Genomic DNA, 81948 nt, shown 5'->3' with positions numbered 1-81948 from the left:
CCATCACACGTGTTTTGCCCGACTTGAAATTGCCCAAAGCCAACTGCCGCGCTGCCTGACTTTTATTTCCATGAATCGCCTGGCTACCAATTCCCGCCTTGCCCAGTATCTTTACGATCTTATCAGCATTATGCTTCGTACGTGAAAATACCAACACCGACTGATCTTCTGATTTTTGCAAAATCGAAACCAGTAAAAGACTCTTTTCCTTTTTCTCTACGAAATAAACCATCTGTTCAATAGCATCCACAGTCGATGATTTCGGAGTTATGCTGATTCGTACAGGATTCTTCAACAAAGAATTCGTTAAAGAAATAATTGTATCAGGCATTGTAGCGGAGAAGAATAAAGTCTGTTTTTCTTTCGGAAGTTTTGGTAATATCCGCTTGATATCATGAATAAATCCCATATCAAGCATACGGTCTGCTTCATCAAGTACAAAATATTGTATCTTATCCAGATGGATATGTCCCTGATTCATCAAGTCAAGCAAACGTCCCGGTGTAGCAACCAGGATATCAATTCCTTTGTGTAACATGTCAACTTGAGGACGTTGATTTACTCCGCCAAAAATAACCCCATGCCGCACTTGGGTATATTTGGCATAATCATTAATGCATTCACTTATTTGCAAGGCAAGTTCACGGGTGGGCGTCAAAATCAACGCTTTAATCCCCCGGCACTTGGCTGCCTCTTTATTCATTTGCAAATGTTGTATAATGGGAATAGCAAACGAAGCAGTTTTACCTGTTCCCGTTTGCGCACAGCCTAATATATCTCTTTTTGCTAATGCAGCCGGAATTGCCTCTCCCTGAATGGGAGTGGGCACTGCATATCCTTTTTCTTCAATAGCTTTTAAAATCGGTTCGGTTATATTTAATTCTTTAAATGTCATAATTGTTGTTTTTGCTGTATCAAAACAGCTATTAATTTATATTGTAAAGGGACTGACAAACTCCATCATGGGAATGAAAATCCCGTAGGTTAAGCCAGTTTATGGGTTGCCAAGAAAAACTCGCGCTCCAGTGTACTCATTACTTCTTTTACACTACTGATTTTTTCAGCGAGAAAAGCATTGCTACCGGCAAAAGCATAGCCTTTTTTCATATTTCCTTTGGCTGCATTATATAAAGCCTTAATAATGCAATAAGGGCTTTTTGTATAATCACATGTTTTGATACAATGGAATGAGCAACTCTTAGGCCTCTCCAGTCCACTATTCACATTGTGAATAAATTCCCCGTCAATAGCTCGTCCTGGCATTCCCACAGGACTTTCAATAATAAGAACATCTTCGGACTTGGAGTGAATATGTACTTCCTTGAACGTCTCGGACGCGTCACATTCCTGGGTGGTAACAAATATACTTCCCATTTGTACCCCTGCAGCTCCCAGTCCCATAAAATGTGCAATATCTTCACCCGTCGAAATGCCGCCGGCGGCAATCACCGGAATCTGTTTCTGTTCTTTATAGCTGGATGCAATCATTACCACTTCCGGAATCAAAGTTTCCAAAGCATAATGCTGATCCTGTAATTGTTCTTTTTTGAATCCTAAATGTCCACCGGCTTTAGGCCCCTCCACCACGATTGCATCGGGCAGATAATTATAGTTCTTCTGCCATTTATCGCAGATGATTTTGGCTGCTCGTGAAGAAGATACAATAGGCACTAGCTTGGTTGTACTCTCCGGAGTCAGATATGAAGGCAGGTCGAGTGGAAGCCCGGCACCGGAAAATACCACATCAATCTTTTCCTCGATTGCGGTGCGCACCATATCCGCATAATTCGATAAAGCAACCATGACGTTTACGCCAATAATACCTTTTGTTTTCGCACGTGCTTTCCGGATTTCCTCTTTCAGCCCGTTAATACATTTTTCAGGATAAGTACCTTTCCCTTTGGGGTATAACAAACCTAAACCTGCGCATGATATAACGCCTACTCCTCCTTCGTTTGCTACTGCCGAAGCCAAACCCGAGAGCGAGATACCTACTCCCATTCCACCTTGTATTACAGGTGTTTTTATCTCAATATTTCCTATAAAGAATGATTTCATATGTTTTATTTTGCTTTAGAGCAATTGAACAAGATAAACAGTGTGAGCACACTTTATTCAAGCGCTCAAGATTGGCCCTGTCATTGACTATTTGCCTTGTTGGGTGTAATTTATTAAACCTTTACTCCTGACTTCTTCAAGAGTATTGTGTATTACAAAAAAGTCTAATAAATCTATTTTCAGAATGGAAAGTGCAGGAGTAGATATTCCTGATATTGCACAGAAAAAGAGCCAGAATTAGCAGAACTTAAATGTAATATGATTTTTTGTCTTCCCCTGTGTCAATCAGAAGATTCCTCCGTTGAATCATGAAACGGAAATAACTTATTAAATGAAAGCAGAAGACAGAATCTTCTGCTTTTATTCGGATATTAATATCTTCTAGAGTTATTATAACCACCACGACCACCACCGTTAGACGGTCTTTCAGTACGAGGACGTGCCACGCTTACTGAAATAACTTTCTGGTCGTATTCAACTCCATTCAGTTCGTCAATTGCTTTTTGTCCTTCTGTATCATTCGGCATTTCTACGAAAGCAAATCCTCTGGATCTACCAGTTTCTCTGTCAAAAATTACTTTAGCTGAAGAAACTTCTCCAAACTCTGCAAATAAATTTGTTAAGTCAGCATCATTAGTGCCATAGCTTAAACCTGAAATGTAAATGTTCATTTAAAATTTTATTAAAATAAATACTAATTTGGAGTGAGGAGGATAATTAAAGACAAGGACTGCTTGCTAATAAAATATTATAAAGAAGAACTATACGATAATGATTCGTAACTCAAACTCTTGGTACAAAGGTAACACAATAAATCAGAATAATACATTTATACCCGTTCTTTTTCGGAAGAAAGACGATAATTATCATTTATTAGCACACAATTCATCCTAAATCGGCGAGATACACAATTTTGCCTATCATTCTTGATATTCTCTTGTAATATATCTACTTTTGCCATTACATAAATTATCAAGTCCCACTTTATGGATGTCAGAATAGAACCAAGTTGGAAACAACAATTACAAGAAGAATTTGACAAACCATACTTCGAAAAGTTGGTTACATTCGTCAAAGATGAATACAAACGGGCACACGTCCTCCCTCTCGGACATCAGATTTTTCATATATTCAATTCCTGTCCCTTCGAAAAGGTAAAAGTAGTTATCCTTGGACAAGACCCCTATCCCAATCCCGGACAATATTATGGAGTCTGTTTTTCTGTGCCTGATGGAGTAGCTATCCCAGGTTCACTAAGCAACATCTTCAAAGAAATACACCAAGATTTGGGAAAGCCAATTCCAACTTCTGGTAATTTGGATCGTTGGGTAGCTCAAGGTGTATTCCCGCTAAACTCTGTTCTTACTGTACGTGCGCACGAAACCGGTTCTCATCGAAATATGGGTTGGGAAATCTTCACAGACGCAGTTATCAGGAAACTAAGTGAAAAACGGGAGAATTTGATATTTATGCTTTGGGGAAGTTATGCGAAAGAGAAACGATCTTTGATAGATACCAACAAACATCTGGTACTAACCACTGTTCATCCCTCTCCCCGCTCTGCCGAATATGGTTTCTTCGGTTGTAAACACTTCAGTAAAGCCAATGCTTTCTTGCATAGTAAGGGAATAGAAGAAATTGATTGGTAAATAAACGATTTCTCAAAACAGATTATCAGTACCCAAAAACATTCGCTATGAATAAATCAAACAATATTACTCGGGAAGAAATGTGGGCAAAGCAATGCTTGTCCTCCACTGATATTGATTACGCTGTGTGGGAACGGGATAAATCCATACTTCACCAACTTTCAAAAATCTGTCACAACTGCACATTTGTTGTCGATGTCTACAAATGCAATTACACGTATGCATCCTCGAATTTCGTTGATTTACTGGGGTATGACAGTCACAAGATAGAAACTTTGGAAAAGCAGGGAGATTATTTAGAATCACGTATTCATCCGGACGACCGTGCGCAACTGGCAGCATTACAAGTCACGTTAAGCCAGTTCATTTACAGTCTGCCCCTCGAACAGCGAAACGACTATTCCAACATTTACAGTTTCCGTATACTCAATGCCAAGCAACAATATATACGTGTCACTAGCCGACATCAAGTTTTGGAACAAGACCGTAACGGCAAAGCATGGCTCGTAATAGGCAATATGGATATTTCACCCGACCAAAAACATTCCGAAACAGTAGACTGCACTGTCCTAAATCTAAAGAACTGGGAATTCTTCTCTCCTTCCTCTTTACTTATGCCTTCTTCGCTCAACCTCACTAATCGGGAAATAGAGATATTACGGCTTATTCAAAAAGGGTTGTTAAGTAAAGAGATTGCAGACAAACTATGTATCAGTATTCACACTGTCAATATTCACCGGCAGAACCTGTTACGCAAATTAGGTGTGCAAAATTCTATCGAAGCCATTCGCTTGGGACAGGAAACCGGACTACTAAGTTAATTAACCCATACGCCTTTTCCTGAAGCTACCAGTCTGTCTAAGGCATCCATTCCACCACACCCACCACCGGGTGCAATCTTCTCCATTCCTCAAATTCCGGATAACTACATACACCATCCTGAATCACAGCTTGATAATACTCCACTCCCATAATCTTTTCCGTATCAGGCGTTTCGTATTTCAAATTCAAGATAGCCAGTCTCATTTCATCTGTCAATACCGCAGAAATGCGTTCGGCCACCCTTTCAAAGTAGCCATCATAACGAGAGCCTTCTTGGATATGAATCATATCCATTTGCCAAAGTTCTCCCTCCATATCCTGATACCATGCATGCCACTCTATACACGCTTCTTCCGTATGTAATAAATTCGTATATTCAATCTTCTTTACGGACGTATTTTCCGCCAATTCAGCCATCGCCCGAAAGCTGGCAGACAAATCCAAAGGAGAAGTATAAATATGAAAATCAATATCCCGATGTTTCATCAATAATCCTGTACGCAACGAACCTACCAGATTCACTTTGGCACCCATCCCCTCCCATATCCGAACAATACGGGTATCCTCTATAATCTCCCAAGCTTTCTGCTGGTTACGTTTTGCCAATTCAAGAATATTCATCTTTTTCCTTATTAAGTAAGTATGCAAAAATAGGAAAAAGGATACATATATAGCTATAAATAACTATTTAATCCCTTAATGGGTTGAGCTAACTTTGTCCGCAAATTCAATTCTTCACCATACAACTAAAAAGAGATTATGATATTCAATCAAACAGAGAAACAGGAAAAAGAGTATTTACAGCAAGTCATAACCACTATCCATGATACGATTAACACTACCAGTACTTCCGTCAAAGAGCATATAGACACCCTGCAGGAGTACAAGGATTATCTATGGTCGAACAAGGATATCGATCCGCACGAAATCCGTTCCATGCGCGAAAGCATATTAAATCACTTTGCATTAGGTGAAAATGTAATTGACAAACGCAGGCGACTAAGCAAAATACTGGATACCCCCTATTTCGGACGAATCGACTTTCAGGAAAAGAAAGACAAAAGCCAAGTTAGTCCGATCTATATAGGAATACATACTTTCTATGACCTCAATCAAAAAAAGAATCTGATTTACGATTGGCGAGCTCCTATTTCAAGCATGTTCTACGATCATGAATTAGGCGAGGCGTTCTACTCTTCCCCCGCAGGCAAAATTAACGGAGCGATCTCACTCAAACGCCAATATCGTATTCGCAAAGGAAAAATGGAGTACATGATTGAAAGTTCCATAACTGTTCATGACGATATTCTGCAAAAAGAACTATGTTCCAATGCCGACAATAAAATGAAAAATATCGTCACGACAATTCAGAGGGAACAGAATCAGATCATCCGTAATGAAAACGCTTCTGTACTTATTATACAAGGTGTTGCCGGTTCAGGAAAAACCTCTATCGCCCTCCATCGTATTGCCTACCTGCTTTATACACAGAAAGGACAGATTTCTTCCAAAGACATATTAATCATCTCCCCCAATAAAGTATTTGCCGATTACATTTCTAATGTACTTCCGGAACTTGGCGAAGAGACCGTTCCCGAAACCAGCATGGAGCAAATTCTGTCGGATGTAATTGACAACAAATATAAACACCAGAATTTCTTCGAACAAGTGACGGAACTATTAGAAAACCCGACACCCGACTTTATCGAACGGATTCAATACAAAGCCTCCTTCGAGTTTATATCACTACTTGACAAATTCATCCTTTACATGGAAAACAACTATTTCAAAGCAACAGACGTAAAACTCACCAAATACATCACCATTCCTGCTGAATTTATTAACGAACAGTTCAAACGATTCCACCGCTATCCCATACGTCAACGATTTGAGACTATGACAGATTACATTCTGGAAATGATGCAACTACAATATAATCTCACAGTTAGCACTCCGGAGAAAAACCAACTAAAGAAAGAGATAAAAAAGATGTTCGCGGGCAATAACGATCTCCAAATCTATAAAGACTTTTTTGAGTGGATCGGAAAACCGGAGATGTTCAAGACACGCAAAAACCGCATACTGGAATATGCGGATTTAGCCCCTTTGGCTTATCTGCATATCGCATTAAATGGGAACAACGCCCAATCTTACGTCAAACACCTTCTGATAGACGAAATGCAAGACTATTCTCCCATACAATACAAAGTGATTCAAAAACTTTATCCGTGTCGAAAAACAATTCTTGGAGACACTTCCCAATCCGTCAATCCTTATGGTTCTTCCACTGCCGATATGATTCAGAAAGCATTTGCAACAGGAGAAATAATGAAACTTTGCAAAAGCTATCGTTCTACTTTTGAGATCACCAGTTTTGCACAAAAAATTCAACCGAACAATGAATTAGAACCGATTATGAGACATGGGGAACACCCCAAGATTCTTCCATTCAAAAATACAGAAGAAGAGATCCAAGGTATTGCGGATTTAGTAAACTCCTTCAGGAACTCCCATTATACCTCATTAGGGATTATCTGCAAAACAGAATCCCAAGCAAAAGAACTTGTTCAAAAGCTCCAGATATATGCAAACGACATCTCACTTTTGTCCAATCAAAGTTCTGCTTATGTAAAAGGGATTATCATCACTTCCGCCCATATGGCGAAAGGACTGGAATTTGACGAAGTAATCATTCCGCAAACAGATGATAAGAACTATCATTCCAATATTGATAAAAGTATGCTTTATGTGGCAGCCACAAGGGCTATGCACAAGCTAACTTTGACTTATTCTGTTTCTTCACCCAGTTGTCGATTCCTGTAATAGAATATAACATCGAAAATTAAAAGAACTACCCGCAAAACAAGAGCCGCTTGAACAATCTCAAACGGCTCCGTAACTCCTTTAACAACATGGTTATCGAGCTAATACAACCACCGGTCTATATTCCTTTTTTCTGCACTGAACTCCACTCCAACTTTAACCAACTCACGCCCGTCTACCTGATAAGGTATCAGATAGCCTTTTTCATCAATCTGCTGCAAAGCCTGTTCGGCAGTACCATTCAGTTTAAATTCAAATACATAAATATACTTCGGAGTTTTCACCACTGCATCCGCCCGTCCGCGGGCACTACGAACCTCTGCTCCGGTAAATTGTCCCATCAATTTGAATACTAAGTAAAATACAACTTGATAATGTCGTTCGGTCTTTTCATTCAGTTCATAAGGGAAATCTGCGAAGAAAGCTTGTAAGCGGGTAAGAAAAGCGTCAACATCACCACTCTCCAATTCACGTACAAATTTACCTAGATAAAAGCCCCGTTCATCATCTACCACTGATGTGTAATAAGGAACCAAAAAATCCATAAATCCATATCGTACTTCATCATTGGGAAATTTCAGCAGGTAGTTTCCAAAACGCTTGTCATACCCCTTTATAGTCAAATAGCCACTCTGATAAATCAACGGAATCGGATTATTAGCATCTACCCTATATTCCATAAACGAAGAAGCATTGGCTTCTACCCCATCAATCAACGTACGCAAATCATACTCACTCTTTTTAAGCAGTTCGACTAAAAAAGTAGGAGTACCGGTTTGGAACCAATAATTACTAAACTTATACCCGTCAAAAACGTTAAGCACACTGAATGGATTGAATACTCCTTCCGCAAACTCACAAAAATGATAACCGTCATATAAAGCCGTCATCTTATTTAATGTTTCTTCATAAGTCAGTTCATTTGTTTCTGCCAATCGATTCAGTTCAGGAATAAAAGTATCCTCCAATTCTTGTCGTGTAATACCACAAATCGTGGCATACTGCGGCTTCATACTGATATCATTCAGTTGATTCAAATCACTGAACACACTGACTTGCGCAAACTTAGTCACACCGGTAAGGAAAACAAAACGAAGATAACGGTCAGAACTTTTCAGTACACCATAGAAGGCCTTCAATGTCTTACGATAGTCATCAAGCAAAGCGTCATCACCCAATGCCTGCAACAAAGGTTTATCATATTCATCCACCAAGACTACGACTCCACGACCAGACTGTTCACAGGCTCGGCGAATTACACCCGCAAAACGTCCGGAGAGAGTTTCCTCATCCTCCCCTTTGCCATATTTCAGTTCCCATTGCGTCAACTGCCTGCTAAGAATTTCGACTAAAGCCTGGGGAGAATCATATTTTTCCGCGTTTAAATCCAAATGAAATACCGGATATGTCTTCCATTCCTTTTCCATATCAGCTATGGCCAACCCTTCAAATAATTCTTTCTTACCTTCGAAATAAGCTTCAAAAGTAGAAAGAAGAAGACTCTTGCCGAAACGGCGAGGGCGGCTCAAGAAATAAGGTTTACCTGTGTTAGCTATTCGCCACACAAAAACAGTCTTATCTACATAGAGATAATTTTCTTCACGAATCTCTGCAAAAGTCTGTATTCCAATAGGAAGTTTACGTAATATCCCGTCCATGATTTTTTCTCTATTTTGATTATTCAAAGATACGCATTTCCATGGGAATACACATACAAACTCCACAAAAAAGTACACAGTTTCACAGACAGCACTACCATGACTCCATTTTTCATCAAAACTAACTTTGTACCAGACAAACAACATCTCACTTCCTCTTCACTTTGCAAATCCAACACACAAGAACCAGAACCAGCAAAATAATTCCGTACCAATACCCACTTCCGGTTGTCCTATTAGTAGTTTTCTCAACTCCCGTTTTATGAATCTCTGTCTTAGCGCTCATATCCGATAAGCTCACAGACTGTGAATTCACTTCTTGAAGAAGTTGTTTCTCATTAACGTTTTTCCTATCCACCACAGTCTTCACCACCATCCCAGCCTTCAATCCAAGCGTATCCACAGGAAATACAAACAACACCTGGTCAATATGCTCCTCCACCACCTCCGAATCCTTTTCTAAAGCAACCTTATTTTTAACTAGACTTTTCCCGGAGCTACTATTTAAACTTGAATCAACCCTAACTTCACTCTCCCTGTTTATCACCTCTTTCTTACTCCTACATCCCGACAGCAATACAGGCACAACCAAAGCCACCAACAACACAAACAGTAACTCCCTCCCACTCCTCAAAAACTCCTTCACATCAAAACAGGGACAAGCCTTCACATATTCATAAGGTTCAATCACTCCGTCACCATTCAAATCCGGTGAAGTATCCCGATGTCCCAACACTTGGAGAATATTATATTCCCGCTGCAAATCCATAATAATCTGATAAAGCACCCGTTTTTGAGCATTCGTCCGGGTATCTGCCGGACGCCCGTTCCCATCCAATCCACCGATATAACATATCGCGATACTCTGCTCATTCCAACCTTTACAATGAGCACCGGGCAAAGCCACATCCCGCCCCTTTTCCAATTTCCCATCCAAACGGATCACATAGTGATACCCGATACCGTTGAACCCACGTTCCCGGTGCCAACGGTCAATATCTGTGGCAGTAAAATCCTGCCCGGCTTTCGTAGCCGAACAATGTACTATGATAGAATCTATATTTCTCATGATAATTCATTATTAGTTCAAACGCACCAGTTAATAATCCGAAGGTGGCATACGCTTCACACACCCTCTAATCTCACACTTCTTCACTTCCGACTCCTTCTGTATCAACTCCACTTCATGACATTTATGTATCCAGTCAATCTTCTCTTCCTGCTCCTTGCGAAGTTCAATATAAAGCCCGTCTATCTTCTCGTCACGTTGAGTCAGCCGTTCTTCCAGCCAGTCCACCTTTTTACGGCGATTTTCTTCTTCCATACTGTTCACGGACGCTTCCTCTTTCCGTGCATCCGTCTTACGACAAGTGAGATACCTCACTAACCATTTCACTGCTTCCAAACCACCCATAGCAGTAATAAAAGCAAGGATTGTAGTTATTTGCATATTTATATTTTTACGTAGTTATAAAGAAAGAATGAGGCCGAAGCCCCATTCCATACAAACCAGACAGTTCTCAACGGCTCATGAATCAAGCAGCCGGATCCGGTGCTTCACCATTACCACCCGAACCACCATCCGGATCCGGAGTTTCACCCCCATCATCCGAACCGTCACCAACACTACCCAAATCATTAATATGATCCAAATCCTTGAACTTCAATCCATCCGAACGGGTAGTCGTCCCGGTAAACAGACGAATGTCCGAGTTAGCACGAAAACAGATACGAAGCCCTGAAATATTAGCGATCGTAAAATCTTCCGCCTTCTCCGTCCCTTTGCTTTGGGCAGAAAGGTAAAAATATCCCAGACCGGCGATATTCACCGAACGGCCACCCAGCAATGTCTTTCTCAATAACGTACGGAAATCTTTCAATACACTAATCGTTTCACCCTCGCTGACACCGGAAGCAGACGCAATCTCCTTTGCAAACTCATCCAACGTTGCACTCGTATCATACTGATAAGAAATCACCGGATACACTTTCTTTCCTGCTTCTTTATTTGTAGGGTCACACAGGCGAGACACCCTTCTAAATCTAATAGCCATACTACTTTCTTTTTTTAATAAATACTGTTTTAATTATCACTTCGCTAACGTTAACGATGCAAAGATGCAGCATCTTCCACGGAGATGAAACGACACCAAATAGCCTCATCAGAAAAGTACCAAAAAGCATTTCAGACATATACAACCGACATAGAGGAACCAAATAAACGACAAGATAACGACAAAAAGCAAGGAAAAAGCGACAAAACCGATAGCCTGGGGAGAATAATAAACAAACAAATATATTCAAACTAATAAATACCATACTAAAAAGCATGGAAAGTTTTAGGCGCTCAAGGCTGTCAATAGCCAGATACCGCATATTGAAAGAGAGCAAACTGCAATTATGCCAGTATATCGAAAGCAATGAAAACCAAGAATTACTGAAATTGTTGCGAGATGATTCGGGCAAGATTGTCTGATATATGTTAATATTTCATGGCAAATAAGCATTTCCCAGTACAAACGCACTACAATCACAAATAAATGTAGTAGATTTGTCCTAAAATAAAGAGTACAGGCATGAAAAGCAAGAGATATAATAACAGTTTTACCTCCTCTAGTATGGTAAAGGAAGAAGGTCGGACAGCCTATTACAAGCTGCTGGACAGTGTGCGTGACGGAGACGCGGTACGCATCAAACGGGGCGTATATGCCACAGCCGAGCAGTTGGCGGACACGATGATAGATGTGGAAGCCATCGTTCCAGGCGGAGTGCTATGCCTTTTCTCCGCATGGAATGTGCATGGGCTCACCACCTCATTGCCTCAGGCATACCATGTGGCGGTAAAAAGAGGTCGCAAAATCACGCTTCCAACATTTCCCAAGATAGAGCTCCATCATATCACAGACACGATGTTTGACATAGGTGTCGAGGAACTGGTTGTAAGCGGTTACCACATACATATATATAATAAAGAGCGATGCGTGTGCGATGCGGTGAAGTACCGCAACAAGATAGGCATGGATGTTTGTTCCGAAGTGGTGAATAACTACATTTCCCAGCCAGACAGAAATCTATCCCTGCTGATGGATTATGCCGACAAACTAAGAGTAAGACGAATCCTTGAACAGTATATTGCAATAAAACTATGAGTGAAATCAAAAATCCTGGAAAGTCCATCCGGGCAAAGCTGCTCAATGTAGCCAAGCAGAAGGATGTGTTCTACCAGACCATTCTGACCAGATATTTTCAGGAACGCCTATTGTACCGTATCTCACAGACTCATTACCGTGAGAACTTCTACCTGAAAGGTGGAGCACTGATGTATGCATACGAACGCTTTGCTGCACGTCCGACATTGGATATTGATTTTCTTGGCACGCATATCAGCAATGATGGCGAACGCATCGCCGAGGCGTTCCGTGAAATATGCGCTGTAGAGTGTGAGGAAGACGGAGTAAGGTTTGCTGCCGACAAGCTTGCAGCACAGAACATCACCGAGTTCAAAGACTACCACGGTATCCGTCTAAGTATTCCGGCGACAATGGACACCATTGCCCAAGTGCTGACAATGGACATTGGTTTTGGAGATGTGGTAACACCACATCCTGTATCATTAGATTACCCATTGTTATTGGAAGAACTGCCAGAAGCAAACATTCTTGCCTATTCCACTGAAACCGTAATTGCGGAGAAGATGCACGCCATCATAGACTTAGCTGACCAAAGCAGCCGGATGAAAGACTATTATGACATCTACCACCTGCTCACATCATTCAAATATGACAATACCATATTACAGGATGCTATCAACCGCACTTTCGAGAATCGTCATACTCTTTATAATGCAGATACGATGTTCTTCAGGAAAGACTTTCCCAACCATACGCAGATGCAGTTACGATGGTCAACATTTCTAAAAAAGGCAACTATCAAAAATAGCCTTTCATTCTCCGAGGTGGCACATTGGCTGCAAGAGGCTTTAATGCCATATTGGGAAGCCTATGGACGTATGTAATACTTCCGACCATTAATACATTATACAAAAAGAGTGCACCTTCTTCCCCACCGGGAAAAAGATGCACCACACAAACAAAACAAACAATAGAGCGACCTTCACAGGCAGCGTAGAACCCATGATTCCATTTTTCCTATGCTACTATTATAAAAAGAAAAATGGCAGGGGCACGGATTCCCTTGGGGAAATGAGGCGCTTCACAGCGACATAAAGGATATAGGCCATTAAACTCATTTATTATACTATATGGGGAAAACCTACATCTTTTTCTATTCTCACAAAAACATGAAATGAAACAATTAATTTCCTTTTATTGTTTTCCAGACTGGCACTGCTACCACCGCACCGACAATCGGAGCCACAATAAACAACCAAAGCTGGCTGATAGCCTCCACTCCGGCAAACAATGCCGGACCAATGCTACGGGCAGGATTAACCGATGTCCCCGTAACGGGAATACATACAATATGCACCAGTACCAGAGTCAATCCGATAGCCAACCCGGCAAAATGAGGACTACTATTATCCCGGTCGGTAGTGCCCAATACAGTCAGCACGAAGATGAACGTAAACACCGCCTCGGCCACAAATGCAGCCAGCAGATACGGTTCTTCAAAACCGTTGGCTCCCGTACCTTCTATCCCCATTGTGCCGGTAATCAACCACAGCAATGCAGAGCCAAGTATTCCGCCCGTCACTTGCGCTACGATATACACACCGGCTTCCATTACCGACAGTCCGCCATTCAGCCAAACGCCGATGGTGATGGCCGGATTGATATGACAGCCCGAAACAGGACCGATTGTGTACGCCATTGCCACCACCGACAAACCGAACGCGAAAGCAATCGTCAACACCGCGGCTACCGATGTCGCGCCGCCATTCAATACAGCAGCGCCGCATCCCATTAAGACAAGCACCATAGTGCCCACCATTTCAGCTATAAATTTCGTTTTCATAATCTACTTTTTCTACTCGTATAAGATATACTATTCTCTCTAATCATCCTCCCATTCCGAAGGCGGCAACGACTTCTTCCCATACCATTTCATCCAAGCACGAGATTTCCGCTTTCTCAAATAAAGCGCATCGCTACAATGCTCCAACGCTTCCCAGTCAAATGAAGAATGGTGTCCGAACCACCTCTCCAGCCAGTAAAGCAGATGATAACTCATGAACGCAAGCAACATCCACCACCACGAAAGCCAGACGGATAGCACCAATGCAGGCAATAATGCCAAGAAGAAACATTCCGTATACTGCCGCGCATGAATCTGAAGTTCCATCTCCTCCCACCCTTCCAAATATTTGAACCGGGTGAAACAACAACCGAAAATCATAAAATAATGCCTTTTCTTCCTGTTCAGAAAAGTTTTCGCCAACAGACTATTATATATTATCATATCCTCCTCTTCATTCAAAAAAGCAACATTGCAAAAGACCATCCAACTACCGGCCAACAAGCCCACCTTGTAACGACAAAGCGCTTTCAGTCCCGACATAGAAGAAAACGAGACAGCCCCGCAATGTTGCCTGAAATACCTTGAAATGAAATAAAACTATTATTCGACGATTACGACGCGGTTCAATTCAGGTTCACTAAAACGGTTGTTCGTATCGCCCTCCGCTTTCTTCACGAGACGTTCAGGGGAAATTTTATACTTTTCGACTAATAAATTGTACACATACTCCATACGTTGTTCACTCAAACGTTGGTTCAGTTCCTTGCTGCCCGTAGCGCTGTCCGCCGAACCAATCAGCGTGAAAGTCTTGTTCTTATCCGCCTTGATAGCGTTGTTCACATAAAACTCAAGATTGGCAAGTTCCTTCTTATCCAAAGTAGCCTTGCCGATAGGGAAGAACAGGGCTACCGGCGAAGCAGTCACTTTCGATTCATTCACCACTTCCGGTTTCCGATTTCTGGCAGCTTCCAGTTCGGCGGCAAGACGCTGTGCTTCGGTGCTCAAATCATGATTTTTGGCACGAAGCGCGTTGATACGTTCATTATAAGATGAATAATCTGCCGGAGCCACTTTCTCGACACGATTGAAACGGGTCTTGCCCAACTTCACGCTTAGCCCCAGTGTCACAGAACTCATTCCTTCACCTTTGCTGCCACTTACAGTTCCGTCAAAAGACTCTTTCACAAGCATCTGTCGTCCTTCCAGAGTCAGGTCCAGACGCTTGCCCAGGCGGAACGTATTCAAAATACCAATGTTGGCGGCAATTTCATTATCATGCGTACTGTTTCCCCACGAACGTGCCCAGCCGAAACCGACAAACGGAATCACATTCCACACACGTTTCTCATTGAATCCGAGGAAACCGTTCGACCAGTTCCACATAAAGTCCGCATGGAGATTGGAAACATTAAACTCTTCCTTATAATAACCGCGATGCGCCCCTTTGGCATACATCCCGCTTGCATCCGTCAGCCCCTTGGCTTTCAGACCCGAATATTGTAGGCGGACTCCGTAAGAAGGAGTAATCCACTTGCCCAACGACACATCCAGTGCAGGAGCAATACGGTTGCCCACCGATGTCTTGTTATCAAGTTCACCTTCATAGATATTGATTCCACCGCCTACACCGATATACCAGTTACTCCAGAAACTATTCGTTTCATACGGGTCACGGAGAATATTTCCGTCCGTATCACGATTTTCCTTTTGCTGTGCCATGGCACAGACTGATGATAATACCAATGCAACTGTAATAATTTTCTTTTTCATGTTTCAATTTTTATGTTCAACATTTAGTTTAACCTGTTTCTTTACTCTAATTTCATTTTACTTCCGGGACGGAATTTCACTTGTCGTTTGGCTGGAATCAGCATTGAGCCGCCTGTGGCAGGATTATGCCCGTTGCGCGCTTTCCGTTCTTGAATGACAAAACTGCCGAAGCCGACCAAGGTGACACTCTCTCCTTTATGCATTGTTTCCGCAATGGTTTCCATGATTGCATCTACAGCATTCGTAGCTTCGTTAAAGCTCAACTGACCTTTAAGGGCTACTTCTTTGATTAGTTCTGATTTGTTCATAGGTTTGTATTTAAAAATGAATTATATATGTTTATTCGTCACGGATACAGCGGACAGGTGCTGCCGTAGAACGATCTAACCAGTAATTATTACCCCCACCGAAGCCACAGCCAACATCACCATTTTTTAAATCAAATCCAAATGACATTATTACATTCATACCACTGCCATCATTATATCTCATTGTCCCACAAAGATGAGCACTATAAAAAGGGCCATTTACTACCCCTTTATCATAAGTTCTTCCATGGCGAAGCGAAGTAGAAATAAAATAGACTTTCCGTGTACTATTTTCACTACCACAATAGAAATATACCCCATACTTAGTAAATAAAGGAGTATAAAAATCTCCCTTCTCCATATGTCCCAAAAATTCGGTTCCGCTTTTGCCAATAGGGGAATCTATTATTGGATATTTTAAAAATGCACCATATACATCCGGCGGAGATACTTTGTAACCAACAGGACATGGATCATAAAGGGTCTTCATTGTCTCTACATTAACCATTTTATATTGCGAATAAGGGTTATTTCCCCATAAATATTGATTTCCAGTCAAATCATTATTACCGGATTCAGAAGTATAATACAACCAATCATGAACACTATAGGCATCATCACTTATGATAAATACGGCAGGATGATTTATCGCATACTCAATTGTTCCTATACTTTCATTTTTTTCCTCCTCTTTGTGCTTTAGTTTACTTCCACGTACATTATGCATAAAATCGTCCGTACTTTCAAAGGAAGCTGAAATACAAAAAGGATCTTTACGCCCCCATTGGTAACCCAAACCACGTGTTGTTAACTCATCAGGAGTATTAGTTGTTGCTCCTAAATCTCGATCCATTATTCTATAATTCTTCCCACTATAAGTTTCTCCATTGGTTGGTAGGCCTAATTCTATTATAGTGGGGTGCTCTGTACACCAAACATGCCAACTCCATAGTACTGTAGCATCCTCCGCATTTGGATCTTGTTTATCATAAACTGCAATAACCCCATTTCCCGTACCACTACTCAAGAATTCAACTCGATTAGTAGTAGAATTAAATGCAACTTGTGATATAAGATTTTGCTTGTCCTGCCAAATTAGTTTTGCAGAATAAGGAACTATCTCAACATTTTTAGAAACTGATATATCTTCACCTGAAGCATTTTTAAAATGATATTGTTCTATATCTTCACCTAATTCTTCCCGCCATGCAGCTCTGCCTCTCGTTTCCGCCACTATACCATCAACCCCGTTTCCTATCACCGTAGCGTCAAACGAATAAACACCATAAGTCACCGGAGTAATAAAGCAGTTTGCCGGACCGTCTTCATCCACAGCAATCGCTTCTGTGTGAGATATGATACTGAAAGGGATATACTTCACTATGTTACCTACGGATATTTCCAAAAATCCTTCCTTTAGTGAAGAGTTTTCGGGTACAGTGCAATAAATCCAATACACATCGCTATCTTGCGGAAGGTTCACTTCATTCACCGAAAGTCCTCCTGTTCCCTTCACCTGTACCAAATTATTATTATCTATGCTATAAAACAGGCATAAGTCAGATGAGGGTACCAAAGTTTTCTTATCCGAATTTAAAACGCGAACATTACGAGTGGTAACACCACTAAAATCGACATTACCCGTATCATCAGCCTGCAATTCAAATTTTACCATTGTTACCGGATCTGTGATGCCATTCTCTATCAACTTAAGGTCTTCCCTATCCGTTTTTACCAAGTACTGGCCGTTAGAAGCATATCCCCGCGACCAATTATCCGAAACCGTCACCGTATACTCGATATTACTTCCCGGATTTTGAATGGCTTCCAGTTCCGTATCATATCCCTTATTCTTTAGCTCGGCAATAGTAAAGCGATAAGAATGATTACGTATTATATCCAGATACTGCCCGGTTTCCTTATCCAGGAAATCCAAACGATAATACTCTTTATTCGAACCGTCCGGATTCCGGACTACAAGAAGCAACATTGCACGATCTTTGGAGAATGTTTTCTTATCAACCTTATTTCCTAAAGCGTAAATGGAGTGTTCATATTCCAAAGGATAGTAACTTGTCACCAGTCCTTTCGTTACATCCAAAGGAACTGTAGCGGAAAGTAAATCATGTTTTTCCGAAACGCCGCTTTCGTTAATACTGCCCTGATAGATTTCCCCCTTATACTCGCTATCTAATGTAAAATCCGAATAATTAAGATTTCTCCATTCCCAATAGACTTGTTTACCGGAAAACAAATCCGCCTTTGCATCAACCGTAACTTTTGCCAAACAACGGGTCAACAGACAAATGTTAGAGGTAGCGTTCTCATTCCATTCCATCCAACCGTACATCGGAATAGTCCGCCCTTCACTTTGCAGAGCGGAAAAGCCCTTCATCATTCCTTGACTAGTATAATTCCTCAACTGCTCTTCACTAGCCATTTTATTTATAAGAAAATCACCTGCTCCTGATGCAGAAGAACGATTAGTCAGGTTACAAACTACATAAATTCGTTCTTTGTCAGCGGGAATGTATTCTTTCAATGTCACAGTCGGCGATGCAGTGTCATTACCGAACAAAAAAGACAAATCAGCTTTACCCTCCTGATAATATACAGGGGATGAGGCGTGAGAATCATTATATACAAACACCTGTATGCCACTAATCTTACATTCCGATTCATTCGCCACGCTACGTACCTGTACCAATTCCGCATCCGGGATAGACAAGCTGATGACATTTTTTTGAGAGGAATCAATCATTTCCATTTCAGTGTCATCGTTACAACCACCTAACAACAACATATTAAAAGCGAAGAAAACCAACAGACATATCCCGAACAAGTATTGTTGTATTGTTATTTTCATTTCATTCATACTTTTTAGATTTCTAATGAATTATTCCTTTACACAGCGTATCGAAGCAGGCACTGAAGTAACCACCGGATTATATATATTATATTCAAAGTCCATAGCAGTATATGGATGAAAGTTAAACATGAGCCCACTATGTTCTTTGTCAGCAGGATGAGGTGAAGAACACCAGTAAACTCCCCATTTTCCTAACTTTATACCATCACCATTAGGTCTATAAGTCTCCGGCAAATAAATTAGCTTCGTTTCATCAATCCCTGCATTATCATAATAAAAGGTTGATCCATTCGCAAAATAACTTTTTATGAAATACATATCCCCAAGTGACGCTCCGGCTGGGGGGAATATGGCGATCTCACCTTTACTCAAGATTTTAAAAACGTCATGCGGCGCAACTTTATAACCATATGGACAAGGGTCATACAACGATTTTAATGTTTCTTTAGGGAAAGCATCCTGTTCCCCGTCCGGATTTCCCCACAGATATTTCAGTTCTGTTGTTTTCGTACACCAAGATTCACCCCCCAATCCTCTCCTTGGACTATACAAGGAACTCGGAGTACTTATAGCTTGACCGGCAGTCACTCGTTCATCGGAATATTTATATACGCCCTGACCACTTCTTACGTCATATAAAATGGTACGTATGCCATCATAAGTCAATGAACCCGAAAACGGGTCTTTACGTCCCCATTGATAATGCAGCCCTTGAACAGTGCCTAAATACGCTTTAGTAGCAGTAGCACCAAGATTACGGTCCATCACTTTATAGTTATTGCCCGTGTATATCGAAGTGACGAATTCCAGTATCTTTGGGGTAGCCGTACACCAAAGGTGCCAACTCCACAACACTTTCGCATCCTCCGCATTAGGATTAGTCTTATCATAAACAGCTATCACTGCATTTCCCCGGCTTCGTCCCATTTTCACCTGAACCCTGCCATTGACTAAAGCAACTTGTTCCACCAGTTCATCCGTGTCCTGCCAAAGCAATTTGGCCGATAAAGGATGAATATTGGCACCACCGGCTTTTGTCAAGATATTGCCACTTGCGTCTTCAAACTTCCCTTCGTCAATAATACCGTCCACTCCGTTTCCCATTATGGTAGCAGTGAAAGAATAAGAACCTGCACCTCTATCTGCTATATAACTATTGGCAGTCCCTTCCGTGTCTAACGGAGTAAAAGTATCCAATGAACTGACAGGAATATATTCCACATGCACATTGTCGGAAGAAATTTCTATAAAACCACCTTCATAATTGGCGGGAACACTACCGGTGGTACAATAGAAATTCATTACTTGTGCGGCAGTGAGGTCATAAATGCCACTGTTATCCGCCAGTTTATCCGTTTCCGTTATTCCATTGCAATATAACTGTAAATCTGTTGTTGATATTAAATCTGTCTTATTAGGCTTCAAAGCTCTGATTTGTAAGCGTCCCGGAGCATGACAGTCCACTTTCAGCAGTTTCACCGGGTCGACAATATCTTTAATCAAAGTTATTTTTGTCCTGTCTATATCAAAGTCAACGCCTCCTACAATATCACCCGTAACCCCTACATCTTCCCAATCAAGCATATCTGTGAATACTTTCACTTCATCAAGACTTAGCACTTGTACGTCCACCGAATAAATATGGTTACGTTTCATCCGATAAGAATCTTCCGCTTTTACAGGTATCGTACGTTCTATCACCCGACTAGCTATTCCGTCCGTCACAGGAATAGTCAGTTTCAATGATGTCACGTTAATAGCCGGGTCATACTCCTCTTCCTGTTCCAGATAATTTTCATAAACAAATAATGGATAAAAAGTAATAGCTTCACCGTTAATCTCCACTTGTTCATGAGCAAGTATATCATATAAGCTCACTTCCGGATAATCCGGATAATTTAATGAAGATGCCGGCAGATTTTCAACAACAGCCTCATTGGCATGAGAAGAGAACGGAGCATACTTACGAATCCTATCTGCAGCATGAATCACCTGTATTTTTACATCTCCTATCATCAATTCCTGCGGAACAGTAAATGAGGTTGTCCGAACAGTAGTCCGTAGTTTGGCGACTCCCCGTAACAAATGCACGGAAGCTTTGAAATTTCTATTTATGCCGTCCTCAATCACTCCCGTACCTGACATGTAGAAAGGGGAAACCGGCTGTCCGGAGATTATTGCGGGAGTGTCTTCATTGGCACGTACCCGCAAGGTGTAACCCGCCTCCAATGTCCCTATATCAAACAGTGTAGAAACCGCATAGACACTATCAACATCCGTAGGGGTCAATGTCAATGCTCCGTCTGCTGTGGAACGGGATGCTATCACAGTCCCGCTATTCATAACATCCATGAAAAGCCGCTCAACCTTGTTCTCACCGGCCATCCCATTCTCTATGCTTCGGACAACCGGTTGTTTTCCCCCGGGTATTACCAAACGGAGTTCCATCCGTTCCTTGCCGTCGGGTATCATGTTGTCCACATTGCCAATATCACAATTTCTAATATCTTCCACACATGAAGATAATAAAAGCAGTATAAAAGCAAACTTATATCCTATTACCATTTTATTCGTCATAGATGTAACCTCCATTTTACTCTTTCACACAACGTACAGCACCCGCAGTCGCTTCATCCCAAATAACACTTTCACCCTTACCGTGAATACGCTCTGTCCAATACAGACACATGTTCCGACACTTCATATCTCGACCAAGGTTTCCTGCACGAAGCATAACAACCTGCCCCAAGGATCCTGACAGCTCCCCAGTCCCCCCGTGTCTATATCCTGCTGCAGGATAATAAATATCACTCCTACCAGCAAATCCGCCGCCATATCTTTCTTCATAGAAAACCTGCTCCAGACCAGAATCTTCCCATGGAGTAGATATGCCATCTTTGCCGGCAGGAACTCTCCAACCATCCGGACAAGGGTCAAAAATCGTTTTCTTTCCAGATTTCGTATTCCACAAATAAGGATACTTGGTAGAGTACGAAAACCAGAGGAGTTGTGAGGGTGCTGTATAATATGCCATCGGATTATTCACTGAACCCGGTATATTATTAATATCCGACGTAGATACACTAATTTTAGTAATAGGCTTAATTTCGCCAGTGACGCTATACAATTCTTCTTCAGGCTCCGTATAAAGCCAACCCTTAGCTGGTGGAAACGGATCTTTCCGCCCCCATTGATATAGAAATCCCTTAGACTCAATTCCTCCCTGCTTCTCATCATAGTTATTATATGTTGCCCCCAAATTACGATCCATCCAAGTATAACCATTAAACTCTTGTTGTCCCTCTTCTAAATTCGGATCATAGTCTGTGCACCAGATATGCCAGCTCCAGTAAATCTTTCCATTCACTTTCATCGCTATCACTGCATTGCCAGACTGATTTTCCGTTTCCACACTGATATAAGCTTTATCACGTTTTTCCGCATTCATAACCTTCACTCCGGAAGCCGGCACTACCCCTATTCTATCTACCCAAAGTACTTCGGCCGTAACCTCACCATCGGGAATAGGTGTACGTTCAAATTCATCCATTTGTGCCCATGCCTTGTACACCCCGTCAGTGGGAATGTGCACCCTTCCGCCGGGCGATACCACATAACAGTTTGTTATACGTATATCGTTCACTTCTTCTACTTGGGGTTCTAACGCTATCCACGGACACACTGTCAAGTTTATATCCAAATAGACTGTTTTTTGCATGAACCGGCACAGTAATTGATAAACATGATTACGCTCCAGTTTTTCCAAAGGCGCTTTGCCGGAATTATCCGAATCCACACCCAACTCTATCATATCGTAATCATCAAAACCGATATTCAATTTATTGTTTTTACACTCCATTTCCGGAATATAAAACGAGTAAGCCAGCACGCCCTTGTCTTCAGGAGAAGTTTCTTCAGGGATCTCACTGACTTTCTTTCTCGATAACAGATTGAGAACGGAAGACGCATAACTTCCTGTTCTTTTTGGGGATACGAATCCTGTCTTGGAAACTCCAGTCACAACCAATGTGGTAGGCATCAAGACCTCCTCCCAGTTCTTTGCCTCCTTCCGCATATAAACATCCACACGCGCCACAGCACGGTCTACACGCATGTTGACTGTCTGCGTCGTTCCCTCCGCCGCATCCACTCCTGCCAGTTCTCCATACATGGGAAGACAGTAGTCTTTAGTGTATTCCACCACATTGGTTCTTGTGGATAAGTAGTCCGCCATTTGATACTGTACGTCCACCAAGTCATTGGGATGATCCACAGACTCCAATATAGCGCGGGTATCAAAGTCAACAGGTTCGTTTACAATGGCATACAATGTTTTCCCGGTGGCGGCTTTCACCGTAAAAACCGGAGTAGTATAAGTCCCGTCGATAGCGGAAAGCCCTTGCCAGTAATACATCTTATCCAGTGACGTGCCGTCAAAAACATAGATGCGTAGCCGGCTGATGCGGGTTTCATTCGCGTTCAACACTACCGGGTCACTCGTGACACGTGTGCTGATATTCATGCTCATCCGTACTTCTCCGGGATTTAGCGGATCGACTGTCTGTCCACTTTCCGTACAGGAAAACAAGAACAACAGCAACCACGCCCACCATATACAGCCTTTATATCTCATATTCATCAATCTTTGTTTATTTATCAGAGATCTTCGCCTTTCAGCCAGATAGTCCAGCCGTTAATCATAATCTTAGTAGAAAGGAAATTCAATAATTCCGGGTTATAGAAAAAGACAATCGCATACTCACTCTGACGGTCGAGGTATTCCTGTGCCGGGATATTGTGCCCTTCCATTTTAGTAAGCAGCAGGTAAGGTATCAGGTCAACCTTCATCAGTTCCTTACTATCCGACTTGCGTGTAAGCGTCAGGTATACCTTTTTATGTTCGAGCAGGCGCATGGTATTCATTTCTGCCACAATGCCCACATCTTCCACTTTTTCCAGATGATACGGCTGGTAACTAATCATGTCGTCATCCAGCAAGTCATTATTCCAGTCGTAATATCCGTTGTCCGCCCGGATTTCGAACAGGCAATCATTCATATCCAGTTCTTCTCCCGGACCAGACTTTTGCAGAATAAAGCGGAATTTATTGGTATTCTTTATCAGGCGGACCGTTTCCGTCTGTTCCTGTTTGCCGGTAAAGTTTACGGTCTGTATCCCGCCATACCAGAGAGGCTCCAAAACTTTATTATGTATCAAGGATTCTTCCCGTTTCATTTTTACCGTCAAATCTTTCAGTGTCGATTTTCCGGCAACCAGTTCCGGCATTTCAAAGGCATCGCTCATTCCCGCCCACGTAGCTATCCGGTATTCCCCAATTGGCAGTTGTAACTGCATACGGTAGCTGCCACTGCCCAGAGTTTTCCCTTGTTCACTCTTCTTCATGATAAACGTGCCATCCTTGTCGAATACAAACACATCGACACGATTCACTTGAGCCGCAAAAGCATCGGTGAACTCCATGTTATAGTCATACCGGAAACTAACATATAACTGACATTCCGGTAGTGTCTCATCTATGGATGTGCAAGAAAAGAGTACAAGCAGTAATAACAGGCAACTTCCATAACTTATCTGCCGGACGGCACCTTTTGTATTCATTATCTTTCTCATAATCATCTATGGTTCTATTATTTTTCTAATTTCATATATGGTGTGGAAAAGCGCCTTTGTGCTTTTCTCGGAATAATCTGTTTTAGTGGACAAGTCTTAAAACTTGTCTGTATGGCAAGACCTGTTTTTATCAAGTTTTTCATATCAAGGTCTTGATTCACGGAAATAAGCCTCCGCCGGCTGAATAAAAAATGAAAAGAAAGAAAAAAGAAGGCGTCACAAGACAAACTGCGCCGTATCATAACGCCTTCTTATAATTTTAATTGTTATTTTAGCCCGATATATCAGTCATTACAAATCCACTCCCTGACTCCAAGTAGTCCATGGGTTAACTGTAATATTTACAGAGAGATATGCTTCTTGGTCATCATCGTCTTCACCCGGATTTGTAGGTTTAGTAGGATCTGTCTTGTCAGGAATCCAGGGAGTACCCGGTTGCTTCACGCTGTTGATAGTCAATGTGTACCAGTTGTTGCGCACGACACCGTATTTACCATGTGCCATCCATGCAGTGATTTCGTCATCATGACGAATCAGGATGTTATAGTAGCATACGCCTTTCTGGAAGTATTCCACACCTACTGTTTCGCCGGCTGTTGCATCAGGTTTGGAGTATTCGCCACCACTCTTAAGGCCGTCCAGTTCAGCAATAGTAATAGAGGCAAAATCAGCACCGACAGTCTTTTCTTGTGCAGTGGCGGCTTTGGCAATACGTGCATAGAACTGGTCACAAAGATCGATTATCTGTTGTTGTGCCGCATCCGGTGTACCAGCAGCCGCAGCATTATATACTGCCTGCAAATCAGCCAATGTCTTGTAAGTGACACCCAAAAGGCGGAACCAGCTTTCGCCCACAGTAAATGAATTAGGAGTGTAAACCGCACTTGCTACGGCAGCCGTAGTCTGCGCCTGGGTTTGCGCGTCATGTTCCATTGTGTTCTCAAGACAGTATTTGCTGTCTGTCATGGGAGAGAAGTCAGCAGGCAAAACACCTTTATCAGATACTTTCAGGTAGTTGAACTGCGACACATTGAATCCTGCCTTTTCATAGTTCGGGTCAATTCTATAATCTGCATCAGCAGAACCTCCGGCAGGCATTACTATTTCAGAATATGGGAACATGCTCTTGTTGGTTACATTCAATGCCCAGTTACCGAATGTACAGGTCACTCCGGCAGGAACTATGACGCCGGCCGGATTTGTTCCTAAAGAAACTTTAGCAACTATACGGTCTACAAAAATCTTTGAACGGTCAGTTTCGGCTGCGGCTATCGCGTCAGCAACGTCAGAAATACCCGCGTCGCCAACCTTTTTTACTTTAGCTTCCGCCAATGCTCCGTTAGTAGGGTTTGTATTGTCGCCGGCATTAATCATCATAAAGTTGTCCTTTGACGCTCCAATCACTTCATCAAGTGTCTGCTCCACAGCACCATTGATGACAGACCAGGGAGCGGAAGCTACACAGGCAGCCTTGAACTTGCCGCTCGGATTGACCACTGCCAGTACTTTGGCGGTAGCGGAAGGTACTTTGAATGCCTTTCCGGCATATCCTGACTTATCAGCACCACCTACATTCAAGATATAGTCGGTTGTACCCAATGTCTTTGTTTCCAAGCAAACATTCGACGCATCAAACAATGCGAGAAGCACTTCGTTTACTTTCTGTTCTTCCGCACTGCCATGGTCTTTTCCCGGAGCACGTGTTCCCGTACTTTTAGGCATTGTCACAGATACGGACATATAAGCCTCCCTGCCGTCTACCGGCAACTGGTCTTGTCCGCCGGTTGCCATCTCTTCATCATTACTACATGCTGCCATCGCCAGTCCGACAAACAGCGTTAAAAAAGATTTGTCCAATTTCATTGTTTTAAAATTTAATGAATACTAAAATGTTAATTACTAAGTATAAGTTTCAGATTATATTATTCAGTTTTTATACCTTCCAAACGTTTCAGGTACATCCGCATCGCATCATAATCTCCCATTTCCCATGCTACGATAGCGGCGTTGTTGTTAGCCATCCTGTCACTCGGAAAGCGGTCGGCAATCATCCGGATAATCCTGTTGTATTCGTCCGAACCTTTGCCGTAGCTGACTGCGACCTGATACATTTCGTTATGGTTCATTTTGTCGGGGCGCGTCTTGATTATTTCCCGCCCTTGCTCCACGGAGAACGGAACCACCGTATAGCTGACTGTATATTCCACCAGGCGCAGCTTCGGATATACCTCTTGCAGTAAGGCATTATAGATTTTTCCGCCGTCGATAGCTTTTATCTTCGCGTCGCGTGCATCCGGTTCGGGAGTCTGCCCGATAATATCAAGCACTTTCTGCATATAGGAAGGACAGTATTCGCGCAACCATGCAGCTAGTCCCTCCCAATTCTCCGGCACCGAACGGCATTCTATCATACTGTCGTCCAGCTTATAGGCATGTTTCAGGTTTTGTACCAACGCTTTCGCACGTTGTTCGGAAAGGCGGGCATTGGCGTCATAATTGCCTTCCGGCGATGAGTAGCCCACTATCTTAATCCGGGCAATACGATAGTTATCATCTTCACGGATAGAATCAATGGACGAATGGATTTTAGCCAGTTCGGTAGGATTATTCATATAATCGGCAAGCAATGCCGACTGGTTCACTTTAAAATTAAGATATGCGCTGCGGGTGAAAGAACGACGTTTCTCCTCTGCCTGTGCCACCATTATTTCCAGATTCGGGCGTTCCACTACCTCTTTGAATAAAGGAAGTTCCGCAACGGGGGCATTACCCAGTGCTTCTCCGCAACCTGCGCATCCCTGTAATTCACGGAATATCTCGACACGTGCTCCGGACATCCACTCCTGTGCCGGAACTGTTTCGTTATATTCTAACAACATATCCCGTTTCCTGTTAAAACGAATCATTTCCTGTCCCTCTCCCGCAGCCGGTTCTTTGCCATACAGACTTTCTTTCCGCTTGTTCATGCGATAACGGTTTCTGCCTGCAATGCAGACTGAAGGCAGGGCGAGCGTATCGTTTTCCGACCGGCTGATTATCAAGGGAGTGATTATCATTTGTCGGCGTGAAGGAAGCCGCAGTATGCTGCAATCCATATTAAATGAGACTTCCACTTTGTCATCGCTTATTTTCCGGGCAACGGCTTGTCCGATATTTATCTCCTGGGCATGGGCGGAAACTGCGCCTAGCAGTCCCAAGGTCACGTATATACAGATTCTTTTCATCATTAACCTATTTTATAATGTATATGATACTCACTGCAGCTTTTGTCGGGCCGAAGTAGTTTTTCTTCTCATTTTTCTGAATGGTTCCACATGTGGCACAAGGATATTTGGAGTGATCCAACCGGGCATATCCGACTCCAAGTACAGCCTCCATGCTCCAGCGGTTACCGAGCAGCCACTGATAACCGTAGGATATTCCGCCGCCCCACAAATGCCCCTGATAGCGGTGACGTTCCATATTATCACTTAGAAATGACATTCCGCCCACATTGTATTTGGCGTAGTGTCCGTGCAGACCCAGAAAATGACCGTTGAATTTCTCACAAAGCCAGTAGCGAAGTTCCGGCTGTACGCCCCAGTGGCGCAGGCGCGTTTCATCATCAAACTTCCAGGGATTATAATTTCCGGATAAATCGAGAGACCATTTCTTGCCCAAACCTATTTCCAGCCCCAAGTTCATTGTAGTAGTAGCGTCATAAAGCAAATTAGTCTTTACTGCAACCTTTTGGGCGTAAGAGTTGCCCGTATTACAAAGTAGTATTCCCAAGACTCCGATTAAACATAGATATTTCTTCATGTCGTCTTATTATTTATTATTGCTTTTGTTTCATCTCTATTCCGTAATAGAGATGAAACAAAAGAATACAAACAATAAAAACCTAATTACCAATGATTTATATCACATAAAGCACCCATATAACGTTTCAGTATCATGATAAAATGAATCATAGCAAACAAAACAGAAAATAATATTCTGATATATAATTCATTAAAAATACAGATACTGAAACAATTGTGAAACAAACAGATAGGTAACAGACCAAACAATCAAAACAGTTATTGCCATGGAAACAAAACTTATGAAAAGCGAATTGCTGTACATCGAAGAACACCTGTCATGCCAAAACTACATGACAACGATTGAAACCGGATTCAAGTATCTTGAGTTCAATAAGAACACAGAATTTGAGGAAGACACTACAAGTAAGAATTATCTTCTATTCTTCCTGAAAGGTGATTTCACCATAACTTGCAACCAGTTCCACAACAGACTGTTTCATGCCGGAGAGATGATACTCATCCCACGTTCTTCCCGGCTGAAGGGAATTGGAGAAAACGGTTCAAGCCTGCTCTCCATGTTTTTCGATATGCCCGAAGGAAACTGTGACAAGCTCATATTGCAATCTTTATCAGACCTTTGCGACAACATTGAATATGACTTCTCACCGATTAGAATACACTACCCGCTGACACCATTCCTCGAAGTGCTGACCCACTGTATCAAGAACGGAATGAATTGCGCTCACCTGCACACCCTGATGCAACGGGAATTTTTCTTTCTCCTGCGCGGATTTTATGAAAAGCAGGAGATTGCAGTATTATTTCATCCTATCATCGGAAAAGAAATGAACTTCAAGGATTTTGTCATGCGCAACCATACCAAAGTGGATAATATAGAACAGCTCATCTCACTATCGAACCTGGGAAGAAGCCGCTTCTTTTCCAAATTCAACGAGGTGTTCGGAATGACTGCCAAACAATGGATGCTGAAACAAAAGAACCAAAGGATACTCGAAAAAATGACCGAACCGGGAGTATGTATAAAAGACGCCGTTGAAGAATTGGGATTTGATTCGCAGAGTAACTTCAACCGTCACTGCAAACTATATTTCGGATGTACCGCCAAACAGTTAATGGAACGCTGCCAGACCGAAAACAACCCTATTTATGAGGATAACCACGCAACATGTACAAAATGAATAAAAAAATGTACTTTATGACAATTCATATTATAAAAAAATAAGCTTACTTTGCAGCGTGAAAATAGTTCAAAACAACAAAGAGATTTTAATATAATCTCTATTACGGAATAGATTACAATACTGCAAAGATAAATAAAAATATTATATCTTCTAATTTTCAACAGATTAAATTACAAATTTTCATTTCACTTGGATAAATTTGTAACTATGCTGTTCACCTGATTGAGCATGGACACATCGAAATCTTTCAAATAGACACGTGTCATTTCTTCCGAAGTGTGCCCTAGTCCGGCACTAATCACAGAAATTGGTGCTCCATAGTCACGGGCAAGGGTAGCCCAGGTATGGCGGGCGGTGTACGTCGTCAACGCAACTTTTATATCAGCTGCAACAGCGATTTTCTTCAAATGGCGGTTGATACGCCCTAACGCCAGGCGGTATTGTTTGTATCCCGAAGCATATTCACCGCTGATGATCGGAAAGAGATACTCATTCTCCGTCTTATATTTATCGATCAAGCCCTGCATCTGGGGAGTCACCGCTATGCGAATCAACTGTTTCGACTTATGACGGGAATAAGTCAGCACACCATTGCAAATATCGCTCTTCCTCAAAAGGACAATATCAACAAAAGCCATTCCCTGCGCATAAAAGCTGAACAGATACAAATCGCGGGCAAACTCCAGTTCAGGTTCATTCTCCAAATTCAAGTCCGCCAGATTCTGCATATCCGTCCGTGACAAAGCACGTTTCATCGTTTTCGCCGGGCGGGTCTGTGCCTTCGCAAACGGATATTCGCCACGAGGATGATAACCGTCCGTTACCGCCTGGTTATACAAAGAGCGCAAATTGCGCAGATAATAGCTTACCGTATTTCCAGAAGAGCCGTTACTATACAGGAAATCCTCGTATCTCCTAACGAACGCCAAATCAACCTCTGACATCCGCACATCAGGGCGACCTATAAATTTTGCCAACGACGAACGGGTGCTCTTGTAGGCCGCAGCCATCCCCACTTTCTTCAGTTCCTGCTTACGCTCAATCTGCGCATTGATATATCGCAATAAATAAAACTGTGGTTTTCCTGTACCAAAAGCATTTTGAGCCAGAATATCCTCCACTGTAAATTCTTCCCTTGTCCGCTCAAGCTGCCTGATCCGTGTATCAATCCGATTCCGCATCTTCCGTAGCTCGCGGTTCATTTTCACGACCTCTGTAGCCGTAAAAGTAGAACTTACGCCATTCATAATCTTCCCTTCCAGCTCGTCAAACACTTCCTCTTTCACCCGGTAGCCTGTATACAGTAACTTTTTTCTCCGATTGTGGATCACCTGAAATACTAAAGGATAACTGCCATTATTCAATATCCTGCTCTTATTCAGCATAAGTTTCACTGATGTTATCATATCTTGCTTTTTTTGTTTGAGACGTAAAAGTACGAAGTTCACCTTACTTATCAGAACTATTTTTCCGCCTGTTACGCAAGAAACAAGAAATGGAATAAAAAGTTTTTCCACTTTAAGAATAGTTATCTGATAAATATAGTTAAAATACACGTTCTAGCAATTAGTATATTTTTATTACATATTTCCAATATACATACGCATAAATTAGATATGTATACCATTTATGATATTTCATTACATAATATAAAGATTACCGCTATTCTTCCTTTTGAAAAATTAGAATATTAGGCATAGCTTTGCACTATGGATTTTAGGGAGCCGTCCGTTCCTTTAAAAGGAAGAGGTCATTCCTCGGTGTGCAACGGGTCGTTCCTTTTAAAGGAACGGTCCGTTGGTTTTAAAGGAAAAACCGGCATTTGTAACCATTTGAATTTCAACTTCTTACTGAATTAGAATTCCGTCCCCGTAACCCATGGGATTTTTTCCAACAAACACGACGGAATCTGCCGCACGAAGCGGCAATCAGTATACAACAAATTTCAACAATTCAAAATTCAAATCCCATGGTTACAGTCACGTTTGCCATCAAGCCATATCTGGCGAGGTATATGTATGTCCGGTACGGACAAAGTTTAGAACTTCTATCGCATAACAATCCACCGTCAAGGCTCCCCATTCCAATCCACCTCTCCCACCTCACTCCCATTTATCACTTCCTGCATCAATTATCCGTTCCTCATCCGCAAGGCGTCTCTTGGAAAGAGACAGGAAATATCACTTTTGTTCTTCCTAGCCCAAGGCAGGGCAAGAACCCGGAAATCTACAATTATTTCAGTCAGGACAGTATCTTTATTATTGAAAAGGAAATTGAGGTGGAAATGAAAGCAGAGCTTTATTCATTCCTGTTGGAGAATAAGTTCAAAAATGGGGTGATGTATATAAAGTCGATGCATGAGTTTGTGGTAAAGTATGATATGGCGGAGTCGGTGGAAGAGGAAAGTTTGATGAGAGGGTTTCAGAGGTGGAGAAAGAAAATGAAAAAATGACGCTACGAAGAAATCATACCTTATTTAATAGCGATATCATTTAACAACGACAGGTTATACAACGTTAAAAAAAAAAATATCAGAAACAACCGGCTCTTATTATCTAAGAATTTACTACTTTTATACCTGCATAAGAACAATGGTAGTATTATGGAAAAAGAACGATATTTCATTCATTTTAAAGGTGGACTATATAAAATGCTGGGTATTGCCCAGCATAGTGAGACACTTGAGGAGATGGTTGTTTATCAGGCATTATATGGTAAGCATGAAATATGGGTCCGTCCTAAAACTATGTTTTTTGATAAGATAGTACGAAATGGTATTAAAATAGATCGTTTTAAAGAAATAACAGAAAAAGAAATATATGCCTATTACCCAGAAAGAAAAGAAATATCTGAAGAATAAACACAAAGGTGGGAAAAATAATAGCAAAGGAGCTATCTATGAAAGCTACTACGCAACTTACCAAATTGTTTCATTTATGAATCAATATATTACCCAATTAAGTAACGTCCACCTAACGACACAACTACATGACGCCTTTGTTGATGATCTTTTTATTGAAGAACCTAATGCTCATAAAACCTATCATCAACTAAAAGATGTGAAAGATTTAACATGGGAAACTAGTAAGTTAAAATATGATTTTAAAAGACAAACAGAGATTTCGTCAGAAAGAAACGAGAAGTTCAAACTGAAACTAATTTATTCAAATCCTAATAGTTCAGTATCTACTGTTCCTTCTGAAATTAGTTCGTATACAACATCAGAATATTTTCCTTCTTGTTCTAGTATCAACCAATTAATTCTATCACATCCTATATTTAAGGAAGCAATCCAGCAAATAACAGTATCACAACAAGCAGAAAATGATGAATTATTTGGAATTGCAGCTGCTATTTTAGGAGCATGGAATTCTGTTGAACAAGAAAGTGTATCTCTACAACAGATTTTGGATATTGTACATTCAATAGGTAAAGGGTATGTGAACATAAAAACATATCCAAACGTTGAAATATCAGAAGAATGCAAGATTCTCCTAAATCAGTTTGGAATCAGTTTTCTTGAAAAAGGGACTACTGTATACTGGAACTATCACAACATGAATGGAGAGGTTGTCTGGACAAGCGAAATTGAACAAAAGTTACAGAAAGCCAATCCTGCAAATATTTGGGATTTAATGGAATTATTAAGTTGAAATAGAATGAATATGAGAACTTATACCAATATAACATACGAAAAGAACAGAGATATTATTCAATTGATGCATATCTTATCCAATCCCAATACCTCAATTGAAATTTATCGTAATACCTTCTACAAACTAGGCAAAGCACTAGGAGCTTTGCTGGATGAAAAGAAACATAGCAGGTATGGAAATACCATGCTGGCATGTGCATCAGAAGATGCTGACTGGTTGGCACAAGGTGTTTTAAGCTCTATTTCACAGAAAAATGTTGCATTAGCCGTTTTTTGGAATCAGAGAATCACTTTGGATGAAACAACAAAATTGGAATATAGTCCGATTGTAAAATCTTATATAGAGCCGATTGAAGAGTGTCAAACTCTAATTGTTGTAAAATCAATTATAAGCAGTTCCTGTGTGGTAAAAACACAACTAACCAGATTGGTGGAAAAAATGAACCCGCTTAATATTTATATATTATCTCCAGTAATGTATAAGGATGCTCAAAAGAACTTGCAAAAAGAGTTTCCTGAATCTATAAGCAATAAATTCGAATTTCTGACATTTGCTATCGATACATCCAAAGATGCGCAAGGAAGTGTATTACCCGGAGTTGGTGGAATGATATACCCCAAACTCGGATTAGGTGATATATATGAAAAAAATAGATATATACCCAATCTTGTCAAGGAACGAATGGCGCTATAACAGAACAGGAGCTACTTATAAGAATTATTTGCGTAGATCAGATGACAGCCAGACTACATATCATCGTAAGCCCACCTTATCATGAATGACTTCATATAGTGAATTCATGCTTCTATACTCGAAACCTATCATCAACTCTATAATAAAAAAACACTCTCATTAAGGTAAACAATTCATCTATGCATTTTAGACAAATTTATTCGCATGTTTGAAGATTATCTTATAACTTTGCAATATTAAATGACTAATGCTATAGAATCGCATCATCAACCTTATATATCACTACAAATATAATATGATACAGAAGGTAATATAAATGCATATAGAATATTATACTTAGAAAAAACAGATATGGCATATACTTTTAATTTTATAGATTTGTTTGCTGGCGCAGGTGGCTTGTCTGAAGGATTTATCCGGGCCGGGTTTACTCCTATTGCCCATATCGAAATGAATAAATATGCTTGTGATACTCTACGTTCAAGAATGGCTTACCATTACCTAAAACAGCATAACAGACTTGAAGAATATATTAAGTATCTAAAAGAAAAACAAGAAGGAGAAAGCGGACAAAAGCTCTGGGAAAAAGTTCCCGACGAGGTTATCGACTCGGTTATCAATGAAGAAATATCGGACGAAACATTAGCCGACATTTTCATAAAGGTTGATAAATTAAAAGGTAATAAGCAAGTAGATTTTATCATTGGTGGGCCTCCTTGTCAAGCCTATTCAATTGTTGGACGCGCCCGTGATCCTAAAAACATGAAAAAAGATCCACGAAACTTCTTATATAAATACTATTTACAATTTCTAAAACGATATGAACCTAAAATGTTTGTATTCGAAAATGTTCCAGGCATTTTATCTGCACAAAATGGAATTCATTTAGAAAACATCTTGAAAGGTATAGACAAAGCAGGATATAAAATAGAACTGAAAAAATTGAAGGCATCCGATTACGGAGTTCTCCAGAATCGTGAAAGAGTTATTATTGTAGGATGGAGAAAAGAATTAAATTTAAAATATCCAGAATTAGAAAAAGAAGAAAATCCATATAAGATTTTACCCGATTTATTTTCTGATTTACCCGAAAGACAGCAAGGAGAAGGTAGTTTAACAGATATCGTTCAATATGTAGCTCCGGCTACAGGATATTTACAACAATCTAAAGTCCGTAATAGCTTAGATTTCACTACGCAGCATATTGCCAGGCCCCATAATCTTATTGATCTGGAAATTTACAAACGAGCAATAAAATTATGGTTAGAAAAAAAAGCACGACTTAATTATGCTGATTTACCTCCTGAATTACAAAAGCATAATAATAAACAAGCCTTTCTTAATCGCTTTCAAGTAGTTAACCATGAGGGGTGTTGTCATACCGTTGTTGCACATATTGCAATGGACGGACATTATTACATTTATCCGTCACTAAAACAAATACGTTCAATTACTGTTCGGGAAGCTGCACGAATACAATCGTTTCCTGATGATTATTATTTTGAGGGGAGTAGAACAGCTGCTTTCAAACAAATAGGCAATGCAGTCCCAGTAATTTTAGCAGAAAAAATTGCTAATAAAATTAAAGAGCAATTTACTTATGAACTATAATATTACAGATACTACAGTAGCAGAGCCATGTGCCTCCTCAATGATACTTACCTTTCGGGCAATCGGCTACAATTTGGAAGCAGCAGTTGCTGATATTATAGACAATTCCATTTCAGCAAATGCCCAAAACATATGGTTTAATTCCGAATGGCAAGGTGGTAATTCTTTCATTACAATATTAGATGATGGTTGTGGAATGAATCATGAAGAACTTGTACAAGCAATGAAGCCTGGTGCAAAAAATCCAATGGATGAACGATCAGAAAAAGACTTAGGACGTTTCGGTCTGGGATTGAAAACAGCTTCATTTTCACAATGCCAAAAATTAATTGTTCTTAGCAAAAAAGCAGGTTTTGCTCCTATTTATTGGATTTGGGATTTGAATTATGTAAATCAAACGAATAAATGGGAACTTATTCGCTATCCAATTCCAGACATATTTTTACACGCACTTGATGAATTAAAATCCGGCACCCTTGTCATATGGACAGATTTAGACCGTATCATTCCTACAAACACATTAAATTCTAATGAAATTGCAAAAGGCAAGTTTTTAGAGCAAATGGAAAAAGTCAGACAGCACTTGTCTATGACTTTTCATAGATTCATAGAAGAAAAGAATATAAAACTCTTTTGTTGGGGGCATGAGATTAAGCCATGGAATCCTTTTCTATTAACAGAAAAAGCTACGCAAGCATTTCCTGAAGAGCATTTCAATGAAGCCAAAATGAAAGGATATGTTCTACCACATAAATGTCACCTTACAGAAGAAATATACAAAACAGCCGAAGGTATAAACGGATGGACTAACCAACAAGGATTTTATGTATATCGTGGCAAGCGACTCATATTAGCAGGGGATTGGTTAGGACTTTTCCGTAAAGAAGAACATTACAAATTAGTACGTATTCAAATTGACCTGCCCAACAAATTAGACACAGATTGGCAAATTGACATAAAAAAATCGACAGCGCGTCCACCATTTACATGCCGAGAACAAATAAAAAAATACGCTCTTGAAGTCCGTAATCGTGGTGTAGAAGTTTTTCGGCATAGAGGTAAAATTCTTACAATAAGGAAACAGCAAGAATTTCAACCACTTTGGCTCGAAAAAAAGCAAGGAAAGAAATACTCATTCATTATCAATCGAGATCATCTAATGATTGCCGAATTCAAACGATTAGCAAAAATAGAACCAGATAAAGCTATAGAATATCTTTTACGTTTTGTGGAAGAAACCATACCGACCAAATCTGTCTTCATTCGTGAATCGGAACAAGGCGTAAATACAGAGCCATTTGAGGAAACAAATTTAGAAGTCGTAAAACTCATGATTAAACAAATTTATAAAACTCAAATAGCCACAGGCAAGAATGTTGAGCAAGTTAAACTTATACTTGCCAGCATGGAACCATTTAATAATTTTCCTGAACTCATAGAAATTGTAGACTCATATGAATGAAAGTGCAAAAAAATATTGTGAGAATTGTTTAAGCAAACAGATTATTATCCATGCAGAAACAATAAACAAAATTATCGAACAGTGCTTAATTGAATTCCCTTCAACAAATACACAACAATTAAAAGAGTATTTGTATCAATATTGCCAAGAAAAAGCATTTAAAAACTCCCGTGCTAACATTGGCGAAAAGTCAAGTGCAACTGATGAAGAAATTAACATTGCCATAGAAAGAAGTGCTATGTGTTATCCGACAATAGATAAAAAGCAACTGCATATTGAATTATTGAAGTTGTATAATGTCAGACAAGAAGAATACAAAATGCTTTTTGACAATGAACGAAATACCCCATGGCTACTAGATTTTAAAGCAAATCATCAAAATAGTGATTGGAAATTTTGGAACAGATATATTACCTATCTACAAAATAGTAAAAATTTTGCTCCTAAAGTTATTAATGAAATAGATCGTCTTACCGATGACATTTTGGACAAGCTTTACGATCCAACGATTCATAATGTAAAAGGTATAGACAAAAAAGGACTTGTAGTCGGACAAGTACAATCTGGCAAAACTGCTAATTACACAGGACTGATATGCAAAGCAGCTGATGCAGGTTTTAATCTTATCATCGTTTTAGCAGGTATGCACAACAATCTACGCAGCCAAACACAACACCGATTAGATGAAGACTTTTTAGGATTTGATACAGCACACGAAAGAGCATGGCAAACAAACGGTACAAACAGAATTGGTGTTGGTGTATTAGACAATAATAATACAGCCATTTCCATAACCACAATAAAATCTGATTTTAAAAAGTCATTGGCTGACAGTTTGGGAATTAGTTTTGATATTCAAACTCCATTGTTACTTGTTGTAAAGAAAAATACAACTGTACTAAAACGTCTTAATACTTGGTTGCTTTCACAAACGCAAGAAATTAACGGTGAAAAAAGAATCACAAATAAATCTTTACTTATAATCGATGACGAGGCCGATAACGCCTCAATCAACACCAAAAAAGCAGATGAAGCACCAACAGCAATCAATGGATGGATACGAAAAATCGCCGGACATTTCTATCGCTTTGGATATGTTGGCTACACAGCCACCCCATTTGCCAACATCTTTATTCCACTTGACAAAGATGACCTATTCCCGCGGGATTTTATTATAAATCTACCTGCACCAAGTAATTATATAGGCGCTGAAAAGATTTTTGGAACCTCATTAGAAGTAAATGATACAAACGACGATTTATTACCTATTGTTCGTAAAATAAATGATTATCAAAGCTTTTTTCCCGATAGTCATAAGAAAGATGATGAACCACCAACATCACTACCTATATCATTACAAACAGCTATAAAGTGTTTTATTGTAACTTGCGCCATTCGCATTGCACGAGGACAAGCAGACAAACACAATTCAATGCTCATTCATGTTTCCCGTTATTTAAATTGGCAAAATTCACTTAAAGAAATTATTAATAATTTATTTCTATACTACAAACGAGGTATTGAACAAGAGGACAAAGGCGTCCTAAAACAATTTCGAGATATTTTTGAAGTTGATACGGAAAACTATATTTCATATTGTACTACAACACAGAATATACTAAACTCTTCGTTTAAAGACATTGACAGCAAAATAAAAATACATAGTTGGGAAGATATAAAACCTAACTTGTATAAAGCTGTACAGAAAATCAAAATAATGTCAATCAACGGTCAATCTGCTGACACCTTGGAGTATTACGAAAATGAAAAAACAGGAATTTCAGTAATAGCCATTGGTGGTGACAAACTTTCTCGAGGATTAACTTTGGAAGGACTATCAGTAAGCTACTTTTTACGCGCCTCAAAAATGTACGACACTCTCATGCAAATGGGACGTTGGTTTGGCTATCGTCCCGGATATGTTGATTTATGCCGTTTATTCACAAGCAGTGAGCTCAACGAATGGTTCAGACACATTACAATGGCAAGTGAAGATTTACGAGAGGAATTTGACGCAATGTGGAATGCAAAAGCTACACCAGAAAAATATGCTTTGAAAGTACGTACTCATCCAGGCCAATTACAAATTACAGCAATCACAAAAATGCGCAATGTAGATAGAATACAAGTATCATGGTCTGGCCGTTTAGTTGAAACTTATCAACTTCCAACCGACAAAGGGGTAATCCACAAGAACCTAGTCGCAACACAAGATTTCCTTTCAAAGTTGGGAATTCCTCTTATAAAAGGCAGCAATGACTATCTCTGGTTAAAAGTCTCTCCCATAGATGTTCTAAAATTCTTTTCAGAGTTTACAGTCCCCCCACAACTTACTAAAGTAGATTTAACATTAATCAGCAATTTTATTCGCAAACTCAATCAAGCTGGGGAACTCGGAGCATGGAGTGTTGCTTTAATGAACAAGGCCAACGCATCAAAACATTTTACAGTATCAAATAAAGTCAGTGCAGGTTGTTTTATTCGAAACACAGCAGGAGACACCGAGACTTATATAATTAAGAAGAATCATATTATCGGAAAGCAAACAGATGAATTCATTGATTTGGATAATGCCGATTTATCTGATGCCTGGCTCGCATCAAAACAAGACAAAGACTGGAAAAAGAACTATCCAAAACCTAAACTTGTTCGAGAATTATCCCGTGATGTAAATAATCCATTATTGATTATCTATCCGCTTGATCCTTTAGGTGCAAATCCAAAAGATGAAAATAGTATAACTATTTTTCAGGAAAACGATGATGTAATAATTGGTTTTGCTATTGTTTTTCCCAAAAGTAATACACAGCATACTGTAGAATTTGCGATAAATACCTCTTTAGCAAATGAATATTATCAATCTGAAATTGATTTTGATGATAACAATGATAACTTAGAAGACAATGAATAATATATTGGAAATATGGGAGAATATTGAACAATCCAACGAAATCGGATTGTTAAAGCGATTATATACAAATGATTCTGAATTATTTATTTATGCTATTTTTCAAAATCCAGAAAGACATTGTGGAATTGCTTTATCATTCAATGAACATACACATATTGATATTTCCTCTTTCTCTAATTTGCGTGATCTACAAATTGTCTTAATGCATGATAAATCATTCCCATGCAACAAGCTACTTATCATAAAGTTATTACATTACCAAAGCCGCGATATTTTCGCAGTCATGTGTGAAAATATGATACAATCAGTTTTATCATTACATTCTGAAAAACAAATCGCAAAAACGATCATTAATCAATTAGAAAAATGGCAAGCACTTTTCGAAAAGTTGAAAGGTGAAGGTTTAACATCATCAGAGCAACAAGGGCTTTATGGTGAATTACATTTTTTACAAAAGATTATCATCAGGCAAAACGCTATTGCAGCTCTCAACGCTTGGGTAGGAACAGATAAGGAAATACGCGACTTTCAGTACAATGACTGGGCGATTGAAGTAAAAACCACATCTGGCAACAATCATCAGAAAGTTAATATTAGCAATGAAAGACAATTAGACGAGACATTATTAAGAAATTTATTTCTATTTCACTTATCAGTTGAAGTAGCCAAAAAGAACGGTGAAAGTCTAAATAGTAAAATCGATACTATTAGAAAGGTGTTGCAAGACAATATTTCTGCCCAAAACTTATTTAACAATAAACTTCTAGAAGCAGGATACTTTGATAGACATAAGTACCTATATGAAGAAAAATGTTATCAAATTCGCAATGAAAACTACTACAAAATAGACGGAGATTTTCCACGTATCAAAGAACAAGAGATCCGTAATGGCATAGGTGATATCAAGTATTCAATTATACTTTCACAATGCATGGATTATTTAATTTCTGAAAATACTGTATTTGACAAAATAAGTATCTTATGAGCGAAATAAATAAATACTACTTATCCTTATTACAAGAGATTCGAACAATGCAAGACACTGCTGAAAATGGAGCAAGCCAAGAGCAGCTATTTACACAGATTGCATTAGAAATGCTTGCAGAAGCTGGTGAAACCGAAAATGCCACATTTGCATATGATGAGAAAGAACTAGGAACTAAAGGGCAACACAAAATTAATGGTTATGCAATGTCTGACAATTATGAAACGATAGATTTATTTATTTCTATTTTTCAGAATACAGAAGTACCACAAAAAATTACAAAAGAAGAAATAGATAGAGCGGCCAAACGCATTACAAACTTTTTCCGAAAAGCATTTTACAATGAATATGCTAAAGATATTGATGAATCATCACCTATTTTTCAATTTGCATATGATTTAGCTAAACTTCCAGAAATAAGAGAAACACTTGTACGGGTCAATGCAATAATTCTCACCAACGGTACCTACAACGGCGATATCCCTAAACAAGAAAAGGTTGCCGGACAAGACATTTATTACAATATCTTTGATATTAACCGCTTATACGCGATATCTGAAAAATCTCATATATCTATTGAACTGGATTTTGATGAACAGCAAATCAAAATTCCTTGTTTGAAAGCTCCTATTGATAATAGTGATTATGAATCATACATTGCTATAATGCCAGGACAAGGATTAGCAATGCTATACAAACAATTTGGTGCTCGATTATTAGAACAAAATGTACGTTCCTTTCTACAATTCACTGGAAAAATAAACAGAGGAATACGAAAAACCATTAACGAAGAATCACATATGTTCTTAGCTTATAATAATGGAATCTCTGCAACAGCTGACAACATAGAACTTGACGAGACTGGGCATTATGTAAAAAGAATCAGCAACTTACAAATTGTAAATGGTGGGCAAACAACCGCCTCCATTTATCATACTTGGGATAAAGACAAAGCTGACATTTCAAATATTTTCGTACAAATGAAAATATCTGTCATCAAAAAAGCTGATTCTTACAGTGAGATTGTATCGCGTATTTCCCAATATGCCAATACTCAAAACAAAGTTAATAATGCAGATTTTTCGGCCAATAATCCAATACTTATTGAATTGGAAAAAATATCACGCCGTTCATTCTCGCCCATTACTCCACAACGTAATATTCCAACAATCTGGTTTTTTGAACGAGCTAATGGACAATATAAAAACATGCGCTTACGTGATGGATTTACCCCTTCCCGAGCTAAACAATTTGATTTAAAATATCCCAAGAAGCAGATGTTCAAAAAGACAGATTTAGCAAAATTCGTCAATTCTTATGGGGAAATTCAAGAAGGCAAAAAACTAACTATCGGTCCACATATTGTTGTTCGCGGAAATGAAAAGAATTATGCCCAATTCATAAACTACAACTTGCCTAAAAAAGTTACAGGAATATATTTTGAAGATGTCATTGCCAAATTTATATTATTTCGGGAAGCAGAGAAACTGTATGGCATCAAACCCAATAACATTGGTGAAATGCGTAATGCAGTTGTACCATATGCTATTTCACTGTTTGGTTACCTCACTGATTATAAGCTTAATTTAGAAAAAATATGGAAAAATCAAAAGATCTCTGATGAGTTGTCAGCAGCACTCTATTCATTAATGAAACAACTTAATGAATTCATTTTGCATAACTCACCAAGTTCCCATTATATTGAATGGGCAAAAAAAGAAGATTGTTGGGAAACTATAAAACAACAACAATGGAATATTGATATTAATAGTATTAAGGCTGATTTTGCAACAGATGAACAACTAAAAAAACGTAAGTCAGCCGCTGACAATTTAGATATTGATTCAATTCAAAAAGAATATGAAACTGCATTATTGCGTTCAATTCCATACGCTCTCTGGAAAAAAATTGAAGAATGGGGAAAAGATACAGGCTATCTAACCACGAGTCAACAATCTTTCGCGGGTTTTGATATGGCAAATACTATAAAATTCAATAGAAAAATTACAGATAATAATCGTAAGAAAGCTATGACTATTTACGAAATTGTTTGTACGAATAATATTGAGCTGCTTGCAGAAGCTGATGAACTCACAGAGGAGCAAAAAACAGACCTGTCAACAACTGTAAAAGACAGTACAAGTGCAGACCACGGAATAACCATTGAGTTAATACAAAAAATGGTTGCTTGGGATAAACATCGCCGTATTCTTAAAGATTGGCAATGGAATGTTATGAATGAAATTATTTCAGGAAAAAAAACTTTAAATGATCGTCTAGCATGGGGATGTAAACAAAATCTCAAAACATTAAAACAACACGGTTTCACAGAAGAATAATTTTTCAGACACTGTCCACAATCTTGTGTAAATAGAAAACTATGAGAAGAATTTGCAATGAAGAGTTTATATTCGCGCAGAGCATTTACTCTTCACTATATCCTTTTTCTTCCCCTAATAGTCATTCAAAGAAAAGTTTCTAGACAAGTATAATTTGCATTATAGTTTTCTAATACTATCTTATTCAAAGTATATACTAACCCTTTCAAATTTTGTTCCCGGACTTTACTTTTCAATTGACATTCCCATAACAAGATAACATGCCATCCCATATTTCGGAGTTGCATTCGTTCTTTCAAATCTCGTTCTTTATTCCTTTCTATTTTTTCTTTCCAGAATTCTGTATTGGTCTTCGGCAAAACATAATATTTACACCCTTCATGTCCATGCCAGAAACAGCCATTTACAAAGATCACTGTTCTATACTTTCTTAACACAATATCAGGAGTTCCTGGCAACTTTTTCACATTAACACGAAAACGAATACCTTGGAAAAATAGATATTTCCGCACAAGAATCTCCGGCTTCGTATTTTTACTACGAATATTCGACATACACTTCCGCCGTTGCTCTTTTGTTAAAACATCTACCATACCTCAATAAAATTTAAATGCAAAAGATAAATGATTCCTAATGCAAAGATAAAAATTATCATCCATGAATTATAATATTAAACACAAAGAATGCACTCATTATCTCTTCAATCCCCATACTCTCAAAACAAGCACCGAAATATTTATGGACGCCTTTAACTAAATTCGCGATATTTTCACTACATTCACAGCATGAAATGCAGAATTATACTCAAACTATTAGCAATTCTCTTTTTTACAGGATGTTATAACAGAGAACAGATTTCCCGGCTTGATGAGGCGGAAGCACTGTTACAAAATAAGCCGGATAGTGCCTTAACAATATTACAACAACTCAAATCGGAAGGCGGCCAGGCTGAACAAGCCAGGTATGCGTTGCTTTATTCAGAGGCTTTAGACAAAAATCACATCAAAGTAACCAATGATTCGCTCATTCGCCAGGCTTGGAGCCATTATAAACATCATCCCAAAGATTTACGCCGCCAATGCAAAACTCTCTATTATTGGGGACGGGTTAAACTGCGCGCAGGAGACAAACCGGGAGCGTTACGTCTTTTCCTAGAAATTGAAGAGAAACTGAAAGATACCAATGAGCCTTATTATGCAGGACTTTTATACAGTCAAATCGGTGAAGTGTATTATGACCAAATGAACTATAGCCGGGCTTATCATTATTTTCGTGAAGCTCGCAATAACTTCCGGCAGACTGATAACACTCGTGAAGAAACAGAGGCAACTCTCGATATGGCAGCCGCAACTTTCAATTCAAAAGATATGGAGAAAGCCATGCGACTCTATTCTGCCGCACTCGATTTGGCTGATGAGCACAAGTACAATAAGTTAGCCAAAGCCAGTCTCACCAATCTTACTTCTCTCTATGTGGTGTCAGGCAAGAAACAAATTCCTCATGACCTACTGCAACGCATCGAACTCTCTGCCCGGCAAGATACGTTATACGGATACCATACATTAGTAGATGTGAATCTACTAAAAAACCGTATAGACAGCGCACGCTACTATCTGGCACTTGCAGAAACACATTCCACCGATATACGTGACATGGCAGACCTGCAATACACCGCTTATCGGATTGAAGCGCAGGCCAGAAACTTCGAGAAAGCGACAGAGAAGATACACCATTATATCTATCTGACTGACTCGCTGACACGTTCAAATATGCAATTCTCCGCCGGTATGGTGGAACGTGACTATTTCAAGGAACGCTCCAAATTTGCCGAATACCGGATGAAGAACCGTACTACCTGGGAGATTACCATAGCAAGCGTAATTTTTCTAATAATAGGGGTAGCATACTACATCATCCGTCAACGTCTGCGCCTGCAACGCGAACGTACCGACCGCTACCTGCTATTGGCGGAAGAAGCCAACGCCCAATACAAAACTCTGACAGAACATATGGAAGGACAGCGCAATGCAGAAAGCCATTTAAAAGGTTTGATAGCTTCACGATTCGACATCATTGACAAACTGGGAAAGACTTACTATGAACGTGAGAATACCGCATCGCAACAAGCAGCCATGTTCCACGAAGTGAAACAGATTATCACCGATTTTGCAGAGAACAATGCAATGTTGCAAGAACTGGAACTTATCGTAAATACCTGCCATGATAATGCAATGGAGAAGTTGCGGAATGAATTTTCGTCAATGAAAGAAGCTGACATACGACTGCTTTGTTATATTTTTGTAGGTTTCTCTCCACAAGTAATCAGTTTGTTTATGAAAGATACGGTAGCTAATGTATATGCTCGCAAGTCACGGCTCAAATCACGTATCAAATCGGCAGAAACGGCCAATAAAGAGTTGTTTTTAGCACTTTTCGGATAGGTGTTAGACCTGTGTTAGAAATCTTAGAATACATCTTTCATAATCCATTGAATATCAATATACTTTAAATCAAAGTGTTAGATTTGCGAGATTGCATCACAACCCGAATTTGATGCAATCTTATTACTTTTGCATTCGAAAAATTAGAAAAAAGAAAAGATTATGAAGAAGATTGTTATTCTATTAAGCGCCATGCTTTTCATGGTAGCATGCGAAAAAGGAAACGAAGAAATGAAAGAAGCAAAAGTAGTGGTATCCGTTTATGATGAGAATGGAAAAATTGCAACGGGCGTTCCCGTAAAAATGTATAATGAAAAGGATTATAAGGTTTTTGAAAAAGATAATTTAACTTTGCCAACTGCAATCATACAGACAAATGAAAGTGGTATGGCCACCTTTGTACTGCCACGAGAGGAATGGTTTGCAACGCAGTCGCAACGGTTCCTGACATTCGTGGTACAAGAAGGGGGCGGCCCTAACAACTATCAGATATGGTCTTCCGGCAAAACCGTAGAAGCCGGAAAAGCCGTAAAAGTAGAAATACGTTTAACCCAATTCCCTAACTAAGCCTTTATCACATGAAGCAAACTAGACTTTATATAATTACAGCACTTTGCCTGCAAATGTTTTTGGGAACAATATTACTAAGTTGCAGCACCGAAAATGACGAATACAGGAAAGATTCACCTTCGGCAGCAAATCCTGTTGAACCCATAGGGGCTTCACTTGAAGATTTCTCCATAGAACAATTGCCCGCAAAAACAATTTATGCATTAGGAGAGAATATAGACTTAACCGGCCTTAACGTGACAGGCAAGTATGATGACGGGAAACAACGCCCCGTAAAGGTTACCCCGGAACAGATCAGCGGTTTCTCTTCATCCACGCCTGTCGAAAAACAAGAAGTAACCATCACACTGGAAGGAAAACAGAAAAGCTTTTCTGTTCAGGTTTCACCCGTCCGTATAGAAAACGGAGTATTGACGGAAATATTGAAAGGATACAATGAAATCATACTTCCCAATAGCGTGAGATCAATCCCGAAAGCTGCCTTCAGCAACAGCCAAACAGCAAAGGTAGTACTCAATGAAGGACTAAAATCGATTGGAGATATGGCTTTCTTCAATTCGGCCATTCAGGAAATAGTATTTCCATCAAGCCTGGAACAGATGGAGGAAAACATTTTCTACTATTGCCGGAATTTGAAAAAAGCAGATTTAAGCCAAACGAAACTCACCAAACTTCCCGCCAGCACTTTTGTATATGCGGGCGTTGAAGAAGTGCTGCTGCCTGCGACACTGAAAGAAATCGGAGCACAGGCATTCCTTAAGACATCTCAACTGAAAACGATTGAGATTCCGGAAAATGTAAAAACAATCGGATTGGAAGCATTCCGGGAAAGTAGCGTTACAACCGTGAAGTTACCGAACGGCGTTACAACCATGGCGCAAAGAGCCTTTTATTACTGCCCGGAATTGGCGGAAGTGACCACCTACGGGAGTACTTTCAATGATGACCCCGAAGCTATGATCCACCCCTATTGTCTTGAAGGATGTCCGAAATTGGCTCGCTTCGAAATACCTGAAAGTATTCGGATATTGGGACAGGGATTACTGGGTGGTAATAGGAAAGTGACCCAATTAACCATTCCGGCAAACGTCACACAGATTAATTTTTCGGCTTTCAATAATACAGGTATTAAAGAAGTAAAGGTAGAAGGGACAACACCTCCGCAGGTATTTGAAAAAGTATGGTACGGATTTCCGGATGATATTACCGTCATTCGTGTTCCTGCCGAATCTGTGGAAAAATATAAGAACGCAAATGGTTGGAGGGATTTCACAAACAAGATAACAACGTTCTAACAGTTCTCCAGTTTTTCGATTATAATCGAATAAAGTTGGTTTAATATCGACTTTTCCGGTTATAATCGAAATAACTTAAGAAAACACTATATTTTCGATAATAGCCGGAAAAATCAGTACTATTAGTTTATCTATTTAAATCTCCCCATTCACCCCCAAGCCGAACAGAGCAAAATCGCCCAGACAAGGATCATCCGGAAAGACTGTAGCCAATGCTGCCGTTATCTGACGGGCATTTTTCAAAGAAAAAGTTTCCGTATCCGTCAACTTGAAATAATGTGCTACCCGGCATACATGTGTATCTAAAGGAACAATCAAATCTCTGCGATCAAAACTTTCCCAAATCCCCAAATCGACCTCCGAATCCCGACGAATCATCCAACGCAAAAACATATTCAGTTTCTTTTGAGGACTTTTGGCAGAAACTTCAAGAAATGCACATAACTTTTCCATTGGTATTCCGGGATATAACATCAAAGCTTCCTCCAGACTTTCAAACTGTGTATAAGCTATATATAATCGCCGAAAGTATCCATAAAAATCAGCATACGACAACATCCGATAAAAGCTATTGGTTGCTCCTGAAGGAAAATCCTTCTCCCACTGGCAGGACAATACATACTGATAAGGCGAATCTCCCATTAGCCCGTGCAATTCGTCCGCTTTCTTCAAGATCTGTTTGCGATTGCCAAAACTCATAATCGCCGTCAGCAAACCGCTGACTTCGATATCCTGTTTCAGCGTATAACGATGGGGAAACTGCACCGGATCGCTTTGTATAAAGTCTGCGCGATGATACATCTCCGCACACATTAAAAGTTTATTCTTTATATCTTCAGTCATTTCGAGAAAGTATCAAGTATTGAAAGTACAAAAATACATATTCTAGTTGGATTTCCTCTTTAAGTAAATGATAGATTGTATCCCTAATAAAATAACAAACAAATATTCTGCCGTCATATACACAGTCAGAGAAGCATGAAAACATTCACTTAACAGATACAGATAAATCAAATATACAAGAATGGTGATTAACTGGAAGATAAAGGCGAGCTTCGTCTTTCCTGTACCGGTAACAGCATTGATATAAACATATCCGGGCAGTGCAAAAGCATAATTCAACAGCATAACTATAAAAGGATAGAAAGCTAGTCTCACCAGATTATCGTTATTCGTATAAAATCCGATAACCCATTGGTTACCCCAAAGAGCCATAACTATCAATGGCCCCCCCACGGCATAACCCAACCTAAGAACTTTATGGCAAACGGGAAAAAGTTCCTTCCCCTGCCCCGCCCCAATTAGATTGCTGACTAATGAACCAGTAGTGGATGCAAAAGAGTTGACAATCACAAAAAAGACGGTAGAAACACTACGAGTAATATTGGAAATAGCAAGCTCTGTCCTTCCCAGATGCTCAATAGCAACGAAGAACAGAAACCAGGGAGCAACGCTGACAAAAGAGTGAAGCATACTCCATACAGATATCCTCAACAACTTTATTAACACTTTCCCATCATAAACGACCTTCAGCCCATATTTCACTTTATCTACCCTCACCCACATATATAATAGGAGTACGATAAAAGCTCCGAACTCTGCCAAAGAAGAAGCCATCGCCGCCCCGGATATACCCAGATTCAGTTTGAATATCAGCAGATAGTTAAAAGGAATATTGATACAGATAGCCATGATAGCTGCCACGGACAATGCTTTGGTCGTTGTTATCCCTACCAGAAAAGACCGGAAAGCTAAAAAAGGAAATGAGAATAACAAACCGAAGCTACGCCAATCCAGATAATGAATCACTGCCTGATAAATTTCATCCGAAGTTATCAACCGGCACAGGATCAAGGGAGAAGCCAAATGGAGCAATAGGCAAAGAATGACTGCCATCCCCGACAGGAAATATACTCCCTGAAAAAATGTACGTCCCGTCTCTTTATAATGTTGTTCCCCATTTCTCCGGGCAATCATCACCTGCAGCCCGATGCTAAATCCGAAGCCCAGCATATAAACAGCTAAATAATAGATTCCGGCAAGCGCAGAAGCTCCCAGTTCGACTTCTCCCACATGCCCCAGGAAAATAGCGTCGGTAATATTGATTAATTGTTCCATCAGAATGCTCATCATCACAGGAAAGTTGATGAGCCATATTTGCTTATATGTATAATTCATTGCTCAACTTAAAAATAACACGATACGGTATACCACATCATAGCAGCACACAGTTCCGTAAATTTATAAAAATGGATATAAAACTCTTTGGCAGGCGAGTAGTTGCCTGTCGGATAGCTGAATAGCCCTGTTAGAAATGATGCTATTCGTTGAGCGTAGCTATATGCAGAGTTTCATAAATGGATGAATATTGCTGGTTTATCAATCAATTACGCAACAAAGATAAGAAATCTTATTTTCATATCCCAATGTGGTATGGTATTAGCAGATTACTTATAGTAAAGAAATGTATTAAAAACATTGATTGCAACATTAACAGATTGATTTATACAGATATACCATATTCTAAAGCTAAGGAATGATTCTTAAATATCTTTCTCTTTTGAAAAAAGGCATATCATTTTGAAAAGAGTAGTAACCAATAAATAACCAGATAACAATGAAAGTTTGTAAATTCGAGAAAATTAAAGATGAGGATGAAATGAAGCAAGTAATCAATTGTATTCAGAAAGAACATCCTTATGTAGCTGTAGTCCCTATATTGGCACAATTACAGGAGTGGCTACAGGCTATTTCCATCAGTTGGTTTCACGAAGAAGATGAAGCTTCTCATGCCACAGTCAATGCCATCGAAGCATATTGCTATACCCTTGCCAATCATCTCGTTACAGATTCGCACTTAAATCAGGAAATTAAAAACCGGATTCTGGAGTGTATAAAGAAAATACATATACTTGTAGAAGACAAAGCAGATTTACTGATTGATAAAATGATAAAAGCGGAAGTATACGGATTATCCAGTGATTTATTCACTTATTGCTTACGTCAACAGGGTCTTCGTGCCCAAACATTAGATACCGGCAAACTTATACAGATCAACCTGGAAAGAAAGCCGGATATCCCATATATTCAGGAATCTATCCAACAATACATTGACGAGAACCGGAATGTGGATATTTTTATCGCCCCACTTTCCATTTGCAGGAATGTGTATGGTGAAATAGACTTTATGAGCGAACAACGCAATGATTACTATGCAACAGTGCTTGCCACCCTATTCAAAGCGGACGAAATACTGTTATCCACCCCTATCAACCATATCTACGCAAACCGGAATTGCCTGCGAGAACAACATTCACTAACTTACATAGAAGCCGAACAACTGATTAACAGCGGAGTACACCTGCTCTACGCAGATTGTATCACCCTTGCGGCACGCTCCAATATAGTTATCCGCCTAACCGATATACACGATCTGTCAACAGAACGACTCTATATATCTTCCCATGACACAGGCAACAGTGTCAAGGCCATCCTCTCACAGGATTCGGCTACCTTTGTACGTTTTACCTCATTAAATGTATTGCCCGGATATTTGTTTATGGGTAAGATATTGGAAGTTATCAACAAATATCAAATCAATGTCATCTCAATGGCCTCATCCAATGTATCCATCTCGATGATGCTGACAGCCAGCCGGGACACCCTGCGAATCATTCAAAGGGAACTACATAAATATGCCGAAATGGTTATGGACGAAAATATGTCTGTAATACATATCATCGGCTCCCTTCATTGGGAACGCACACAAGTAGAAAGTCATATTATGGATACTATCAAAGATATCCCCGTATCTCTCATTTCTTATGGAGGAAGCGATCATTGTTTCACACTATCTGTACATACCACAGATAAAAACAGACTGATTAGTTCGCTATCCAGACAATTTTTCGAGAGTCAGTGCGCAGCCTGATTCAAAGCCGGATAAAAAGAGACATCTGAAAGCCAAATAAAAAAATAAAGAGATGAAAATAGCTATTATAGGAGCCGGACACATAGGGAGTGCAATCGTCACTTGTCTGGCGCAAGGACATCTTTACAATGAGAAAGACATTATTGTCTCCAATCCAAACATTGATAAACTGGAGAGACTGCAAGAACATTTCCCTGCAATACACATAACGACCGATAACCAACAAGCCATATCGGAAGCCGAAGTAATCGTCCTCGCCATCAATCCCTGGAAAGTAGATGAAGTATTGTCCCCTCTACGTTTCTCGCGTACACAAATCCTCGTATCTCTTGTGTCCGGAGTATGTATCTCCCACCTGGCTCATTTGACAGAAGCCGAGATGCCTATCTTTCGGGCAGTTCCCAATATGGCCATTACAGAACGTTCCAGCCTCACTTTGATAGCTTCCCGCGGAACCGATAAAGAATATCAGCAATTAATAAAACAGATATTTGAAGAAGGAGGAAAATGCCTGTTCCTGCAAGAGAAACAACTAGATACCACTTCCGCATTAACCTCCAGCGGAATAGCTTTCGCCTTAAAATATATGCAAGCGGTTATGCAGGCAGGGATTGAGCTAGGAATTCCCGGCAAGGATGCCATGCAAATGGCAGCGTATAGCATGGAAGGAGCGACAGAACTGATTCTGAATCATAACACTCATCCATTGCTGGAAATAGAGAAAGTAACCACTCCGGGCGGAACCACTATAAAAGGATTGAACGAACTGGAGCACAAAGGCTTCACTTCTTCTATTATTCAAGCCATCAAAAGCAGTGCCACAACTTTGATTGACAAAGAGGAAGAAGATGCAAAAAATTTCCGATAGTCCTTATGGTATGGTTTCTCAAGTCCTTTTTGCCTATTTTGAAATGCTATATATCCCAAAGCCAGCATAAAAGGACTTAAGAAAATGTATGCTTAGATTTTATATTCCTCTATCTTCCGGTACAGGGTGGTAAGTCCGATTTTCAACAAACGGGCAGCTTCCGTTTTATTCCCCTTTGTATATTCCAAAACACGTGCAATATGTCTGCGTTCCATTGCGGCCAACTCAAAACTGCCTACACTATCATCCGAACATTCATAATGAGTGTTTTGGATTTCCAAAGGAAGATCACAAATATCCAGTCGCCCCCCTTCACACACAATCAGGCTACGCTCAATCACATTTCTCAATTCACGGATGTTCCCTTTCCACGGCTGTTGTTCCAGCGCTTCCAGAAAAGCGGGAGTCATCTCATTGATGGCATACGAAAGTTTTTCGGAGAAACTTTTGGCAAAAGCAGTTGCAAGAATTCTGATATCACCGGTACGTTCACGAAGCGAAGGAAGATGCACCTGAAAAACCGAAAGACGATAAAACAAGTCTTCACGGAAATGTCCTGCTTTGATCTCCTCCTGCAGGTTGCGGTTGGTAGCAGCAATGATACGCACATTGACTCTTGTCGGCTTGGTATCACCGATCTTTATATATTCTCCTGTTTCAAGGATACGCAGTAACTTTGCCTGCAATTCGAAAGCCATCTCTCCGATTTCATCCAGAAAGATCGTTCCGTTATTAGCTTCTTCAAAAAGTCCTTTCTTATCCTTCAGCGCACCGGTAAACGAGCCAGCCTTATGTCCGAACATCTCGCTTTCGAGCAGTTCTTTACTGAAAGACGAACAGTTGACCGCCACAAAATTCTGTTTGCTCCGTTTACTACTATAATGTATAGCTTGCGCAAAGACTTCCTTTCCTGTTCCTGTTTCCCCCGTCAGTAATACGGGAACATCTGTCACAGACACTTTCTGCGCCAGAGATACAGCCTCTTTCAACACCTTTGACTCACCCAGAATAGAATCGAACGAGTACATCTGCCCGACTTTCTTTTCCAGTTTTTCCAAACGGACATTCATCTTTGCTTTCTCCACGGCACGGCTGATTAAAGGAATAATCTTGTTATTATCATCTCCTTTCGTTATATAATCAAATGCACCGTTTTTAATAGCCTGCACCCCGTCGGGAATATTGCCGTGAGCAGTAAGAAGAATCACCTCTACATTGGGAGCTATTTTCTTGATATTCAACACCAGATCTACTCCGTTTCCATCAGGAAGAAAAACATCGCATAAAGCTACGTCGGGCGATTGAATTTCCAGTTGTTTGAGGGCAGCTTTGCAATCACCTGCCTGACACACTTCATAGCCCTCAAGTTCCAGCATACGATCTAAAAGGCTGCGAATCTGGACTTCATCGTCAATAATAAGAATTTTATTCATACAATTTGTCTACATTAAATAGAAGAATGAAAAACAGGGTGCGCAAATATAGTTTTTTTATCTGAATCCATGAACATTTCTTCAATACAGTTTGTTTTTTCCACAGGAAACTATTTACACTATAAACAGATGAAAATAATTATTATTGGGGGAGTTGCAGGAGGAGCTACCACTGCTGCCCGAATCAGACGAGTAGATGAAACAGCAGAAATTATCCTTTTGGAAAAAGGAAAGTATATATCATACGCCAATTGCGGCCTTCCTTATTATATAGGAGGAGTGATAGAGGAACGGGATAAATTGTTCGTGCAAACGCCCGAAGCCTTCTCTACACGCTTCCGCGTGGATGTACGTACAGAAAACGAAGCGATTTTCATTGACCGGAAAAGAAAGACAGTGACCATCCGGCAAAGCAGTGAAGACACTTATGAGGAGAGCTACGATAAATTAGTTATCTCCACCGGAGCTTCCCCGGTGCGTCCTCCTCTTCCGGGAATCGACCTTAGCGGAATCTTCACGTTAAGGAATGTCACCGACACGGATCGGATCAAAGAATATATCAAGAGCCACGCTCCGCGAAAAGCCGTTATCGTAGGAGCCGGATTTATCGGTCTGGAAATGGCAGAAAACTTACATACACAGGGAGCGAAAGTGTCGATTGTTGAAATGGGCAATCAAGTGATGGCTCCTATCGACTTCTCGATGGCATCGCTCGTCCACCAGCACTTGATGGATAAAGGAGTCAATCTTTATCTGGAACAAGCCGTCGCCTCTTTTAGCCGGGAGGGAAAAGGGTTGAAAGTAACGTTCAAAAATGGTCAGTCCATTTCTGCCGATATCGTTATCCTGTCGATCGGAGTACGCCCGGAAACCAGTCTGGCACGAGCTGCCGAACTGACTATCGGCCCTGCAGGAAGTATTGCCGTGAATGATTACCTGCAAACGTCTGATGAATCGATTTATGCCATCGGTGACGCAATCGAGTTCCGCCATCCGATCACCGGAAAACCCTGGCTCAACTATCTTGCCGGACCTGCCAACCGTCAGGGACGCATCGTTGCAGACAACGTTCTCGGGGCAAAAATACCTTACGAGGGTTCTATCGGCACTTCAATCGCCAAAGTTTTCGACATGACCGTTGCTTCAACCGGTTTACCCGGCAAGCGCCTCCGCCAGGAAGAGATAGATTATATGTCATCTACCATCCATCCCGCCTCTCATGCCGGCTACTATCCGGATGCCATGCCGATGAGTATCAAAATCACTTTCGACAAAAAGACGGGAAGATTGTACGGCGGGCAAATCGTCGGTTACGACGGAGTGGACAAACGGATTGACGAACTCGCCCTTGTCATCAAACACGAGGGAACGATCTACGACCTGATGAAAGTGGAACAAGCGTACGCTCCTCCGTTCTCTTCGGCCAAAGATCCGGTAGCACTGGCAGGATATGTAGCTGAAGATATCATCACAGGCAAAACTAATCCTGTGTATTGGAGAGAATTGCGAGACATTGAAATGGAAAATAAGTTCCTGCTGGATGTCCGCACCCCGGACGAATATTCTTTAGGCAGCCTACCGGGTGCCGTAAATATTCCGCTGGATGAGCTTCGTGACCGGCTGGCCGAACTGCCGAAAGATAAAATGATTTATACCTTCTGCGCTGTCGGACTACGGGGGTATCTTGCCTACCGGATATTGACTCAACATGGATTTGACAAGGTGCGTAATCTCTCGGGAGGACTGAAGACTTATCGGGCTGCCACTGCTCCGATTATCATACGCGAAGAAAATGGAAATGAAATAGACGAATCACCCGAACAACAGGGAGGTAGTCCCCAAGTTGGGCAACCTGCGGTTGCTAAGGTTTCGGATACCACGGTTACTGCCACGGCTGCCGTCACCGCCGATGCCCAGGCAAACCCCGCTAAAACAGTTCGGGTAGACGCCTGCGGATTACAATGTCCCGGCCCGATTTTGAAAATGAAGAAAACAATGGATACACTGGCTTCAGGCGAACGGGTAGAAATCACCTCAACCGATCCGGGATTTCCGCGTGACGCTGCTGCATGGTGCAGTTCAACGGGCAATCAACTGATTTCGAAAGACAGCTCCGGAGGAAAATCTGTTGTTGTCATAGAAAAAGGAGAACCAAAATCATGCAATATTGTTACTTCATGTGAGGGCAAAGGAAAAACCTTCATCATGTTTAGTGATGATTTGGATAAAGCCTTGGCTACTTTTGTACTGGCAAACGGCGCAGCAGCTACAGGACAAAAAGTCACCATCTTCTTTACTTTCTGGGGACTGAACGTCATCAAGAAGTTGCACAAACCGGAAACCGAAAAGGATATTTTCGGAAAAATGTTTGGCATGATGCTGCCTTCCAGCTCCAAAAAGCTGAAACTTTCTAAGATGAGTATGGGCGGAATAGGCGGAAAAATGATGCGGTATATCATGAACAAAAAAGGGATTGATTCACTGGAATCCCTGCGCCAGCAAGCGCTGGAGAATGGTGTGGAATTTATCGCTTGCCAGATGTCAATGGACGTGATGGGAGTCAAGCAAGAAGAACTCCTGGACGAGGTGACCATTGGCGGCGTAGCAACGTATATGGAACGGGCGGATAACGCAAACGTTAATCTATTTATTTAAAAAATGAACAAATGAAATATTTAAATAAGGTATGAAAACAATATGTGCAATGCGTGATGTATTCAAAGCAATGGGAAACTTTGAAACAGCATTTGAAAAAATGTACCAGATAACGCTTAATGAAGCAATGATATTGTGTGCCCTTAAAGAGGCTTCGGACAAAGTGACGGCTACCAACCTGTCCAAGCAAACCGAGCTAAGCCCCTCACACACATCTAAAATGCTGCGAATACTGGAGGAAAAAGGACTGATCGTCCGGTCGCTCGGAAGCGAAGACCGGAGACAGATGTACTTCCACCTGACCCATACGGGCAAGCAGCGAGTAAATGAACTGGAACTTGATAAAGTAGAGATACCCGATCTACTTAAACCCCTGTTTAAATAAACGGATTTTCAAACAATTATCTGTAAATAATGAACGGTGAGCAAACTCCCTGATAATGGGGCAGAGTGCTCACCGTTTTTCTTTAAACAGGGCAAAAGATATATGTTAATTTTCCGGCAAAAGAAATTTCCATCTGAACCTTTTTCCACCTTTCTTGTTGTTTCTATCAAAAGCCCAAGGTACCTGGGCGCGATTTTTATATAACCTAAACATTATAAAAGATATGAAGAAATTAATTCCTATTTTATTGGCGGTCTTTGCACTCGCTTCATGTGAAAAAGACCCGGACATGGGTAAACTGGATGACAATTATCTGGTATACACTAACTATGACAAGAAAGCCGATTTCAAAGTTCCTACATTCTATCTGGCACCCCAGATTCTGGTGATTAGTGACAGTAAAGAACCGGAATATCTCGAAGGTGAAGGCGCAGAACAAATTCTGGCTGCTTATACAGACAATATGGTAGCCAGAGGCTACGAAGCAGCAGCAGACCAAGAAAGTGCAGATCTTGGTATCCAAGTGAGCTACATCGCAAGTACTTATTATTTCACCAGCTACACACAACCTGAATGGTGGTGGGGTTATCCCGGATACTGGGGACCTGGCTACTGGGGTGGCAACTGGGGTGGTGGATGGTACTACCCGTACGCTGTAACTTATAGTTATAGCACCAACTCCTTCCTGACAGAAATGGTGAACTTGAAAGCCGAACAGGGAGACAGTAAAAAACTGCCTGTTGTATGGACAAGTTATCTGACCGGATTTGAAACTGGTTCCAAAGCTATCAACCGTACTCTTGCAGTAGAAGCTGTCAACCAGTCATTTACACAGTCACCTTATCTTACTAACAAATAAACAACTACAACTGTTATGAAAACAAGAAAAAATATATACTTCAAGGTAGTAGCCTTGGCGGCTATTGCCATCGCCTTCGCCATGCCGGCTAAGGCACAGCTATCAGACAATGGATATGCGAATATCGACTGGCAGTTCAATGCTCCGCTAAGTAATCACTTTGCAGATAAAGCAAGCGGTTGGGGTATGAACTTTGAAGGTGGTTATTTTGTGACTCCTAACATTGGCTTGGGTCTTTTCCTCAACTATCACAGCAACCACGAATATGTAGGTCGCGAAACCTTCCAGATGGGTGCCGGTGAAGTGACTACCGATCAGCAACATACCATTTTCCAATTGCCTTTCGGTGCCGCTGCACGTTACCAGTGGAATCGCGGTGGATCTTTCCAACCTTATGTCAGTGCTAAATTAGGTGCTGAATATGCAAAAGTCCGCTCTAACTTCAATATGTTGGAAGCAAGAGAAAACAGTTGGGGATTCTATGCTTCTCCTGAAGTAGGTATCAATGTATTCCCATGGGTTTACGGACCGGGCTTGCACTTTGCTTTGTACTACAGCTATGGTACCAACAAAGCTGATGTACTGCATTACAGTGTAGATGGATTGAGCAACTTCGGTTTCCGCCTGGGTGTATCGTTCTAAAAAGAACTGCAACTATCAGAATATTACGTTAATAATAAAAAAGGTAAAAGGTATCTATATTAAAAGCTACCTTTTACCTTTCTTTTTTTATTTTTTCTTCATCGCATCATAAATAGCTCCCTGTATTCGCTCACGAATGTGCAGCTGGTTCAATTTGCGGTTCGTTACGTCCGGATAAATCCGGTTGCTAAGAAATACATAAACCAGTTCATTCATTGGGTCCACCCATGCACATGTACCGGTAAATCCGGTATGACCATATACTTCGGCAGGTGCAGCAGGCGCACAATTTCCTTTCTTCGGATCATCTGCATCGGGCTTGTCAAAACCTAAACCACGCCGGCTGATCTTCGAGATTTCAGTAGTAAACAGCTGGCAAGTTTCTTTGCTAAGATAACGTTGTCCATCTATTTCTCCTCCATTCAGCAACATCTGATAAACGCGGGCTACATCACGGGCAGTAGAGAAAAGTCCGGCATTTCCGGCCAATCCGCCAAAGAAAGCGGAAGCCTCATCATGTACAAATCCCTGCAAAGTCTCTTTACGCAAGAAACGGTCTTTGTTGGAAGGGACAATTTCCGATTTGGCAAAGCGGCGTAAAGGCAGGTAACCTGTATGTTCCAACCCCATCGGCTCATAAAACTCACGTTGCAAATAGGCTTCCATAGGCATACCGGCCAGTTGTTCCACCAACATTCCCAAGAGTATAAATCCGACATCACTATATACATAGCGCTTCTGCTTTAACGGAGCTTCTGCAATTTTCTCTTCTATCACCTTTCGGAAAGAACGGTTTAACCACAAACTGTCACAGATCTGAACAGTATAATCACCGGTCTTGACCGGAGAAATATATTCACTCTTGAATTTGAATTTCGGATTCGCCCACGTAGTCGTACCAATCTGTACCGGATGGTGGACATCTTTACGTGCGCTGAACAATCTTCCATCATAGCTATCCTTGTCAATAGCTTCCTGATAAAAAGGAATCCAGGAAGGTAAACCGGACTGATGATACAGAATTTCCTGAATCGTTATATCTTTCTTATCAGTACGTTGCAAAAACGGCAAATGATCCGAAATTTTATCTGTCAGATTAAAACGTCCCTTATCGTAGAGTTTCATAATGGCAAGCAAGGTACCCGTCGTTTTTGAAAGGGAAGCCAGATCGTAGATATTCGTCGATTCGACACGAGGACTTCCTTTACCCGTATAAGTACCGAAAGCCTTGTCGAACATAATATGACCGTTTTTCAGCACCACCACCTGGCAACCGGGATAGGCTCCCTGACGAATACCATCCAATGCAATGGAATCAATCCGTTTTAGATGAGCAGAGGAAAGCCCGTATTCTTCCGGAACGAAATGCAACGGCGTTTTAGGGGTAATAGTCACTCCTGCTCCCGTTGGGAACAGTTCTCCCAGACTTGCCGACAACTGTCCGTCTGCAGATGCCTTGGCAAATAGCACATCTGCCACCTGGCGCTGCACGTCACTACTATAGCTATGTCCCAGCACCACCGCCGAAGCATGAGCCACCGCACGCTGAATCTGCAACATCATCTTCCCGGGAGTAAAAAACAGATAAATGGCCGGGCTTTCGGGAACAAACTTAGCAAAGAAAGGCTGATAAGGAGCCAGCCGCTGTTCACTGACGGCTACAATAATCCGTTTATAGGTAGACAAAGAATCACGCAACCGCTGATTTTCCTCTTTCGTCTGATTGGCACGAAGGGAAAAACGAGCCAAAGACGTATAGCGGGAAAGTTGTTTCGCCAACGCATCAGTTTCTCCGGGATCTCCTACCTCGAGCAATGCAATCGTCTGCTCTTTGTCTGTATGCAAGGGGAGAATATGATTCTTGTTGTTCAGAACTGTTATTGCCGCTAAATTCAACCGGCGAACCAAATCACGCGTTTGCGGACTGTTAATCCGTTGTTCCAGACCGGATAATTGTACATACGACTTTTTCTTCAGTCCCAACACATATTTATAAGTCAAGACCTTACGACATTTGCTTTCAATATCTTCGCGGGTCAACTCTCCTTTTTCAATGGCTTCCAGTACGGCCGGTATCTCTTCCTTCAAGTTTCGGGGAGACAATACCATGTCATTACCAGCTTTCAAAGCCTGCAAACTGACATTTCCATTTCCCGCCACTCCTTTCATGGCAAGCGCATCCGTAAATATGAGTCCTTTGAACGCCAACTCATCTGTCAGCAAATCATATACGACATTGCGGGACAAGGAAGACGGAAGTCCACCAATCGGTTCTATCACCGGAACTTGCAAATGTCCTACCATCATACCGCCCAATCCGGCACGGATGGCTTCTTTAAAAGGATAAAGTTCCACACTGTCCAGACGCTCACGAGTGAAAGGAAGTACCGGAAGCGCCTTATGCGAATCAACATCGGTATCTCCATGTCCGGGAAAATGTTTGCACACAGATAAAACCCCTCCGCTTTCCAAACCGGAAGCATAAGCGATAACCTTATCAGCCACCTGTATCGGATCTTCTCCAAAAGAACGGGTATTGATTACGGGATTTTCAGGATTTATATTCACGTCCGCCACCGGAGCAAAGTTGACCTGTACTCCAATCTGTCGGCATTGACGAGCAACTTCACGCCCGTATTCATAGAGCAGCTTGTTGTCACGGATACATCCCAATACCATATTCCGTGGAAAAACAGGCATACCACGCAAACGCATGGCCAGCCCCCATTCTCCATCAAAGGTAATCATCAAAGGGACTTTTGCCTGCCGTTGCGCCCGGTTTGTCAGTTCAACCTGATTTTGCATCTTCCCACCGGAAAAGAGAAGTCCGCCCACTTTATAGGTGTCGATTACTTCGCGCAACAGTTCCAGGTTTCGTTTGGTATCTACCGGGGCAATGGTATAGATGAACAACTGCCCTACCTTTTCTTTAAAGGAAAGCTTATCCATAACCGAATCAACCCAGTGCCGGCAGTCTTTGTCCTGAAGGGCTTTATACACCAGCAGAGGTTCAACGGTTGTAGCATTCTGCGCCGGACTTGAAACCGTACCGGCCGCAATAAGGAATAAAAGCGTTACTATTGAGGGGATTATCTTCATTTATGTTTCAAAGTCAAATCGAGACGGCCTACACGAACACCATTTTTTCCCGTGTGCATAACAGGCACCTCTTTTCCGTCCATATTCAAGTATGTTTTGGGGCCTTTCATAAATGTATGAGAGTGCCCGCCCAGAATCACGTCGATATTGCGTGTTCCGGCAACCAGATGTTCATCCATTTGAATGCCCAGATGAGACAGGCATACTACCAAATCACAACCTTCTTCGTCTTTCAACAAAGCAGCTATTTCGTTGGATACGCGGATAGGATCTTCATAAACGACTCCTTCGCATTTATTAGCCTGAATCATCCCTTCGGGTTGGGTTCCAAGGCCAAACACACCAATTCTCAAACCATATTTCTCAAGAACGACGTAGGGTTTAACTATATCTTTCAATACCGTAGCATCCAGATTATAGTTGGCACAAACAACCGGGAAATTAGCCATCTTGAAAATACGTTCCATATTATCCACATCGAAATCAAACTCATGGTTACCGATAGTCATAGCATCGTAACCCATTTCATTCATTAGTTTAACTTCCACTTCTCCGCGGAACATATTATAATAAGGTGTTCCCTGAGAAATATCTCCGCAGTCGAAAAGCAGCACATTCTTATGCTCCTTGCGAAACTGTTCGAGAAAAGCAGCCCGGCGAAGAAAACCGCCTTTGTTATAGTATTCGTCCCCCTTCTGATTGACAGGTTCGATACGGCTATGCACATCGCTTGTTTGTAAAATAATCACTTCTTTGGTATCCTTATCCTGCGCAAAAATTGAGAAAGTAAAGCTCAATGCAAGACATAACAGGAATAATATCTGAATTCTTTTCATATTCAATATTTTTAGATTCTCCTTTTTATTTTATGGTAATACGTCCATCCAGTTTGGAGGTAATCGCTTTGCCTTCGGCAGTCTGTTTGCGTACATAATCAAGAAATAGTCCGCGTAAGGTTGCGTCTTCGGGGCATACTCTCTTTTCCGCCTGCAGGAAAGCATCCATCCGTCCATTTCCATCTGCCAGATAGTCGATAGTGGCCACCGTGTAAAGCTGGTCATCCTTTAGTGGTTTTTCACCGACAAAGGCGTTCAGCAACTTTCCATCTTTGGTGATTTCAAGACGGATACCGCTCACTCCTTCTCCGTGCAGAGATGCAATCGCTTCAAAAAGACGTCTCAAGTCTGTTCCTTTCATAGTCAGTACGCAAAGAGAATTCTCAAAAGGAAGAATTTCAAACACATCGCCTACCGTGATATCTCCTTCGGGCAAGATATTACGCAAGCCGCCCATATTTACCAATCCCATATCAGCAGGTTTCCCCAACACCTGAACAGCCGCCTGCTGCAAAACACCTGCAACAAGGTTGGAAAGCAAACTTTCGGGACCTCCTTTGTCCATTTTCATCGCACTGGTGCCGATGACTTCATACATCATCGCATCCACCTTTTCCTTATAAGGCTTTAAGATTTCGGCAGCTTTCGCGTTGGGAATGGTGTCCCAAACAGAATCAATCGTTATCATGCTACCCTCTACTTTGGTTACTTCGTACTGTGCCGTAGTCTCGCGTGCGGTCCGGCAGGAAGTAAACAGGAAGCCTCCTGCAAACGTCGCCACCATCAGATACTTTACATAAGTCTGTTTCATGTTCGCTATTTTTAGATATGCCACAAATATACAAAAACATTTGGCTATCTGGCAAATAATTCGTTACTTTGCACCGCTTTCGCGCAATCGCTGTCAAGAGAAGAGATACTTGGTATGTTGCGTTGTAACGATGAAACAATTTAATAATAACAACAATGGATTTAATTAAAATTGCAGAAGAAGCATTTGCTACCGGAAAACAGCACCCGAGCTTCAAAGCAGGAGACACTGTAACAGTAGCATATCGTATTATCGAGGGTAACAAAGAACGTGTACAGTTGTACCGTGGTGTTGTTATCAAAATCGCCGGTCACGGAGACAAGAAACGTTTTACTGTACGTAAAATGTCAGGAACTATAGGCGTAGAAAGAATTTTCCCAATCGAATCACCGGCTATCGATAGCATCGAAGTGAACAAGGTAGGTAAAGTTCGTCGCGCTAAATTGTACTACCTGCGCGCTCTTACTGGTAAGAAAGCTAGAATCAAAGAAAAAAGAGCTAACTAATAAGCCGAACTTTTCGATTCGAAATAAAAAAGGGAACTTCATTATGAGGTTCCCTTTTTTATTGTATATTTTCTCAAACATTCTCATGCCTATGAGAAAAAATTCTCATTGCAATGAGAATAATTCCTCAAAGGTATGAGAATATTTTCTCACTCCGGTGAGAATAACCCTTTGTCTGAATAAGCCGTACACGTCAGAAAGGACTAAATAAAACAAAGCCCCGAAAGTCATAAACTCCCGAGGCTTCATTACCTTTATTATAATAATGAAATGTTATTCTTTCAAATCTTTCAGTTCCCAAGCCAACGCACTGGCGCCCAGTACAGCAGCATCAGAATCCTTCAATTCGGAAACGAGCAGTTTAGTCTTGCCTTTATAGATATTCAGGATATTATCATCAATTGATTTCTGAATTGGTTTCATGATATAGTCACCGGACTTAGCCAAACCACCAAACAATACAATTGCTTCAGGGCTGGAGAATGCAATAGCATCTGCCAGTGCTTCACCCAAGATGTTACCTGTAAAGTTAAAGATTTCCTGTGCCAGTTTATCACCTTGTACAGCTGCATCATACACATCTTTTGAAGTGATGTTTTCTGCAGGAATGTTACGAAGCAAGCTAGCATCCGTACGGGCAGCAAGGAATTCGCGGGCTGTGCGAGCTACACCGGTAGCCGAACAGTAAGTTTCCAGACATCCCTTACGGCCACAACCGCAAAGACGACCATCGCGACGGGCGATAACGTGTCCCAATTCACCTGCAAAACCGTCATGACCATACACCATCTGACCGTTGATAACGATACCGCTACCCACACCAGTACCCAGTGTAATCATGATAAAGTCTTTCATACCACGGGCAGCACCGTAAGTCATTTCACCGATAGCAGCAGCGTTTGCGTCGTTTGTCAAAGCAGTGGGGATACCCAGTCTTTCTTCAAACATGGCAGCCAACGGAAGAATTCCCTTCCAAGGCAGGTTCGGAGCAAATTCAATCGTTCCCGTGTAGTAGTTGCCATTCGGAGCACCGATACCAATACCTCTGATTTTATCAACACCACCATTAGCAATAATCAATGGAAGCAGACTTTTACACACTTCATCAGCGTATTCTTCTACTGTAGGGTAACCAGATGTTTTGATTGAACTGCTGGCAATAATAGTTCCGCGTGCGTCTACAATTCCAAAGACGGTATTCGTTCCGCCTATGTCAATACCTACTACGTAGGGTTTTTCCATGTTTGAATTCATGATACTTTTATTTAAAAGGGTTAGTTAATCATTAAGTTTACTGCACACAAATTACGTAAAGAAGATTGAGTCTACAAAATGTTTTTTGAAAAAAGTTCAACCTGTTTGCAACTTTTCGTATCTTTCGCACGTCTAATAGTAGAAAATTATCAGAAAACAGAAACTAAATAAAGAAAATTGTGATACAACTAACGAATATCAACAAGACCTACAACAACGGAGCGCCTCTCCATGTACTTAAAGGTATCAATCTCAACATTGAACAGGGAGAATTTGTTTCTATCATGGGAGCATCCGGGTCTGGGAAATCAACTTTACTCAACATATTGGGAATCCTCGACAACTACGATACCGGAGATTATTACCTGAACAACGTACTTATCAAGAACTTGAGCGAAACCAAAGCTGCCGAATACCGGAACCGTATGATCGGATTTATCTTCCAGTCATTCAATCTGATTTCCTTTAAAGATGCCGTAGAGAATGTAGCACTTCCTTTATTTTACCAGGGTATAAGTCGCAAAAAACGAAATGCGCTTGCCTTGGAATATCTCGACCGCCTGGGTTTAAAAGACTGGGCACATCACATGCCGAACGAAATGAGTGGCGGTCAGAAACAACGTGTAGCCATTGCACGAGCTTTAATCACCCAACCACAAATCATTCTGGCAGATGAACCAACAGGAGCTTTGGACAGCAAAACTTCCGTAGAAGTGATGCAGATTCTGAAAGATCTTCATAAACTGGGAATGACGATTGTCGTTGTCACCCACGAAAGTGGAGTCGCCAACCAGACAGACAAGATTATACATATCAAAGATGGAATCATCGAACGTATTGAAGATAATATCGACCATGACGCTTCTCCTTTCGGAAAAGACGGTATCATGAAATAATCTAAAATCCACCACTATACAAACATTATCATGATTGACATCTGGCAAGAAATATATAGTACCATCAAACGCAACAAGCTAAGGACTTTTCTCACAGGATTTGCCGTGGCATGGGGAATCTTTATGCTTATCGTCCTACTAGGTGCAGGTAACGGACTGATCCACGCATTCGAGCAATCGGCTTCCGAACGTGCCATGAACTCCATCAAGATTTTTCCGGGATGGACCAGTAAATCATACGACGGACTGAAAGAAGGAAGACGGGTGCAACTGGACAATAAAGACATGGATGCTACCAGTCATTATTTCCCGAATCATGTCATCAAGGCCGGAGCAACCGTGTGGCAGGGAGGCGTAAATCTTAGTTTCGGGCAAGAATACGTCAGCCTGAACCTTTCCGGCGTATATCCCAATCATACAGAGGTAGAAGTCGTGAAGCTTTTCGAAGGACGTTTTATCAATGAAATCGATATCAAGGAACGCCGGAAAGTAATTGTACTCCATAAGAAAACAGCAGAAATCCTTTTTAACAAGACTCATACCGAGCCAATCGGACAGTTTGTCAACGCCGGAAATGTGGTTTATCAGGTAGTAGGTCTTTATAATGATAAAGGAGATAGCGGAGACAGCGATGCCTACATTCCTTTTACCACTCTACAAACGATTTATAATAAAGGAGACAAACTGAATAACCTGGTCATGACTACCAAAAATCTGGAAACAGTAGAGGCTAATGAGGCTTTTGAAGCCCATTACCGTAAAGTATTGGGAGCCAACCATCGGTTTGACCCAACGGACCACAGTGCTATCTGGATATGGAACCGGTTTACCAACTATCTGCAACAGCAAAAAGGTTCGGGCATGCTGCGTATCGCCATCTGGGTAATCGGCATCTTTACGTTACTTAGCGGAATCGTTGGAGTTTCCAACATCATGCTGATTACCGTCAAAGAACGTACCCGCGAGTTTGGTATTCGTAAGGCTTTGGGAGCCAAACCGCTTTCCATTCTCTGGTTGATTATTGTAGAGAGTGTCACCATCACCACCATATTCGGATATATCGGCATGGTAGCCGGTATCGGAGTGACCGAATGGATGAACAGCGCTTTCGGCAATCAGACCATGGACACCGGAATGTGGACGGAAACCGTTTTCCTGAATCCGACAGTAGATATAAGAATCGCCATACAGGCTACACTCACATTAATAATAGCTGGTACGTTAGCCGGATTATTCCCTGCCCGAAAAGCAGTCAGCATCCGACCGATCGAAGCACTTAGAGCAGATTAAGACTATGAGAATAGACATGGATACCTGTGAGGAAATCCTCATTACCATTACAAGAAATAAAACGAGAAGCCTGCTGACTGCATTCGGTGTTTTCTGGGGAATCTTTATGCTCGTTGCCCTTATCGGCGGCGGGCAAGGATTGGAGGACATGATGAAAAAGAACTTTGAAGGATTTGCCACCAATTCCGGTTTCCTTGTCTCGCAAAGAACGGGCGAGGCTTACAAAGGCTTCCGCAAAGGGAGATGGTGGAATCTGGAATCTACCGACATTGAACGTCTTCGCTCCCAAGTGAAAGAGGTGGAGATCATTACTCCGTCCGTAGCCCGTTGGGGTTCCAAAGCCGTATACGAAGATAAGAAATATGATTGTAGCGTGAAAGGATTGTATCCGGATTATCTCCACATTGAATCACAGGAAATGGCATACGGCAGGTTCATCAATGAGGTGGATATAAAGGAAGCACGCAAAGTATGTGTCATCGGAAAACGAATTTATGAAAGTCTTTTCAAACCGGGAGAAGACCCGTGTGGCAAATATGTAAGAGTAGATGGCATTTATTATCAAGTGATTGGCATGTCTTCTTCCGAAGGGGACATGAATATACAGGGACGGGCTTCGGAGGCCGTCACTCTTCCTTTTACTACGATGCAGCAAACATATAATCTGGGAGGACGAATTGATGTGATCTGTTTCACTGCGAAGCATGGAGTCAAAGTGTCTGAAATACAACCCAAAATGGAACAGGTCATTAAAGCCGCACATTATATCTCCCCGGATGACAAACAGGCTGTTATGTGCCTGAATGCCGAAGCTATGTTCTCTATGGTCGATAACCTGTTTACCGGTATCAACATACTTGTTTGGATGGTAGGATTGGGAACTTTGCTGGCAGGTGCCATCGGAGTATCCAATATTATGATGGTGACCGTTAAAGAACGTACCACAGAAATCGGTATCCGCCGGGCGATCGGTGCACGGCCGAAAGATATTCTGCAACAAATTCTATCAGAGAGTATGGTACTTACCACCATTGCAGGAATGTGTGGAATATCCTTTGCCGTCATGGTGTTGCAACTTGTAGAAATGGGAGCCAACGCTGACGGAGGGGACACCCGTTTTCAAGTTACTTTCGGACTGGCAATCGGTACTTGTGCCCTTCTAATCGCACTGGGAATGTTGGCAGGTCTGGCACCTGCTTACCGGGCCATGGCTATCAAACCGATTGAGGCGATTCGGGATGAATAAGGAAGTGGAACAGTTATCTGGATATGTGAGGAGTTTAGTTTCAATCATCAATCGTAAATAATAAAATTATAAATAAAATCATGAAAAAGTATCTGAAAATCACATTATTGGTAGTCATTGCTATCATTCTTGTCGGAACATTCGTATTCCTTTATCAGAAATCCAAGCCTAAGGTAATCACTTACGAAACAGTTAGACCGGAAATGACTGACCTCCAAAAAACTACAGTAGCTACCGGAAAGGTGGAACCGAGAGACGAAATTTTAATCAAACCGCAAATTTCGGGTATTATCGACGAAGTATATAAAGAAGCCGGACAAGCTGTAAGAAAAGGGGAAGTTATTGCCAAAGTAAAAGTAATCCCTGAACTCGGACAACTGAATTCTGCAGAAAGCCGTGTGCGCCTGGCAGAAATTAATGCAACCCAGGCAGAAACGGATTTCGCCCGTGTGAAGAAGTTGTATGACGGTCAGTTAATTAGCCGGGAGGAATACGAGAAAAGTGAAGTGGCTTTGAAACAGGCTCGCGAAGAGAGACAGACGGCCAAAGACAATCTGGAAATCGTAAAAGAAGGAATTACCAAAAACAGTGCCTCTTTCAGTAGCACGATGATTCGCTCTACCATTGACGGGTTAATTCTGGACGTACCTGTAAAAGCTGGTAATTCGGTGATTATGAGTAACACATTCAATGATGGAACCACGATTGCTACGGTAGCCAACATGAACGATATGATTTTCCGCGGTAATATTGATGAAACAGAAGTGGGACGTATCCACGAACAAATGCCAATCAAGCTGACCATCGGAGCTTTACAAAATCTGACTTTCAATGCCATTCTGGAATATATCTCTCCGAAAGGGGTAGAAACCAATGGAGCCAACCAGTTTGAAATCAAGGCTGCGATTACCATTCCGGATTCTGTTCAGATTCGTTCCGGATATTCGGCTAATGCGGAAATCGTATTACAAAAAGCCAATCAGGTATTGGCAGTGCCCGAAAGCACTGTTGAATTTAATGGTGACTCTACATTTGTGTACATCATGACAGATTCAGTGCCCGAACAAAAGTTCCAGCGTACACAGGTGACTGCCGGTATGAGTGATGGAATCAAGATAGAAATCAAGAAAGGGGTAACCGTTCAGGACAAAATACGTGGTGCAGAGAAAAAAGATAAATAATTGAATCCGATGAAAATAATTCGTAAAACCATATCAGCCCTTCTGCTTGCCGGAGTCGGAATCACCTCCATCCAGGCACAGAACAACTCTTCGCAAGCATGGACGCTGCGGCAATGTATCGACTATGCCATTGAGCATAATATAGAAATCCGTCAATCGGCCAATAATGTCGAAGCAGGCAAAGTGAGTGTAAACACCACTAAATGGGCACGCCTTCCGAATTTGAGCGGTAGTGCCAGCCAAAACTGGAGTTGGGGCCGTACTGCTTCTCCGATAGACAACTCGTATAGTGACATTAACAGCGCCAATACCAGTTTCAGCTTGGGAACAAACGTACCTATATTTACCGGTTTGCAATTGTCCAACCAATATTCACTTGCCAAACTAGATTTAAAAGCTGTCATAGAAGATTTGAATAAAGCCAGAGAAGATATTGCAATCAATGTCACTTCTGCTTATTTACAGGTTTTATTCAATCAAGAATTAAGTAAGATTGCTCATAATCAGGTCGATTTAAGCAAAGACCAGTTAAAACGTATTCAAGGTCTTCAAGGAGTGGGTAAGGCATCCTCTTCTGAAGTGGCCGAAGCACAAGCCCGTGTCGCACAGGATGAAATGACTGCTGTACAATCAGACAATACGTACAAACTATCCTTACTGGATCTCACCCAACTTTTGGAATTACCCACGCCTGAAGGATTTGTACTCGAAAACCCTAAGGAAGAATTAGAGTTCGAATCTCTCACTCCGCCGGATGACATATATACACAGGCACTTACTTACAAACCAAGCATTAAGGCTGCAGAATATCGTTTGCAAGGTAGTCTTAATAGTATTCGTATTGCCCAAAGTGCATTTTATCCACAACTCTCTTTCAGTGCCGGTCTGGGAAGTAATTATTATACGGTTAGCGGAAGATCAGAGAGCAGCTTCGGCAGTCAGATGAAAAACAATCTGAATAAATATATAGGATTTAATTTGAGCGTGCCAATCTTCAACCGTTTTGCCACAAGAAACCGGGTACGCACGGCTCGTTTGCAACAAATAGATTTATCCTTGAAGTTGGATAACAGTAAAAAAGTTCTCTATAAAGAAATTCAGCAAGCCTGGTACAATGCTCTGGCAGCAGAGAGTAAATACAACTCCAGTGAAGTGGCAGTAAAAGCCAACGAAGAGTCTTTCCGCCTGATGAGTGAGAAGTTCAATAACGGCAAGGCTACCTTTGTGGAATACAATGAAGCCAAACTTAATCTGACGAAAGCTCTTTCGGATAAGTTGCAGGCAAAATATGACTACCTGTTCCGGACTAAAATTCTGGATTTCTACAAAGGACAGGTCATTGAATAAAAAAGAAATAAAGTTGAGTTTAGTATAGTAGTTCCTTAAAACATATCCGTTGGTTCATTCGTTATTATAGAAAGAACTAACGGATATGAAGTATTTTATCGCTATAGTAATTGTAATGATTAGTAATACATTTTTAGGAGTTGCTAAACCAATGAAAAGTCAAGCAGAAATCTATTTTGCGGGAGGATGTTTCTGGGGAACAGAACATTTCCTGAAACAAATTCGAGGAGTAGAAAGTACTCAGGTAGGATATGCCAACAGTAATGTTGCCAATCCGAGTTATGAACAGGTCTGTTCAGGAAAAACCAATGCTGCCGAAACAGTAAAGGTGGTTTATGATCCGAAAACGGTAGATTTGAATTTACTGCTCGATCTATATTTCAAGACAATCGATCCTACCAGCCTCAACCGGCAAGGTAATGACCGGGGAACGCAGTATAGAACCGGAATTTATTATGTAGATAAAGAAGATCTCCCTGTCATCAAGCAGGCAATTCAATTATTATCCGCACAATATAAAACTCCTATCGTCCTAGAAGTAAAGCCATTGACAAATTTCTATCCGGCAGAGACTTACCACCAGGACTATCTGGATAAAAATCCGGGTGGATACTGCCATATCAATCCTGCTTTATTCGAAATGGCACGCAAAGCGAATGCGCCGAAAGCTAAAGCGTATCAAAAAGCGGATGATGCAACCCTTCGTAAGGAATTGTCGGCGGAACAATATGCCGTAACCCAAAAGAATGCCACTGAACCAGCTTTCCATAATGAATACTGGAATGAGCATCGTCCCGGCATTTATGTGGATATTACTACCGGAGAACCTCTGTTTGTCTCTACCGACAAGTTTGATTCAGGTTGCGGGTGGCCAAGCTTTTCCCAACCGATTCAAAAAGGTCTAATCGCAGAAAAGAAAGATACTTCGCACGGCATGATACGTACGGAAGTACGCAGTAAAACCGGAGATGCTCATTTGGGACACGTATTCACAGATGGGCCGAAAGAGAAAGGTGGATTACGCTATTGCATCAATAGCGCTTCACTTCGTTTTATCCCGAAAGATAAAATGAAAGAGGAAGGTTATGGAGAATATCTACCACTCGTTAAATAGATATTGAAGAGTTACAAAAGCTGATCGTAACTGTTCATTAGAAAAACAGAACGGTGGATTATCCCATAAGGAAATCCACCGTTTTTAATGTAGTTAAATTAAAAGAGAGAGAAGGAGTTTCACAACTCCGATTTATTTTTATCTGCTGGCAGTCAGCAGAGTTGCTTCATTAGTTGCCGGAGTAGATACATTCATAGCCCAGCTAGCAGCGGATTCTTCAATCCATTTATCATTCCACTTATAGTTCATATAAGCAACCGGCATATTAGCGTCGTTCAGTTCATAAACGCTCTTTTCAACAGATGCGTCGTAAGCCCTGTGAGAGTCATTCCAGCGTGCATATACCAAAGTGATTTCATTAGATGAATAAGTATAATCAATTTTGAAATACGGTATCCATTTTTCAGTAGAAGCATCCCATTTGAAAGCTTCTTTGGAAGACATTCTCTTCTGATCGTCATAGGTAAAATCATATTTCATGTGGCGATAGAGAGAACCATCGAGTCTGTAAATCACTTTCGATACTACAAGATCATCTACTTTTTCTTCATTAGTAATGAAGTTATTACCCTGTGCCTTCACTGTTGTATTAGCGATTCCTGCAAATACCATAGCAACTAAAACGATCATTCTGAATAATACTGTAGTCTTCATAATTGTATATTTTTTATTTGTTCAACATTCTGTTTTTGTTCTTCTGTTTATTAGACGGATTAAGCGTCTCAAACGGTTGCAACATTCTGAAGTTTTTTTCATTTTTCTTCGTTGTCCGCTTGCGACTATAGAGATGCAACGAGCGTGCCAAAACGATAACTAACTAATAATCAAGGAAATCATAAAACAGAACGGTGTACGAAAACGAACAGTTGTACGCTTAAAAGCGAACAACTAACCATTTTTTTCGCATTTTCTTCTTTCTACTGATGAATATAACTCTAAAAATGGGAAAATACTCCGCTTGTTGCCCGAATTATTATCTACCTTTGCAGCGATTATCATATCAAGAAAAAGAAGATGGAAACGTCCAGCAAAAAAAGAATTATCATTCTATCGGCTATCGGTATCTTGCTTACCAGCCTTATTTGTCTCTTTGCATTCCGCAATGTCATTTTATGCCATATCGTTGACAAACGAACTACACGTGCCGAACAAACATACGGTCTACAAATTCATTATCAGGAGTTACGAATGAAAGGCTGCAATGAAGTGGCTTTACAAGGACTTTCTATTGTTCCCAACCAACGGGATACCCTCCTGACATTACAATCCGTCAATGTAAAACTAAGTTTTTGGGAATTGCTAAAAGGAGAAATCGAAGTACGGAATGTGCTTATGAATGGCCTTGCAATCAACTTCATCAAGCATGATAGCATAGCTAACTACGATTTCCTGTTCTTTAAACGGCAACAAGAAGCAGAACCCCAACCTGTCATAGAAAGTGACTATGCCAACCGTATTGACCGGATATTAAACCTCATTTACGGTTTCCTGCCTGAAAACGGGCAACTCAGTCAAATCAATATAACCGAACGTAAAGATAGTAATTTCGTTGCAGTCAACATTCCTTCTTTTATTATTGAGAACAATCATTTCCAATCAACCATTCAGATAAAAGAAGATACACTGCCTCAACAACTATGGGAAGCCACCGGCGAACTAAACAGAAGAGACTATACATTAAAAGCATCTGTCTTTGCCCCGGAAAAAAGAAAAATCTCACTACCTTATATTACCCGCCGTTTTGGAGCAGAAGTCACTTTCGACACCCTATCTTATAATATGACTAAAGATAAGCGTGCATCCAATCAACTGCTCCTCAAAGGAAAAGCGAGAGTGAACGGACTTGACGTATTTCATAAAGCCCTCTCTCCTGAAGTAATTCATCTCGATCGTGGACAACTCTGTTACGAGATGAACATTAGCGGGCACTCACTCGAACTGGATAGCACGACCATCGTTGATTTCAACAAACTCCAGTTTCATCCTTATTTGCGAGCCGAGAAAGAGAAAGGAAACTGGCATTTCACTGCTGCGGTCAACAAATCCTGGTTTCCGGCAGATGATCTGTTCAGCTCTCTCCCCAAAGGATTATTCAGCAATCTGGAAGGCATAAAAACAAGTGGCGAGTTGGCCTATCATTTTCTATTAGATATTGATTTTGCACAACTAGATAGTCTCAAACTGGAATCCGAACTGAAAGAGAAAGACTTCCGCATCACAAGCTATGGAGCCACTTCACTCTCCAAAATGTCCGGCGAGTTCATTTATACAGCTTATGAGAATGGAATACCGGTGCGGACTTTTCCTATTGGTCCCTCGTGCAAACACTTTACACCATTGGATAGCATTTCACCCATCCTAAGAATGTCCGTTATGCAAAGTGAAGATGGAGCATTCTTTTACCATCGTGGTTTCCTGCCCGATGCCCTACGGGAAGCATTGATTTACGACCTGCAAGTGAAACGCTTTGCACGTGGAGGAAGCACGATCACCATGCAACTCGTAAAGAATGTATTCCTGAACCGTAATAAGAACTTTGCACGTAAATTGGAAGAGGCATTGATTGTATGGCTAATAGAAAATGAAAGATTAACTTCTAAAGAACGCATGTACGAAGTATACCTGAACATTGTTGAATGGGGACCGCTCGTTTATGGCATTCAGGAAGCTTCTGCTTATTATTTCAATAAACGCCCTTCACAACTGAACACGGAAGAAAGTATTTTCCTGGCTTCCATTATCCCGAAGCCCAAGCATTTCCGCAGCTCTTTTGCTGAAGGCGGACAGTTAAAAGAGAATATGGAAGGCTATTATAAGTTGATAGCCAAGCGGCTTGCACAGAAAGGAGTAATAAGTGAAATCGAGGCGGATAGTATCCGCCCCGATATCCAAGTTACGGGCGCTGCCCGGAATAGTCTAGCCGGTGAAAACCCGGAGTCTAGTTCTCCTGCCGCTGAGGAGTAATGAGATTGATATAAATAATAAAGGAATAGGTTATCTTCTTGAACTGCTGCTGTTTCTTTCAGAGGAACGGGAAGAACTTTGAGTGCTATTGCTTCTCGTACTTCCGGAAGAAGAGCGTCTTTCTGTTTGTCCACTAGAGACATTGCTCCGGGTAGAGCTACTGCTGCTTCGAGTAGAACTCGAGTTACCGCTACTCCGGTTAGAAGTGGTACTGCTGCTACGACTGGTAGTACTACCGCTACTGCGACCAGAATCACTGCGACTGGAGCTACTACGACTGGAACTGGAAGAGCTGTTATTTCTCTCGGAACTGTTATTTCTATTATAGGAACTACTATCGTTTCGTTTACTTGAACTTTCTCTCGAACTGCTACTTGTTTTTCCACTTTCACGATTGGAGGAACTGGAACCAGTTGAACTTCCGCTTGTTGGTCTGCGATTAGAGCTTGAAGAAGCGGAACCTGTTTCCGGACGACGACCAGAATTACGATCACTTTCTACTCTATTCGTATTCCCATTTTTATCAGGAGCAACATTGTTACCAGGTCTTCCACTTCCGGATGGTGTAGATGGTCTGACAGAAGTCGAAGGGCGATCTCCTCCAGATTCCGGACGGGGACGTGTTGACGTACCAGGTCTTGTTGTCGTTCCGGGACGAGTAGAAGTATCAGGACGAGTAGAGGTACTTGGGCGAGACGTACCATGACGCGTTGTCGATGAACCCGGACGGGAAGAATTACCCGGACGTGTCGGTGCATTATGCGGACGAGTGGAAGTATTCGGACGGAACCGGACAGAACCGAAATCCGAACGACGATAAGAGTGGAATACTCGCTGATCTCTCACCCGATGCGGTGCAGAATAATGGTTGAAATTAGTATATCTGCCCCGATAATAACTCACATGGTGAAAGTGTGGACGATAATGTGCTCCACAATAAGTACGGTAATGGTAAGGCACACCAAAATAAAACAAACTGCGATTCGGGTAATTAACATAAACCCTGAAACTCCATTTCCCTCCGGTTACATAGATTGGTCGATAGAAATACTCGGCACCGAGGAACCGGCGATACTGTGCATCACTCAATACCCAGCGAAGATCGTCATTACGGATATCCAACGCTTCATAATAATCATCCAATGCCCATTCGTAACCACGTGCTACGTAATCCATGATATTACGGACAGAATAAATAAAGTCGTAATTAATTTCATACGCATCATTATATTGCTGTGTACTCAAGCTCAATTCATATGCCATCTTATCGGTAAGAAAACGCGTCTCCTTACGTACCTTGCTAGTGCTCATTCCAGCCATTACGGTCATATTGGCAGTCAGACCGACAGCAAAGAGTAAAAACAGTATTCGTTTCATAATTCAATCTCCTATCATTTATTATTCTGATGATATTCCTCAATAAACTTACGCATCTCATCTTTATATGCATTAGAAAATAAAATATCGATCACCTTATTAAAATTTCTTTTATCCCTTACATAAGGATACAGCTTCTTCATCATCTCCACCTGGTCAGGAGTATACGAAATCTCCTTCACTATTTTCACACATTGATTTGAAGTGACATCATACGTTCTCAACATCCGATCGACAAGCTTCTTCTGGTCTTCATTCATAACCGTTATTTTAAGCTTATTGATAAATTCATCAAACTCCGGATCAGTCATCAAACGAGCTTCTTCCACTTGTTCATGATTAGGAAAGACTTCAACGGTAGTGTTCACAGCAGGCGGTACTACAACGGAATGCATTGGTGCAGGTCTGCCATAACCTTTGAACGTATCCATACTAACCACCTCTCTATTTACAAACTGAACGATTATCGTCACAGGTTCCGAAGTAAGTACAGGCGTACCGTTATCACGATGGAATTCCCATTCTTCCATATCACCGTCAAAACGCCGGAAATCAGGTTTTCCTAAAACGGACTCTACCTGAGATTGAGTCATTCCCTGATATATACCCATCATCTGTTTGGTAGATACATAGCTGGTAAAACAGCCACTGACCAATATTCCCAACGCCAAACACAGCATAATATGTATCTTTTTCATAACCGTATCGTTTTTAGTTAATAGTATCAACGTTTACCGTACCCTATGATAAAATCCTTCATCTTTTCCTTGCTGGAGCTAAATGTCAGGGTATTAATCACCGTAAAGAAAGCTTCCTTATCTACAATCCGGGGATACATGATCTTCATAATCTCCATCCGGTCATCATCGAATGTATATAGTTTGGTCAGTTGGAGACATTGGGCAGATGTGAAATCAGAACCAGCCAATGCAGCATTGAGCAACTTCATACGGTCATCTTTAAAAGGCTCATTCTTCATCTCTTTATAAAACGTTTGGAAGAGCTGATCGTTCATCACCCTGTTGTAACCATATCCCGGACGATGTTCTCCCTGTTCGGGACGGCCGGGTCTTTCCGGGCGCATGTTATCACGTCCGTCTACCCATATTTCTGTCACTCCTCTCCCATCAAAATAAACGAGATCTTTATATAATTTTTCTCCTTTCCATACTCGCTCTCCCGCACGGGTAAAGCGGGTGGCAAACACTTCAACAGTATAATGTCCGGGATTTAAATTGGCTATAAAGCAGGTAGTAGTAGGTAAACATATCTGGTTCCCTCCCAGGTAAACAAGAATCGGAGTATTCCCGCCATCGATACGGATTCCGTTAACAGACTGCGCTTGTAAGGAGAGGGCAGCGAACAGGATACAGAAACTTATTATAATCTTACGCATAGCTTATCTAGTTTTTAATTATTTATATCTTTAATCTGATAGCACAAAAATAGGGTGAGGAAACTCCCTACCCCAATGATTCTCTCTATTCGTATGTAGGGAAATCCCTATTCTGTTTAGGAATCCGCCAAAGCAATGCCATCCTCATGCAAGGTAATCAGACGTTTCTTATACAAGTCGCCCACTCCTTTCTTAAAGGTTTTCTTGCTAACACCAAACGTGTCATAAATATCTTCCGCAGGACTTTTATCATTCAAGTTGATCCGTCCTCCATGCGCTTTGATATAGTCGAGCAGCGTTTTCGAAAAATCGTCAATCTTTTCAAAACCGGGTTTCTGAAGAATCAGGTCTACCTTACCATCTTCACGCACCTGTTTCACAAAAGCTTTCATCTCCATTCCTGTTTCCAACGGACAGAATATTTCATTTTCATACAGCAAACCGCTATACTTATTATCTATAATCGCTTTAAAGCCCAAATCCGTCTTCTGCCAGATAAGGATATTCACTTCTGCTTCCGGAGTATATTCCGGCTTTTCTTTCGACAGATAACGTTCCACCTTTGCTGAAGCCACAATACGATAACTCTCTTCATCCAAATGCGCATGGACCACATATTTCCGCCCAACCTGCATTTTCATCTTCTGCTCACTGAACGGAACGAACAGGTCTTTCATCAATCCCCAGTTCAGGAAAGCTCCGTATTGATTCACCCAGGAGACTTCCAGACAGGCAAACTGACCTACCTGCACCAACGGAGTCAGCGTCGTAGCAATCAGTCTTTCATCCATATCCAGATAAAGAAACACGTTCAAAAAATCTCCTATCTTACAGTCTTCGGGCACATAGCGGGTAGGCAACAAAATCTCACCTTCTTCCCCACCATCGAGATATACGCCGAAATCTACTTCTTTCACGACTTCAAGCTGATTGAACTTTCCTAATTCGATGCTCATATTCTTATCTATTTATTGTAATAAGACACAAAGATAATCTATTTTGAATAGATCTCTCAAACAGTCAGCCATAACTTTTCGTTATCGGGCAAAACTATTTGCAATGAACAATCTGCTTTCTAATATGTTAACTTTGTAGCGACAAAAAGAAAAAGTAAATTATTCACCTTTAAACATATAAACTTATGGAATTTCTAACCAACGAGAAACTTACGATTGTAGGAGCTGCCGGAATGATCGGCTCCAATATGGCACAAACAGCCATGATGATGAGACTCACTCCGAATATTTGCCTGTATGATCCATTTGCCCCGGCTCTGGAAGGAGTAGCTGAAGAATTGTATCACTGCGGTTTTGAAGGTGTCAACCTTACATTTACTTCCGATATCAAAGAAGCGCTGACAGGAGCTTCTTACATTGTCTCTTCCGGTGGAGCTGCCCGTAAAGCAGGTATGACCCGCGAAGATTTGCTGAAGGGAAATGCAGAAATTGCCGCTCAATTCGGTAAAGATGTTCATCAATATTGCCCGAACGTAAAACATATCGTTGTGATCTTTAATCCTGCAGACATCACCGGATTGATTACTTTGTTGTATTCAGGTTTGAAACCCTCTCAAGTTTCTACACTGGCTGCCTTGGACAGCACCCGTCTGCAAAACGAACTGGTGAAATTCTTCCATATCCCGGCTTCCGACATTCAGAATTGCCGTACGTATGGTGGTCATGGCGAACAAATGGCTGTATTCGCATCTACAACCAAAATAAAAGGAGAGCCTTTGACCGATTTCATCGGCACTACCCGTCTTCCATTGGCAGATTGGGAAGCACTGAAAGTACGTGTCATCCAGGGTGGTAAGCATATTATCGACCTGCGCGGTCGTTCTTCTTTCCAAAGCCCGGCTTATCTTTCTATCGAAATGATTGCCGCTGCTATGGGTGGACAACCTTTCCGCTGGCCTGCCGGAACGTATGTTTCTAACAGTAAGTTCGACCATATCATGATGGCGATGGAAACTTCAATAACTAAAGACGGCGTCACTTATAAAGAAGTAGCCGGAACTCCTGCCGAACAGGAAGAATTGGAAAAAAGCTACGAGCATTTATGCAAACTTCGTGATGAAGTGATTGAAATGGGGATCATCCCAGCTATTAAAGACTGGCACGCATTGAATCCCAATATTGACTAATCAAACAATATTAGCAAAAAGCCGAAAAAGAGATGTATTTTCTCTTTTTCGGCTTTTATTCCAATTACTTACATATCACATATCCCCCCCACTTAGTCTATAAATCTTTCAAGACTCCAATTCAAATGACTATGCAAAGTTGGGGATAATTCGTCAATTAAAAAAATAGACAAGATGGGGAAAGTACCTAAACTGAAGTTACAGGTACTCAAAGTGCGAAATATAGTGATTATCCTATCCAAATTAGTAAATGGAATAAAACTGCGCATCGAAGTTTATAAAATATCTGTCATTTTTGAGAAGTACATTCGGAACAAACTCCTTTTAGTACATAGTTTATACTATGCAAAGTAAATCCTTTAGGCAAATCAATCACCGGGATATGTGTACCTTCCAGGCAGAATGTACGATGACATTTCTCACAATAAAAATGCGAATGTAAATCCTGTACCACACAATTGCAGGAGTTGTCGCAAACGGCATACTTCAACGAGCCGCTCCCATCGTCTATGCTATGTATGAGGTGATGAGACAAGAAAAGAGCGATTGTTCGGGATATAGTCGATTTATCGACTGTATCAAGCAGTGTTTCCAAATCGAGCAATGACACCGCACGCTCTGCCTGCATCATCGCTTTTATCACCAGAAGCCTTATGGCAGTTGGCTTGATACCTCTTCTATCCAACTTATCCAAATAAATATCTTCTTCCATCTTTCTCCTATTTTATCATTTTCTGTATTCTGACAGCATTCATAATGGCAAGTAGCGCAACACCCACATCTGCAAAGACAGCTTCCCAAAGAGTAGCAATTCCACCGGCTCCCAAAATCAATACAAGTAATTTCACTCCAAATGCCAGTGATACATTCTGCCAAATAATTCTTCGTGTCAGTTTTCCTACTTTGATAGCTTCGGCTACCTTCGACGGCTGGTCTGTCTGTATCACGACATCGGCTGTTTCAATAGCCGCATCACTACCCAGTCCTCCCATAGCAATGCCAACATGACTTAGAGCGAGCACCGGTGCATCGTTCATTCCATCACCGACAAACGCGATCCGGTTTGCCTCATCCTGCCGCAGCTCTTCCAGATGATTCACTTTTCCTTCCGGCAACAGGTCACCATAAGCTTTCGATATACCGAGCTTTTCTGCAAAGTTAGTAACAATACTCTGTTTATCACCGGATAGTATCTGGATGTTTTCAATATTTAAAGCTTTTAAATTGTCAATAGCTACCTTTGCGTCCTCTTTCAGGGCATCAGCCAGCAGCAGATAACCTGCATAACGGTTTCCAACAGCACAGACCACGATGGTATCCGTTATTTCCAGCAGTTCTTTTGGATAGGATATATCAAACTTAGACAGTAACCGGCAATTACCGACCAGAACCATAGCCCCGTCTATCGTTGCTTCCAAACCATAGCCGGCAAATTCTTTTGTACCGGTAACAGCTACACATTCAATGTTTTGTTCTTTCGCATAATTCACAACAGCCTTGGCAATCGGATGAGTACTATCACTTTCTACCGAAGCAACCAGTTTCACTAATTCTTCTTCCGAAACCTCGCCTGCACTTTTACAGGCCTGTACTTCAAAGGTTCCTTTTGTCAAGGTTCCAGTTTTATCGAATACCACTGTATTGATCTTAGTGATAGCATCCAGATAATTACCACCCTTGAATAAAATTCCCAACCGGGATGCCGCTCCAATTCCCCCAAAGTAGCCCAACGGAATACTAACCACCAACGCACAGGGACACGAAATCACCAGAAAGACCAAAGCTCTGTATAGCCAATCATTAAATGCAAATACAAATGGAGGATTAATAAGTGAATAAACAAATGGACACAAAACAATTAACACTGCAAGCGCTATAACAATAGGTGTATAAATGCGCGCAAACTTACGAATAAACAATTCAGCCGGAGCCTTACGTTCGGAAGCATTCTGAACAAGCTCCAATATTCGGGCAAGTGCACTCTTATCAAAAGGTCTCGTTACCTCGAGCCGGATAACCTTATCGGTTACAATCATTCCGGCAAGTACTTCTTCACCTTTCCGAATATTACGAGGAACGCTTTCACCTGTTAATGCGGCTGTATTGAAGGCAGCCACTTCATTCTGCATAGTTCCATCCAATGGCACCCGTTCGCCTGCCTTTATTTCTATGATTTCACCGACTTTTATCTTTTTAGGGC

At 41.0% G+C, this 81948-nt stretch carries 68 protein-coding genes (1 of these 68 cut by a window edge); 33 read left to right on the top strand and 35 right to left on the bottom strand.

Going from position 1 to position 81948, the window contains the following annotated elements:
- The 3 genes from AB5217_RS11655 to AB5217_RS11645 form a co-directional block, all read right to left on the bottom strand.
- A partial coding sequence (locus AB5217_RS11655) for a DEAD/DEAH box helicase (protein WP_368117365.1) occupies positions 1-895 on the bottom strand: 895 nt, incomplete at its 3' end.
- Between the two features lie 89 nt (positions 896-984).
- Complete coding sequence (locus AB5217_RS11650; RefSeq protein ID WP_032844470.1) at positions 985-2058, bottom strand: NAD(P)H-dependent flavin oxidoreductase; 1074 nt, start codon at positions 2056-2058, stop codon at positions 985-987.
- 371 nt (positions 2059-2429) lie between these two features.
- On the bottom strand, positions 2430-2729 hold the full coding sequence (locus tag AB5217_RS11645) for an RNA recognition motif domain-containing protein (protein ID WP_004296140.1): 300 nt from the start codon (positions 2727-2729) through the stop codon (positions 2430-2432).
- Positions 2730-3044: 315 nt separating this feature from the next.
- On the opposite strand from AB5217_RS11645, the gene ung reads away from it, so the two are divergent.
- A complete protein-coding gene (gene ung, locus AB5217_RS11640) occupies positions 3045-3707 on the top strand; it encodes a uracil-DNA glycosylase (RefSeq protein ID WP_004310617.1) in 663 nt (220 codons plus the stop codon).
- Between the two features lie 47 nt (positions 3708-3754).
- Positions 3755-4528 (top strand): LuxR C-terminal-related transcriptional regulator, encoded by a 774-nt coding sequence (locus AB5217_RS11635; protein ID WP_032844471.1) that lies wholly within the window; start codon positions 3755-3757, stop codon positions 4526-4528.
- Positions 4529-4565: 37 nt separating this feature from the next.
- Here the strand turns inward: AB5217_RS11635 and AB5217_RS11630 are convergent, their stop codons facing one another.
- A complete protein-coding gene (locus AB5217_RS11630; protein ID WP_032844472.1) occupies positions 4566-5150 on the bottom strand; it encodes a hypothetical protein in 585 nt (194 codons plus the stop codon).
- A gap of 138 nt (positions 5151-5288) precedes the next feature.
- On the opposite strand from AB5217_RS11630, the gene AB5217_RS11625 reads away from it, so the two are divergent.
- Positions 5289-7352 carry a HelD family protein gene (locus AB5217_RS11625; protein WP_032844473.1) on the top strand — a complete coding sequence of 688 codons (2064 nt, stop codon included), beginning with the start codon at positions 5289-5291 and terminating at the stop codon, positions 7350-7352.
- 101 nt (positions 7353-7453) lie between these two features.
- Here the strand turns inward: AB5217_RS11625 and AB5217_RS11620 are convergent, their stop codons facing one another.
- From AB5217_RS11620 to AB5217_RS11605, 4 genes are all read right to left on the bottom strand, one after another.
- Positions 7454-9010 carry an ATP-binding protein gene (locus tag AB5217_RS11620; protein ID WP_032844501.1) on the bottom strand — a complete coding sequence of 519 codons (1557 nt, stop codon included), beginning with the start codon at positions 9008-9010 and terminating at the stop codon, positions 7454-7456.
- A gap of 148 nt (positions 9011-9158) precedes the next feature.
- Positions 9159-10079, bottom strand: a complete 921-nt coding sequence (locus AB5217_RS11615; protein ID WP_032844474.1) for an N-acetylmuramoyl-L-alanine amidase — start codon at positions 10077-10079, stop codon at positions 9159-9161.
- 30 nt (positions 10080-10109) lie between these two features.
- Positions 10110-10460 carry a hypothetical protein gene (locus AB5217_RS11610; RefSeq protein ID WP_008649883.1) on the bottom strand — a complete coding sequence of 117 codons (351 nt, stop codon included), beginning with the start codon at positions 10458-10460 and terminating at the stop codon, positions 10110-10112.
- Between the two features lie 85 nt (positions 10461-10545).
- On the bottom strand, positions 10546-11064 hold the full coding sequence (locus AB5217_RS11605; protein WP_004296149.1) for an HU family DNA-binding protein: 519 nt from the start codon (positions 11062-11064) through the stop codon (positions 10546-10548).
- Positions 11065-11586: 522 nt separating this feature from the next.
- Here AB5217_RS11605 and AB5217_RS11600 point away from each other — a divergent pair.
- Together AB5217_RS11600 and AB5217_RS11595 are read left to right on the top strand one after the other, a co-directional pair.
- On the top strand, positions 11587-12159 hold the full coding sequence (locus AB5217_RS11600; RefSeq protein WP_004327180.1) for a hypothetical protein: 573 nt from the start codon (positions 11587-11589) through the stop codon (positions 12157-12159).
- The gene (locus tag AB5217_RS11595) at positions 12156-13025 is read left to right on the top strand and encodes a nucleotidyl transferase AbiEii/AbiGii toxin family protein (RefSeq protein ID WP_032844475.1); all 870 of its coding nucleotides are present in this window, start codon (positions 12156-12158) and stop codon (positions 13023-13025) included. Before AB5217_RS11600 ends, AB5217_RS11595 begins: the two co-directional genes overlap by 4 nt.
- A 299-nt stretch (positions 13026-13324) precedes the next feature.
- On the opposite strand, the gene AB5217_RS11590 is transcribed toward AB5217_RS11595, so the two are convergent.
- From AB5217_RS11590 to AB5217_RS11540, 11 genes are all read right to left on the bottom strand, one after another.
- Complete coding sequence (locus AB5217_RS11590) at positions 13325-13984, bottom strand: MIP family channel protein (protein ID WP_004327178.1); 660 nt, start codon at positions 13982-13984, stop codon at positions 13325-13327.
- 39 nt (positions 13985-14023) lie between these two features.
- On the bottom strand, positions 14024-14428 hold the full coding sequence (locus tag AB5217_RS11585) for a hypothetical protein (protein WP_008649874.1): 405 nt from the start codon (positions 14426-14428) through the stop codon (positions 14024-14026).
- Positions 14429-14587: 159 nt separating this feature from the next.
- A complete protein-coding gene (locus tag AB5217_RS11580) occupies positions 14588-15757 on the bottom strand; it encodes an OmpA family protein (protein ID WP_032844476.1) in 1170 nt (389 codons plus the stop codon).
- A 41-nt stretch (positions 15758-15798) separates the two neighbouring features.
- Entirely contained in the window at positions 15799-16083 is a 285-nt protein-coding gene (locus AB5217_RS11575) for an HU family DNA-binding protein (protein WP_256387955.1), read from the bottom strand.
- 13 nt (positions 16084-16096) lie between these two features.
- Positions 16097-18931, bottom strand: a complete 2835-nt coding sequence (locus tag AB5217_RS11570) for a hypothetical protein (protein WP_032844504.1) — start codon at positions 18929-18931, stop codon at positions 16097-16099.
- A gap of 30 nt (positions 18932-18961) precedes the next feature.
- Positions 18962-21511: a hypothetical protein gene (locus tag AB5217_RS11565; protein ID WP_004323253.1), complete on the bottom strand. Its 2550-nt coding sequence runs from the start codon at positions 21509-21511 to the stop codon at positions 18962-18964.
- A 16-nt stretch (positions 21512-21527) separates the two neighbouring features.
- On the bottom strand, positions 21528-23573 hold the full coding sequence (locus tag AB5217_RS11560) for a hypothetical protein (protein ID WP_032844479.1): 2046 nt from the start codon (positions 23571-23573) through the stop codon (positions 21528-21530).
- A 17-nt stretch (positions 23574-23590) separates the two neighbouring features.
- Positions 23591-24565, bottom strand: a complete 975-nt coding sequence (locus AB5217_RS11555; RefSeq protein WP_050486406.1) for a FimB/Mfa2 family fimbrial subunit — start codon at positions 24563-24565, stop codon at positions 23591-23593.
- Between the two features lie 291 nt (positions 24566-24856).
- The gene (locus AB5217_RS11550; protein ID WP_032844481.1) at positions 24857-26428 is read right to left on the bottom strand and encodes an Mfa1 family fimbria major subunit; all 1572 of its coding nucleotides are present in this window, start codon (positions 26426-26428) and stop codon (positions 24857-24859) included.
- Between the two features lie 59 nt (positions 26429-26487).
- Complete coding sequence (locus AB5217_RS11545) at positions 26488-27792, bottom strand: DUF3868 domain-containing protein (protein ID WP_070782660.1); 1305 nt, start codon at positions 27790-27792, stop codon at positions 26488-26490.
- Between the two features lie 4 nt (positions 27793-27796).
- Positions 27797-28366, bottom strand: a complete 570-nt coding sequence (locus AB5217_RS11540; protein ID WP_032844486.1) for a DUF3575 domain-containing protein — start codon at positions 28364-28366, stop codon at positions 27797-27799.
- Positions 28367-28634: 268 nt separating this feature from the next.
- Here AB5217_RS11540 and AB5217_RS11535 point away from each other — a divergent pair, with 268 nt between their 5' ends.
- Positions 28635-29549, top strand: a complete 915-nt coding sequence (locus tag AB5217_RS11535; protein ID WP_032847479.1) for a helix-turn-helix domain-containing protein — start codon at positions 28635-28637, stop codon at positions 29547-29549.
- A gap of 188 nt (positions 29550-29737) precedes the next feature.
- On the opposite strand, the gene AB5217_RS11530 is transcribed toward AB5217_RS11535, so the two are convergent.
- Positions 29738-30958, bottom strand: coding sequence for a site-specific integrase (locus AB5217_RS11530; RefSeq protein WP_211480826.1), 1221 nt, complete (start codon positions 30956-30958; stop codon positions 29738-29740).
- A 563-nt stretch (positions 30959-31521) separates the two neighbouring features.
- On the opposite strand from AB5217_RS11530, the gene AB5217_RS11525 reads away from it, so the two are divergent.
- The 9 genes from AB5217_RS11525 (at position 31522) to AB5217_RS11485 (ending at position 43209) form a co-directional block, all read left to right on the top strand.
- Positions 31522-32004 carry a hypothetical protein gene (locus tag AB5217_RS11525; RefSeq protein ID WP_032844695.1) on the top strand — a complete coding sequence of 161 codons (483 nt, stop codon included), beginning with the start codon at positions 31522-31524 and terminating at the stop codon, positions 32002-32004.
- Positions 32005-32154: 150 nt separating this feature from the next.
- Positions 32155-32412, top strand: coding sequence for a DUF1653 domain-containing protein (locus tag AB5217_RS11520; RefSeq protein WP_009000142.1), 258 nt, complete (start codon positions 32155-32157; stop codon positions 32410-32412).
- Entirely contained in the window at positions 32372-33205 is an 834-nt protein-coding gene (locus tag AB5217_RS11515; protein WP_032854845.1) for a hypothetical protein, read from the top strand. Before AB5217_RS11520 ends, AB5217_RS11515 begins: the two co-directional genes overlap by 41 nt.
- 6 nt (positions 33206-33211) lie before the next feature.
- Positions 33212-33901, top strand: a complete 690-nt coding sequence (locus AB5217_RS11510; protein ID WP_050486515.1) for a hypothetical protein — start codon at positions 33212-33214, stop codon at positions 33899-33901.
- Between the two features lie 351 nt (positions 33902-34252).
- Positions 34253-35512 (top strand): DNA cytosine methyltransferase, encoded by a 1260-nt coding sequence (locus tag AB5217_RS11505; protein ID WP_032846858.1) that lies wholly within the window; start codon positions 34253-34255, stop codon positions 35510-35512.
- Positions 35502-36974, top strand: a complete 1473-nt coding sequence (locus AB5217_RS11500) for an ATP-binding protein (RefSeq protein WP_032846857.1) — start codon at positions 35502-35504, stop codon at positions 36972-36974. The genes AB5217_RS11505 and AB5217_RS11500 overlap by 11 nt, the downstream gene beginning before the upstream one ends.
- Positions 36967-39885, top strand: a complete 2919-nt coding sequence (locus tag AB5217_RS11495; protein WP_032854844.1) for a Z1 domain-containing protein — start codon at positions 36967-36969, stop codon at positions 39883-39885. Before AB5217_RS11500 ends, AB5217_RS11495 begins: the two co-directional genes overlap by 8 nt.
- Positions 39878-40870 carry a PD-(D/E)XK motif protein gene (locus AB5217_RS11490; protein WP_032854843.1) on the top strand — a complete coding sequence of 331 codons (993 nt, stop codon included), beginning with the start codon at positions 39878-39880 and terminating at the stop codon, positions 40868-40870. The genes AB5217_RS11495 and AB5217_RS11490 overlap by 8 nt, the downstream gene beginning before the upstream one ends.
- Positions 40867-43209 (top strand): AIPR family protein, encoded by a 2343-nt coding sequence (locus tag AB5217_RS11485; RefSeq protein ID WP_032845194.1) that lies wholly within the window; start codon positions 40867-40869, stop codon positions 43207-43209. Before AB5217_RS11490 ends, AB5217_RS11485 begins: the two co-directional genes overlap by 4 nt.
- Before the next feature lie 125 nt (positions 43210-43334).
- Here the strand turns inward: AB5217_RS11485 and AB5217_RS11480 are convergent, their stop codons facing one another.
- On the bottom strand, positions 43335-43802 hold the full coding sequence (locus tag AB5217_RS11480) for a very short patch repair endonuclease (RefSeq protein ID WP_368112770.1): 468 nt from the start codon (positions 43800-43802) through the stop codon (positions 43335-43337).
- A 192-nt stretch (positions 43803-43994) separates the two neighbouring features.
- Between AB5217_RS11480 and AB5217_RS11475 the strand changes: the two genes are divergently transcribed.
- From AB5217_RS11475 to AB5217_RS11465, 3 genes are all read left to right on the top strand, one after another.
- On the top strand, positions 43995-45650 hold the full coding sequence (locus AB5217_RS11475) for a tetratricopeptide repeat protein (protein WP_032845195.1): 1656 nt from the start codon (positions 43995-43997) through the stop codon (positions 45648-45650).
- A gap of 162 nt (positions 45651-45812) precedes the next feature.
- A complete protein-coding gene (locus tag AB5217_RS11470) occupies positions 45813-46217 on the top strand; it encodes a hypothetical protein (protein ID WP_008649835.1) in 405 nt (134 codons plus the stop codon).
- A gap of 11 nt (positions 46218-46228) precedes the next feature.
- On the top strand, positions 46229-47515 hold the full coding sequence (locus tag AB5217_RS11465; protein ID WP_032845196.1) for a leucine-rich repeat protein: 1287 nt from the start codon (positions 46229-46231) through the stop codon (positions 47513-47515).
- Between the two features lie 135 nt (positions 47516-47650).
- Here the strand turns inward: AB5217_RS11465 and AB5217_RS11460 are convergent, their stop codons facing one another.
- A complete protein-coding gene (locus AB5217_RS11460; RefSeq protein ID WP_008774575.1) occupies positions 47651-48358 on the bottom strand; it encodes a TIGR02757 family protein in 708 nt (235 codons plus the stop codon).
- Between the two features lie 42 nt (positions 48359-48400).
- Positions 48401-49693: an MATE family efflux transporter gene (locus tag AB5217_RS11455; RefSeq protein ID WP_004307012.1), complete on the bottom strand. Its 1293-nt coding sequence runs from the start codon at positions 49691-49693 to the stop codon at positions 48401-48403.
- 439 nt (positions 49694-50132) lie between these two features.
- On the opposite strand from AB5217_RS11455, the gene AB5217_RS11450 reads away from it, so the two are divergent.
- Both AB5217_RS11450 and proC read left to right on the top strand, forming a co-directional pair.
- The gene (locus AB5217_RS11450; protein WP_032854842.1) at positions 50133-51446 is read left to right on the top strand and encodes an aspartokinase; all 1314 of its coding nucleotides are present in this window, start codon (positions 50133-50135) and stop codon (positions 51444-51446) included.
- A 52-nt stretch (positions 51447-51498) separates the two neighbouring features.
- Entirely contained in the window at positions 51499-52314 is an 816-nt protein-coding gene (gene proC / locus AB5217_RS11445; RefSeq protein WP_004307010.1) for a pyrroline-5-carboxylate reductase, read from the top strand.
- A 92-nt stretch (positions 52315-52406) separates the two neighbouring features.
- Here the strand turns inward: proC and AB5217_RS11440 are convergent, their stop codons facing one another.
- Positions 52407-53747, bottom strand: a complete 1341-nt coding sequence (locus AB5217_RS11440; RefSeq protein WP_032842987.1) for a sigma-54-dependent transcriptional regulator — start codon at positions 53745-53747, stop codon at positions 52407-52409.
- Between the two features lie 129 nt (positions 53748-53876).
- Here AB5217_RS11440 and AB5217_RS11435 point away from each other — a divergent pair, with 129 nt between their 5' ends.
- The 4 genes from AB5217_RS11435 to AB5217_RS11420 all read left to right on the top strand — a co-directional run bounded on the left by AB5217_RS11435 (position 53877) and on the right by AB5217_RS11420 (position 58288).
- A complete protein-coding gene (locus AB5217_RS11435; RefSeq protein ID WP_368112771.1) occupies positions 53877-56402 on the top strand; it encodes an FAD-dependent oxidoreductase in 2526 nt (841 codons plus the stop codon).
- A 31-nt stretch (positions 56403-56433) separates the two neighbouring features.
- Positions 56434-56787: a MarR family winged helix-turn-helix transcriptional regulator gene (locus AB5217_RS11430; protein WP_032842985.1), complete on the top strand. Its 354-nt coding sequence runs from the start codon at positions 56434-56436 to the stop codon at positions 56785-56787.
- A 223-nt stretch (positions 56788-57010) separates the two neighbouring features.
- The gene (locus AB5217_RS11425; protein WP_004307006.1) at positions 57011-57646 is read left to right on the top strand and encodes a DUF4136 domain-containing protein; all 636 of its coding nucleotides are present in this window, start codon (positions 57011-57013) and stop codon (positions 57644-57646) included.
- Positions 57647-57661: 15 nt separating this feature from the next.
- On the top strand, positions 57662-58288 hold the full coding sequence (locus AB5217_RS11420) for a porin family protein (protein ID WP_004307005.1): 627 nt from the start codon (positions 57662-57664) through the stop codon (positions 58286-58288).
- Positions 58289-58375: 87 nt separating this feature from the next.
- Here the strand turns inward: AB5217_RS11420 and AB5217_RS11415 are convergent, their stop codons facing one another.
- The 3 genes from AB5217_RS11415 to AB5217_RS11405 are packed head-to-tail and all read right to left on the bottom strand — an operon-like array spanning position 58376 to position 63034.
- A complete protein-coding gene (locus AB5217_RS11415) occupies positions 58376-61387 on the bottom strand; it encodes a glycoside hydrolase family 3 N-terminal domain-containing protein (protein ID WP_195443290.1) in 3012 nt (1003 codons plus the stop codon).
- Positions 61384-62223: a bifunctional metallophosphatase/5'-nucleotidase gene (locus tag AB5217_RS11410; RefSeq protein WP_008649825.1), complete on the bottom strand. Its 840-nt coding sequence runs from the start codon at positions 62221-62223 to the stop codon at positions 61384-61386. The genes AB5217_RS11415 and AB5217_RS11410 overlap by 4 nt, the downstream gene beginning before the upstream one ends.
- A gap of 25 nt (positions 62224-62248) precedes the next feature.
- Positions 62249-63034 (bottom strand): 5'-nucleotidase C-terminal domain-containing protein, encoded by a 786-nt coding sequence (locus AB5217_RS11405; protein ID WP_032842981.1) that lies wholly within the window; start codon positions 63032-63034, stop codon positions 62249-62251.
- Between the two features lie 155 nt (positions 63035-63189).
- Between AB5217_RS11405 and rplS the strand changes: the two genes are divergently transcribed.
- Positions 63190-63540, top strand: coding sequence for a 50S ribosomal protein L19 (gene rplS, locus AB5217_RS11400; RefSeq protein ID WP_004296199.1), 351 nt, complete (start codon positions 63190-63192; stop codon positions 63538-63540).
- A gap of 273 nt (positions 63541-63813) precedes the next feature.
- Here the strand turns inward: rplS and AB5217_RS11395 are convergent, their stop codons facing one another.
- Positions 63814-64794, bottom strand: a complete 981-nt coding sequence (locus tag AB5217_RS11395) for an ROK family protein (protein ID WP_004307000.1) — start codon at positions 64792-64794, stop codon at positions 63814-63816.
- 179 nt (positions 64795-64973) lie between these two features.
- Between AB5217_RS11395 and AB5217_RS11390 the strand changes: the two genes are divergently transcribed.
- The 6 genes from AB5217_RS11390 to msrB all read left to right on the top strand — a co-directional run bounded on the left by AB5217_RS11390 (position 64974) and on the right by msrB (position 71868).
- A complete protein-coding gene (locus AB5217_RS11390) occupies positions 64974-65690 on the top strand; it encodes an ABC transporter ATP-binding protein (protein ID WP_004296202.1) in 717 nt (238 codons plus the stop codon).
- A 30-nt stretch (positions 65691-65720) separates the two neighbouring features.
- The gene (locus tag AB5217_RS11385; protein ID WP_008649823.1) at positions 65721-66980 is read left to right on the top strand and encodes an ABC transporter permease; all 1260 of its coding nucleotides are present in this window, start codon (positions 65721-65723) and stop codon (positions 66978-66980) included.
- Positions 66981-66984: 4 nt separating this feature from the next.
- Positions 66985-68226 (top strand): ABC transporter permease, encoded by a 1242-nt coding sequence (locus AB5217_RS11380; protein ID WP_032842979.1) that lies wholly within the window; start codon positions 66985-66987, stop codon positions 68224-68226.
- An 80-nt stretch (positions 68227-68306) separates the two neighbouring features.
- Complete coding sequence (locus AB5217_RS11375) at positions 68307-69407, top strand: efflux RND transporter periplasmic adaptor subunit (protein ID WP_032842978.1); 1101 nt, start codon at positions 68307-68309, stop codon at positions 69405-69407.
- 9 nt (positions 69408-69416) lie between these two features.
- The gene (locus AB5217_RS11370; RefSeq protein ID WP_032842990.1) at positions 69417-70754 is read left to right on the top strand and encodes a TolC family protein; all 1338 of its coding nucleotides are present in this window, start codon (positions 69417-69419) and stop codon (positions 70752-70754) included.
- A gap of 85 nt (positions 70755-70839) precedes the next feature.
- Positions 70840-71868, top strand: a complete 1029-nt coding sequence (gene msrB / locus AB5217_RS11365) for a peptide-methionine (R)-S-oxide reductase MsrB (protein ID WP_032842976.1) — start codon at positions 70840-70842, stop codon at positions 71866-71868.
- Positions 71869-72006: 138 nt separating this feature from the next.
- Here msrB and AB5217_RS11360 read toward each other — a convergent pair whose 3' ends face one another.
- Positions 72007-72522 (bottom strand): DUF3836 domain-containing protein, encoded by a 516-nt coding sequence (locus tag AB5217_RS11360; protein WP_004306995.1) that lies wholly within the window; start codon positions 72520-72522, stop codon positions 72007-72009.
- A gap of 360 nt (positions 72523-72882) precedes the next feature.
- On the opposite strand from AB5217_RS11360, the gene AB5217_RS11355 reads away from it, so the two are divergent.
- A complete protein-coding gene (locus tag AB5217_RS11355; RefSeq protein ID WP_004327143.1) occupies positions 72883-74832 on the top strand; it encodes a transglycosylase domain-containing protein in 1950 nt (649 codons plus the stop codon).
- Positions 74833-74862: 30 nt separating this feature from the next.
- Here the strand turns inward: AB5217_RS11355 and AB5217_RS11350 are convergent, their stop codons facing one another.
- The 4 genes from AB5217_RS11350 to AB5217_RS11335 form a co-directional block, all read right to left on the bottom strand.
- Positions 74863-76209 carry a hypothetical protein gene (locus tag AB5217_RS11350; RefSeq protein ID WP_004327142.1) on the bottom strand — a complete coding sequence of 449 codons (1347 nt, stop codon included), beginning with the start codon at positions 76207-76209 and terminating at the stop codon, positions 74863-74865.
- Positions 76210-76223: 14 nt separating this feature from the next.
- Positions 76224-76907, bottom strand: a complete 684-nt coding sequence (locus AB5217_RS11345) for a DUF4476 domain-containing protein (RefSeq protein WP_004306992.1) — start codon at positions 76905-76907, stop codon at positions 76224-76226.
- Positions 76908-76933: 26 nt separating this feature from the next.
- On the bottom strand, positions 76934-77605 hold the full coding sequence (locus tag AB5217_RS11340; protein ID WP_004296215.1) for a DUF4476 domain-containing protein: 672 nt from the start codon (positions 77603-77605) through the stop codon (positions 76934-76936).
- A 116-nt stretch (positions 77606-77721) separates the two neighbouring features.
- Positions 77722-78561, bottom strand: a complete 840-nt coding sequence (locus tag AB5217_RS11335) for a S1 RNA-binding domain-containing protein (RefSeq protein WP_004296216.1) — start codon at positions 78559-78561, stop codon at positions 77722-77724.
- Between the two features lie 185 nt (positions 78562-78746).
- Between AB5217_RS11335 and AB5217_RS11330 the strand changes: the two genes are divergently transcribed.
- The gene (locus AB5217_RS11330) at positions 78747-79748 is read left to right on the top strand and encodes a malate dehydrogenase (protein ID WP_004296217.1); all 1002 of its coding nucleotides are present in this window, start codon (positions 78747-78749) and stop codon (positions 79746-79748) included.
- A gap of 289 nt (positions 79749-80037) precedes the next feature.
- On the opposite strand, the gene AB5217_RS11325 is transcribed toward AB5217_RS11330, so the two are convergent.
- A complete protein-coding gene (locus AB5217_RS11325) occupies positions 80038-80460 on the bottom strand; it encodes a Fur family transcriptional regulator (protein ID WP_004296218.1) in 423 nt (140 codons plus the stop codon).
- A 7-nt stretch (positions 80461-80467) separates the two neighbouring features.
- Positions 80468-81948: the 3' portion of a heavy metal translocating P-type ATPase gene (locus AB5217_RS11320; protein WP_004311956.1), read on the bottom strand. The gene runs 466 nt beyond the window's last position; only the last 1481 of its 1947 coding nucleotides appear in the window; the start codon falls outside the window, past its right edge — the gene reads right to left on this strand; it ends in the stop codon at positions 80468-80470.

Origin of the sequence: Bacteroides sp. MSSM.1001136sp1_RTP21357st2_D2_RTP21359_211015, assembly GCF_040913205.1 — a bacterium.
Lineage (GTDB): Bacteria > Bacteroidota > Bacteroidia > Bacteroidales > Bacteroidaceae > Bacteroides > Bacteroides ovatus.
The sequence above is the reverse complement of the archived record's forward strand: the minus strand, read 5'-3'. Positions and strand labels throughout refer to the sequence as shown.

What these genes read in the sequence shown, in the direction of transcription:
- AB5217_RS11565 (WP_004323253.1), bottom strand. Translation starts at nt 21,511, where the DNA reads ATGACGAATAAAATGGTAATAGGATATAAGTTTGCTTTTATACTGCTT.
- AB5217_RS11415 (WP_195443290.1), bottom strand. Translation starts at nt 61,387, where the DNA reads ATGAAGATAATCCCCTCAATAGTAACGCTTTTATTCCTTATTGCGGCC.
- AB5217_RS11595 (WP_032844475.1), top strand. Translation starts at nt 12,156, where the DNA reads ATGAGTGAAATCAAAAATCCTGGAAAGTCCATCCGGGCAAAGCTGCTC.
- AB5217_RS11610 (WP_008649883.1), bottom strand. Translation starts at nt 10,460, where the DNA reads ATGCAAATAACTACAATCCTTGCTTTTATTACTGCTATGGGTGGTTTG.
- AB5217_RS11495 (WP_032854844.1), top strand. Translation starts at nt 36,967, where the DNA reads ATGAATGAAAGTGCAAAAAAATATTGTGAGAATTGTTTAAGCAAACAG.
- AB5217_RS11370 (WP_032842990.1), top strand. Translation starts at nt 69,417, where the DNA reads ATGAAAATAATTCGTAAAACCATATCAGCCCTTCTGCTTGCCGGAGTC.
- AB5217_RS11530 (WP_211480826.1), bottom strand. Translation starts at nt 30,958, where the DNA reads ATGATAACATCAGTGAAACTTATGCTGAATAAGAGCAGGATATTGAAT.
- AB5217_RS11385 (WP_008649823.1), top strand. Translation starts at nt 65,721, where the DNA reads ATGATTGACATCTGGCAAGAAATATATAGTACCATCAAACGCAACAAG.
- AB5217_RS11570 (WP_032844504.1), bottom strand. Translation starts at nt 18,931, where the DNA reads ATGAAAATAACAATACAACAATACTTGTTCGGGATATGTCTGTTGGTT.
- AB5217_RS11345 (WP_004306992.1), bottom strand. Translation starts at nt 76,907, where the DNA reads ATGAAAAAGATACATATTATGCTGTGTTTGGCGTTGGGAATATTGGTC.
- AB5217_RS11615 (WP_032844474.1), bottom strand. Translation starts at nt 10,079, where the DNA reads ATGAGAAATATAGATTCTATCATAGTACATTGTTCGGCTACGAAAGCC.
- AB5217_RS11525 (WP_032844695.1), top strand. Translation starts at nt 31,522, where the DNA reads ATGGTTACAGTCACGTTTGCCATCAAGCCATATCTGGCGAGGTATATG.
- AB5217_RS11550 (WP_032844481.1), bottom strand. Translation starts at nt 26,428, where the DNA reads ATGAAATTGGACAAATCTTTTTTAACGCTGTTTGTCGGACTGGCGATG.
- AB5217_RS11585 (WP_008649874.1), bottom strand. Translation starts at nt 14,428, where the DNA reads ATGATAATATATAATAGTCTGTTGGCGAAAACTTTTCTGAACAGGAAG.
- AB5217_RS11520 (WP_009000142.1), top strand. Translation starts at nt 32,155, where the DNA reads ATGGAAAAAGAACGATATTTCATTCATTTTAAAGGTGGACTATATAAA.
- AB5217_RS11510 (WP_050486515.1), top strand. Translation starts at nt 33,212, where the DNA reads ATGAATATGAGAACTTATACCAATATAACATACGAAAAGAACAGAGAT.
- AB5217_RS11635 (WP_032844471.1), top strand. Translation starts at nt 3,755, where the DNA reads ATGAATAAATCAAACAATATTACTCGGGAAGAAATGTGGGCAAAGCAA.
- AB5217_RS11540 (WP_032844486.1), bottom strand. Translation starts at nt 28,366, where the DNA reads ATGAAGAAATATCTATGTTTAATCGGAGTCTTGGGAATACTACTTTGT.
- AB5217_RS11605 (WP_004296149.1), bottom strand. Translation starts at nt 11,064, where the DNA reads ATGGCTATTAGATTTAGAAGGGTGTCTCGCCTGTGTGACCCTACAAAT.
- AB5217_RS11515 (WP_032854845.1), top strand. Translation starts at nt 32,372, where the DNA reads ATGCCTATTACCCAGAAAGAAAAGAAATATCTGAAGAATAAACACAAA.
- AB5217_RS11475 (WP_032845195.1), top strand. Translation starts at nt 43,995, where the DNA reads ATGAAATGCAGAATTATACTCAAACTATTAGCAATTCTCTTTTTTACA.
- AB5217_RS11560 (WP_032844479.1), bottom strand. Translation starts at nt 23,573, where the DNA reads ATGAATATGAGATATAAAGGCTGTATATGGTGGGCGTGGTTGCTGTTG.
- AB5217_RS11455 (WP_004307012.1), bottom strand. Translation starts at nt 49,693, where the DNA reads ATGAATTATACATATAAGCAAATATGGCTCATCAACTTTCCTGTGATG.
- AB5217_RS11580 (WP_032844476.1), bottom strand. Translation starts at nt 15,757, where the DNA reads ATGAAAAAGAAAATTATTACAGTTGCATTGGTATTATCATCAGTCTGT.
- AB5217_RS11485 (WP_032845194.1), top strand. Translation starts at nt 40,867, where the DNA reads ATGAGCGAAATAAATAAATACTACTTATCCTTATTACAAGAGATTCGA.
- AB5217_RS11430 (WP_032842985.1), top strand. Translation starts at nt 56,434, where the DNA reads ATGAAAACAATATGTGCAATGCGTGATGTATTCAAAGCAATGGGAAAC.
- rplS (WP_004296199.1), top strand. Translation starts at nt 63,190, where the DNA reads ATGGATTTAATTAAAATTGCAGAAGAAGCATTTGCTACCGGAAAACAG.
- AB5217_RS11600 (WP_004327180.1), top strand. Translation starts at nt 11,587, where the DNA reads ATGAAAAGCAAGAGATATAATAACAGTTTTACCTCCTCTAGTATGGTA.
- AB5217_RS11470 (WP_008649835.1), top strand. Translation starts at nt 45,813, where the DNA reads ATGAAGAAGATTGTTATTCTATTAAGCGCCATGCTTTTCATGGTAGCA.
- AB5217_RS11645 (WP_004296140.1), bottom strand. Translation starts at nt 2,729, where the DNA reads ATGAACATTTACATTTCAGGTTTAAGCTATGGCACTAATGATGCTGAC.
- AB5217_RS11405 (WP_032842981.1), bottom strand. Translation starts at nt 63,034, where the DNA reads ATGAAACAGACTTATGTAAAGTATCTGATGGTGGCGACGTTTGCAGGA.
- AB5217_RS11425 (WP_004307006.1), top strand. Translation starts at nt 57,011, where the DNA reads ATGAAGAAATTAATTCCTATTTTATTGGCGGTCTTTGCACTCGCTTCA.
- AB5217_RS11350 (WP_004327142.1), bottom strand. Translation starts at nt 76,209, where the DNA reads ATGAAACGAATACTGTTTTTACTCTTTGCTGTCGGTCTGACTGCCAAT.
- AB5217_RS11355 (WP_004327143.1), top strand. Translation starts at nt 72,883, where the DNA reads ATGGAAACGTCCAGCAAAAAAAGAATTATCATTCTATCGGCTATCGGT.
- AB5217_RS11500 (WP_032846857.1), top strand. Translation starts at nt 35,502, where the DNA reads ATGAACTATAATATTACAGATACTACAGTAGCAGAGCCATGTGCCTCC.
- proC (WP_004307010.1), top strand. Translation starts at nt 51,499, where the DNA reads ATGAAAATAGCTATTATAGGAGCCGGACACATAGGGAGTGCAATCGTC.
- AB5217_RS11380 (WP_032842979.1), top strand. Translation starts at nt 66,985, where the DNA reads ATGAGAATAGACATGGATACCTGTGAGGAAATCCTCATTACCATTACA.
- AB5217_RS11375 (WP_032842978.1), top strand. Translation starts at nt 68,307, where the DNA reads ATGAAAAAGTATCTGAAAATCACATTATTGGTAGTCATTGCTATCATT.
- AB5217_RS11340 (WP_004296215.1), bottom strand. Translation starts at nt 77,605, where the DNA reads ATGCGTAAGATTATAATAAGTTTCTGTATCCTGTTCGCTGCCCTCTCC.
- AB5217_RS11650 (WP_032844470.1), bottom strand. Translation starts at nt 2,058, where the DNA reads ATGAAATCATTCTTTATAGGAAATATTGAGATAAAAACACCTGTAATA.
- AB5217_RS11460 (WP_008774575.1), bottom strand. Translation starts at nt 48,358, where the DNA reads ATGACTGAAGATATAAAGAATAAACTTTTAATGTGTGCGGAGATGTAT.
- AB5217_RS11625 (WP_032844473.1), top strand. Translation starts at nt 5,289, where the DNA reads ATGATATTCAATCAAACAGAGAAACAGGAAAAAGAGTATTTACAGCAA.
- AB5217_RS11620 (WP_032844501.1), bottom strand. Translation starts at nt 9,010, where the DNA reads ATGGACGGGATATTACGTAAACTTCCTATTGGAATACAGACTTTTGCA.
- AB5217_RS11545 (WP_070782660.1), bottom strand. Translation starts at nt 27,792, where the DNA reads ATGATGAAAAGAATCTGTATATACGTGACCTTGGGACTGCTAGGCGCA.
- AB5217_RS11480 (WP_368112770.1), bottom strand. Translation starts at nt 43,802, where the DNA reads ATGGTAGATGTTTTAACAAAAGAGCAACGGCGGAAGTGTATGTCGAAT.
- AB5217_RS11325 (WP_004296218.1), bottom strand. Translation starts at nt 80,460, where the DNA reads ATGGAAGAAGATATTTATTTGGATAAGTTGGATAGAAGAGGTATCAAG.
- AB5217_RS11335 (WP_004296216.1), bottom strand. Translation starts at nt 78,561, where the DNA reads ATGAGCATCGAATTAGGAAAGTTCAATCAGCTTGAAGTCGTGAAAGAA.
- AB5217_RS11505 (WP_032846858.1), top strand. Translation starts at nt 34,253, where the DNA reads ATGGCATATACTTTTAATTTTATAGATTTGTTTGCTGGCGCAGGTGGC.
- AB5217_RS11330 (WP_004296217.1), top strand. Translation starts at nt 78,747, where the DNA reads ATGGAATTTCTAACCAACGAGAAACTTACGATTGTAGGAGCTGCCGGA.
- AB5217_RS11590 (WP_004327178.1), bottom strand. Translation starts at nt 13,984, where the DNA reads ATGAAAACGAAATTTATAGCTGAAATGGTGGGCACTATGGTGCTTGTC.
- AB5217_RS11395 (WP_004307000.1), bottom strand. Translation starts at nt 64,794, where the DNA reads ATGAATTCAAACATGGAAAAACCCTACGTAGTAGGTATTGACATAGGC.
- AB5217_RS11410 (WP_008649825.1), bottom strand. Translation starts at nt 62,223, where the DNA reads ATGAAAAGAATTCAGATATTATTCCTGTTATGTCTTGCATTGAGCTTT.
- AB5217_RS11435 (WP_368112771.1), top strand. Translation starts at nt 53,877, where the DNA reads ATGAAAATAATTATTATTGGGGGAGTTGCAGGAGGAGCTACCACTGCT.
- msrB (WP_032842976.1), top strand. Translation starts at nt 70,840, where the DNA reads ATGAAGTATTTTATCGCTATAGTAATTGTAATGATTAGTAATACATTT.
- AB5217_RS11535 (WP_032847479.1), top strand. Translation starts at nt 28,635, where the DNA reads ATGGAAACAAAACTTATGAAAAGCGAATTGCTGTACATCGAAGAACAC.
- AB5217_RS11440 (WP_032842987.1), bottom strand. Translation starts at nt 53,747, where the DNA reads ATGAATAAAATTCTTATTATTGACGATGAAGTCCAGATTCGCAGCCTT.
- AB5217_RS11420 (WP_004307005.1), top strand. Translation starts at nt 57,662, where the DNA reads ATGAAAACAAGAAAAAATATATACTTCAAGGTAGTAGCCTTGGCGGCT.
- AB5217_RS11360 (WP_004306995.1), bottom strand. Translation starts at nt 72,522, where the DNA reads ATGAAGACTACAGTATTATTCAGAATGATCGTTTTAGTTGCTATGGTA.
- AB5217_RS11555 (WP_050486406.1), bottom strand. Translation starts at nt 24,565, where the DNA reads ATGAGAAAGATAATGAATACAAAAGGTGCCGTCCGGCAGATAAGTTAT.
- AB5217_RS11465 (WP_032845196.1), top strand. Translation starts at nt 46,229, where the DNA reads ATGAAGCAAACTAGACTTTATATAATTACAGCACTTTGCCTGCAAATG.
- AB5217_RS11490 (WP_032854843.1), top strand. Translation starts at nt 39,878, where the DNA reads ATGAATAATATATTGGAAATATGGGAGAATATTGAACAATCCAACGAA.
- AB5217_RS11630 (WP_032844472.1), bottom strand. Translation starts at nt 5,150, where the DNA reads ATGAATATTCTTGAATTGGCAAAACGTAACCAGCAGAAAGCTTGGGAG.
- AB5217_RS11450 (WP_032854842.1), top strand. Translation starts at nt 50,133, where the DNA reads ATGAAAGTTTGTAAATTCGAGAAAATTAAAGATGAGGATGAAATGAAG.
- ung (WP_004310617.1), top strand. Translation starts at nt 3,045, where the DNA reads ATGGATGTCAGAATAGAACCAAGTTGGAAACAACAATTACAAGAAGAA.